89 protein-coding genes are annotated in these 103416 nt (G+C 71.2%); 48 read left to right on the forward strand and 41 right to left on the reverse strand.

Features of this window, described 5'->3' with window-relative positions:
- Positions 1-176 precede the first annotated feature (176 nt).
- From ABT147_RS30285 to ABT147_RS30295, 3 genes are all read left to right on the forward strand, one after another.
- On the forward strand, positions 177-701 hold the full coding sequence (locus ABT147_RS30285) for a GNAT family N-acetyltransferase (RefSeq protein ID WP_351411956.1): 525 nt from the start codon (positions 177-179) through the stop codon (positions 699-701).
- Between the two features lie 109 nt (positions 702-810).
- Entirely contained in the window at positions 811-1203 is a 393-nt protein-coding gene (locus ABT147_RS30290) for a DUF4229 domain-containing protein (RefSeq protein ID WP_351411958.1), read from the forward strand.
- 93 nt (positions 1204-1296) lie between these two features.
- Positions 1297-1956: a TetR/AcrR family transcriptional regulator gene (locus tag ABT147_RS30295; protein WP_351411961.1), complete on the forward strand. Its 660-nt coding sequence runs from the start codon at positions 1297-1299 to the stop codon at positions 1954-1956.
- Between the two features lie 180 nt (positions 1957-2136).
- On the opposite strand, the gene ABT147_RS30300 is transcribed toward ABT147_RS30295, so the two are convergent.
- Both ABT147_RS30300 and ABT147_RS30305 read right to left on the reverse strand, forming a co-directional pair.
- A complete protein-coding gene (locus tag ABT147_RS30300) occupies positions 2137-2736 on the reverse strand; it encodes a DUF6716 putative glycosyltransferase (protein WP_351411963.1) in 600 nt (199 codons plus the stop codon).
- On the reverse strand, positions 2628-3569 hold the full coding sequence (locus ABT147_RS30305) for a MaoC family dehydratase (protein ID WP_351412126.1): 942 nt from the start codon (positions 3567-3569) through the stop codon (positions 2628-2630). The genes ABT147_RS30300 and ABT147_RS30305 overlap by 109 nt, the downstream gene beginning before the upstream one ends.
- A gap of 514 nt (positions 3570-4083) precedes the next feature.
- Here ABT147_RS30305 and ABT147_RS30310 point away from each other — a divergent pair.
- Positions 4084-6009 carry an AMP-dependent synthetase/ligase gene (locus ABT147_RS30310; RefSeq protein WP_351411965.1) on the forward strand — a complete coding sequence of 642 codons (1926 nt, stop codon included), beginning with the start codon at positions 4084-4086 and terminating at the stop codon, positions 6007-6009.
- An 11-nt stretch (positions 6010-6020) separates the two neighbouring features.
- Here ABT147_RS30310 and ABT147_RS30315 read toward each other — a convergent pair whose 3' ends face one another.
- Positions 6021-6464 carry a hypothetical protein gene (locus ABT147_RS30315; RefSeq protein ID WP_502983187.1) on the reverse strand — a complete coding sequence of 148 codons (444 nt, stop codon included), beginning with the start codon at positions 6462-6464 and terminating at the stop codon, positions 6021-6023.
- 524 nt (positions 6465-6988) lie between these two features.
- Between ABT147_RS30315 and ABT147_RS30320 the strand changes: the two genes are divergently transcribed.
- Entirely contained in the window at positions 6989-7498 is a 510-nt protein-coding gene (locus ABT147_RS30320) for an inclusion body family protein (RefSeq protein ID WP_351411969.1), read from the forward strand.
- Here ABT147_RS30320 and ABT147_RS30325 read toward each other — a convergent pair.
- The gene (locus ABT147_RS30325) at positions 7479-7994 is read right to left on the reverse strand and encodes a GNAT family N-acetyltransferase (RefSeq protein ID WP_351411971.1); all 516 of its coding nucleotides are present in this window, start codon (positions 7992-7994) and stop codon (positions 7479-7481) included. The two genes, ABT147_RS30320 and ABT147_RS30325, sit on opposite strands and share 20 nt — an antisense overlap.
- Positions 7995-8076: 82 nt before the next feature.
- Positions 8077-10824, reverse strand: coding sequence for a helix-turn-helix transcriptional regulator (locus ABT147_RS30330; RefSeq protein WP_351411973.1), 2748 nt, complete (start codon positions 10822-10824; stop codon positions 8077-8079).
- Between the two features lie 378 nt (positions 10825-11202).
- On the opposite strand from ABT147_RS30330, the gene ABT147_RS30335 reads away from it, so the two are divergent.
- Both ABT147_RS30335 and ABT147_RS30340 read left to right on the forward strand, forming a co-directional pair.
- Positions 11203-11991: a hypothetical protein gene (locus tag ABT147_RS30335; RefSeq protein ID WP_351411976.1), complete on the forward strand. Its 789-nt coding sequence runs from the start codon at positions 11203-11205 to the stop codon at positions 11989-11991.
- Between the two features lie 229 nt (positions 11992-12220).
- On the forward strand, positions 12221-13486 hold the full coding sequence (locus tag ABT147_RS30340; RefSeq protein ID WP_502983190.1) for a RodZ domain-containing protein: 1266 nt from the start codon (positions 12221-12223) through the stop codon (positions 13484-13486).
- Between the two features lie 188 nt (positions 13487-13674).
- Here the strand turns inward: ABT147_RS30340 and ABT147_RS30345 are convergent, their stop codons facing one another.
- Positions 13675-14004, reverse strand: coding sequence for an AzlD domain-containing protein (locus tag ABT147_RS30345; RefSeq protein WP_351411980.1), 330 nt, complete (start codon positions 14002-14004; stop codon positions 13675-13677).
- Positions 14001-14771: an AzlC family ABC transporter permease gene (locus ABT147_RS30350; protein ID WP_351411982.1), complete on the reverse strand. Its 771-nt coding sequence runs from the start codon at positions 14769-14771 to the stop codon at positions 14001-14003. Before ABT147_RS30350 ends, ABT147_RS30345 begins: the two co-directional genes overlap by 4 nt.
- Positions 14772-14839: 68 nt before the next feature.
- Here ABT147_RS30350 and ABT147_RS30355 point away from each other — a divergent pair, with 68 nt between their 5' ends.
- Positions 14840-15424, forward strand: a complete 585-nt coding sequence (locus ABT147_RS30355) for a helix-turn-helix domain-containing protein (protein WP_351411984.1) — start codon at positions 14840-14842, stop codon at positions 15422-15424.
- 92 nt (positions 15425-15516) lie between these two features.
- Here ABT147_RS30355 and ABT147_RS30360 read toward each other — a convergent pair whose 3' ends face one another.
- Positions 15517-15720, reverse strand: coding sequence for a cold-shock protein (locus tag ABT147_RS30360; protein WP_007490911.1), 204 nt, complete (start codon positions 15718-15720; stop codon positions 15517-15519).
- A gap of 379 nt (positions 15721-16099) precedes the next feature.
- On the opposite strand from ABT147_RS30360, the gene ABT147_RS30365 reads away from it, so the two are divergent.
- From ABT147_RS30365 to ABT147_RS30385, 5 genes are all read left to right on the forward strand, one after another.
- Positions 16100-16945 carry a menaquinone biosynthetic enzyme MqnA/MqnD family protein gene (locus ABT147_RS30365; protein WP_351411987.1) on the forward strand — a complete coding sequence of 282 codons (846 nt, stop codon included), beginning with the start codon at positions 16100-16102 and terminating at the stop codon, positions 16943-16945.
- A 220-nt stretch (positions 16946-17165) separates the two neighbouring features.
- Positions 17166-18935: a serine/threonine-protein kinase gene (locus ABT147_RS30370; protein ID WP_351411989.1), complete on the forward strand. Its 1770-nt coding sequence runs from the start codon at positions 17166-17168 to the stop codon at positions 18933-18935.
- A gap of 313 nt (positions 18936-19248) precedes the next feature.
- Positions 19249-20064: a prepilin peptidase gene (locus ABT147_RS30375; RefSeq protein WP_351411991.1), complete on the forward strand. Its 816-nt coding sequence runs from the start codon at positions 19249-19251 to the stop codon at positions 20062-20064.
- Between the two features lie 117 nt (positions 20065-20181).
- Complete coding sequence (gene mqnC / locus ABT147_RS30380; RefSeq protein ID WP_351411994.1) at positions 20182-21381, forward strand: cyclic dehypoxanthinyl futalosine synthase; 1200 nt, start codon at positions 20182-20184, stop codon at positions 21379-21381.
- A 19-nt stretch (positions 21382-21400) separates the two neighbouring features.
- Entirely contained in the window at positions 21401-21850 is a 450-nt protein-coding gene (locus ABT147_RS30385; protein ID WP_351411997.1) for an imidazolonepropionase-like domain-containing protein, read from the forward strand.
- A 125-nt stretch (positions 21851-21975) separates the two neighbouring features.
- On the opposite strand, the gene ABT147_RS30390 is transcribed toward ABT147_RS30385, so the two are convergent.
- Positions 21976-23019 carry a chitinase gene (locus tag ABT147_RS30390; RefSeq protein WP_351412128.1) on the reverse strand — a complete coding sequence of 348 codons (1044 nt, stop codon included), beginning with the start codon at positions 23017-23019 and terminating at the stop codon, positions 21976-21978.
- Between the two features lie 282 nt (positions 23020-23301).
- On the opposite strand from ABT147_RS30390, the gene ABT147_RS30395 reads away from it, so the two are divergent.
- From ABT147_RS30395 to ABT147_RS30415, 5 genes are all read left to right on the forward strand, one after another.
- A complete protein-coding gene (locus ABT147_RS30395) occupies positions 23302-23760 on the forward strand; it encodes a hypothetical protein (RefSeq protein WP_351411999.1) in 459 nt (152 codons plus the stop codon).
- 17 nt (positions 23761-23777) lie between these two features.
- Positions 23778-25994 (forward strand): bifunctional polysaccharide deacetylase/glycosyltransferase family 2 protein, encoded by a 2217-nt coding sequence (locus ABT147_RS30400; RefSeq protein WP_351412001.1) that lies wholly within the window; start codon positions 23778-23780, stop codon positions 25992-25994.
- Complete coding sequence (locus tag ABT147_RS30405) at positions 25994-27145, forward strand: acyltransferase family protein (RefSeq protein ID WP_502983188.1); 1152 nt, start codon at positions 25994-25996, stop codon at positions 27143-27145. Before ABT147_RS30400 ends, ABT147_RS30405 begins: the two co-directional genes overlap by 1 nt.
- Before the next feature lie 75 nt (positions 27146-27220).
- On the forward strand, positions 27221-27919 hold the full coding sequence (locus ABT147_RS30410) for a demethylmenaquinone methyltransferase (protein WP_351412005.1): 699 nt from the start codon (positions 27221-27223) through the stop codon (positions 27917-27919).
- Positions 27920-28063: 144 nt separating this feature from the next.
- The gene (locus ABT147_RS30415; protein WP_351412130.1) at positions 28064-29980 is read left to right on the forward strand and encodes a zinc-ribbon domain-containing protein; all 1917 of its coding nucleotides are present in this window, start codon (positions 28064-28066) and stop codon (positions 29978-29980) included.
- Between the two features lie 138 nt (positions 29981-30118).
- Here the strand turns inward: ABT147_RS30415 and ABT147_RS30420 are convergent, their stop codons facing one another.
- Together ABT147_RS30420 and ABT147_RS30425 are read right to left on the reverse strand one after the other, a co-directional pair.
- Complete coding sequence (locus ABT147_RS30420) at positions 30119-30388, reverse strand: PASTA domain-containing protein (RefSeq protein ID WP_351412008.1); 270 nt, start codon at positions 30386-30388, stop codon at positions 30119-30121.
- Between the two features lie 241 nt (positions 30389-30629).
- Positions 30630-31136 carry a GNAT family N-acetyltransferase gene (locus tag ABT147_RS30425; protein WP_351412010.1) on the reverse strand — a complete coding sequence of 169 codons (507 nt, stop codon included), beginning with the start codon at positions 31134-31136 and terminating at the stop codon, positions 30630-30632.
- Positions 31137-31303: 167 nt separating this feature from the next.
- Between ABT147_RS30425 and ABT147_RS30430 the strand changes: the two genes are divergently transcribed.
- On the forward strand, positions 31304-32596 hold the full coding sequence (locus ABT147_RS30430) for a geranylgeranyl reductase family protein (protein WP_351412012.1): 1293 nt from the start codon (positions 31304-31306) through the stop codon (positions 32594-32596).
- Positions 32597-32960: 364 nt separating this feature from the next.
- Here the strand turns inward: ABT147_RS30430 and ABT147_RS30435 are convergent, their stop codons facing one another.
- Complete coding sequence (locus tag ABT147_RS30435) at positions 32961-33797, reverse strand: C40 family peptidase (protein ID WP_351412014.1); 837 nt, start codon at positions 33795-33797, stop codon at positions 32961-32963.
- Between the two features lie 726 nt (positions 33798-34523).
- Between ABT147_RS30435 and ABT147_RS30440 the strand changes: the two genes are divergently transcribed.
- From ABT147_RS30440 to ABT147_RS30520, 17 genes are all read left to right on the forward strand, one after another.
- Positions 34524-34883, forward strand: a complete 360-nt coding sequence (locus ABT147_RS30440) for an NADH-quinone oxidoreductase subunit A (RefSeq protein ID WP_005476348.1) — start codon at positions 34524-34526, stop codon at positions 34881-34883.
- A gap of 13 nt (positions 34884-34896) precedes the next feature.
- Positions 34897-35451 (forward strand): NuoB/complex I 20 kDa subunit family protein, encoded by a 555-nt coding sequence (locus tag ABT147_RS30445; protein WP_003998928.1) that lies wholly within the window; start codon positions 34897-34899, stop codon positions 35449-35451.
- Positions 35448-36227 (forward strand): NADH-quinone oxidoreductase subunit C, encoded by a 780-nt coding sequence (locus ABT147_RS30450; RefSeq protein ID WP_351412018.1) that lies wholly within the window; start codon positions 35448-35450, stop codon positions 36225-36227. The genes ABT147_RS30445 and ABT147_RS30450 overlap by 4 nt, the downstream gene beginning before the upstream one ends.
- Entirely contained in the window at positions 36224-37546 is a 1323-nt protein-coding gene (locus tag ABT147_RS30455) for an NADH-quinone oxidoreductase subunit D (RefSeq protein WP_351412020.1), read from the forward strand. Before ABT147_RS30450 ends, ABT147_RS30455 begins: the two co-directional genes overlap by 4 nt.
- A 29-nt stretch (positions 37547-37575) precedes the next feature.
- Complete coding sequence (gene nuoE, locus ABT147_RS30460; RefSeq protein WP_351412132.1) at positions 37576-38406, forward strand: NADH-quinone oxidoreductase subunit NuoE; 831 nt, start codon at positions 37576-37578, stop codon at positions 38404-38406.
- Positions 38403-39761 carry an NADH-quinone oxidoreductase subunit NuoF gene (gene nuoF, locus ABT147_RS30465; RefSeq protein WP_152171104.1) on the forward strand — a complete coding sequence of 453 codons (1359 nt, stop codon included), beginning with the start codon at positions 38403-38405 and terminating at the stop codon, positions 39759-39761. The genes nuoE and nuoF overlap by 4 nt, the downstream gene beginning before the upstream one ends.
- Positions 39758-42262 (forward strand): NADH-quinone oxidoreductase subunit G, encoded by a 2505-nt coding sequence (locus ABT147_RS30470; protein WP_351412023.1) that lies wholly within the window; start codon positions 39758-39760, stop codon positions 42260-42262. The genes nuoF and ABT147_RS30470 overlap by 4 nt, the downstream gene beginning before the upstream one ends.
- Complete coding sequence (gene nuoH, locus ABT147_RS30475; protein ID WP_351412025.1) at positions 42259-43623, forward strand: NADH-quinone oxidoreductase subunit NuoH; 1365 nt, start codon at positions 42259-42261, stop codon at positions 43621-43623. Before ABT147_RS30470 ends, nuoH begins: the two co-directional genes overlap by 4 nt.
- Positions 43616-44218: an NADH-quinone oxidoreductase subunit NuoI gene (nuoI, locus tag ABT147_RS30480; protein ID WP_351412027.1), complete on the forward strand. Its 603-nt coding sequence runs from the start codon at positions 43616-43618 to the stop codon at positions 44216-44218. The genes nuoH and nuoI overlap by 8 nt, the downstream gene beginning before the upstream one ends.
- The gene (locus ABT147_RS30485) at positions 44215-45051 is read left to right on the forward strand and encodes an NADH-quinone oxidoreductase subunit J (protein ID WP_351412029.1); all 837 of its coding nucleotides are present in this window, start codon (positions 44215-44217) and stop codon (positions 45049-45051) included. The genes nuoI and ABT147_RS30485 overlap by 4 nt, the downstream gene beginning before the upstream one ends.
- Positions 45048-45347 carry an NADH-quinone oxidoreductase subunit NuoK gene (gene nuoK, locus ABT147_RS30490; RefSeq protein ID WP_009310327.1) on the forward strand — a complete coding sequence of 100 codons (300 nt, stop codon included), beginning with the start codon at positions 45048-45050 and terminating at the stop codon, positions 45345-45347. Before ABT147_RS30485 ends, nuoK begins: the two co-directional genes overlap by 4 nt.
- Positions 45348-45362: 15 nt before the next feature.
- The gene (gene nuoL, locus ABT147_RS30495; protein WP_351412032.1) at positions 45363-47246 is read left to right on the forward strand and encodes an NADH-quinone oxidoreductase subunit L; all 1884 of its coding nucleotides are present in this window, start codon (positions 45363-45365) and stop codon (positions 47244-47246) included.
- A gap of 5 nt (positions 47247-47251) precedes the next feature.
- On the forward strand, positions 47252-48823 hold the full coding sequence (locus ABT147_RS30500) for an NADH-quinone oxidoreductase subunit M (protein WP_351412034.1): 1572 nt from the start codon (positions 47252-47254) through the stop codon (positions 48821-48823).
- On the forward strand, positions 48820-50469 hold the full coding sequence (nuoN, locus tag ABT147_RS30505) for an NADH-quinone oxidoreductase subunit NuoN (RefSeq protein ID WP_351412036.1): 1650 nt from the start codon (positions 48820-48822) through the stop codon (positions 50467-50469). Before ABT147_RS30500 ends, nuoN begins: the two co-directional genes overlap by 4 nt.
- A gap of 244 nt (positions 50470-50713) precedes the next feature.
- A complete protein-coding gene (recQ, locus tag ABT147_RS30510; protein ID WP_351412038.1) occupies positions 50714-52816 on the forward strand; it encodes a DNA helicase RecQ in 2103 nt (700 codons plus the stop codon).
- Between the two features lie 86 nt (positions 52817-52902).
- Positions 52903-53289, forward strand: a complete 387-nt coding sequence (locus ABT147_RS30515; protein ID WP_351412041.1) for a barstar family protein — start codon at positions 52903-52905, stop codon at positions 53287-53289.
- Between the two features lie 122 nt (positions 53290-53411).
- Positions 53412-53849, forward strand: a complete 438-nt coding sequence (locus tag ABT147_RS30520; RefSeq protein ID WP_351412043.1) for a hypothetical protein — start codon at positions 53412-53414, stop codon at positions 53847-53849.
- Here the strand turns inward: ABT147_RS30520 and ABT147_RS30525 are convergent.
- From ABT147_RS30525 to fahA, 7 genes are all read right to left on the reverse strand, one after another.
- Complete coding sequence (locus ABT147_RS30525) at positions 53846-56734, reverse strand: fumarate reductase/succinate dehydrogenase flavoprotein subunit (protein ID WP_351412045.1); 2889 nt, start codon at positions 56732-56734, stop codon at positions 53846-53848. The two genes, ABT147_RS30520 and ABT147_RS30525, sit on opposite strands and share 4 nt — an antisense overlap.
- Before the next feature lie 62 nt (positions 56735-56796).
- On the reverse strand, positions 56797-57615 hold the full coding sequence (locus ABT147_RS30530; protein ID WP_351412048.1) for an ABC transporter ATP-binding protein: 819 nt from the start codon (positions 57613-57615) through the stop codon (positions 56797-56799).
- Positions 57599-58534, reverse strand: a complete 936-nt coding sequence (locus ABT147_RS30535; RefSeq protein ID WP_351412050.1) for an ABC transporter permease — start codon at positions 58532-58534, stop codon at positions 57599-57601. Before ABT147_RS30535 ends, ABT147_RS30530 begins: the two co-directional genes overlap by 17 nt.
- Positions 58531-59886 (reverse strand): ABC transporter substrate-binding protein, encoded by a 1356-nt coding sequence (locus ABT147_RS30540; protein ID WP_351412052.1) that lies wholly within the window; start codon positions 59884-59886, stop codon positions 58531-58533. Before ABT147_RS30540 ends, ABT147_RS30535 begins: the two co-directional genes overlap by 4 nt.
- 27 nt (positions 59887-59913) lie before the next feature.
- Entirely contained in the window at positions 59914-60141 is a 228-nt protein-coding gene (locus tag ABT147_RS30545) for a 4Fe-4S dicluster domain-containing protein (protein WP_010986276.1), read from the reverse strand.
- Positions 60142-60244: 103 nt separating this feature from the next.
- Positions 60245-61048: a GntR family transcriptional regulator gene (locus ABT147_RS30550; protein ID WP_351412055.1), complete on the reverse strand. Its 804-nt coding sequence runs from the start codon at positions 61046-61048 to the stop codon at positions 60245-60247.
- Between the two features lie 463 nt (positions 61049-61511).
- On the reverse strand, positions 61512-62789 hold the full coding sequence (gene fahA / locus ABT147_RS30555; RefSeq protein WP_351412057.1) for a fumarylacetoacetase: 1278 nt from the start codon (positions 62787-62789) through the stop codon (positions 61512-61514).
- A gap of 203 nt (positions 62790-62992) precedes the next feature.
- On the opposite strand from fahA, the gene ABT147_RS30560 reads away from it, so the two are divergent.
- The 3 genes from ABT147_RS30560 (at position 62993) to ABT147_RS30570 (ending at position 66704) form a co-directional block, all read left to right on the forward strand.
- Positions 62993-64267 carry a carboxylate--amine ligase gene (locus tag ABT147_RS30560; RefSeq protein ID WP_351412059.1) on the forward strand — a complete coding sequence of 425 codons (1275 nt, stop codon included), beginning with the start codon at positions 62993-62995 and terminating at the stop codon, positions 64265-64267.
- A 74-nt stretch (positions 64268-64341) separates the two neighbouring features.
- Positions 64342-65544 carry an NAD(P)-binding domain-containing protein gene (locus ABT147_RS30565; RefSeq protein WP_351412061.1) on the forward strand — a complete coding sequence of 401 codons (1203 nt, stop codon included), beginning with the start codon at positions 64342-64344 and terminating at the stop codon, positions 65542-65544.
- A gap of 353 nt (positions 65545-65897) precedes the next feature.
- Positions 65898-66704, forward strand: a complete 807-nt coding sequence (locus ABT147_RS30570; RefSeq protein WP_351412064.1) for an HAD family hydrolase — start codon at positions 65898-65900, stop codon at positions 66702-66704.
- Positions 66705-66809: 105 nt separating this feature from the next.
- Here ABT147_RS30570 and ABT147_RS30575 read toward each other — a convergent pair whose 3' ends face one another.
- Positions 66810-67559, reverse strand: coding sequence for a LysM peptidoglycan-binding domain-containing protein (locus ABT147_RS30575; protein ID WP_351412066.1), 750 nt, complete (start codon positions 67557-67559; stop codon positions 66810-66812).
- 889 nt (positions 67560-68448) lie between these two features.
- Between ABT147_RS30575 and ABT147_RS30580 the strand changes: the two genes are divergently transcribed.
- The 5 genes from ABT147_RS30580 to ABT147_RS30600 all read left to right on the forward strand — a co-directional run bounded on the left by ABT147_RS30580 (position 68449) and on the right by ABT147_RS30600 (position 74384).
- On the forward strand, positions 68449-69459 hold the full coding sequence (locus tag ABT147_RS30580; RefSeq protein ID WP_351412068.1) for a polyprenyl synthetase family protein: 1011 nt from the start codon (positions 68449-68451) through the stop codon (positions 69457-69459).
- Positions 69460-69621: 162 nt separating this feature from the next.
- The gene (locus ABT147_RS30585) at positions 69622-70647 is read left to right on the forward strand and encodes a CHRD domain-containing protein (protein ID WP_351412070.1); all 1026 of its coding nucleotides are present in this window, start codon (positions 69622-69624) and stop codon (positions 70645-70647) included.
- Positions 70648-70869: 222 nt separating this feature from the next.
- Positions 70870-72264: a LolA family protein gene (locus ABT147_RS30590; RefSeq protein ID WP_351412073.1), complete on the forward strand. Its 1395-nt coding sequence runs from the start codon at positions 70870-70872 to the stop codon at positions 72262-72264.
- Between the two features lie 211 nt (positions 72265-72475).
- Positions 72476-73438 carry an ABC transporter ATP-binding protein gene (locus ABT147_RS30595; protein WP_351412074.1) on the forward strand — a complete coding sequence of 321 codons (963 nt, stop codon included), beginning with the start codon at positions 72476-72478 and terminating at the stop codon, positions 73436-73438.
- A complete protein-coding gene (locus tag ABT147_RS30600; RefSeq protein ID WP_351412076.1) occupies positions 73425-74384 on the forward strand; it encodes an ABC transporter permease in 960 nt (319 codons plus the stop codon). Before ABT147_RS30595 ends, ABT147_RS30600 begins: the two co-directional genes overlap by 14 nt.
- A gap of 14 nt (positions 74385-74398) precedes the next feature.
- Here the strand turns inward: ABT147_RS30600 and ABT147_RS30605 are convergent, their stop codons facing one another.
- The 14 genes from ABT147_RS30605 to ABT147_RS30670 form a co-directional block, all read right to left on the reverse strand.
- On the reverse strand, positions 74399-74995 hold the full coding sequence (locus ABT147_RS30605; RefSeq protein ID WP_351412079.1) for a flavodoxin family protein: 597 nt from the start codon (positions 74993-74995) through the stop codon (positions 74399-74401).
- Positions 74996-75110: 115 nt separating this feature from the next.
- Complete coding sequence (locus tag ABT147_RS30610) at positions 75111-75650, reverse strand: NUDIX hydrolase (protein ID WP_351412081.1); 540 nt, start codon at positions 75648-75650, stop codon at positions 75111-75113.
- Positions 75647-76792, reverse strand: a complete 1146-nt coding sequence (locus tag ABT147_RS30615) for an amidase (RefSeq protein WP_502983191.1) — start codon at positions 76790-76792, stop codon at positions 75647-75649. Before ABT147_RS30615 ends, ABT147_RS30610 begins: the two co-directional genes overlap by 4 nt.
- A gap of 146 nt (positions 76793-76938) precedes the next feature.
- Positions 76939-78099 (reverse strand): tetrahydrofolate dehydrogenase/cyclohydrolase catalytic domain-containing protein, encoded by a 1161-nt coding sequence (locus tag ABT147_RS30620; protein ID WP_351412083.1) that lies wholly within the window; start codon positions 78097-78099, stop codon positions 76939-76941.
- Between the two features lie 8 nt (positions 78100-78107).
- Positions 78108-78578, reverse strand: coding sequence for a hypothetical protein (locus ABT147_RS30625; RefSeq protein WP_351412085.1), 471 nt, complete (start codon positions 78576-78578; stop codon positions 78108-78110).
- Between the two features lie 125 nt (positions 78579-78703).
- A complete protein-coding gene (locus ABT147_RS30630; RefSeq protein ID WP_351412086.1) occupies positions 78704-79120 on the reverse strand; it encodes a DUF4913 domain-containing protein in 417 nt (138 codons plus the stop codon).
- A gap of 58 nt (positions 79121-79178) precedes the next feature.
- Positions 79179-80930 (reverse strand): type IV secretory system conjugative DNA transfer family protein, encoded by a 1752-nt coding sequence (locus tag ABT147_RS30635; protein WP_351412089.1) that lies wholly within the window; start codon positions 80928-80930, stop codon positions 79179-79181.
- Positions 80931-81224: 294 nt separating this feature from the next.
- Positions 81225-82709 carry a putative type IV secretion/conjugal transfer ATPase gene (locus ABT147_RS30640; protein WP_351412091.1) on the reverse strand — a complete coding sequence of 495 codons (1485 nt, stop codon included), beginning with the start codon at positions 82707-82709 and terminating at the stop codon, positions 81225-81227.
- Entirely contained in the window at positions 82706-84199 is a 1494-nt protein-coding gene (locus tag ABT147_RS30645) for an SCO6880 family protein (RefSeq protein ID WP_351412094.1), read from the reverse strand. Before ABT147_RS30645 ends, ABT147_RS30640 begins: the two co-directional genes overlap by 4 nt.
- 155 nt (positions 84200-84354) lie before the next feature.
- A complete protein-coding gene (locus ABT147_RS30650; protein WP_351412096.1) occupies positions 84355-85536 on the reverse strand; it encodes a TrbL/VirB6 family protein in 1182 nt (393 codons plus the stop codon).
- A gap of 1 nt (position 85537) precedes the next feature.
- The gene (locus ABT147_RS30655; RefSeq protein WP_351412098.1) at positions 85538-86335 is read right to left on the reverse strand and encodes a DUF8175 domain-containg protein; all 798 of its coding nucleotides are present in this window, start codon (positions 86333-86335) and stop codon (positions 85538-85540) included.
- Between the two features lie 31 nt (positions 86336-86366).
- Positions 86367-86663 (reverse strand): hypothetical protein, encoded by a 297-nt coding sequence (locus tag ABT147_RS30660; protein ID WP_351412100.1) that lies wholly within the window; start codon positions 86661-86663, stop codon positions 86367-86369.
- Positions 86664-87040: 377 nt separating this feature from the next.
- Positions 87041-87301 carry a hypothetical protein gene (locus ABT147_RS30665; RefSeq protein ID WP_351412102.1) on the reverse strand — a complete coding sequence of 87 codons (261 nt, stop codon included), beginning with the start codon at positions 87299-87301 and terminating at the stop codon, positions 87041-87043.
- Complete coding sequence (locus ABT147_RS30670; RefSeq protein WP_502983189.1) at positions 87298-87843, reverse strand: DUF6668 family protein; 546 nt, start codon at positions 87841-87843, stop codon at positions 87298-87300. The genes ABT147_RS30665 and ABT147_RS30670 overlap by 4 nt, the downstream gene beginning before the upstream one ends.
- Before the next feature lie 282 nt (positions 87844-88125).
- On the opposite strand from ABT147_RS30670, the gene ABT147_RS30675 reads away from it, so the two are divergent.
- From ABT147_RS30675 to ABT147_RS30685, 3 genes are all read left to right on the forward strand, one after another.
- Entirely contained in the window at positions 88126-89163 is a 1038-nt protein-coding gene (locus ABT147_RS30675; RefSeq protein ID WP_351412105.1) for a peptidoglycan DD-metalloendopeptidase family protein, read from the forward strand.
- Between the two features lie 209 nt (positions 89164-89372).
- Entirely contained in the window at positions 89373-90071 is a 699-nt protein-coding gene (locus ABT147_RS30680) for a hypothetical protein (RefSeq protein ID WP_351412107.1), read from the forward strand.
- 7 nt (positions 90072-90078) lie between these two features.
- Positions 90079-92934, forward strand: coding sequence for a hypothetical protein (locus tag ABT147_RS30685; RefSeq protein ID WP_351412109.1), 2856 nt, complete (start codon positions 90079-90081; stop codon positions 92932-92934).
- A gap of 249 nt (positions 92935-93183) precedes the next feature.
- On the opposite strand, the gene ABT147_RS30690 is transcribed toward ABT147_RS30685, so the two are convergent.
- From ABT147_RS30690 to ABT147_RS30700, 3 genes are all read right to left on the reverse strand, one after another.
- On the reverse strand, positions 93184-94140 hold the full coding sequence (locus tag ABT147_RS30690; protein ID WP_351412112.1) for a M28 family metallopeptidase: 957 nt from the start codon (positions 94138-94140) through the stop codon (positions 93184-93186).
- A 120-nt stretch (positions 94141-94260) separates the two neighbouring features.
- Positions 94261-95292 (reverse strand): EamA family transporter RarD, encoded by a 1032-nt coding sequence (gene rarD, locus ABT147_RS30695; protein ID WP_351412115.1) that lies wholly within the window; start codon positions 95290-95292, stop codon positions 94261-94263.
- A gap of 246 nt (positions 95293-95538) precedes the next feature.
- Positions 95539-96393, reverse strand: a complete 855-nt coding sequence (locus tag ABT147_RS30700) for an NAD(P)H-binding protein (RefSeq protein WP_351412117.1) — start codon at positions 96391-96393, stop codon at positions 95539-95541.
- A 91-nt stretch (positions 96394-96484) separates the two neighbouring features.
- Between ABT147_RS30700 and ABT147_RS30705 the strand changes: the two genes are divergently transcribed.
- Positions 96485-96880, forward strand: a complete 396-nt coding sequence (locus tag ABT147_RS30705) for a winged helix-turn-helix transcriptional regulator (RefSeq protein WP_351412119.1) — start codon at positions 96485-96487, stop codon at positions 96878-96880.
- A 34-nt stretch (positions 96881-96914) separates the two neighbouring features.
- Here ABT147_RS30705 and ABT147_RS30710 read toward each other — a convergent pair whose 3' ends face one another.
- The 4 genes from ABT147_RS30710 to ABT147_RS30725 form a co-directional block, all read right to left on the reverse strand.
- Positions 96915-97976, reverse strand: coding sequence for a 2-oxoacid:ferredoxin oxidoreductase subunit beta (locus ABT147_RS30710; protein WP_351412121.1), 1062 nt, complete (start codon positions 97974-97976; stop codon positions 96915-96917).
- Positions 97969-99906: a 2-oxoacid:acceptor oxidoreductase subunit alpha gene (locus tag ABT147_RS30715; protein ID WP_351412124.1), complete on the reverse strand. Its 1938-nt coding sequence runs from the start codon at positions 99904-99906 to the stop codon at positions 97969-97971. Before ABT147_RS30715 ends, ABT147_RS30710 begins: the two co-directional genes overlap by 8 nt.
- Before the next feature lie 350 nt (positions 99907-100256).
- The gene (locus ABT147_RS30720) at positions 100257-100916 is read right to left on the reverse strand and encodes a response regulator (protein WP_351412139.1); all 660 of its coding nucleotides are present in this window, start codon (positions 100914-100916) and stop codon (positions 100257-100259) included.
- A 927-nt stretch (positions 100917-101843) separates the two neighbouring features.
- The gene (locus ABT147_RS30725) at positions 101844-103175 is read right to left on the reverse strand and encodes a sensor histidine kinase (protein ID WP_351412141.1); all 1332 of its coding nucleotides are present in this window, start codon (positions 103173-103175) and stop codon (positions 101844-101846) included.
- Positions 103176-103416: the final 241 nt, after the last annotated feature.

Genomic DNA, 103416 nt, shown 5'->3' on the forward strand with positions numbered 1-103416 from the left:
GCCCTTTTCAGGGGCGCGGGGAACTGCGCGAGAACCCCCACCGAACCCGCACCGACCCACCCACCCCTCCCCACCCAGGGGGTCGAAGGGGCGCAGCCCCTGGGGATGGGACGGGTAGGGGCGGCGGGGGCGAAACCCTCTTGAGCCGGCCCGGACGTAATGACTACGGTCACCCCATGCCCCTTACGTTCCACCTGGACCCACCCCTCACCCCCGCCCTCCACGACGGCATCCTCACTCTCTGGTCAACCGTCTCCAACACCGGCGGAGCCGTAGGCTTCGTCCCCCCGGTAACCCCGGAAGACATCCGCCCAGAACTCCTGAGGCACCTGACCGCCATGGCAGAAGGCAGACACCGCCTCCTCCTCGGCCTCGACGACCACGGCACCCCCATCGCCACCGCCTTCTTCGCCTTCAACACCCACCGCCTGATGACCCACTGGGTGTGGCTGTACACGGTGATGGTCCACCCGGCGCACCAGGGCGAGGGCCACGGCCGAGCCCTCATGACCGCGGCCGAATCCGCCGCCCGCGACTTCGACGGCATAGACGCCATCCGCCTCACCTGCCGAGGCGGCCTCGGCCTGGAGGACTTCTACGCCTCCTGCGGCTACAAGGAGGTCGGCAGGGTCCCCGGCGCCATCCGCGTCGCCCCGGACGACCACCGCGACGACATCACGATGCTCCTGCCCCTGACCTGAGACCGGGCCGTGCCGCCCCGCACCCCCGTGCAAGATCGCACGCCGACCGTGCTTCACTGGACGATGCCCTTCGGCAACGTTCGGAACGGAAACGGAAGAGTGGATTGAGATGCTCCGCTACACACTGATGCGCCTCGGTATCTTCGTGGGCTGCTTCGTGGTCGTCTGGGCCCTCGTCTACTCCGGCATCGCCCCGCGTGGCCTCGGCGCCTCCAACGGCATGTGGATCGTCCTCCTCTCCCTGCTGATCTCCGCGCCGATCAGCTTCGTCGCCCTCCGCAAGGAGCGCGACCGGGCCTCCGTCCAGATCGCCCCCCGCCTCGACCGCTCCATCGGCCGCGTCAAGTCCAACCTCGCGGCCAACCGCAGCCAGGAGGACGAGGTCGACGACGAGGCCCGGACGCCGGCCCCGGAGCCGGCCGAGGCGGCGCGGGCGGACGAAGACGTGAAGCCGGCCGAAGCCGCCAAGACCGCCCAGCCGACGTCCGGCAAGGCTTCGTAGCCCTGTACGCAGGCCCGTTCGCGGGTTCGCAGAAACGATCACCTGCCCGACGCCCAGGTCCGTACCCGCCGTCGGAACCGTACGCTTGCCCGCATGGGTGCTGTGAAGAGCAAACGGATGCCCCGTGCGGTACGGGAACAGCAGATGCTGGACGCGGCGGTGCGGACGTTCGGGCAGCGTGGTTACCGGGCCGCGTCGATGGACGAGATCGCCGAACTGGCGGGCGTGTCCAAGCCGTTGGTGTACCTGTACCTGAATTCCAAGGAAGACCTCTTCACGGCCTGCATCCGCCGCGAGGCCAAGGCGCTCACCACCGCCGTACGCGCGGGCGTGAACCCCGGGCTGCCCGCCGACCGTCAACTCTGGGAGGGGCTCGGGGCGTTCTTCACGCACACCGCGCGGAATCCGGACGCCTGGGCCGTGCTGCATCTCCAGGCCCGTACGCACGGTGAGCCGTTCGCGGCCGAGGTGGCGGCGATGCGGGAGGAGATGGTGGCGTTCGTGACCGGGCTGATCCTGGTGGCCGCGCGGGAGGCCCGCCGTGACCCGTCGTTGCCCGAGCGGGAGGTCGCCGGGCTCGCCGAGGGGCTCGTGGGCGCCGCCGAGGCCCTTGCCGCCTGGGCCAACGCCACGCCCGGCGTCAGCGCGCGCCAGGCCGCGACGACGCTGATGAACTTCGCCTGGGCGGGGCTGGGCGACCTCATGGAGGGCCGCGCGTGGGTGCCGCCGAGCGCGGTCGAGCTCGGAGGGTGACTGTGCATCGGCGACTGCGGCTCCGGTGGGCCTTCTCGCGCAGTTCCCCGCGCCCCTGAAAAAGCGAAGCAGGCGCTTTTCAGGCCCGCAAGGGCTTGAACCTTCAGGGGCGCGGGGAACTGCGCGACCAGCCCTCACCGGACCCGCACCCGACAACGAACCGCGCCCGACAACGAACCCCTACGCCGCCCCCCACTTCCGCAAGGTTGGCGCCACCCTCTGTCGTCCCACCCGGTACAACGACTTCGCCCCACTGCGCGCCACCCGCCGAACCACCGCCTTGACGCGACTCGGGTCACCCCCGCCGAGCGCCGTGGGCAAGGGGCGCCCCTTCTCGTCCAGGCCATGGCGGTGGAGGAGGTCACCGAGATAGAGGCTCGCGCGCTGGGGCGTGTAGTACGGCCGCAGCGGCGGCAACACCGCACCCCCGCCCCGCAGCGCGCGCACGCGGTCGCGGGCCGCCGCGTATGGGTCGGACTTGCCGATGCCCTGCGCCGCGGACCAGGCGGGGTCCGGCTGCGGCAGCGCCCCCGCGTCGATGTCGTCCCACGAGGCCAGGCACCCGGAGTGCAGGAAGTAGTGGTTGCCGTGCGCCTCACGGACCCCGAAGTCGGTGAGGATCGCGGTGGGGATGCCCCGGTGCATCGACTCCAGCGCGGCCGTGAGTGTGCTCAGGGGATGAGCGGGTACACGCGGCCCTTCACATGGACCCGTCCGCCGCCCGGGCCGACCGGGCCGCCCGGGACATCCCCGTCGCTCCGCAGTTCGAAGCCACCCCACGCCTGTCCGTCCGCCGCGTACGTCACCGTGCCCGGCAGCGGTACCGGTGCCCGGAACTCCGCGCGGACGAGGGTCGCCGGGGGTGTGCCGTGCTCGGCGAGGCAACGGGCCACGGTCCACATGCCGTGGGCGATGGGCCGGGGAAACCCGAAGAGGCGGGCGCCGAGCGGATGCAGATGGATCGGATTGCGGTCCCCGGACACCGCCCCGTACCGCCGCCCGACATCCCCGGCCAGCCGCCACTCGGCGACGACGGGCAACGACGCCCGCCCCTCCCGCACCCGCTCCCGCTCCTCCCGGATCCGCTCCCGTTTCTGTTCCTCCCGGATCCGCTCCCGCTCCTCCCGCGTGTCCTCGCTCCGCCGGTGCCGGGCGAGATACGTGCTCCGCGACTCCCACGCGACCCCGATCCCGCCCTCGCCCGCGCCTCCGCCGGCACCCTTTCCCCCGCTCCCGCCCTCACTCCCGTCCCGCACCTCGGTCACCACCGTCGCCTCCGTGCCCCGCCGATGGGGCGCCAACCCCTCGACGTACACGGTGATCTCGTACTCCCCGGTGGCGGGCAGCCGTCGGCGCCGCGTGATCTCGATCGAGGTGTGGACGAGTCCGAGGAGGGGCAGCGGGAAGTCCCGGCCGGACATGATCCGCATGGCGAGCGGAAACCCGAGGACGTGCGGATACGTCAGCGGAACGGCGTCCTCCCCGGTGGGGAACCCGCAGACCCGCTCGTACGCGGCGAGCCGGGCCAGGTCGATCCGGACGCCGGGGAGGACGAGACGGGGGAAGCGCGTGGGAGACGTGGGCCGGATGTCCGCGCCCACGCCCATGCCCATGCGCGCGCCCGCGCCCGCGCTCATTCCCGTGCCCGCGCCCGCCTCGGTGTCCGCGCCCGTCCCTGCCCCCATCCCCGCTTCCGCCCCCGGGCCGTACCGGGCCGCCGCGCGGGGAAGTCTGAGGCTCTTGCAGGGGGAGAGGAGCGCGCCCCGGGCGAGGAGGGGGCTGAGGGCGGGCGTGCCGGTGAGGGTGTGGGTGTGCGTCGGAAGCATCGGACGGTCTCCCCCTTGCTCGCGCCGGGCCGGGCTCCGCTCCCCGCGCAGGACTCCGCTTACTTACTCAAAAGTCAGGTTACCCAAGGTAAGAAGCGGCCAGGTCAGCCGTGGCGCCCAGGAAATGAATGACCCTCAGGTAACTTGGGGCGCCCTTGACCTGCGGGTGAGCCGCGCGCGGGCGACCGGCGACACTGCACATCCCCGGCCCGGTTCCGTCTCCGAACCATTGCCACATTCACACCGACCTGACACAAGCGCCCCGTACGATCCGGGCACACCGAACGCGCAGGAGCCGCCCGTGTCCAGCCTCGAACACACCGAACCCGCCCTGGTGGAACCCGAGTTGAAGCGGCTGGACGGCATCGTGCGAGAGGCGTACGTCCCCGCCCTCGCCGCGCCCGTGGCCTACGGCTCGCTCGCGGACATCCCGTTCGACAACGCCACCCACGAACCCGGCGCGGTCGTCCTCAGCCGTAAGCACACCGGTGCCGACGGGGAGGGCGGTGCGGACGGGGGCGGCCGGTGGCGGGACGTCACGGCGGCCGAGTTCGCCGCCGAGGTACTCGCGCTGGCGAAGGGGCTGATCGCCGAGGGGCTGATGCCGGGCGACCGTATCGCGATCATGGCGCGGACGACGTACGAGTGGACGCTCCTGGACTTCGCGGCCTGGGCGGCGGGCCTGGTGACGGTCCCCGTCTACCCGACCTCCTCCGTCTTCCAGACCCGCTGGATCCTCCAGGACTCCGGCGCGGTGGCCCTCGCCGTGGAGACGGCAGGCCAGGCCGCCGCCCTCGGCCCCGAGCTGGACCGTATCCCCGACCTGCGCCATATGTGGGTCTTCGAGAAGGGCCATCTGGACCGGCTGGCCGAGCGGGGCCGGGACGTGTCGGACCAGGAAGTGGCCGTACGCCGTGGGGTGTTGGGCCCCGACACCCTCGCCACCCTCATCTACACCTCGGGCACGACCGGCCGCCCCAAGGGCTGCGCCCTCACCCACGGCAACTTCTGCGCCGAGGTCGACAACGCCATCGACCTCCTCTACCCCATCTTCCGCGCGAGGACGGAGGAGGAGGCCTCCACCCTCCTCTTCCTCCCGCTCGCCCATGTCTTCGGACGCATGGTGGCGATCGCCTGTATGCGGGCGCGGATCCGCGTCGGCCACTCGCCGAGCTTCCGCACGGAGGACCTCCTCGCCGACCTGAAGTCCTTCCGCCCGACGTTCCTGCTGCTGATCCCCTACGTCCTGGAGAAGGTCTTCAACACGGCCCGCGCCGCCGCCGAACGCATGGGCCGCGCGTCCTCGTACGACAGGGCCTCCGCCGTCGCCCGCCGCTACGGCGAGGCGCTGGAGGCGGAGCAGCACGGCACCGGACCGGGTCCCTCCGCCTTCCTCAAGGCGGCCCGCAGCTTCTACGACCCCCTGGTCTACCGCCGTATCCGCAAGGCGCTGGGCGGCCGGGTCCGTTACGTCATCTGCGGAGGCAGCCCCCTCGGCCGCCGGCTGGCCGCCTTCTACGCGGGCGCGGGCATCGACGTCTTCGAGGGCTACGGCATGACGGAGACGACGGCCGCCGTGACCGTCACCCCGCCCAACCGCCCCCGCCTGGGCACGGTCGGCCGGCCCCTGCCCGGCACCCGGGTCCGTATCGCCGCCGACGGCGAGATCCTGCTCCACGGCGGCCAGATCTTCCGCGGCTACTGGGACCCCCAGGCCGGCGGAGTCGTCCCGGCGGGCCCCGACGGCTGGTTCGCGACCGGTGACATCGGCCGGCTCGACGACGAGGGCTACCTCACGATCACCGGCCGCAAGAAGGAGATCCTCGTCACCGACAGCGGCAAGAACGTGGCCCCTGCCCCGCTGGAGAACTGGCTCCGCTCCCACCCGCTGATCGCCCACGCCATGGTCATCGGCGACCGCCGTCCGTATGTCACCGCCCTGCTGACCCTGGACCCCGAAGGCATCACCCACTGGGCCCTGATGAACGCCAAGCAGGACGTCCCCCTCGACCACCTCGCCACGGACCCGGATCTGCGGGCCGTCCTGCAACGCGCCGTGGACGAGGCCAACCGCCTCGTCTCCCGCCCCGAGTCCATCCGTAGGTTCACGATCGTCCCCGGCGGCTTCACGGAGGAGGAGGGCCACCTCACCCCGTCGATGAAGCTGCGCAGGGAGGTCGTGGAGCGGGCCTTCGCGACGGAGATCGAGGGGCTGTACGAGACGTAGCCCTCCCCGCGTCACATCCCCGCCGCCGGATCACCGTCCCCCAGCTCGATCCACCAGTGCCCGTCGTCCTTCACCAGCAGCAACTCCTGCTGCTGATCGGTTCTGTCGTAGGTGAGCCGGATGGGATTGAAGTAGTCGACGTCTCCTTCCAGCACGGTGACGTCGACGTGCCCGCGCGCACCCTCGCCGAACTCCCGCACCTGCTCGTAGGCGTCGCCCCGGGTCCCCTCGTACGCGGGCCCCGCGAGCTCCATGAGCCCTTCCACATCACCGGCCTTGAGCCGCTGCACATACACCCGCACGACCGTGTCGACGTCCTCGGCGGTCTCCGCGACATCGGGATACTCGGACTTCGCGGCCCGCACGGTCACATCGACCTTCGGCGAGCCGGCGAGCGAGTACGGCGCCCGGAACCAGTTCCACCACACCGCCGCACCCACGCCGAGCGCGAGCACCAGCCCACCACAGCACAGCAGGACACCGCGCTTCCTCATCAACCCCACCCCGTTCCCTCGCCCCTCGCCCCACTCCCCGTGAAGAGTCCTTTCGGCCTGCCCCGGTTGCGTTCACCTCCCGGAACTCCGGCGTTTTGGCGCGACGCCGACGCCCGATCGGCACCGGCAAGGCCATCGTGGAATAGGTCCGGCGGCGGCCGCCGTCGTCGATTCCTCAGGAGTTCCACATTCCGTGCGTGAATTCTGTGCACCGACTTCGTCTCGCTTCTCTTCCGCCCCTGGCGGAACTCCGGTTTCGGTATGTGAATGCGAGCAAGCCGAAATCGCGTCAAGAGAAGCGATCGGTGCTTTTAGGACTTTGCCCGCCGCGATGCATACGAAATCGTTTCTGCATATCTACGATTTCCCACCATGACGGACACTCCACGGGACAACTCCGCCACCGACAACCCGGAGCGTGCACTTCGCCGGCCCGTGAGCGAGAGTCCGTAAGCGAGAGTCGCGAATCCGAGAAGGGGCAGGAAATGGCTGATCTCAACGTCCTGATCGCGTTCGACGCCGCCACGATCGTGGAGCGGAATCCCAACGCGTCGAGGAATCCGGACGCACCGACGTACGCCGACCAGAGCCTCATCTACATGACGACCCGCCACGACCACATCGTCGGCACGTCGGGGGCGGAACTGAACCTCCGCGCCGAACCCGGCGACAGCATCCGGTGGCGGGAGACGACGCTGTCGCTCGGCAGCGACTACAAGGCCTTACTGTACAAATACGTGAGCAGCGACAGCGACCACCAGCTCATCAGGACGCCGGAGATCGAGGTGATCGACGGCGTCTATCCGATGCCGAGGGAAGGGTCCGAGGGCAGGCCGGAATTCGTGACCCAGAACTACCAGGACCACTACTGGCGGACGACCGTCAAAAAGGCCGGCAAGGTCGTGTACCACTTCTCCTTCCAGATCCTCGACCACCACCGCCAGTTGAAGGGCTACTTCCAGTGGGACCCCTTCATCACCATCGAGAACCCCTGACGGCGACGGCCGCCAGTTCGGCGACCACCTCGCCCGAGTCCTCCTCGCCCGTGTCCTCCGCGCCGGCGGACACGGGCCGGAACCCCAGCGAGGTGTAGAGGCGCTCGGCGGCGGTGTTGTCCGGGTGGTACGACAGGCGCAGGACCGCACAGTCCGTACGGTCCGCCAGCCATCGCACCAGGGTCCGTGCCGCCGCCCGCCCGACCCCCTTGCCCTGCTCGGCACCGTCGACCAGCATCCCGCCGACCCAGTACGAGCCGTCCTCGTCCCGCCCCCACATGACATGCCCCACCACGGTGTCGTCGGCGCACACCGCGAGCGAGTTCCACACGCCCTCGCGGAGGGACAGGACGAGATAGCGGGCGGCCAGCGCCGGAACGTACCGGCGCTGGCCGTCCAGCGGAGCGACGTCCGCGACGGCCCGCCAGTTCTCGTCGTCCACGTCGTGCAGGGCGATCCGCCGCCCGGTGCCGTCCAGCAGTCCGTCACTGATCATGCGGGCATGCTACGGCCGTTCGTGCCCGCGACGCAGGCGGTCCGGGGTCGATCCCGGGGGCGGGCGGTGTGCCGGGCGGGCCTCAGTCCACCAGGTCCGCCGCTGTCAGTAGTCGGGTCAGGTCCGTTCGCGACCGGACGTGCAACTTCCGGTAGATGCGGGTGAGATGGGCCTCCACCGTCTTGCGGGAGACGAACAGGGAGGCCGCCGCCTCCGTGTTGTTGAGGCCGCGGGCGATGGCTCGGGAGACCTGGAACTCCTGGGGGGTCAGCTGGTTCAGGGCCGCCCCGCCCAGGCCGCCCGCCGTCGACCGGTCGGTGCTCGACATGCCGCCCGCCGCCGCGAGTTCGCTCGCCGCGCGGCGGGCCCAGGGGACCGCGCCGAGGCGTTCGAAGCAGGCCAGGGCCGAGGAGAGGGGCGCGCGGGCGGCTCCCGGGCGCCGGTAGCGGCGTAGTACCTCCGCCTCGCACAGCTGTGTCCGGGCCAAGTCGAAGGGGCCCGTCGTCCGTTGGTGGGCCTTCGACGCCGCCCCGAAGCACGCCTCCGCCTCCTCCGGCGTCCCGGCCAGCAGCCCCCGTACCCGCGCCGCCGCTGCCTCCGCCGACGCCAGGCCCGTCTCCCGCGCCCGCTCCTCCAGCCACACCACCACCTCACCGGCCCGTACGGCATTCCCCGCCCGTACGTGCGCCTCGGCCAGGTCCGCCGCGAAGGGGACCACCTCCGGGTTGCCGATGCCCTGCTCCACGGCCAGTGACAACGTTTGCTCCAGCTGGTCGGCGGCCGCGTCGTGGTCACCGTGGGCGAGGGCCGACAGACCGAGCACCGCCGTCATATGGAACTCCTGGCAGCCGATCCCGTACGCCCCGCACTCCCGCCGCGCCCGCGCCACATGCTCCTCGCACTCGACGCGGTCGCCCCGCAGGGCCTCCAGACGGGCCAGGCAGTACAGCGCGTAACTCACACAGGTCAGCTGGCCCAGCTCCTCCGCCCAGCGCAGGGCCTCCGTCAAGTCACCGCGCGCGGACGCCCATTGGCCGATACGGGTCTCCAGCTCACCCCGCACGGCGAGGGTGAAGCCCAGCACACCCACCGCGCTGTGCCGCCGGGCCGACTCCACGGCCGTGTTCAGCAGCCGGCGCCCCCGCGTGAACTCCTCCACCCGGCTCCACGCCTGCCCGGCGATCGCGTACACCTGCTGGTCCCGGACGGGGTCGCCGCCGGTGCCGTGGCGGTCGGCGGCCTCCAGCATCCCGCGGCCCTCGGCCGTACGGCCGGACATGACGAGGGCACCGCCGAGCAGGGTCAGGCTGTACCAGCGTTCGGGGCCGGACTCCGAGGCGAGGGCGAGGGACTCCTCGGCCACCCGGACCGCCGCCGGGACATGGCCGTCCAGACGCGCGGCGGCCGTCGCCTCCGCGAGCAGCAGACAGGCACGGGTGCGGTCGGTGTCGCGTACGGCGTCGGCGGCGTTCACGAGGAGCCCGTACGCCTGGGCCGTCTCGCCCTTCCAGGTGTACATCCGGCCCAACAGCCCCTGGATCGCGGCGCGTACGGCCGGGTCGGGGGTGATCCGCAGGGCCTCCTCGCACCACTGCGGGCCCGCCGGGGAGCCGCTGAGCAGGGCGTCGGCGGCGGCGTGGTGGAGGCGGTCGGCGCGGGGGGCCGGGTCGGGCGTGAGTTCGGCCGCGCGGCGCCAGGCCAGCGCCGACTCCCCGAACGCGCTGCGCCTGCGCGCCTCCCGCGCGGCCTCGGCGAGCGCCGCCGCCGCCTCCTCGTCGGGACCGGGGGTCGCCGACGCCCGGTACCAGGCGTGCAGCGGGCCCGTACTCACCTCGGCCAGCGCCTGGAACGCGGCGTAGCGATGCGCGAGGGGCGCCCGGCCGAGCACCAGCGCCCGCAGCACCGGGTGGTGGAAGTCCAGCCCGTCCGCCGTGGCCGTGATCAGACCGTCCTCCTCGGCGGGCGAGAGCGCGTCGAGCGAGAGCCCGGCCGCCTCCAGCGCCTTCCGCAGCGGGCCCGCCGCCGTCGAACGGCCGGCCGCCAGCACGACCAGCGCCCGGCGGGCGGGGTCCGGCAGACCGTCGATACGGGTCGCCCAGGCACGCTCCAGATGACTGCCGAGCGACGGCGGGTCCAGCAACGGCCGCTCCCCGCGCGCCTGTTCGTCCGTCAGTCCGCCCGCGATCTCCCGCAGGGCGAGCGGATTGCCGCCGCTGATACGGACGAGATCGGCGAGGACTCCCGGGGTCACCCGGCCGTCCAGCAGCGTGGCGCACTCCTCCGGCGCCAGCCCGCCCACCTGTACGGCGGGGATGCTGCGGCGGGGGCCCGACTCGCCGTGGTCCTCGCGGGAGCCGAGGGCCAGGGCGACCCGTTCACTGGACAGACGGCGGGCGACGAAGAGCAGGACGCGCTGGGAGGAGGGGTCCACCCAGTGCAGGTCGTCGACGAGGACCACGACCGGGCGCTCGTCGCCGAGCGCCGCGAGGACGTTCAGTGCGCCCATGCAGGCGGCGTACGGATTGCCCGGCGGGTCCGCCGGGTCGCCGCTCAGCGCCAGACACGATTCCAGGGCCGAGCGCTGGGCGCCGGGGAGTTCCCTGAAATGGGACGAATAGGGCATCAGTAGGTCGCCCAGGGTGGCGAAGGGGAGCACGGTCTCCGTCTCGATGCCCCGGGCGCGCAGGACCGTGGCCGGTGCCGCGCCGGGGGTCCCGGCAGTCGCGCGCTCCGCCGCGTAGTCCAGCAGGGCGGTCTTCCCGATACCGGGTTCGCCCCACAGCAACAGCGCCGCCCCACCCACCCCGCCCGCCACGAGCAGGTCGTCCATCAGCCGGCGTTCCCGCTCCCGACCGACGAGTCCCCGTAACAATGCGCCACCCCCTGGTGCCCGCCTGTGCCCGGCCCCGCCCGTCCATCATGCCCCTAGGGGGAGTGGTCGGGGGAGATGTAGGGACTTCCCGGAAGCGAGGGGGGCCGCCCCCGGCCTTCAATGGTTTTGCGCGACAGCACAACGGAACAGCACGACAGAACGGATCAGCACGACGGAACAGCACGGGGGAACGGAACAACCACGGGGGAACGGAACGACGGGGGATCGCAACGGGGGATCGCCACAGGGGCGTCACAGGGGGACGGCGCCCAGAGGATCGCAACTCCAAGGGAAATCAGGGGAATGAACCAGGTCGCGGAACTAGGGGGACGGCCCATGCCGGCATCCGGGGGACGCGGGGATCTCACCTCAGGATCCGACCGGCTCGACTCGGTCGAGATCAAGGTGACGTTCTCGGGTGCGGGCACGGCCGCCGCGACTTGGGCGCTGGCGCCGGACACCGGGGGAGCCCGGCGCCGCGTCTACTTCTGCGAGGCCCTCGCCCGCTCCACGGCGCCAGGACGACTGCCGCTTCTGGATGCGGGGCTGATCCTGCGCCTTCGGGCGGGGAGCGGGCGAGGTGGGGCCGCGACCGCGGAATTGCGGCCCTGTCGCCGGTCCCGGCTCTCGGAACGTTGGCTGCGCTTCCGGGAGCAGGGACCGGATTCCTTCCATCTGGCGGGCGCCTGGTCGGGCGACCGCCGGGTCCTGTCCGCCACCCTCGTCTCCGACTGCGGGCGTACGGCCGTGGAGGCCGCCGCCACCGGCACCAAGCCGCTGGACCTCGTCTTCTCCGACAGCCAGCGCGCCTTCCTCGCCGACTGCGCCGACATCGACGTCGGCTTCGGCTCGCTCGACGTCCTCGGCCCCGTCCACACCGTCCGCTGGCGCGGCGTACGCCTCGACCACCACGAAGTGACCCTGGAACACTGCACGTTGGCCACCGGGGGCGACGACACCGGCGGTGGCCCCCTGGAGTGGCTGGAGGTCTCGAAGCGGGTCGCCCCCGAGGGCGCCGAGGTCGTCCAGGCCTCCCTCACCGCCCTCCTGAAGGCCAAGGGCCTTGAACCGGACCTGGGGCGCGGCGTCCGGCTGCGCCGGGTGCTGGAGGAACTGCGGGGATAACCGCTCGCGTCTCGTCGGGAAGTCGCGAAGGGGGCACGATCGCCCGCTTCCCTTCCAGAGCAGGCGCGATCGCCCGCGTCCCTTCGGGAACGCCCTGTCGCCCCCCGGCGTCATACTGGGCGCGGTGTCGCAGCGGGGGAGGCTGGCAGCAGTGGAGTCGGAGTCCGAGTCGGTCCTGCCGCGGCGCATCGGCGCCTACACCGTCGAGCGGAGACTCGGCGCGGGTGGCATGGGGACGGTCTATCTCGCCCGGTCGCGCGGTGGCCGTGCCGTCGCGGTCAAGGTCGCCCACCCCGAACTGGCCGCCGACCGGCAGTTCCGCCTACGGTTCCGGGCCGAGGTCGAGGCCGCCCGCAAGGTCGGCGGCTTCCACACGGCCCCGGTCGTGGACGCCGACCCGGACGCGGAGGCGCCCTGGCTGGCCACGGCGTACATCCCCGGCCCCACCCTGTCCGACCTGCTCGCGGAGCGGGGCCCGATGGACGAGCACCGACTGCGACTGCTGGGCGCCGCCCTCGCGGAGGCGCTGCAGGCCGTGCACGCCTGCGGGATCGTCCACCGTGATCTGAAGCCCGGCAACATCATCATGGCCGAGGACGGCCCCAGGGTCCTCGACTTCGGTATCGCCCGAGCCGTGGAGTCCACCCGCGTGACCTCCACCGGAGCGGTCGGCACCCCCGGCTACCTCGCCCCCGAACAGGCGCAGGGCCTCGAAGTCACCGGTGCCGCCGATGTGTTCGCGCTCGGCGCGGTACTCGTCGCGGCGGCCGGCGGCAGCGCGTTCGGCGGCGGTACGCCCATGGGGCTGATGTACCGGTCGGTGCACGAGCCCGCCGATCTGTCCGAGGTGCCCCCAGGGCTGCGCCCCCTGGTCGACGCCTGTCTGTCCAAGGACCCGGCCGACCGCCCCACCCCCGACACCCTCCTGAGCCGACTCCCGCCGGGCGCGGCCCCGAACCCGCCGGCCGGGGAAGCCCCCGGGGGAACCTCGGAGGAGGAGGCGACCCTGCTCGTCGGCCCCCCGCCGCCCCCACCCTCGGCCCAGGCCGCGTACACACGGCCGCGCGGACCGGTCATGATCGCCGTCGCCGTGGTCACCGTGGGCGCGCTCGTCGGCGGCGCGGTGTACATCGCGAACCGGGAAGGGAGCGGTGACACGCCCTCGGCCTCCGCACCGTCCTCGCCGACCTCGCCGACCTCGTCGGCCGGGGGCGGCGACGCGAGAGACGCGGGCGATAAGGCAGGGGACGAGGTCACGGTCCGGGTCACCGCCGAGGACGGCCGCAGCTGGATCTCGGCCAAGAACTCCGTCGGCGACCTCCTCTACGACGGACTGCTCCAGCAGGGCGAGTCCAGGACCTTCGCCGACGAGGAGTCGATCGACCTGGTCCTCGGCGAGGCGAACGCCCTCACACTCGTCGTGAACGGCAAGAAGATCGAGAACGACTTCACCTCGGGCTCCGTGGAGCGGCTGACCTACACCAAGGACGACTGACCGCCACGGAGGACGACAGGGCGCGGCGGACGAGCGGACGAGCAGGCAAACGGACGACAGGCCGACGCACACGACGGGGGGACACGGGGACCGGCACGCCTGCCTCTGCCACTGCCTCTGCTTCCGCCCTTGCCTCTGCTTCCGCTTTCGCTTTCGCCTTCGCCTTCGCCTTCGCCTTCGCCTTCGCCTCAGCCGACCCCAACCGCCCGCAACCCCGCCGTGGCCGCCGCCGCCCCCAGCACCACCACCGCGAACGGCGCCCTCCGCCACGCCAGCACCCCGCCCACCAGCACCCCGGCGGGCCGCGCCCACCCGGCGAAGCCGCCGCCCTCGGTCAGCGCGCCCGTGGCCAGCAACGCCACCAGCAGCACCACGGCGGCCCCGGCCAGCAACTCCCGTACCCGTACGGGGATCTCGACCCGCCCGTGCAACGCGGGCCCGGTGAGCCGGATGGCGTACGTCCCCACGGCGAGCACGATCATCGCGCCCACGACCGGGCCATCCACGACCGTGCTCATGACACCCTCCCGTCCGCCGCATCCGCCGCATCCGCCGCATCCGCCGCATCCGTCGTATCCGTCGCCCCGTTCGCCCGTTTCGCACTGCCGACGCCGGCCCGCCACACGACCAGCCCTGCCAGCGCCAGCAGGACGGGAACCCCCGTCGGTGTCACCGGAGTCGCCGCCAGCGCCACCACCGCACCCAGCGACGCGGCCCGCCGTACGGGCGGCTGCTCGCGCAGCGCGGGCAGGACCAGCGCGGCGAGGACGGCGGGGAAGGCGGCGTCGAGGCCGTACGCGGCGGTGTCGCCCAGCGCGGTGCCGGCGAGGGCCCCGGCCAGGACGCACACGTTCCAGACCGTGAAGAGGCCGAGCCCCGAGACCCAGAACGCGACCCGGCGCCGTACCGGATCGCGCTGGGCCAGGGCGAAGGCGGCCGTCTCGTCGGCGACCAGGTGCGCGCCCACGAACCGGGCGAGCCTGCCCGGCCCCAGCACATCGGCGACCGCCAGACTGAACGCCGCGTTGCGCGTGTTGAGCAACAGCCCCGTGGCCGCCGCCGCGAACGGCCCGCCCCCGGCCAGCAGGATGCCGACCGCGCTGAACTGCGCCGCCCCCGCGTACACGACGAGCGACATCACCACCGGCACCCATACGGGCAGCCCGCCCGCCACCGAGATCGCGCCGAAGGAGACACCGACGACACCACCGGCGGCACAGACGAGGGAGATGTCCCGGAGCAGCGCGGGGTCATGGACCTGGAGTGTTCGGGGCAGCGAACGCATGTTCTCTACAATGAACAGAAGCCCTGGTGTTCGTCAAGGCGAACGATCGTACTTCTGGAGCGAACGACATGTCCGACACGGCCTCTGGGGGAGCGAAGCCTCCGTCCCGCCTCCCCCTCGACTGGATCGCCGCCTCCCTCCGCCGGGAGCGCACCCGCGCCGGTCTCTCCCTCTCCGAGCTGGCCAAGCGCGCCGGGATCGCGAAGTCGACGCTCTCCCAGCTGGAGTCGGCGAGCGGCAACCCGGGCATGGAGACGCTGTGGGCGCTGGGCGTGGCGCTCGGGGTGCCGTTCAGCGCGCTGATCGAGCCGCCGGTCCCGACGGTGCAGGTGGTCCGGGCGGGGGAGGGGCCCACCGTCCACTCCGAGCACTCCAGTTACACGGCGGTCCTGTTGTCCGCGAGCCCGCCGGGCGCGCGCCGCGACATCTACCGGACCCAGCTCGAACCGGGGTCGGTACGGGAGTCGGAGCCGCACATTCCGGGGACGGTGGAGCACCTGACCGTCAGTACGGGCCGGGTGAAGGCGGGGCCGAGGGGCGAGGAGGTCGAGCTGGGCCCCGGCGACTACATGGCGTTCCGGGGCGATGTGCCGCACTCGTACGAGGCGCTGGCGCCCGGGACGACGTTCGTCCTGGTGATGCAGCACATGTAATGGGGGGCAAAAAGGCAGGAGCCCCTTCGCCGCGAACGGCTAGGGGCTCCTTGGGTACTGCTCTCAGACGTCGTCAGAGGGGCATCCCTCGATCAGACGGGCGTGACGTTCTCCGCCTGCGGGCCCTTCGGGCCCTGCGTCACGTCGAAGGAGACCTGCTGGTTCTCCTCCAGCGAACGGAAGCCGTTCGCGTTGATGGCGGAGTAGTGGACGAACACGTCCGGACCGCCACCTTCCTGGGCGATGAAGCCAAAGCCCTTTTCGGCGTTGAACCACTTCACGGTTCCGGTAGCCATAAGCCCTCCTTGGGCCCAAAGGGTTGCCCTGCTCCAGAACCCTGCAAGTGTGAAAACAAGATGCCGCACAACTGCATACGTCTGAAAACGACGAGAGCCCGCGGTTACATGCTCCGCAGGCTCTGTACTGCAAGGGAAACCAAACTGCAACTTGCGGCGAGCCTAGCACGCAGGCAGGGGAAAGCAATAGAGGGCAAGATCACGTCACCCGGATGTTTGATCGGCTCGTGTCGCGGGTTGACGAATCGCCTCTTCTTCACCACCGGCCCCACTGGCGACACGCCGTCGAAAGCGTTGACACGGGGTGTACATCCGGTTTCGTGAGCCCCTCTCGGCCCCCGGAGCCCGCACCGTACCCCATGAGGGCTAGCCTCACGATGTGGACAATCCTCGCAACCGGCCGCGCGTCGGCCACATCCAGTTCCTGAACTGCCTGCCTCTGTACTGGGGGCTGGCGAGAACGGGCACGCTCCTCGACTTCGAGCTGACCAAGGACACCCCTGAGAAGCTCAGCGAGCAGCTGGTGCGCGGGGACCTCGACATCGGGCCCATCACGCTCGTCGAGTTCCTCCGCAACGCGGACGACCTGGTCGCCTTCCCCGACATCGCGGTCGGCTGCGACGGGCCGGTGATGTCCTGCGTCATCGTCTCCCAGGTGCCCCTCGACCGTCTGGACGGCGCTCGCGTCGCACTGGGCTCCACCTCGCGCACCTCCGTACGCCTGGCGCAACTGCTGCTGGCCGAGAGCGTCGGCGTACAGCCGTCGTACTACACCTGCCCGCCCGACCTTCCGCTGATGATGCGGGAGGCGGAGGCGGCGGTGCTCATCGGTGACGCGGCGCTGCGGGCCAACCTGCTCGACGGGCCGAACTTCGGCCTCGAGGTGCACGACCTGGGCGCCATGTGGAAGGAGTGGACGGGGCTGCCGTTCGTCTTCGCGGTGTGGGCGGCGCGGCGGGACTACCTGGGGCGGGAGCCGGAGGTCACCCGAAAGGTGCACGAGGCGTTCCTCGCCTCCCGTGACCTGTCGCTGACCGAGGTGACCAAGGTCGCCGAGCAGGCCGCCCGCTGGGAGGCCTTCGACGAGAGGGTCCTGGAGCGGTACTTCACGACCCTCGACTTCCGCTTCGGCGGACCCCAGCTGAGGGCGGTCGCCGAGTTCGCGCGGCGGGTCGGCCCGACCACGGGATTTCCGGCGGACGTCAAGGTCGACCTGCTTTCCTGAACATTTCCTCCGTAAGTCCCGCCGAACTTCCCGGAATTTCGTTTGACGAATTCCGCCTTCTGTGGCATCGGCCGCGAACCGACCACCGACGTTCGCATTCCCATTCGGGCGTACGGCACTACGCTGCTGGGGAGTCCTGCGTCGGGGAGAGTTCGTACGGGGGAACGTACGGCGTGACGCGTGGAAGACGTACGGGAGTCGTACGGGGGAGGTGTCGCCCATGCAACCGCTCGATGCCGGTGAGCCCACGGCCGTGGGGCCCTACCGACTGCTCGGCCGGCTCGGGTCCGGCGGGATGGGCCGCGTCTATCTGGGGCGCAGCGCGGGCGGCCGTACCGTCGCCGTCAAGGTGGTGCATCCGCACTTCGCCCTCGACGAGGAGTTCCGCGCCCGCTTCCGGCGTGAGGTCGAGGCGGCCCGCCGGGTGGGCGGTTCCTGGACCGCCCCCGTCCTGGACGCGGACCCGGAGGCGTCCGTCCCGTGGGTGGCGACCGGCTACGCGGCCGGACCGTCCCTCGCGGCGGCGATCGCGGACGGCGGTCCGCTGCCCCCGCACTCGGTACGGGTCCTGGGCGCGGGTCTGGCGGAAGCGCTCTCGGCGGTGCACGCGCTGGGCCTGGTCCACCGGGACGTGAAGCCGTCGAACGTGCTGCTGACGGTCGACGGCCCCCTCCTCATCGACTTCGGCATCGCCCGCGCCACGGACGGCACGGCCTCCCTCACCTCCACGGGCGTCTCGATCGGCTCCCCCGGTTACATGTCCCCCGAGCAGATCCTCGGCAAGGGCATCACGGGCGCGGCGGACGTCTTCTCCCTCGGCGCGGTCCTCGCGTACGCCGCGACGGGACAGTCCCCGTTCCCCGGCGACTCCTCCGCCGCCCTCCTCTACAAGGTCGTCCACGAGGAGCCCCGGCTGGACGGTCTGGAGGGCGAGCTGCGGGACCTGGTCCGGCACTGTCTGTCCAAGGACTCCGCCGCCCGCCCGGCCCCCGACGAGGTCGCCCGCACCCTGGCCCCCCAGGGCGCGGCCCGTCTGGTGACGGCGGGCTGGCTGCCGGGCCGTCTGGTGGAACAGGTCGGCCGCAGCGCCGTGCAGCTGCTGAACCTGGAGGCGGTGGACGACGTCCCGTCCGGGCCGGTCGGGTTCAGCAGTCCCTCGGTGGGTCTGGGGGAGTCGATGGTGGGGACCCCGTCGGCCCAGCCCGGTGACGCGAAGGCCGAAGTGCCCGCCACGAGCGGGGTGTTCGGGCCGCCGCCGGTGATGTCGCCGCAGGGGCCGCCCGTCACCCATGTACCGGGGCAGCGGGCCGAGGCCGCGGTGGCGGACACGGTCCCGCCGGCGGAGCCCTCCGCCGCCTCGTCCCCGTCCCCGGCCCCGGGGAAGCTGTCCTTGAGCGTGGCGGCGGCGTCCACGACCACCGCGAACGGGCGGGGCCGGAGGGTGAGTTGCTCGGTCGCCCTGGCTGTCGCGGGGGCTTTCGCGCTGGTGGGCGTGGGGGTGCTGTTCGGGCTCGGGATGCTGCAGGGCCAGGGCGACGGCGACGGCGATGACAGCGCGGCCGACAAGTCGTCGTCGGCGAGCGGCAGTCCGAGCGAGGAGAGTCAGTACTCGCAGGCGCCGGGGGACACGGAGGGCGAGCTGCCCGAGAAGTACCTGGGCACCTGGGAGGGCGAGGCGTACGCCCTCGACGGCAACCTCCCCGCCGGAACCTTCACCGTCACCCTCGAACAGGCCTCGGTGGGCGACCCGTTGGGCACCTTCCGCTCCGTCGACCTCCTCGGCGGCGCCTGCGACGACAAACTCGTCCTCAAGAAGGTCACCAAGGACAACATCCTTGCCACGAGCATCGCCGACACCAAGAACAACCCCGGCACCTGCACCAAGAACACCCACGAGATCACCCTCACCCCCGTAGGCACGGAACTCCAATACACCTCGAACAACGCGGCCGCGGGCGACCCCAAGGCCCGCCTGGCGAAGGTGAAGTGAGGCGGGGGAGGGGCCGGTGGGGGGCGGTGCGTGGTCGGGTGCGGGTGAGTGGGGGCGGGCCGCGCAGTTCCCCGCGCCCCTGAAAAAGCAGGGTCTGCGCCCCGTGCTTTTTCAACGGCCCGCAGGGGCCGTTGCTTTCAGGGGCGCGGGGAACTGCGCGAGAACCCCCACCGAACCCGCACCGACCCACCCACCCATGGGGGGGCGAAGGGGCGCAGCCCCTGGATGGGGGCACCTCCCGCTCGAGCGAAGCCGAGAGTGGGGGAGGGACGGGTAGGGGCGGCGGGGGCGAGACCCCTCATAGGCTGACCCCGTGGCTCCCGACCCCTGGCTGATCGCCCTCACCCTGGCCGCCGCCCTCTGGGGCGCAGCCACAGGCACCCTCCTCCCCCGCCCCGCCTACCGCTTCACCGTCGACGAGGACCAGCCCTGGCAACACGAGTGCCCCGCCGGCCACCCCATCACCGGCCCCGCCTCCGGCTGGCTGGGCCCCGCCCGCTGCCCCACACCCCCCACCAAGAACACCCCACACTCCACCGAGGCCACCCCACCCCTCACCACGGCCACCCCACCCCCCACCTGTGCCTACGGCCCCCGCACCCCCACCGTCGCCACCACCACCGCCCTCGTCTGCGCCACCCTCACCCTGGCCACCGGCCCCCGCCCCGAACTGGCCGTCTGGCTGCTCCTCACCCCCCTGGCCGTGCTGCTCACCCTCGTCGACCTCAGGGCACAACGCCTCCCCGACCCCCTCACCCTCCCCTTCGCGGCCCTCGCCCTCACCCTCCTGGGCGCGGTCGCGTTCGTACCCGAGCACGCGGGCCAGTGGCGCACGGCGGCGTACGGCGCCCTCGCCCTCGGCGGCCTCTACTTCCTCTTCTTCCTCATCAGACCCGCCGCCCTCGGCTTCGGCGACGTGAAACTGGCCCTCGGCCTCGGCGCCGTCCTCGGCTGGTACGGCTGGGGCGCGCTGTACCTCGGCACGTTCGCCGGCGCGCTCATCGGCAGCGCGTACACCCTGGTCCTGGCGGCCCGGGGCCGCGCCGTACGCGGACAGCTGGTCGCCCTGGGCCCGTTCATGATCGCCGGCGCGTACGTCGGGCTGCTGCTGGAGGCGTACGCCGCCTGAGACGGAGACCTCCGCCGGGGGGAGTTATCCACAGGCGGACGGGCTGACGTCGGGCGATCCGGACCGCTGGCGTAGGCTGGCCTGGTCCGTCCAACCCTTACGAAAGGGACGCTCCCGGTGACCGAGAAGGCCGACCTCCAGTCCGTTCTCGACCGTGCCGCAGAGGGTGGGCGGATCACTCCAGAGGAGGCGCTCGACCTCTACCGCGACGCCCCGCTGCACGCGCTCGGCGCCGCCGCCGACGCCGTACGCAAGCGGCGGTACGCGGGCACGGAGCACATCGCGACGTACATCATCGAGCGGAACATCAACTACACGAACGTCTGCGTCACGGCGTGCAAGTTCTGCGCGTTCTACGCCCCGCCGAAGGCCAAGGACAAGGGCTGGACGCGCGACCTCGACGACATCCTGCGCCGCTGCGCGGAGACCGTCGAGCTGGGCGGTACGCAGATCATGTTCCAGGGCGGCCACCACCCGGACTTCGGCGTGGAGTACTACGAGACGCACTTCGCCGCGATCAAGAAGGCGTTCCCGCAGCTGGTCATCCACTCCCTCGGCGCGTCCGAGGTCGAGCACATGGCCCGGATCTCCAAGGTGGGCGTGGAGGAGGCGATCACGCGGATCCACGCGGCCGGTCTCGACTCCTTCGCCGGCGCCGGCGCGGAGCTGCTCCCCGCGCGTCCCCGCAAGGCCATCGCGCCCCTCAAGGAGTCCGGCGAGCGCTGGCTGGAGATCATGGAGATCGCGCACGGGCTGGGTGTGGAGTCCACGTCCACGATGCTCATGGGCACCGGCGAGACCAACGCCGAGCGCATCGAGCACCTGCGGATGATCCGTGACGTCCAGGACCGGACGGGCGGCTTCCGGGCCTTCATCCCGTACACCTACCAGCCCGAGAACAACCACCTCAAGGGCCGTACGCAGGCCACGCTCTTCGAGTACCTGCGCATGATCGCCATCGCCCGGCTCTTCATGGACAACATCGCCCACATCCAGGGCTCCTGGCTCACCACCGGCAAGGAGGTCGGCCAGCTCTCCCTGCACTACGGCGCGGACGACCTCGGCTCGATCATGCTGGAGGAGAACGTCGTCTCCTCCGCCGGCGCCAAGCACCGCTCCAACCGTATGGAGATCATCGACCTGATCCGCAAGGCGGGCCGCGTCCCCGCCCAGCGGACCACGACCTACGAGCACATCGTGGTCCACGACGACCCGGCGAACGACCCCGTCGACGAGCGCGTCATGTCCCACATCTCGTCCACGGCCATCGAGGGCGGCACGGCCCACCCCGAACTGAAGCTGCTGAACGCCAACTAGGGTCCGATTTAGGGTTCATGTGCTGACGATTCACGCCGCCGACGAGGTGCGGTACGGGTGGGACGCCGACGCGGAGCGGGTGAAGGACGGCGCCGTCGTGGTGGACGGCGACCGGGTCCGGGCCGTGGGTCCGCTGACGGAAGTCCAACAACGCTTCCCGGGCGCCCGGGTTCGGCACTGGCCCGGCGTCCTGGGCCCCGGCCGCATCCACGAAGGTCCCCTCCCGGACGCCCCCTCCCCACGCGAACGCGTCCACGCGGTACTGAAGTCGGGCGCGGTCGCGGTCCTGGCGGAACACGCGCACACCCCGGAACTCCGCGCCGCCGCCCAGCGCAACGACGTGGTCGTCCTTCCCGGCACCCGGCCCATGACGATCAGCGACACCGGCCGGGCGGACCTGGCCGTCTTCGACTTTGGAGAGTGCGTGGCCACGGTGTGCGCGGGGCGCCTGGTCCACCGTCGCCGCTAAGGCCGGCACCCGGTTCTCTTGGGGGCGCGGGGAACTGCGCGACCAGCCACACACAACCCGCAGCCCGCAACACTCCGCACCCCCGACCCGAACCCGGAACCGGCCGACCCGAACCCGGAACCGGCTCACCCCGAGAACGCCTCCCCGAACGCCCCGTCCTCCTGATCGACCCCACTGCAGTCGACCAACTCGTCACTCGCCCCGCCCCCGCACTCCCGATCCCGGAACGTCGCCCACATCGACACCCAGCCGACCCCCTTCTCCTCCGCGAACTCCCGCACCTGCGCCGCGTCCTCCAACGTGAACGTCTCGTTGTCGACGTCGTTCACCCCGAGCATCGACGTCAACGCCAACGCACCCCACGCCGTCGACTCACTCGTGCCGAAGACGTCCATCAACTGCTCGTGCGTCGCCTCGGCGGACCGCTCCGCGTAGTCGCCCATGTCACCGCCGTACGAACTGGCGTAGTTCATGGTCATGATGTTGACCGTGGTGACCTGGACGGCGTGGTCGTTGGCCGAGTCGAGCAGGGCGACCGCGTCGTCGTCGAGGCCGGACGGCATGACGGGGAGGGTGAAGAAGACGGAGAGGTCGGGGCGGTCCTTCTGGAGGAGCGCGATCGCCTCGGAGCGCAGAGCGACGGAGTCGGAGTCCTTCAGCGCGTCGCCCTCGACATCGAAGTCGGCCCGGGTAGAGCCGGCCGCGTCGAGTGCCGCGCCGTACGCCTCGGCGAGCGCGGACGCGCTGTCGCAGGCCTGGGCCAGCTCGGTCCCCGAGGCGCCGCCGAAGGAGACCCGTACCGACGCCCCGGAGTCGGTGAGGGCGGAGATCCGTGACTTCACCGCCGAGTCGTCGATCGCCTCCGTCCCGTTCCACGCGGGCGTGCACGCGTCGCCGTCACCCTCGGCGATCACGAACGCCAGGTTGTACGCGGCGGCCGACCCGGCGTCGTCGAGGTCGGAGGCGTCGGTGGCGTTCACATACGGCGCGTAGGCCGTGGTGGTCCCGGACGCCTCCGTCGCCGACTCCTCGGCGGGCGCCGACGCCCCGGCCGTGCTCGCCGGGCCGCTGGGTGTGGACGCGGACCCATCGCTCTTCGTGGTGCAGCCCGCGCAGGCCAGGGCCACCAGACAGAGCAGACCGGCGACCGGTTTCAGGGAATTCCTCACGGTACTCACGACGGAAATGAATCACAGCCGGCTGTGCTTCATGTGTGCTTCTTGAAGATTGCAGATCAGAAGGGAGATCACGAAACGGGGGGTGATGAAAGTGGTCCTAGTCGGGCAAACGCACCCTTCCTGGTCGGGTGTGTCCCCGCAAAGGCAAACCCCGTGGCTTCGCAGTCGTTCATGGATTCTCTAAGGAAACGGACAGGTTAAGGAGTTTCTCATGGGGGTCTCACAAGAAAAGCTGGGAATTGGCCAAATAAAGGCCGCCTAATATCCGGGGATATGCAATCCGAGTCCGCCAACGAAAACCTCACGCCCGAGGCCGTGTACGAGATCACCTCGGCACCGGCCCACGGCAGCCGCCGCAAGCAGGGCAGGCAGCGCAAGGGTCCGGCCGGTGAGGGCCCCGTGTTCGTCGACAACTCCGGGCGCCGGGCCAGACTGCTGCGCCGCTGCGGCATGCTGCTGGGGGTCGTCTGCCTCGGTTACGCCGTCGTACTCGGCATGGCGTTCATGGGCTGGGGCATCTCCGCGTCCCCGACCGAGCTGTTCCCCTTCGGCGGAGGCGGCCAGGCCGGCGCACCGGGCGGCGGCAACGGCCCGCAGCCCCAGGGCGGCATCGCCCCCGAGGGCATCCCCTCGGGCGGCCCCGGCGGCACCCCGCCCTCCGGCGCCCCCGGCGGTACTCGGCCTTCCGGCGCCCCCACCGCCGTACCCTCCCCGTCCGCGTCCGCCAACTGACGGGAGCGCACCACCCGATGAGCACCACCACACCCGCGCGCCGAGGCCGCCGACGCGCCCCCTCCAAGCTCCAACGCGCCACCGGCAAGGCCGCCGTCCTGCAGAAACCCCGGGTCATCCTCGCCCTGCTGCTTCTGCTCGGGCTGACCAGCGTGATGCTGCTCGACGGCTATCTGCGCGCCGAGGTCGGCGGCGACCAGCGCGTCCGGACCGGGGCCAGCTCCGGCGACGTACCCGACGACATCCTCGACGGCGGGCCCATCCTGACCTTCCGCGGCGGCGAGGCGCGGACGCAGTCCGTGCCGGACAAGACCATCGCGCTCACCTTCGACGACGGCCCGAACCCGACCTGGACCCCGGAGATCCTCGCGGTTCTGGAGAAGTACGACATCCCCGCGACCTTCTTCGTGGTCGGCTCGATGGTGTCGCGCTATCCGGCCATCGTCGAGGACATGGTCGAGGACGGCCATGAGATCGGCATCCACACCTTCACCCACGTCGACCTGTCGTACCAGAGCGACGCCCGTATCACCCGTGAGCTGACCCAGACGCAGCTCGCCCTCGCGGGTGCGGCCGGCATCACCACCACGCTCTTCCGCGCCCCGTACTCCTCCGAGACGGACGCCATCGACAACTACAGCTGGCCCGTCTACAAGAAGCTCGGCGAGGAGGGCTACACCAGCGTCTTCGTCGACACCGACAGCGACGACTGGAAGCGGCCCGGCGTCAAGAAGATCATCAAGTGGGCCACACCGGAGGACGGCAAGGGCGCGTCCGTCCTCATGCACGACGCGGGCGGCGACCGCTCCCAGACGGTCGAGGCGCTCGGCACGTACATCGAGAAGATGAAGGCCAAGGGCTACACCTTCACCACTGTCAGCGGCGCCCTGCAGAAGGACGACGCCGAGAACGGCCAGGGCAGCCCGGGTACTTCGAACCCCCAGGCCGCCCACCGCACCGCCACCGGCACCACCCTGTACGAGGGCAAGGCGCTCGTCGCGGCCGTGTACGTCGCCGAGTACGCCGTACCGACCCTCTCCGTCGGCCTGATGGTCGTCGGCGTCGCGGTCATGGGCCGCTTCGGGCTGATGCTGATCCTCGCCCGCCGCCACTTCCGAGAACGCAACAAACGCCGGTTCAGCTGGGGGCCACCGGTCACCGGCCCGGTGACGGTCATCGTGCCCGCGTACAACGAGAAGGAGTGCATAGCCAACACGCTGCACTCCCTCGCGCGAAGCACCCACCCCATCGAGATCATCGTCGTCGACGACGGTTCCACGGACGGCACCAAGGAGATCGCGGAGGCGCTTGGGTACCCCAACGTCCGGGTCATCCGCCAGGAGAACGCGGGCAAGCCCGCCGCCCTCAACAACGGCGTACGGAACGCCAGTTACGACATCGTCGTGATGATGGACGGCGACACGGTCTTCGAGCCGGACACCGTCGCCAAGCTCGTGCAGCCCTTCGCCGACCCGAGCGTCGGCGCGATCGCGGGCAACGCCAAGGTCGGCAACCGCGACACCATGATCGGCGCCTGGCAGCACATCGAGTACGTGATGGGCTTCAACCTCGACCGCCGCATGTACGACCTGCTGCGCTGCATGCCCACCATCCCGGGCGCGATCGGCGCGTTCCGCCGTGACGCGGTCCTCGAAGTCGGCGGCATGAGCGAGGACACCCTCGCCGAGGACACCGACATCACCATCGCCATGCACCGCGCCGGCTGGCGCGTCGTCTACCAGGAGCACGCCCGCGCCTGGACCGAGGCCCCGGCCTCGCTCAAACAGCTCTGGTCACAGCGCTACCGCTGGTCGTACGGCACCATGCAGGCCCTCTGGAAGCACCGCAAGTCCCTGACGGACAGCGGCCCCTCCGGTCGCTTCGGCCGTGTCGGCATGCCCCTGGTCGTCATCTTCCAGATCATCACCCCGGTCCTCGCGCCACTCATCGACGTCTTCACCGTCTACGCGATGATCTTCGTCGACTTCCAGGCGTCCCTGCTGGCCTGGCTGGCGGTCCTGGGCGTCCAACTCGTCTGCGCGGCCTACGCCTTCAAGCTCGACAAGGAGAAGTACCGCTATCTGCTGATGCTCCCGCTCCAGCAGCTCGCCTACCGCCAGATGATGTACCTCGTCCTCATCCACTCCTGCGTCACAGCCCTCACCGGCGGCCGCCTCCGCTGGCAGAAACTCAAACGCACGGGCGAGGTCGGCACCCCGACGGGGGCGAGCTGATGGGGTCGCACCGGAGAGGGGCGGCTGTCACCGAACCTGTCACGCCCGTGCCGACAGCGCCGGGTGCCGACGCGGCCATAACTGAGGTGCGAGAAGGCTCCGCGCCCCAGCCCCGAACCACCGTGCGCGACCGCTACTTCGACACCCTCCGCGCCCTCGCCCTCATCCGAGTCGTCACCTACCACACCTTCGGCTGGCCCTGGGTCGGCATGGTCTTCCCCTCCATGGGCATCATGTTCGCCCTCGCCGGCACCCTCATGGCGAAGTCCCTCGAACGCCCCGCCCCCAAGGTGATCAGGAGCCGCGTCCGCCGGCTCCTGCCCCCCTTCTGGTTCTGGGGCCTCTTCGTGGTCGTCGCCATGCTGATCCACGGCTGGATGCCCGGCTGGCAGATCGTCTTCTGGGTCGTCCCCCTGGGCGACCCCCCGGGCAACGCCTGGGGCGAACAGGCCTGGGAGATCCTCTGGTACCTGCGCACCTACCTCTGGTTCGTCCTCCTCTCCCCACCCCTGCTGAAGCTGTTCCGGCTGGCCCCGGTCCCGGTCCTCCTCCTGTCTCTCTCACCCGTCCTGGTCCTCCACTTCCTCTGGGAACCCCCGGACGACCGCTTCGGCAACGCCCTGACCGACCTGGCCACCTTCCTCTTCTGCTGGATCCTGGGCTTCGCCCACCGCGAGGGCGTCCTCGCGCGGCTGAAGCCGTTCGCGGTCACCGTCCTCTCCCTCGCGGCCCTCGGCCTCGGCGCCTGGTACGCCTTCACCCACCAGGAGGAGACCGGCACGTACGACCTCGACGACATCCCCCTCGCCCAGGCGTTCTTCTCCGCCGGCTTCGTGACGCTCCTGCTGTACGCGAAGGCGTACTTCAAGGTCGACTTCGCCGCACTCATCCGCTTCCGGCGCCTCGACCGGATCGTCACGATCTTCAACTCCCGGGCGGTGACGATCTATCTGTGGCACGAGATCGCCCTGATCCTGGCCGTCCCGCTGATCGACCGGTTCTGGAACGTCCCCGCGTTCGAGAGGTACCTGCCGCTGGAGAGCCAGTGGTTCATGTTCGGCGTCGGCTGGCTCCTGATCGGCGCCTTCGTCCTGCTCTGCGGCTGGGTGGAGGACGTGGCGGCGAAGAAGAAGCCGAGGTTGCTGCCGTAGACGCCGAAGCCGCTGCCGTGGACGGTGGGTGGGCCGGACGCACCCGCGTCCGGCCCGTACTGCCACAATGGGCCCGTGACCCGCGCATCCCTGGACAAGCAGCCGCACGAAGTCGCCTCGATGTTCGACCGAGTGGCGAAACGGTACGACCTCACCAACGACGTGCTGTCCCTCGGACAGGACCGGCGCTGGCGCAAGGAGGTCGCGCGGGCGGTCGACGCCCGCCCCGCGCAGAAGATCCTGGACCTCGCCGCCGGTACGGGCACCTCCTCGCTGCCCTTCGCGCGGACCGGCGCGTACGTCGTGCCGTGCGACTTCTCCCTCGGCATGCTCCGGGTCGGCAAGGAGCGCGACTCCTGGCTGCCGTTCACGGCGGGCGACGCCACGAAGCTGCCGTTCAAGGACGGCACCTTCGACGCGGTGACCATCTCCTTCGGCCTGCGCAACGTGCAGGCCACCGACACCGCGCTGCGCGAGCTGTACCGGGTCACCAAGCCCGGCGGCCGCGTCGTGATCTGCGAGTTCTCCCACCCGACGTGGACACCGTTCCGGACCGTCTACACCGAGTACCTGATGCGCGCGCTGCCGCCCGTCGCCCGCGCGGTCTCCTCCAACCCGGACGCGTACGTCTATCTCGCCGAGTCCATCCGCGACTGGCCCGACCAGGCGGCCCTCGCCGAGCGCCTGCGGAAGGCCGGCTGGGACAAGGTCGCGTGGCGGAACCTTTCGGGCGGGATCGTCGCCCTGCACCGGGGATTCAAGGCCCACTCGTAGGGGGCCAAACCCGCCCGTAACGCTCCGAGTTCACCCGTACGAGGGGCGCCCGTCGGGGAATGCTGTTGACGGGAACCGGTCAATAGAAACTACCGTCCGTTGATACATCGGTACGCGCCGGTGATGTCTCACGACGGGGGTTCCATGACGTCCTACTGCCCGCACTGCGGAACACCGGGTCCCGACGAGGCACGCTTCTGCGTGAAGTGCGGACGGGAACGCCCACCGATCCCACCGACGAATCCTCCCCAGGCGCCCCCTACATCTGATGTGCCCCAGGCGCCGCAGATGCCCCAGGCGCCCCAAGTGCCCCAGGTGCCCTCGGCACCCCCTCCCACCCCACCCGGCCCGCCGGCCCCGCCGGGAGCGCCGCCCTTCGGGCCGCCCGTGGGCCCACCGCCGCCCCCTCCCGAGTACGCCCCCGTCCCCGCCCGTCCCTCACCCGTCGGCGCCTTCTTCGGCCGGGCCTTCCGGGGCGACTGGGGCGGCTCCGCGCTGTCCGCGCTCTGGCCGGTCGGCCTCCTCTTCGCCGCCGCCCTCGCCCTGGCCATCCCCTCGTACGGGCAGAGCGCCCAGGAAGACGAAGACTTCGTGGGCTTCGCCGACCGTCTGGGCCTCGCCCTCGCCGCCCTCCTCCAGGGCCTCGGCGGCGGCTTCGAGGCCTCCGAGGCGGGCGGCGGCGACTACGCGAGCGACTTCCAGTCCGCCGAGGGCACCATCACCCTGACCCTGGTCCCGCTCACCGTGACCGTGCTGTTCATCGGGGCGCTCTTCATCGGCGTACGGCAGCTCCGTACGCGACTGGCGGCACGCGGCGCGTACGCCGGCGGGTACGGAGGCGCGTACCCCGGCGGGTACGGCGCCACGTACGCCGGCCCCGGAGGTCCCGGCGCGCTGCCCGGTGGCAGCCGTACCGCCGGACTCGAAGCGGCCGTGCGGGTCACCCTGCTGGTGACGGCCGCCGTCCTGCTGCTCGGGCTGTTCGCGCAGCCCGAGGTCGCGCTCGCCGAGGTCTCGACGTCCCCCTGGCGCGCGGCCCTGGGCGCGCTGCTGCTCACCGCCGCCGTCTCGGTCGGGCTGCTGCAACGCGACGACCTGGCCGCCTGGCTGGCCGTCCGCCCCGGCCCCCGGGCCCTGTTCCGGGCGACCGGAACGGCCGTACGCGCCATGGCGGTCGTCCTCGCCCTCTGCTCGCTCGCCGTCTTCGTCGTCCTCGCGGCGAACGACGAGTGGCAGACCGAATGGGAGGAGGACCTCAACCCGCTCCTCCTCGTCCTGCTGATCCTGCCCAACCTCGCCGTCCATCTCCTCGGCCTCTCCTGGGGCGCGTCGATCGAGGGCGAGGCGGGCCGTACGCCGTACACCGACGACTCGTCGTTCGGCGGCGACTCGTCCGGCGAGTTCGGGCTCGTCGAGTCCAGCCCGTACGGCGGCGGCTACGAGCGCGAGGCGTTCGGGCTGTCCGAACTGGGTGACGCCGTCAACTCCTGGGCGGTCGTGGGCGCGCTGGCGCTCGGCGCGGTCTGCGCCCTGATCCTCGGGGTCCTCGCGGCCCGCCGCTCCTCGGGCCGTGGTGAGCAACTCCTCGCCGCGGGTGTCTTCTTCGGGCTCTTCCTCCTCCTCTCCGGCGTCAGCGGCTTCGGGATGGAGGCCTCGGGCTCCGCCACGACCGACTTCAGCAGGGAGTTCTCGGCCGCGGGCCAGGCGGACGTGGGCCTGGACATCCCCGAGGTGCTCCTCTTCGGCCTCCTCTGGATCTTCGGCGCGGCCTTCCTGGCGCCCTACCTGGTCCAGATGACCGGGGCGCGCACGGCGGTGATCGCCCCACCGATCCCGGCGATGCCGAGCACCGGCCCGGCGCCCTACGGGTACCCGCAGCAGCCCTCGGCCCCGGCGCCGGCCCCGCACGAGCCCCCGCTCGTCGAACTGGGCCACCACCACCTGCCGCCCCCGGAACCGGCCGGTCCCCGCAACCGCCCCCTCACCTGGGTCCTCACGATCGCCGCGGCCCTCGTGATCGGCGGGGGAGGAGCGGCGGCGATCCTGCTCTGGCAGAAGTAGGGAGCACTTGGAGGGCAGTTGAGGAGGGGACCGCGCCCCGTTTTCAAGGGGCGCGGGGAACTGCGCGATCAGCCACGACGGACCCGCAGCCTGCGACGGCACCGATCCGGCCACCCCGAATCCAGAGCCCCCAAAAAACTACCGTCGCACCGCGAACGGATCCCCCGGCTCGTCCAACGCCCTGCGCAACCCCGGCGGCGACCCCCCGCCCCGCGGCTCCCGCACACCCCCACCGTCGTCGCCCGACTCGAACCACACGGTCACGGCGGCCCCACGCGGCACCGTCACTCCCGGCGGCGGGTACTGCCGTACGACGTAGTCCACGACGCTGAGTTGGAGGTCGGGCAGGTCGGGGGCGACGAGGGTCACCCCGCCCGCCTCGGCCGTCTCGCGCGCGTCCACGGTCATCAGACCGACGAACCGCGGCACTCGCACTTCGAATGACTTGGGCAATATGCGCACAGATGTTCACCCCCAGCGGTACCGGCAGGGTAACCGCCGAGCGGCCCCGGCCGGAAGCGCTGCGTGGCAATCTGCGGCAAATCGCTACGCAGCGTGACGAGTTGCCGAAATCCCGAACACGGGACCCCTCACCACGGCATCCCTCACACGGGACTCCTCGCCACGGGACTCCTCACCACGGGACCTCTCACAGCGTCAGCCGATAGCAGTGCCCCACCTGCCGCGAGACCGGCGTCGTGTACTTCTCCGCCAGTTCCATGCCCAGCCGCCGGGTCACGGCGATGGACCGCTCGTTGCGGGCGTCGACCATGGCGACGACGCCGCCGATGCCGGCCTCCCGTACCCGCTGAAGGGTCTGCGTCGCGGCGGCGGTCACATATCCCTTGCCCCAGTGGTCGCGGGAGAGCCGCCAGCCGATCTCGATCTCGCCGGTCGGGCCCCACTCCCGGGGCCACGGCTGGGCGCCGGTGAAGCCGATGGCCCGGCCCTCCTCGTCGAGCATGGTCCACAGACAGAACCCGTACTCGGCGTCGTGGCGGCGCTGGCGCGCGGTGAGCTCCTCGTAGACGGACAGCTCGGCGGACCGGCCGCCGTGGAACTCCATGACGTCGGGATCGTCGAAGATCCGGTGCCAGGCGAAGGCGTCCTCATCGGTGGGGACACGCAGCCGTACGTCGGGCAGAGCTCTGTTCACAGGGGCAGCCCTTCAGCCGATGATCGGTACCGCTGAATAGACTGCCCATGTCCGACGCCTGTCGGCACATGTTTTCTGGTCTTCCGGTGCCGGTGTTCCAGCCTCCGGCCTCCGGTCTGCCGGCGAACCTTCGCTTCGATCCTTCTACTTCTTGGGGAGAACCCGTCGTGACCGAGCCCCAGCCCCTTACCGAACACACCGCCGATGTGATCGTCGTCGGGGCCGGGCCAGCCGGTTCCACCACCGCGTACTACCTGGCGAAGGCCGGGCTGGACGTGCTCCTCCTGGAGAAGACCAGCTTCCCCAGGGAGAAGGTCTGCGGCGACGGCCTCACCCCACGCGCCACCAAGCAACTCGTGTCGATGGGCATCGACATCTCCGAGGAGGCCGGCTGGCTCCGCAACAAGGGGCTGCGGATCATCGGCGGCGGCGTCCGCCTCCAGCTCGACTGGCCGGATCTCGCCTCCTACCCGGACTACGGACTCGTCCGCAAGCGCGACGACTTCGACGAGCAGCTCGCCCGCCAGGCCCAGAAGGCGGGCGCCCGGCTGCACGAGCGCTGCAACGTGGGCGCGCCGATCGTCGACGACCGCACGGGCCGGATCACCGGCGTGCACGCCAAGCTCGGCGACGAGAAGCGGGAAGTCACCTTCCACGCCCCGCTGGTGGTGGCGGCCGACGGCAACTCCACCCGCCTCTCCCTGGCGATGGGCCTGCACCGCCGCGAGGACCGCCCGATGGGCGTCGCGGTCCGTACGTACTTCACGTCCCCCCGCCACGACGACGACTACCTGGAGTCCTGGCTGGAACTGTGGGACAAGCGCGGCCCGGGCGAGGACCGGCTGCTCCCCGGCTACGGCTGGATCTTCGGCATGGGCGACGGCACGTCCAACGTGGGTCTGGGCGTCCTCAACACCTCCGCCGCCTTCAAGGAGCTGGACTGGCGTGACGTCCTGAAGGCCTGGTGCGCGTCCATGCCCGAGGAGTGGGGCTACACCCCCGAGAACATGACCGGCCCCATCCGCGGCGCCGCCCTCCCGATGGCCTTCAACCGCCAACCCCACTACACCAAGGGCCTGCTGCTGGTCGGCGACGCCGGCGGCATGGTGAACCCGTTCAACGGCGAGGGCATCGCCTATGCCATGGAGTCCGGGCAGATCGCCGCCGACGTCATCGTCCAGGCCCACGCCCGCGCCACTCCCGGGCAGCGCGAACTCGCCCTCCAGCGCTACCCGCAGGTCCTCAAGGACACCTACGGCGGCTATTACACGATGGGCCGCGCCTTCGTGAAGCTCATCGGCAACCCGAAGATCATGAAGCTGGCCACGCAGCGCGGTCTGACCCACCCGCTGCTGATGAAGTTCACCCTGAAGATGCTGGCCAACCTCACCGACCCCACGGGCGGCGACGCGATGGACCGCATCATCAACGGCCTCAGCAAGGTGGCCCCGAAGGCGTGACAACGGCCGCCCCTGGGTGACCGGGGCGCGAGGCTGCCGTGGGTGACCGGGGCACGAGGATCGCGTGGGTGACCGGGACAGCGCCTTCCGTCCCGTTCACCCGCGCGGCAGGGCAGCGGCGGCCCGTGTCGCCGGGCGCAGGTGAGTCCCGCGTCGCCGACCGTCGAAGGCGGAACGCCTGGGGCGCGTCAGCAGGCCCGCTGGAGGGCCCGGGGCGCCCTCCGCCTTCGGTCCGGTGCGAGAGAGCCCTGTGGGGCCCTTGGGGGCCTTTCTGAGGGCAGCCCGAGGGGCCGCTGTCCCCATCGGGAAAGCGGCCCTCTCGAAAGCGCCGGGGCGGCCGCGCGCGGGCGGCGGCCGAGTCGGCTCAGAGCACGCGCACCGCGCCCGTCGCCGGGTAGCCGGACAGATCCTGGATGACGACGCCCTTCGAGGGGTTCGCCGCGTCGAGGTACTGGCCGTCGCCGATGTAGACACCGACGTGGTACGCGGAGCCCTTGGCACCCCAGTACAGGATGTCGCCGACCTGCAGGTTGGAGAGCGAGACCTCGGTGCCCTGCATCGACTGGTCCTGCGAGACCCGGGGAAGGTCCACGCCGACCTGCTTGAACGCGGCCTGCACCAGCGAGGAGCAGTCCCACGCGTTGGGGCCCGTGGCACCCATGACGTAGGCGTCGCCGAGCTGCGCCTTGAGGAAGCCGATCACCGTGCCGACGCTGCCGGTGGCCGGCGCCGTCGTGGTGGTCGTGGTGGTCGACGAGTTGGTCGTGAGAGTGGTCCGCTCACTGTCGCGTGCGGCACGCTCGGCCTCGGCCTTGCGCTCGGCCTCGGCGGCGGCCTTCTTGCGGGCCTCTTCCTTCTTCGCCTTGACCAGGTCCTTCTCGGCCTGCTTGGCAGCCTGTTCGGCGGCCGTCTCGCGCTCGGCCTGCAACTGGTAGTCGGCCGCCATCGCCTGCGTGGCGTCCGCCGACTGCGCGGCCTGCGTGGCCAGGTCGGCCGTGAGGGTGGGCAGTTCGAGCGTCTGCGTCACCGGCTCCGCGGCGAAGGCCGACGTGGACGCGCCGGCCACAGCCACGGTGCTGAGAACGCCACCGGCGACTCCGGCGCGCATCGCGATCGAGGACGCGTTGCGGCGGGGTTTCCGGTGGCTGCGTATGTGAGCGGTGTGGGACATGGGTACAAGCGGTACCAGCGACTCCTCCATACCTTCAAGAAACGTGTGCTGCGCCACAGTTGTTCAACGGAGGCCCCAAATTCCCTGTGCGTCACTCTTTATTGACGCCGTAACGGGCAAAGCGGACACGGTCTGTCATGCCTGTGATCATGCGCTTTCGTGAATACGCCCGAATTGCCCTGTGCTTACCATCGATCGCAGCGAGTGGCCAAGGCCCGCTGATTTGATCTCGCTCCGATGTGGCGCAGGTCACGGAACGGTCACCCGTCCGCCCGGCGTCCCGCGCGGGAGCGCCCCTCCTCGCCTCCTCCTCGCCGCTCGTGAACGCGTGCACGCGTCCACATCGGCCGCCGGACTCCCTCCGGGGTGTGAACGCCGCGCACTATCAATCGACCCCGTCCAGCGCCAATTTGCATGCAGCGGAATTCTCTTGATATGGAGACGACCCGCGTGACCAGCGGTAACGCGCGAAAATGTCACTTCTGGTGATCAGTCTGGCGCTTCGTGTATGAAGATCGACGCTCATCCGACTTCATGATCCTTCGTCAGGTGGTGGAGATCACAAACTCGGTGCCGCACCCGTGTCGCAGATCACAGACCGGCAGGCATAGGATGCGGGGCAGTTGGGCTTGTGACCTGCTTCACATGTTCGCGATCTTCGCCGGGACGGGCGGGGCTCGTGGGGCCGGTGGGGCGGGAGAGCAGGGCCCACGCCATCCGCCAGCAGTCAGTGCCGACTGAGAGGAGCGAGGAGCGGTGAACGCTTATGCGCCCATCCTCGTACTGGGAGCCCTCGGGGCAGGCTTTGCGATCTTCTCCGTGATCATGGCCTCGCTGATCGGCCCGAAGCGCTACAACCGGGCCAAGCTAGAGGCTTACGAGTGCGGTATCGAGCCCACCCCCACGCCGGCCGGCGGCGGGCGTTTCCCCATCAAGTACTACCTGACGGCGATGCTCTTCATCGTCTTCGACATCGAGATCGTCTTCCTCTACCCCTGGGCCGTCACCTTCGACGCCCTGGGTGTTTTCGGGCTCGTGGAGATGCTGCTCTTCGTGCTCACCGTCTTCGTCGCCTACGCGTACGTCTGGCGGCGCGGCGGCCTGGAATGGGACTGAGGGGCCTTTAACCATGGGACTCGAAGAGAAACTGCCGAGCGGTTTCCTGCTGACCACCGTCGAGCAGGCCGCGGGCTGGGTACGCAAGGCGTCCGTCTTCCCCGCCACCTTCGGCCTCGCCTGTTGTGCCATCGAGATGATGACCACGGGCGCGGGCCGCTACGACCTGGCGCGCTTCGGCATGGAGGTGTTCCGGGGCTCGCCGCGCCAGGCGGACCTGATGATCGTCGCCGGCCGGGTCAGCCAGAAGATGGCGCCGGTGCTGCGGCAGGTCTACGACCAGATGCCGAATCCCAAGTGGGTGATCTCCATGGGGGTCTGCGCGTCGTCCGGCGGCATGTTCAACAACTACGCGATCGTCCAGGGCGTCGACCACATCGTCCCGGTCGACATCTATCTCCCCGGCTGCCCGCCACGGCCCGAGATGCTGATGGACGCGATCCTCAAGCTCCACCAGAAGATCCAGACGTCCAAGCTCGGCGTGAACGCCGAGGAAGCGGCCCGCGAGGCGGAGGAAGCGGCCCTCAAGGCGCTCCCCACCATCGAGATGAAGGGGCTGCTGCGATGAGCGACGCGAACGGCAAGAACGGTACGGGCGGTCCGGGCGCCTCGAACGGCTCGAACGGGGTGAACCCCGAGAAGGACCTCGCCGCCTCCAACCTCCCCGGCCAGCGCGGCGACGGCGGTGAGGAGATCCGCGTCCAGCGCGGCATGTTCGGCGCCAACAACGGCGGCGACACCTCCGGCTACGGCGGCCTCGTCCGCTCCATCCGCCTCCCAGGCTCGGCGAGCCGCCCCTACGGCGGCTGGTTCGACGAGGTCGCCGACGAACTGGAAGGCGCCCTGGAGGAGCAGGGCCTCGTCCCCGAGAACGTGATCGACAGGACCGTCGTCGACCGGGGCGAGATCACCTTCCACATCGAGCGCGAGCACCTGCCGCGCGTCGCCCGGACCCTCCGCGACGACCCGGCCCTCCGCTTCGAACTGTGCACCGGCGTCTCCGGCGTCCACTACCCCGGCGACAAGGGCCGCGAGCTGCACGCCGTCTACCACCTGCGCTCGATCACCCACAACCGGCTGATCCGCCTGGAGGTCTCCGCCCCCGACGCCGACCCGCACATCCCGTCGCTCGTCCCGGTCTACCCGACCAACGACTGGCACGAGCGCGAGACGTACGACTTCTTCGGCATCGTCTTCGACGGCCACCCCGCGCTGACGCGGATCATGATGCCGGACGACTGGCAGGGCTTCCCGCAACGCAAGGACTACCCCCTCGGCGGCATCCCCGTCGAGTACAAGGGCGCCCAGATCCCGGCTCCGGACCAGCGGAGGTCGTACGCATGAGCACATCGCACGCAACTCCGCGCGAGACCACCGAGGGCACCGTCTACACGGTCACCGGCGGCGACTGGGACGAGGTCGCCGAGACCGCGGCCAGGTCCGACGACGAGCGCATCATCGTCAACATGGGCCCCCAGCACCCGTCCACCCACGGTGTGCTCCGGCTCATCCTGGAGATCGACGGCGAGACCGTCACCGAGGCCCGCTGCGGCATCGGCTACCTCCACACCGGCATCGAGAAGAACCTCGAATACCGCACGTGGACCCAGGGCACCACGTTCGTGACGCGCATGGACTACCTGACGCCGTTCTTCAACGAGACGGCGTACTGCCTCGCCGTGGAGAAACTCCTCGGCATCGAGGACCAGATCCCGGACCGCGCCTCGATCATCCGCGTGCTCCTGATGGAGCTGAACCGGCTCTCCTCCCACCTGGTGTGCATCGCCACCGGCGGCATGGAGCTGGGCGCCACCACGATCATGATCTACGGCTTCCGTGATCGTGAACTCATTCTCGACATCTACGAGCTGATCACCGGCCTGCGCATGAACCACGCGTACATCCGGCCCGGCGGACTCGCCCAGGACCTGCCGCCCGGCGCGGTGGACCAGATCCGCGAGTTCGTGAAGAAGATGCAGAAGAACCTGCCCGAGTACGACAAGCTCGCCACCGGGAACCCCATCTTCAAGGCACGTATGCAGGACGTCGGCTATCTCGACCTGTCCGGCTGCATGGCCCTCGGCGCCACCGGCCCGATCCTGCGCTCCGCCGGCCTCCCGCACGACCTGCGCAAGGCGCAGCCGTACTGCGGGTACGAGACGTACGACTTCGACGTCCCGACCGCCGACACCTGCGACTCCTACGGCCGCTTCCTGATCCGCCTCGAAGAGATGCGCCAGTCCCTGCGGATCGTCGAACAGTGCCTGGACCGGCTGCAGCCCGGCCCGGTCATGGTCACCGACAAGAAGATCGCCTGGCCCGCCCAGCTCGCCCTGGGACCGGACGGACTCGGCAACTCCCTGGACCACATCAAGAAGATCATGGGCACCTCCATGGAGGCCCTGATCCACCACTTCAAGCTGGTGACCGAGGGCTTCCGCGTCCCGCCGGGACAGGCGTACGCGGCGGTCGAGTCGCCCAAGGGCGAACTCGGGGTGCACGTCGTCTCCGACGGAGGCACCCGCCCCTTCCGGGTCCACTTCCGCGACCCGTCCTTCACCAATCTGCAGGCCATGGCGGCGATGTGCGAGGGCGGCCAGGTCGCCGACGTCATCGTCGCCGTCGCGTCCATCGACCCCGTGATGGGAGGCGTCGACCGGTGACCACCACCCCCGAGGGCGTCAGCCTGGGCATGCCCCAACTGCCCGCGCCCGACTACCCGGACGACGTTCGAGCCCGGCTGGAGCGGGACGCGGCCGACGTCATCGCCCGCTACCCGGACTCCCGGTCCGCCCTGCTGCCGTTGCTGCATCTCGTGCAGTCGGAGGAGGGCCATGTCACCCGCACCGGCATGCGGTTCTGCGCCGAGGTGCTCGGCCTGACCACGGCCGAGGTCACCGCGGTCGCCACCTTCTACTCCATGTACCGGCGCAAGCCGTCCGGGGACTACCAGGTGGGCGTCTGCACCAACACCCTGTGCGCGGTGATGGGCGGCGACGCGATCTTCGAGGCGCTGCAGGACCACCTCGGTGTGGGCAACGGCGAGACCACCGGCGACGGCAAGGTCACCCTGGAGCACATCGAGTGCAACGCGGCCTGCGACTTCGCGCCGGTCGTGATGGTCAACTGGGAGTTCTTCGACAACCAGACCGTCGACAGCGCCAAGCGTCTCGTCGACGACCTGCGCGCGGGGGCCGAGGTCGAGCCCACGCGCGGGGCGCCGCTGTGCACCTTCAAGGAGACCGCGCGGATTCTCGCCGGCTTCCCCGACGAGCGGCCAGGGGCCGTCGAGGCAAGCGGCGGTGCGGGACCCGCCTCACTGGTCGGTCTTCGCCTGGCAAGGGGAGAGACCGGACCCGCGCGCGTGGTCCATCCGCGGGACGGCGGCCCGCACGACGAGCCGCAGGACAAGGTGCACAAGCCGTCACCCGCCGAACATCTCAGCTCGCACGACGCGCCGCAGGACACGTCGGCCTCGGACCCGGCCCACCCGGCAGGGCCTACCGCCGAGGAGGGGGAGTGATGACGTTGGCACCCGAGATCAAGGGCACCAGCCCGGAGAAACTGCTCGCACCCGTGCTGTCGGCCTTCTGGGACGAGGACAGGCCATGGTCGCTCGACGTCTACCGAAGGCACGAGGGGTACGAGGGGCTGCGCAAGGCGCTGGCCATGTCACCGGACGACGTCATCGCGTACGTCAAGGAGTCCGGGCTGCGCGGCCGGGGCGGCGCGGGATTCCCGACCGGAATGAAATGGCAGTTCATTCCTCAGGGTGATGGAAAACCACATTATCTAGTTGTCAATGCCGACGAGTCGGAGCCCGGAACGTGCAAGGACATTCCGCTCCTCTTCGCGAACCCGCATAGCCTCATCGAGGGCATTGTCATCGCCTGTTATGCCATCAGGTCTTCGCATGCCTTCATCTATCTGCGTGGTGAAGTCGTCCCGGTCCTGCGGCGGTTGCACGAGGCCGTACGTGAGGCCTACGAGGCCGGCTTCCTCGGCGAGAACATCCTCGGCAGCGGACTCGACCTCCAGCTCACCGTGCACGCCGGCGCCGGCGCGTACATCTGCGGTGAGGAGACCGCACTGCTCGACTCGCTCGAAGGCCGCCGTGGTCAACCGCGGCTGCGTCCCCCCTTCCCTGCTGTCGAGGGCCTCTACGCGTGCCCGACTGTCGTGAATAACGTCGAATCCATCGCGTCAGTTCCCGCCATCATGCAAAAGGGCAAGGAATGGTTCAGGTCGATGGGCAGCGAGAAGTCCCCCGGCTTCACGCTCTACTCGCTCAGCGGCCATGTCGCGAGCCCCGGCCAGTACGAGGCGCCGCTCGGCATCACGCTCCGTCAGCTCCTGGAGATGAGCGGCGGCATGCGACCCGGGCATCGCCTCAAGTTCTGGACGCCGGGCGGCTCCTCGACCCCGATGTTCACCGACGAGCACCTCGACGTCCCTCTCGACTACGAAGGAGTGGGCGCCGCGGGTTCCATGCTCGGCACGAAAGCACTCCAGTGCTTCGACGAGACGACCTGCGTCGTACGGGCCGTCACCCGCTGGACCGAGTTCTACGCCCATGAGTCCTGCGGCAAGTGCACCCCCTGCCGCGAAGGCACCTACTGGCTCGTGCAGTTGTTGCGTGACATCGAGGCCGGCAAGGGCGTCATGAGCGACCTCGACAAGCTGAACGACATCGCCGACAACATCAACGGCAAGTCGTTCTGCGCCCTCGGCGACGGCGCCGCCTCGCCGATCTTCTCCTCCCTCAAGTACTTCCGCGCGGAGTACGAGGACCACATCACGGGCCGGGGCTGCCCCTTCGACCCGGCCAGGTCGACCGCCTGGGCCGACAAGGACAAGCACGCGGAGGTGAACGCATGACCGTGACCACCAGCGCTCCCTCCGGAGGCGGGGAGGCGGCGGTCCCGCCGGAGGATCTCGTCTCGCTGAAGATCGACGGCGTCGACATCAGCGTGCCCAAGGGCACCCTGGTCATCCGGGCCGCCGAACAGCTCGGCATCGAGATCCCCCGCTTCTGCGACCACCCCCTCCTCGACCCCGTCGGCGCCTGCCGCCAGTGCATCGTCGAGGTCGAGGGCCAGCGCAAGCCCATGGCGTCCTGCACGATCACCTGTACGGACGGGATGGTCGTCAAGACTCATCTGACCTCGCCGGTCGCGGAGAAGGCCCAGAAGGGTGTGATGGAGCTCCTGCTCATCAACCACCCGCTGGACTGCCCGGTCTGCGACAAGGGCGGCGAGTGCCCCCTGCAGAACCAGGCCATGTCGCACGGCCACTCCGAGTCCCGCTTCGAGGGCCGCAAGCGCACCTACGAGAAGCCGGTCCCGATCTCCACCCAGGTGCTGCTCGACCGCGAGCGGTGCGTGCTGTGCGCCCGCTGCACCCGCTTCTCCAACCAGGTCGCGGGCGACCCGATGATCGAACTGGTCGAGCGGGGCGCCCTCCAGCAGGTCGGCACCGGCGAGGGCGACCCCTTCGAGTCGTACTTCTCCGGCAACACCATCCAGATCTGCCCCGTCGGCGCGCTGACCTCGGCGGCGTACCGATTCCGCTCCCGCCCCTTCGACCTCGTCTCCTCGCCGTCCGTCTGCGAGCACTGCTCCGGCGGCTGCGCGACCCGCACCGACCACCGGCGCGGCAAGGTCATGCGGCGCCTCGCGGCCAACGACCCCGAGGTCAACGAGGAGTGGATCTGCGACAAGGGGCGATTCGCGTTCCGGTACGCGCAGCGCCCGGACCGGCTGACCACCCCGCTCGTCCGCAACGCCGACGGCGTCCTGGAGACCGCGTCCTGGCCGGAGGCCCTGGAAGCGGCCGCCCGAGGCCTGCTCGCCGCGCGCGGCAGGGCCGGTGTCCTGACCGGCGGCCGGCTCACCGTCGAGGACGCCTACGCGTACAGCAAGTTCGCGCGCGTGGCCCTCGACACCAACGACATCGACTTCCGCGCGCGCGTGCACAGCGGCGAGGAGGCCGACTTCCTGGCCGCCCGGGTCGCCGGACGCGGCCGCGACCTCGACGGTACGGGCGTCACGTACGCCGCCCTGGAGAAGGCGCCCGCGGTCCTGCTGGTCGGGTTCGAGGCGGAGGAGGAGGCGCCCGGCGTCTTCCTCAGGCTCCGCAAGGCCTGGCGGGGGCACAAGCAGCGGGTGTTCTCGCTGGCCACCCACGCCACCCGGGGCCTCACGAAGGCGGGCGGCACGCTGCTGCCCGCCGCGCCCGGCACCGAGACCGAGTGGCTGGACGCCCTCGCGAGCGGCTTCGGTCTCGACGACGACGGCACCAGGGCCGCCGAGGCGCTGCGCGCCGACGGCGCGGTGATCGTCGTCGGGGAGCGGTTCGCCGCCGTGGCGGGCGGACTCACCGCCGCCGTCCGGGCCGCGTCCCTGACCGGCGCGAAGCTGGTGTGGATCCCGCGCCGGGCCGGTGAGCGCGCCGCCGTCGAGGCGGGCGCCCTGCCGTCGGTGCTGCCGGGCGGCCGTCCGGCGACCGACCCGCGCGCGCGGGAGGAGGTCGCCGCCGCCTGGGGCGTCGCCGAACTCCCCGCGCGGTACGGCCGGGACACCGGGCAGATCGTCGAGGCCGCCGCCACCGGAGAGCTCGGGGCCCTGGTGGTGGCGGGTGTGGAACTCGCCGATCTGCCCGATCCGGCACGCGCGCGTGAGGCACTGTCCGCGGTCGGCTTCCTGGTCTCGCTGGAACTGCGGCCCAGCGAGGTCACCGACCGGGCCGACGTCGTCCTTCCGGTCGCCGCCGTCGCCGAGAAGGCGGGCACCTTCGTCAACTGGGAAGGCCGCGTGCGGATGTTCGAGGCCGCGCTGAAGCCCGACCAGATGACCCGCCGGGTGGCACCCACCGACGGCCGGGTCCTGCAGATGCTGGCCGACGCCATGGACGTCCACCTGGGGCTGCCCGATCTGCGCACCACGCGCGCGGAGCTGGACCGCCTCGGCGCGTGGGACGGGGCGCGGGCCACCGAGCCGGTGGAGGTCGCGGCCTCCCTGCCGAGGCCCGCCGCCGGGGAAGCCGTCCTGGCCGGGCACCGACTGCTGCTCGACCAGGGGCGCCTCCAGGACGGCGACGACGCGCTCGCCGGGACCCGGCACGCCGCCCACGCGCGCGTGTCCGCCGCCACGGCCGCCGAGGCCGGCGTCAAGAACGGCGACACCCTCGCGGTCACCGGCCCCGCCGGAGTCGTCGAACTGCCGCTGCTGATCACCGAGATGCCCGACCGCGTGGTCTGGCTGCCGCTGAACTCCACCGGCTCGGGCGTCGCCTCCGACACCGGGGCACAGCCCGGCGCACTCGTCCGTATCGGCCCCGCGACGCTCGCCGCCGAGGCCCCCGAGGAGGTGGAGGCATGAGCGCGTACTACCTCGCCGCTGAGGACCTCTCGATGTTCGGCCGGGACCCCTGGTGGCTGGTCGTCGTCAAGGCGGTGTTCTGCTTCGCCTTCCTGATGATCACCGTGCTGTTCTCCATCGTGTGGGAACGCAAGGTCGTCGCCTGGATGCAGCTGCGCATCGGCCCCAACCGGCACGGCCCCTGGGGCATGCTCCAGTCGCTCGCCGACGGCATCAAGCTGATGCTCAAGGAAGACGTCATCGTCAAACGCGCGGACAAGGTCGTCTACGTCCTCGCGCCGATCGTCGCCGCCATCCCGGCGTTCATGGCGATCGCGGTGATTCCCTTCGGCCCCGCCGGCAACGAGGTCTCGATCTTCGGCCAGCGCACCACGATGCAGCTCACCGACCTGCCCATCGCGATGCTCTACATCCTCGCGGTCGCCTCGGTCGGCATCTACGGCATCGTCCTCGCGGGCTGGAGCTCCGGATCCACCTACCCGCTGCTCGGCGGCCTCCGCTCCGCCGCGCAGATGATCTCGTACGAGATCGCCATGGGCGCCGCGTTCGCCTCGGTCTTCCTCTACTCCGGGTCGATGTCGACGTCGGCGATCGTGGAGGCGCAGCAGGACCGCTGGTACATCGTGCTGCTGCCGGTCTCGTTCGTGATCTATATCGTGACCATGGTCGGCGAGACCAACCGCGCCCCGTTCGACATGCCGGAGTCCGAGGGCGACCTGGTCGGCGGCTTCAACACCGAGTACTCGTCGATCAAGTTCGCGATGTTCATGCTCGCCGAGTACGTCAACATGGTGACCGTCTCGGCCGTGTCGGTGACGCTCTTCCTCGGCGGCTGGCGGGCCCCCTGGCCCATCAGCACCTTCTGGGAGGGCGCCAACCACGGCTGGTGGCCGATGCTCTGGTTCGTGGTGAAGGTGCAGCTGCTGCTGTTCTTCTTCATCTGGCTGCGCGGCACCCTCCCGCGCGTCCGCTACGACCAGCTGATGAAGCTCGGCTGGAAGGTCCTCCTTCCGGTCTCCGTGGTCTGGCTGATGCTCGTCGCGACCGTACGGACCCTCCGCAACGAGAACTACGACTTCGCCGAGATCGCCCTGTACGTCGCCGGCGCCGTCATCGTGCTGTTCCTGCTCTCGGTCGTCGCGGACATGTTCCGCGACCGGCGCGAGGCACAGGAACAGCCCGCCGAACCCGCCGGATTCGACCCGATGGCCGGTGGATTCCCCGTACCGCCCCTGCCCGGACAGACCCTCCCACCGGTGCCGCGCAGGCGTCCGCGCCGGGAGCGGGAGCTGATTGTCAGTGGTGGGTCCGATACTGACAGTGACGGATCTTCGAATGGGAGGGAGGCGTCCGATGGCTGAGGAGCCGAAAGAGAACAAGCAGGGTTTCCAGAACCCCGTCGCCGGCTTCGGCGTGACCTTCAAGGCCATGTTCAAGAAGCGGCTGACCGAGCAGTATCCGGAGCAGCAGAAGACCACGGCCCCGCGGTTCCACGGCCGGCACCAGCTCAACCGCCATCCGGACGGCCTGGAGAAGTGCGTCGGATGCGAGCTGTGCGCCTGGGCCTGCCCCGCCGACGCCATCTACGTGGAGGGCGCCGACAACACGGACGAGGAGCGCTACTCCCCGGGCGAGCGGTACGGCGCCGTCTACCAGATCAACTACGCCCGCTGCATCCTGTGCGGCCTGTGCATCGAGGCGTGCCCCACGCGCGCGCTCACGATGACCAACGAGTTCGAGCTGGCCGACTCCAGCCGCGCCAACCTCATCTACACCAAGGAGCAACTGCTCGCCGGTCTGGAGGAGGGCATGGTCGACTCGCCCCACTCGATCTTCCCGGGCACCGACGAACAGGACTACTACCGGGGGCTGGTCACCGAGGCCGCGCCCGGCACGGTGCGCCAGGTCGCCGTCTCCAAGGGTGAGAAGCCGCAGGACGAGGGGGTGGACGCATGAGCGCGCAGCTCGCCGCCTACACCACCTCCACCGGTGAGGCCTTCCAGTTCTGGGTGCTCGGCACGGTCGCCGTGGTCGGGGCCCTGTGCACCGTCTTCATGAAGAGGGCCGTGCACAGCGCGCTCTGCCTCGCCGGCACCATGATCATCCTGGCGGTGTTCTACCTCGCCAACGGCGCCTACTTCCTGGGCATCGTGCAGATCGTCGTCTACACCGGCGCGATCATGATGCTGTTCCTGTTCGTGGTGATGCTCGTCGGTGTCACCGCGGCGGACTCCCTGAAGGAGACCATCAAGGGCCAGCGCTGGCTGGCCCTCCTGTGCGGCCTCGGCTTCGGCATCCTGCTGATCGCGGGCATCGGCAACGCCTCACTGACGGAGTTCAACGGCCTCGGCACGGCGAACGCGGGCGGCAATGTGGAGGGCCTCGCGGCCCTGATCTTCACCGACTACGTGTTCGCCTTCGAACTCACCGGCGCCCTCCTCATCACGGCCGCCGTCGGCGCCATGGTCCTCACCCACCGCGAGCGCACCGAGCGCGCCAAGACCCAGCGCGAGCTGGCGGAGGAGCGCGTACGCGAGGGCAAGCACCTCCCGCCGCTCCCGGCCCCCGGTGTCTACGCCCGGCACAACGCGGTCGACATCCCGGGCCTGCTGCCCGACGGCACCCCGTCCGATCTGACCGTCAGCAAGACCCTGCGGGACCGGGGCCAGGTCCGCGATGTGTCGGCCGAGGCGCTGAGCGACCTCAAGGCCCTGGAACAGCGCGCCGAGGACCGCCTGGAGCGCACCAACAGCGGGAACGGCCCCAAGCGCGGGGAGGCATCGAAGTGAATCCCGTCAACTATCTGTATCTCGCCGCCCTGCTGTTCACGATCGGCGCCACCGGCGTCCTGATCAGGCGGAACGCGATCGTGGTGTTCATGTGCGTCGAGCTGATGCTCAACGCCTGCAACCTCGCCCTGGTCGCCTTCTCCCGGATGCACGGCAATCTCGACGGCCAGATCATCGCCTTCTTCACGATGGTCGTCGCCGCCGCGGAGGTCGTGGTCGGACTCGCGATCATCGTGTCGCTGTTCCGGTCCCGCCACTCGGCCTCGGTCGACGACGCCAGCCTGATGAAGCTGTAAGGGGTCGGAAGAATCGTGGAGAACCTGATTGCGCTGCTCGTCGCGGCGCCCCTGCTCGGAGCGGCGGTCCTGCTGTGCGGCGGCCGGCGCCTCGACGCCGTCGGTCACCTGATCGGTACGGCCCTCGCCGCCGCCTCCTTCGTCATCGGCGTCGTCCTCTTCGCCGACATGCTCGGCAAGGACGCCGAACACCGCGCGATGGGCCAGTACCTGTTCAGCTGGATCCCCGTCGAGGGATTCCAGGCGGACGTCGCCTTCCAGCTCGACCAGCTGTCGATGACGTTCGTCCTGCTGATCACCGGAGTCGGCTCGCTCATCCATGTGTACTCCATCGGGTACATGGAGCACGACGAGCGCCGACGCCGCTTCTTCGGCTATCTGAACCTGTTCCTCGCGGCGATGCTGCTGCTCGTCCTCGCCGACAACTACCTGCTGCTGTACGTCGGCTGGGAGGGCGTCGGCCTCGCCTCGTACCTGCTGATCGGCTTCTGGCAGCACAAGCCCAGCGCCGCCACCGCCGCGAAGAAGGCCTTCCTGGTCAACCGCGTCGGCGACGTGGGCCTGTCCATCGCCATCATGCTGATGTTCACCACCTTCGGGACCTTCGCCTTCGGGGCGGTCGGCGAGACGAGCGAGGGCACACTCACCGCCATCGCGCTGATGCTGCTGCTGGCCGCCTGCGGCAAGTCCGCCCAGGTGCCGCTGCAGTCCTGGCTCGGGGACGCGATGGAGGGCCCGACCCCGGTCTCGGCCCTCATCCACGCCGCGACCATGGTGACCGCCGGCGTCTATCTGATCGTCCGCTCCGCCGACATCTTCAACGCCTCGCCGGACGCCCAGCTCGTCACCACCGTCGTGGGCGCGGTCACGCTCCTCTTCGGTGCGATCGTCGGTTGCGCCAAGGACGACATCAAGAAGGCCCTCGCCGGCTCGACGATGTCGCAGATCGGCTACATGGTGCTGGCCGCGGGCCTCGGCCCCATCGGCTACGTCTTCGCGATCATGCACCTGGTGACGCACGGCTTCTTCAAGGCCGGGCTCTTCCTCGGCGCCGGTTCGGTCATGCACGGCATGAACGACGAGGTCGACATGCGCAAATACGGCGGCCTGCGCACGTACATGCCGATCACCTTCGTCACCTTCGGCCTCGGCTACCTCGCCATCATCGGCTTCCCCGGCCTGTCCGGCTTCTTCTCCAAGGACAAGATCATCGAGGCGGCCTTCGCCAAGGGCGGCACCGAGGGCTGGATCCTCGGCGGCGTGGCCCTGCTGGGCGCGGCCCTCACCGCGTTCTACATGACGCGCGTGATGCTGATGACCTTCTTCGGCGAGAAGCGCTGGCAGCCCGACGAGCACGGCCACGAACCGCACCCGCACGAGTCGCCCAAGGTCATGACGATCCCCATGATCGTCCTGGCCGTCGGATCGGTCTTCGGCGGCGCCTACTTCAGCATCGGCGACCGGTTCATCCACTGGCTGGAGCCCGTCACCAAGCACGCGCACGGCCACCCGCCGATCAGCGCCCTGACGGTCACGATCTCCACGGTCGCCGTGATGGTCATCGGTGTCGGCCTCGCCTGGGCCCAGTACGGCCGCAAGCCCGTCCCCGTCGTCGCCCCGCGCGGATCGCTGCTCACCCGGGCCGCCCGGCGCGACCTCCTCCAGGACGACTTCAACCACGTCGTCCTCGTCCGCGGCGGAGAGCACCTCACGCGCTCCCTCGTCTACGTCGACCACACCCTGGTCGACGGCGTCGTCAACGGCACGGCGGCCTCGATGGGCGGCCTCTCCGGGCGGCTGCGCCGCATCCAGAACGGCTATGCCCGCTCGTACGCGGTCTCGATGTTCGGCGGCGCTGCGATCCTCATCGCCGCGACCCTGCTGATGAGGGCGGTCTGATACCGATGTCCTTTCCTCTGCTGACAGCGACGGCGGCGCTCCCGGCCCTCGGGGCGATCGCCACGGCCGCCGTACCGGCCCAGCGGCGCAACGCCGCGAAACTGCTGGCGCTGATCGTCTCGCTGGCCACGCTCGTGCTCGCCCTGATCGTCCTGGTCCGCTTCGACCCGGGCGGCGACCGCTACCAACTCACCGAGTCCCACGCCTGGATCGCGGACTTCGGGGTGCGGTACGAACTGGGCGTGGACGGCATCGCGGTGGCGCTCATCGCGCTCACCGCCCTGCTGATCCCGTTCATCATCCTCGCGGGCTGGCACGACGCCGACCCGCTGGAGACCGGAAACAAGCGGTGGCGGCCCACCCAGGGCTTCTTCGCCCTGATCCTGGCCGTCGAGGCGATGGTGATCATCTCCTTCGAGGCCACCGACGTCTTCCTCTTCTACATCTTCTTCGAAGCCATGCTCATCCCGATGTACTTCCTCATCGGCGGCTTCGGGGACCGTGCCCACGAGCACGGCGAGGAGACGGCGGCCACGCAACGCTCTTACGCCGCCGTGAAGTTCCTCCTCTACAACCTGGCCGGCGGTCTGATCATGCTGGCCGCGGTGATCGGCCTGTACGTGGTCGCCGGGAACTTCTCGCTCCCGGAGATCGCCGAGGCCCGCGCCAACGGCACGCTGGAGATGGCGACCAACACCGAACGATGGCTGTTCCTGGGCTTCTTCTTCGCCTTCGCGGTGAAGGCCCCGCTGTGGCCGCTGCACACCTGGCTGCCCAACGCCATGCAGGAGTCCACCGCCCCGGTCGCCGTCCTCATCACGGCCGTCGTCGACAAGGTCGGCACCTTCGCGATGCTCCGCTTCTGCCTCGGCCTCTTCCCGGAGGCCAGCAAGTGGGCGACGCCCGCGATCCTCGTCCTGGCGCTCATCAGCATCATCTACGGGGCGCTGCTCGCGGTCGGCCAGCGGGACATCAAGCGGCTGGTGGCGTACGCGTCGATCTCGCACTTCGGGTTCATCATCCTGGGCATCTTCGCGATGACCAGCCAGGGCCAGTCCGGCGCGACGCTCTACATGGTCAACCACGGGATCTCGACGGCCGCGCTGATGCTGGTGGCGGGCTTCCTGATCTCCCGGCGCGGGTCCCGGCTCATCGCCGACTACGGCGGAGTGCAGAAGGTCGCCCCGGTGCTGGCAGGCACGTTCCTGATCGGCGGCCTCGCGACCCTGTCACTGCCCGGACTCGCCCCGTTCGTCAGTGAGTTCCTGGTCCTGGTCGGCACGTTCGCGCGCTACCCGGTGGTCGGGATCATCGCCACCGTCGGCATCGTCCTCGCCGCGCTCTACGTCCTCGTCCTCTACCAGCGCACGATGACCGGCCCGGTGAAGGCCGAGGTCGAGGGCATGCCCGACCTGAGGGCGCGAGAACTGGTGGTGGTCGCCCCGCTGATCGTTCTGCTGATCTTCCTGGGCGTCTACCCGAAGCCGCTCACCGACATCGTCAACCCGGCGGTCGAGCACACCATGTCCGACGTCCAGAAGAAGGACCCCCAGCCCGAGGTGGAGGCGGCCAAGTGAGCGCATCAGCCGTCCACAGCCTGTGGACAACCGCGGCCGACCCGATCACCAAGATCGACGCGCCGAAGATCGAATACGGGCAATTGTCGCCCACGCTGATCGTCATCGGGGCGGCGATCATCGGGGTGCTGGTCGAGGCCTTCGTGCCCCGCAAGTCCCGCTACTACGTACAGGTGTTCGTCTCCGTCGTCGCCCTCGCCGCCTCCTTCGCCGCGGTCGTAGCCCTCGCGGCGGGCGGATACGGCACCACGAAGGCCGGCATCGCCGCCATGGGCGCCATCGCCGTGGACGGACCGGCCCTCTTCCTCCAGGGCACGATCCTCCTGGCCGGCATCCTCGGCGTCTTCACCTTCGCCGAACGCCGCCTCGACCCCGAGACACACGGCAACAAGGTCGACTCCTTCGCCGCACAGGCCGCGTCCGTGCCCGGCAGCGACAGCGAGAAGGCCGCCGTGAAGGCCGGGTTCGCCACCACCGAGGTGTTCCCGCTGCTGCTCTTCGCGATCGGCGGCATGCTGATCTTCCCGGCGGCCAACGATCTGTTGACCCTGTTCATCGCCCTGGAGGTCTTCTCCCTCCCGCTCTACCTGCTGTGCGCCGTGGCCCGCCGCAAGCGGCTCATGTCGCAGGAGGCCGCCGTCAAGTACTTCCTCCTCGGCGCCTTCGCCTCCGCCTTCACCCTCTTCGGCATCGCCCTGCTGTACGGCTACGCGGGCTCCGTGAAGTACGCGACGATCGCCCAGGTCGTCGACGGCACCATCGGCGACATCAACCCCGCCCTCGCCGACACCATGGGCAACGACGCGCTGCTCCTCATCGGCGCCGCTATGGTCGTCATGGGCCTGCTGTTCAAGGTCGGCGCGGTGCCGTTCCACATGTGGACGCCCGACGTCTACCAGGGCGCACCCACCCCGGTCACCGGCTTCATGGCCGCAGCGACCAAGGTGGCAGCCTTCGGCGCGCTGCTCAGGCTCCTGTACGTCGTCCTGCCCGGCCTGCGCTGGGACTGGCGGCCGGTGATGTGGGCCGTCGCCATCGTCACCATGCTGGGCGGCGCCATCGTCGCCATCACCCAGACCGACATCAAGCGCCTGCTCGCCTACTCGTCGATCGCCCACGCCGGCTTCATCCTCGCCGGTGTCATCGCGGCCTCGCCCGACGGCGTCTCGTCCGTGCTGTTCTATCTGGGCGCCTACTCGTTCGTGACGATCGGCGCGTTCGCCGTGGTCACGCTCGTGCGGGACGCGGGCGGCGAGGCGACCCATCTGTCCAAGTGGGCCGGGCTCGGCCGTAGATCACCGCTGGTGGCGGCCGTGTTCGCGGTCTTCCTGCTGGCCTTCGCGGGCATTCCGCTGACCTCCGGGTTCGCGGGCAAGTTCGCCGTGTTCAAGGCGGCGGCGGAGGGCGGCGCGGGCGCGATCGTCGTGGTCGGTGTGATCTCCTCGGCCATCGCCGCGTTCTTCTACATCCGCGTCATCGTGCTCATGTTCTTCAGCGAGCCCCGTCCCGAGGGCCCGACGGTCGCCGTGCCGTCGCCGCTGACCATGACCGCGATCGGCCTCGGTGTCGCCGTCACCCTGGTGCTCGGTGTCGCGCCGCAGTACTTCCTGGACCTGGCGGGGCAGGCGGGGGTGTTCGTGCGCTGACGCTCCGCTCCGCCCGCCGCGCGCCGGGTGACGGTACATACGACGGGGCCCGGCCTCCTCCCTGGGGGCCGGGCCCCGTCGTACGTACGAGCGAGCTGCGGTACGGCCTCGGCACGGCCCGCACGGGTGGAGCCTGTGGATAACTCTGAGGCTGTCGGTGCGGGCGCCTATGGTGGCAAGGGCTGGAGGAAGCACGGACGGCACAGGACGTACGGCACGGGACGCAAGGGCGCGGGGACGGGCGATGATCGGAACGGGCGGGACGAGTGTGATGACGGACGAGGGCAGGACGACCGGCGCGGACAGCGAGGCGCTGGCCGTCCTCCACCGGGTCTTCGGGTACGACGCCTTCCGGGGCGAGCAGGCAGCGGTCATCGACCACGTGGTCGCCGGCGGCGACGCCGTCGTACTGATGCCGACCGGCGGCGGCAAATCGCTCTGTTACCAGATTCCGTCCCTGGTCAGACCCGGTACGGGCATTGTGGTCTCCCCGCTGATCGCGCTGATGCAGGACCAGGTGGACGCGCTGCGGGCGCTGGGCGTGCGCGCCGGGTTCATCAACTCCACGCAGGACTTCGGCGAGCGGCGCGTCGTCGAGGCGGAGTTCCTCGCGGGGGAGCTGGACCTGCTGTATCTGGCGCCGGAGCGGCTGCGGCTGGACGCCACGCTGGATCTGCTCGGGCGCGGCAAGATCGCGGTGTTCGCGATCGACGAGGCGCACTGTGTCTCCCAGTGGGGACACGACTTCCGGCCCGACTATCTGTCGCTCTCCCTGCTGGGCGAGCGCTGGCCGGACGTACCGCGCATCGCGCTCACCGCCACCGCCACCCGCACGACGCACAAGGAGATCACCGAGCGGCTGGCCATGCCCCGGGCCCGCCACTTCGAGGCCAGCTTCGACCGGCCCAACATCCAGTACCGGATCGTGCCCAAGGCCGACCCGAAGAAGCAGCTCCTGTCCTTCCTGCGCCAGGAGCACGCGGGCGACGCGGGCATCGTCTACTGCCTCTCCCGGAACTCCGTCGAGCGGACGGCGGAGTTCCTGAGCAAGAACGGCGTCGAGGCGGTGCCGTACCACGCCGGCCTCGACGCGGGCACCCGCGCGGCACACCAGTCGCGGTTCCTGCGGGAGGAAGGGCTCGTGGTCGTCGCCACGATCGCCTTCGGCATGGGCATCGACAAGCCCGACGTACGGTTCGTCGCCCACCTGGATCTGCCGAAGTCGGTGGAGGGCTACTACCAGGAGACCGGCCGCGCCGGGCGTGACGGACTGCCCTCCACGGCCTGGATGGCGTACGGCCTGAACGACGTCATACAACAGCGGAAGATGATCCAGGGCAGCGAGGGCGACGAGGCGTTCCGCCGCCGGGCCGCCAGCCACCTGGACGCGATGCTGGCGCTCTGCGAGACCTCCCAGTGCCGCCGGGGCCAACTGCTCCAGTACTTCGGCCAGGAACCCCAGGCCGCCGGCTGCGGCAACTGCGACACCTGCCTCGTACCGCCGGAGACCTGGGACGGCACGGTCGCCGCGCAGAAGGTGCTCTCCACGGTGGTGCGGCTGCAGCGGGAGCGGGGCCAGAAGTTCGGCGCCGTGCAGATCGTCGACATCCTGCTGGGGCGGCGGACCGCGAAGGTCATCCAGTTCGACCACGACCAGCTCTCCGTATTCGGCATCGGCGAGGAACTGGCCGAGGGCGAATGGCGGGGCGTCGTACGGCAGTTGCTCGCGCAGGGGATCCTCGCGGTCGAGGGCGAGTACGGCACGCTCGTGCTCACCGAGGAGAGCGGGGCGGTGCTGCGGCAGGAGCGGGAGGTGCCGCTGCGCAAGGAACCGAAGAAGCCGGTGACCTCGCGGTCGGCGTCCGGTGGCGGATCGGGATCCTCCGGCTCCGGCCGGGGCGACCGCAAGGCCAAGGCTGCCGCCGCCGAGCTGTCCGACGACCTGCTCCCCGTCTTCGAGGCACTCCGCGCCTGGCGCGCCGAACAGGCCCGCGAACAGGGCGTCCCCGCCTACGTCATCTTCCACGACGCCACCCTCCGCGAGATCGCGGCGATGGGTCCCACGTCCGTGGCCGAACTCGGCACCATCAGCGGAATCGGCGAGAAGAAGCTGGCGACGTACGGGGAGGGGGTGCTGGGGGTGCTGGCCTCGCTGGGCGGGGATTCCGGTGGGGCGTCGGCGACTCCGTCCGCGCCGGGGGCGGCCTCCGTGAGCGGGAGCGCGTCCGGGTCGGCTTCGGCGAGTGCCGAGGGTGCCGCGACTGCCGTGGGTGCCGTGGGTGCCGCGGGCGACGACTTCGACTGGACCGATGTGGAGCCGGAGCCCGAGCATGACGACTGGGCCTAGGCCGAGCACGGCGACCGGACGGAAAGAGCGAACGGGGCAGAAGCGGGGGAGGGTTGAGTCATTGGGCTGGACGTATCCTGCGTGCCGTGACGGTGACATACGTGCTGGACGGCACCCGGGTGAGGACGCTGGAAGACTTCTGGCGGCTCATCGGTGAGGCGGTCGACGGTCCCGGAGGCTACTTCGGCACGAACCTCGACGCCTTCGCCGACTGCCTCAGCGGCGGCTTCGGGCAGCCCGACGATGACGACTACGTCGTCGAATGGCGTGAGCACCAGGCGTCTCGCGAGTATCTGGGCTATCCGGAGACGGCTCGCCAGCTGGAGATCCGCCTGTCACGGTGCCATCCCCAGAACCGTCCCGCTGTCAGCGCGGATCTGACCGCGGCGCGTACGGAGCACGGGCCGACCGTCTTCGACTGGCTGGTCACGATCTTCGAGGAACGGGCACCTGGCGTCCTGCGGCTTCGGTAGTCACCCGTGCCGGGTCGCCGTGGGGGTGAGCCTTGGGGTGGGGCAGCTTGGCCGATGGAGTCCTGGACGTGGTCAGCGAGGGTCGTTGAGCGTACGCCCCAGGACGCGGCTCCCTGATTCTCGTGCCGGGAGACCAGAGCCTCGTTCGCGTCATCCACGTACAGCTCCGCCGGGCTGAGCAGCACATCGTGGTTGCTGGTCAGATCCCGGCGGCGGCCGAACAGCGGATACGCCTCGCGCAAGGCCGTCGGCAGCCGGAGCCCCAACTCCTGCTCGGCCGCGGCCAGATCAGCGTCCGTCCAGCCGTCGCCGCTCGCCAGGCCGCCGCCCCAATGGGCGGTGAAACCCTGGATGAACCTCCATGCGCCGTCGCGCCCTTCGACGGCGGCGGCGAGGGACGCGGCGAGATCGAACTCTTGTGGAGTGCCGAGACGATATCCATCCCGCGCACACCACATGACCTCGGCGAAACACACGACGGAACGCATGGCGAAACATCTGAAGGAGCACACGACGGAACACACGAAGGCATCGACCGCCGCTTCCGCACCGGGGGCTAGGTGGACAGCGCCCGGGACGCGTAGGCCCTGACGTCGGCGTCGGAGTCCTTGGTGGCTGTGGTGAGGGCTGTGCGGGCTGCTTCGGCGGTGGTGTGGTGGGTGAGGGAGAGGACGGTGGCCTTGCGGACGTCGGCGTTGGGGTCGGTGAGGGTGGTGGTCAGGGCCGGGACGGCGAGGGGGGTGGGTGCGGTGGAGAGGGCGGTGGCGGCGCCGGCGCGGACCTGCCAGGCGGGGTCGGTGAGGGCGGTGACGGCCTGCGGAGCGAGGGGAGAGGGGCAGCCGACGGTGCCCAGCGCGCTATAGGCGGCGGCGCGTACCAAGGGGTCGGGGTCGTCGGTGAGTTCGGTCAGGGCGGTGAGGACGGCAGGGACGGGGGGTTGGGGCTCGGGGGCATTCGTCGAGATCGTGGCCAAGGCCTTGGCGATCGTGACGCGTACCTCGCGGGACGGGTCGGTGATTGCCGCGTGGGCGAGTTCGGTGGCCGCGTCGACCGAGACGAGGGCGCGTACGGCCTCGATGCGGACGCTGATGTCGGCGTCCGTCAGGGGGCCGGCGAACAGGGTGGTGTCGCCGAGGCTCAGGGCGCGCAGTACGTCCAGGGCGGCGGCGCGGACGACCGGGTCGGGCTCGGTCAGGGCGGCGGCGAGACCGTCGCGCAGGGCGGGCTCGGGCGGGAGGGTCTCGACGAGTTCGCGGAGTGAGGCCGCGGCGGTGGCACGCACCTCGGCGGCACTGTCGCGGAGCGCTTCGGCGAGGGCGGGGCCGGTGCCCGGCGGGAGCGTCTCCGTCAGGACGGCGACCGCCTCGCGGCGGACGGCGGGCGTGGGGTCGCTCAAGTAGGGGCGCAGGGTGGTGAGTTCGGGCTGCTCGTCGGCGAGTGCGACGAGTTCGAGGAGGCGGGTGGAGGGGTTCTGGGGGGTGGGGTGGGGAGGGAGGGGGAGGGGCCCCCTCCCCGAGTTCGATGAGTCCGATGACTCCGCTTCCGTCACCGAGCCAGCCACCGAGCCCGCCCCCCACTCCGCCGGCGAACCGGCCACCGACTCCGTAACCGACTCCGCCACCGAACCCGCCACCGAACCCGCCACCCCCGCCGCCACCGGGGCCACATCCCGGGACCCCGCCGTCGCCACGTTCTCCGCGTGGACCTCGCCGAGGTGGCGGGAGGGGCCGCCGACGGGGGTGAACTCGTCGAGGGGGACCAGGTAGGGGGCGACGGGGCGGGCGGTGAACTCCATGGCGCCGGAGGGGGACTTGTACAGGTCGAGGTGGTGGAACCAGGAGGTGTCGTCGCGGTGGGGGTGGTCGAGGCGGTCGTGGTAGAGGCCCCAGCGGGACTCGGTGCGGGCCAGCGACGACCGTGCGGCCATCTCGGCGCAGTCGCGGATGAAGGTGACCTCGGCGCAGCGCATGAGTTCGTGGGGGGTGCGGGCGCCCATCTCGGCGATGTCGTCGCGCATGCGCTCGAAGGCGTTGAGGGCGAGGGAGAGGCGGGAGCCGGACTTCGGGGGCGCGACGTAGTCGTTGACGAAGCGGCGGAGTTTGTACTCGACCTGGGGCTGCGGGGGCCCGTCCGGGTTGCGGAGCGGGCGGTAGATCAGCTCGTGCGCGTCCTGGAGCTGGTCGAGCGGCAACTCGCCCTCGTAGGGGGAGTATTGGGACGCGTCCGCGCCCGCGAGGTCGCCGAAGACGAAGGCGCCGATCATGTAGTTGTGCGGGACGCAGGCCAGGTCGCCGGCGGCGTACAGGCGCGGGACGGTCGTACGGGCCTGGTCGTCGACGCGTACGCCCGAGGCCGAGTGGCCGCCGCACAGGCCTATCTCGGAGATGTGCATCTCGATGTCGTGGGTGCGGTAGTCGTGGCCGCGGCCGGCGTGGAAGGTGCCCCGGGTCGGGCGTTCCGTCGTGTGGAGGATCGACTCCAGGGCGGAGACGGACTCCTCGGGGAGGTGGCTCAGCTTCAGATAGACCGGGGCGCGGTCGGAGGCGATCTCGGCGGCGAACTCGGCCATCATCTGGCCGGACCAGTAGTCGGAGTCGACGAAGCGTTCGCCGTGCCGGTTGACCTGGTAGCCGCCGAAGGGGTTGGCGACGTAGGCGCAGGCCGGGCCGTTGTAGTCCTTGATCAGCGGGTTGATCTGGAAGCATTCGATGCCGGTGAGTTCGGCGCCCGCGTGGTAGGCCATGGCGTAGCCGTCGCCCGCGTTGGTGGGGTTCTCGTAGGTGCCGTAGAGGTAGCCGGAGGCCGGCAGACCGAGGCGGCCGCAGGCGCCGGTCGCGAGGATGACGGCGCCCGCGCGGACCGTGACGAACTGCCCGGTGCGGGTGTTGAAGCCCGCCGCGCCGACGGCCCGCCGGTCCGCGCCCTCGCCCGCCGTCAGCACGCGCACCGGCATCACCCGGTTCTCGATGCGGATCTTCTCCCGCATCTCGCGGCGCCGCAGCTGCCGGTAGAGGACCTTCTTGACGTCCTTGCCCTCCGGCATGGGCAGCACGTACGAGCCGGAGCGGTGGACCTGGCGGACGGCGTACTCGTTGTGCTCGTCCTTCTCGAACTTCACCCCGTACGACTCCAGCCGCCGCACCATGTCGAAGCCGCGGGTCGCGGTCTGGCGGACCGTGGACTGGTCGACGATGCCGTCGTTGGCGCGGGTGATCTCGGCGACGTAGTCGTCGGGCTCGGCGCGGCCGGGGATGACGGCGTTGTTGACGCCGTCCATGCCCATGGCGAGGGCGCCCGAGTGGCGGACGTGCGCCTTCTCCAGGAGGAGGACGTTCGCGCCGTGCTCGGCGGCGGTCAGGGCCGCCATGGTGCCGGCGGTGCCGCCGCCGATGACGAGGACGTCGCAGGTGAGTTCTTCGGCGGCGGTGAGGGCGGGGATCTCCACCAGAGGGCCTTTCAGGAACCGAGGTAGGTCAGGAACCGAGGTAGGTCAGGACCCGAGTGAGGTCAGGACCCGAGTGAGGTGAGTACGTCGCGGCGCAGGGCCACGCGTGCCGGGTCGTCGTGGGCGGTGCGGTCGCGGGGGCGCGGCACGTTCCGTACGGCGGTCAGGCGGCCGGAGTTGAGGAGGGCCACGCGGTCGCCGAGGAACAGGGCCTCGTCGACGTCGTGGGTGACGAAGACGACCGTGGCGCCGGTGCCCCGCAACACCTCCACCAGCAGGTCCTGCATACCGGCCCGGGTCTGGGCGTCGAGCGCGCCGAACGGCTCGTCCATCAGCACGGCGCGGGGGCGCCCGGAGAGGGCGCGGGCCAGCTGTGCGCGCTGGCGCTGTCCGCCGGAGACGCGGTGCGGCAGCTGCCGGGTGTACTCGGCGAGCCCGACCCGGGACAGCCACTCCTCGGCCTGTGCACGGCGTTCGGCGCGCGGCAGGCCCCGGATGGCGAGCGGGAGTTCGACGTTGGCGCGCAGGGTGCGCCAGGGCAGGAGGGCGTCCTCCTGGAAGACGAGGGCGCGTTCGGCGGACGGGCCGGTCAGGGGGCTCCCGTCCTGGGTGATCTCGCCGGCCAGCGGGGGCAGCAGGCCCGCCAGGGTGCGCAGCAGGGTCGACTTGCCGCAGCCGGACGGGCCGACGACGGTGAGGATCTCGCCGGGGGCGATGTCCAGGTCGACGCCGGTCAGGGCCACGGCGTCGGGGCGGCCCAGGTCGGCGGTGTGGAGGGTGAGGCGGGTGCCGCGTACGGCGGCGGGGGCGCGCTTCTCCTCGCCGGCCCGCGCCGGTGCCTCCGTACGGGTTGGGGTCCGCGTCTCAGACGAGGTGCTCATCACGTGCCTCCTCGGCCTTGGCTGTGGCGGTGGCTGTCACGGGGGCGGCCGGTGCCGCTGCGGCTCGGGGCGCCCGGGGGCGCGGGACGGGGGCGTACGACGTACGCGGGAGCCAGTGCGTCAGCCGGCGGCCGACCAGTTCCACGGCCGTCGACGTCAGCCAGCCCAGGACGCCGATCGTGGCCATGCCGACGAAGACGCCCGGGTAGTCGACGACCGTGTAGTCCTGCCAGGTGCGGTAGCCGACGCCGTATTGGCCGGAGATCATCTCGGCGGAGATCACACAGATCCAGGACACCCCGATGCCTACCGACAGACCGCCGAAGATGCCCGGCAGCGCGCCCGGCAGGACGACCGAGGCGAGCACCCGCCACCGGCCGCCGCCCATCGTGCGGACCGCCTCCTCCCACACCGGGGTCAGCGCCCGTACGGCGTGCCGGGTGGAGACCAGGACCGGGAAGAACGCGGCGGTGAAGGTGATGAAGACGATGCCCTGTTCGTTCGAGGGGAAGAGGAGGATCGCGACGGGTACCAGGGCGATCGCCGGGATCGGGCGGACCACCTCCAGGACCGGCCCGAGCAGGTCCTCGGCGAGACGGGAGCGGGCGACGAGGATGCCCACCGCCACACCCAGCACCGCCGCCAGCAGGAAGCCGGTCAGGATGCGGGTGAGGCTGTCGGTGAGGTCGGTCCAGTAGTCGGGGCCGGAGATCCGGTCCGCGAAGGCGTGCCCCACGTCCGTGACCGTGGGGAACTGCGAGAACCGCAGCCAGACGTCGACGTCCAGGCTGGTCAGCAGCTGCCAGAGGGTGAGGGCCCCGACGAGGGACAGGGCGCGCAGGGCGTAGCGGGTCGCGGGCGGCCGGGAGCCGGGAGCACGCGTGCGCCGGCGGCCGTCGGCTTTGGCGGGGCGGCTCACGACGCCCGCTCCAGGGCGGCGGCATACGTGATGACCTCGGCGCCGTCGTGTCCGGCGATGTACGCCTTCGCCGTGGCCGGGGCGACGAAGGGGAGGAGCTGGTCCCCGTCGGCCACCCACACCGCCTTGTCGGCGAACCACTGCGTACCCGTCGTGGCGTCGGGGACGTACGCGGCGCGGACGGCGTCCTTGTGCCCGGCGACGTAGGTGAGCAGCTCGGCGGGCGTCTTGAAGTCCAGGGTCTTCGTCGTGTCCTTGGGCCAGACCTCGCTCGCGGCCGGGGCGGGGGAGGCGGCGAGCCGCTTCTCGTACGAGGCCGTACCGAGCGCCTTGCGGACGTACTGGTCGTCGACGAAGGCGTCCACGTCCACGTCGCCCGTGAGCTTCGCCGCCTTGAGGATCGGGACGTCCTTCTTCAGGGCGGCGATCAGCGCGGGCTTCAGGGCGGGGTCGAAGGTCGCGATGCCGTGCGCGCCGTTGTAGAGGTAGACGACCTCGGCGGGCAGCCCCGTCGCGTCGGCGACCTTCTCGGCGGCCTCCACGGGGTGCTCGTCGAGGTAGTCCGTCGCTTTGGCCTGGGCCTTGAGGAAGGCCTCCAGTACGGCGGGCCGCCGCTTCGCGAAGTCCTCGCGGGCCGTCACGCCGTGGAAGGTGGGGAGGTCGAGCTGCGCACCGTCGTACAGGGCCTTCGCCTTGCCCTGGTACGTGAGCAGGCCCGGCCACGCCACGAACTGCGACAGCGCGTCCGTGCTGCCTCCGGAGAGGGCGGAGGCGCCGACCGCCGGCTGCTGGTTGAGCTTCTCGATGTCCTTGTCGGGGTCGAGACCGGTGTCCCGCAGTGCTCGTACGAGGGTGCCGTCCGCCGCCGAACCGACGCTCGTCGAGACCTTCTTGCCCTTCAGGTCCTTGAGGCCGCCGAGCTTCGAGTCGGGGGCCGTGACGATGGTGTTGAGCCCGCCCCGCAGGTTGTAGCCGGTGGCCGCGACCAGGCGGGTGGGCTTGCCGAGCTGCTTGCCGCGGGCCGCGTTGAGGAGCAGCGGGAAGTCGCCCATCGAACCGATGTCTATCTTCCCGGCGGTCATCTGGGCCGTGATGGGGGCGCCGGTCGCGTAGTCCTGCCAGTCGACCTTGTACGTGGTCTTGCCGCCCAGCGCGTTCAGCTCGTCCTCGAAGTAGCCGAGGGAGCGCAGGAGGGTGCCGGCGGTGACGGTGTTGATGGTCTTGGACTGGTAGCCGACGGTGACGGTGACCGTCCCGCCGTCCGCCGCGGTGTCACTGCCGGTGCCGCAGGCGGTCAGGGCGAGCGGCAGCAGGAGGGTGGCGGCGGTCGTGGCAATTGCTTTGTTTCTCATGGGAGTTCGGGCCTCTCACCGGAGCGTTCAGCGGAGCAGGTAGGGCATGTTGACCGTGACGGCGCCGGTGGGGCAGCGGGCCGCGCAGGGGCCGCAGTACCAGCACTCGTCGACGTGCATGTAGGCCTTGCCGTTGCTCTCGTCGATGGCCAGGGAGTCCAGCGGGCACATGTCCACGCAGAGGGTGCAGCCGTCGATGCACTTCGACTCGTCGATGGTCACGGGCACGTCGGCCCGCTGGGGCGCCAAAGGCATGGCTGTCTCCAGGGAGGGGCGGAACAGAGGGGTGATGGGGTACGGAGCTACCGGGTTACGGGGGTACGGGGGTACGGGGTTACCGGATTACCGGGTTACGGGGTCACCGTGAGCGGTGCAGCAGGCCGCTCATCGTGATGCGGTCGCCCCGGAAGCGGATGAACTCCAGGTCGACGGGCGTGCCGTCGGCGAGGTGGGTGAGGCGTTCCAGCATCAGTACGGCCGAGCCGCGGGGTGCTTCGAGTACGGCGGCGGAGTGGGTGTCCGCGTTCACCGCCTCCAGGGTGATCTCGGCGTGGCCGAGGCGGTGGCCGGTGATCGTCTCCAGCAGGCGGAAGACGTCGGTGTTCTCCAGGTCGGCGCCGAGCAGGGCGGTGCCGATGTCGAGGGAGCCGAGGGTGAGCGGGATGTAGGTGAGGTCGAGGGAGAGGGGGAGGCCGTTGAGGCGGCGCAGGCGTTCGATGTAGAGGACGTCGGTGCCGGGTGGGAGGTGGAGGCGGTCGGCCACGGGGGTGGGGGCCGGGGCGGGGCCCATGGTGCGGACCTCGTTGGTGACCGTGCCGTGTTCGCGGAGGGTTTCCGCGAGGCCCATCAGGTGGTCGAGGCCGTGGGGGTACTTCTGGGCGACGACGACGGTGCCGACGCCGGGGAAGCGTTCCACCAGGCCCTCGGCGCGGAGGAGGTCCAGGGCCTCGCGGACTGTGTTGCGGGTGGCGCGGTAGTCGGTGGCGAGGGTGTTCTCGTGGGGGAGGGTGCCGTTCTCGAAGCCGTCGGTGAGGAGTTGGCGGCGGAGGAGATCGGCGAGCTGCCGGGCCTGGTCCGCGCGCAGCCGGCGACGTGCGCGGTGGGCGGCGACGGTGGTCGCGCCCTGGCCGGCGTGGTCCCGGATGCGGTCGGTGGGTGGCATGTTTTGAACCATACCGAAATGGTGGGGAAGGGAATGTTGCGGGAGTGTTGCGCCATCTGGGGTGGGGGGTGGTGGGGGTTTGAGCTGGGGTTTTGCGGGGGTGGGGGCAAGATCTGCCACCGGGTTGTCCAGTGGGTGGGAATGGTGTGCCGGTGGCTGGGATGTGCGGTTGCGTGGGGCTGGGCGGGGGTGGGTTCCGCCGCTCGGCGGTGACGAGGCGCCGCCTGCGCCCACCCGTGCCGCCCCAGCGGCACGACTGCCCGCAGTCATGTCAGGGGTGGGTGGGCCGCGCCCTGAAGGGGCGCGGGGAACTGCGCGAGCAACCACGACGCACCGTACGCCGCCCACGAACCGGCACCCCTACAGCGAACCCGCGCCCCGCCCACCGACAACACGCTCCACTCCACCGGCGATGCGCCCACCCCCATCGGCAACGCACCCACCCCGCCGGCGGCACCCCCCGCTACTCCCGCCCCCTGATCCTCCCCGTGACCTCCCCCAACCCCACCCTCGTCCCACCGGGCCCCGGGGCCCACGCCGTGAGGGTGACCTCGTCGCCGTCCTCCAGGAACGTGCGCTTGCCGGTGGGGAGGTCGAGGGGGTCCTGCCCGTTCCAGGTCAGCTCCAGCAGCGAGCCCCGTTCGCCGGAGGCACCCCCGCTGACCGTGCCGGAGCCGTAGAGGTCGCCCGTGCGGAGGGAGGCGCCGTTGACGGTCATGTGGGCCAGCTGCTGCGCGGCGGTCCAGTACATCGTGGAGAAGGGCGGCTCCGAGACGACGTGCCCGTTGATGGCGACGGTGATGCGGAGGTCGTAGCCCCCGGGGTCGACGTCCGACGGGGAGTCGTCCAGGTAGGGGAGCAGGGCGTGCGTGCGCTCCGGGGGTGACACGCGGGCCTCGTCCAGGGCGTCCAGCGGGGTGATCCAGGCCGAGACGGACGTGGCGAAGGACTTGCCGAGGAAGGGGCCGAGGGGGACGTACTCCCAGGCCTGGAGGTCGCGTGCGGACCAGTCGTTGAGGAGGCAGAGGCCGAAGACGTGGTCGCGGAAGTCGCCCAGCGCCACCGGCCGGCCCTGCTCCGACGGCACCCCGACGACGAAGCCGACCTCCGCCTCGATGTCGAGCCGGACGGACGGGCCGAACACGGGCGCCGGGTCGGTGGCCGCCTTGCGCTGGCCGGACGGCCGTACCACCTCCGTGCCGGACACGACAACCGTGCCGGACCGGCCGTGGTAACCGATGGGCAGATGCTTCCAGTTGGGGGTCAGCGGGTCCGGAGAGTCGGGGCGGAAGATCTTCCCGACGTTCCGGGCGTGGTTCTCGGAGGCGTAGAAGTCGACGTAGTCGGCCACCTCGAAGGGCAGGTGCAGGGTCACCGAGGACAGCGCGTGGAAGTGCGGGGCGATCGTCTCGCGGTGCGAGGGCACCGTCAGCCACGCCGTCAGCGCCCGGCGGAGATCCGACCACGCCGTGCGCCCCGCCGCCAGCAGGGGGTTGAGCGTGGGGTGGGCGAGGAGCGCGGCGTACGGGGAGCCGAGGGCGTGGGCCGCCGCGGCGGCGTCGAGGACGTGGTCGCCGAGGCGGACACCGACCGTACGGGCGTCGGAACCGGCGGCGGAGAAGACGCCGTAGGGGAGGTTGTGCGGGCCGAAGGGGTGGCCCTCGGGGACGTCGAAGGGGTCGCCTTCGGAGGCGTCGGAGACTTCGGAGGGGGCGTCCTCGGGGACATCGAAGGGGGGCATCGGGTGCTGCCTCGCTCTCGTGCGTTCCGTCGTACGTGGGTCGCGGATCACGTTACGGGGAGGCGCGGAGATCGGGGAGTGTCTAAAGAGTTCGTAATGTCCTGATAGGGGAGGGTCGGAAGGAATGGTTCCGGCTTAGCGTCCTCTGGGGGACGCGGACGGGGTGGGTCCGGGTCCGGTAGGGGGGACACGTGGGGGGACCCGTGGCCAGGGGTACTTGGGGTGCGCCGGTACAGGCGGACCGAGGCGTTCCGGGGCTGGTGGTGAAGCTCGGCGGCTATCCGCTGCACCATGGCGGCGTAGGAGCCATCCGCAGTCTGGGGCGGCTCGGCGTGCCGATGTACGCGATCACGGAGGACCGGTACACACCGGCCGCCGTCTCACGCTATCTGCGGCGGGCGTTCGTCTGGCCGACCACCGGGACGGAGGAGCCCGGGTGGCTGGTGGACGGCCTGCTGCGCATCGGCCGGCGGATCGGCCGGCCCGCCGTGCTCATACCCACCGACGAGGAAGCCGCGGTGCTCATCGCCGAGCACCAGGAGGAACTGGCGACCCGGTTCCTCTTCCCCCGCGTCGACGGGAAGCTCCCTCGCCGGCTCGCCAGTAAGCAGGGGCTCCACGAACTCTGCGGGGAACACGGCATCGCCAGCCCCGTCAGCTCCTTCCCGCAGTCGTACGACGAGGTCGAACGGTTCGCGCAGCGGGCCCGCTTCCCGGTGGTGGCCAAGAACCGGGAGGCCTTCGAACGGCGTCGTCAGCCCGCCGTCAGCGGCACGACCCGCATCGCCGACCGGGAGAGCCTGCTGCGGCTGGCCCGGGGCTGGGGCGATCGGCCCGGGGTGATCCTCCAGGAGTATCTGCCCCGGGAGGACGCCGAGGACTGGATCGTGCACGCCTACTTCGACGCGGACTCCGCGCCGCTCGCGATGTTCACCGGGGTGAAGGTGCGGTCCTGGCCGCCCCACGCGGGGATGACGGCGAACGCGTACGTCGTCGACAACCCCGAACTCGCGGACCTCGCCGCGCGGTTCATCAAACAGATCGGGTTCGCCGGGGTCATCGACCTCGATCTGCGCTTCGACCGGCGGGACGGGCGGTACAAACTGCTCGACTTCAATCCCCGGATGGGCGCGCAGTTCCGGCTCTTCGAGAACGAGGCCGGGATCGACGTCGTACGCGCCATGCACCTCGATCTGACCGGGCGGGCCGTGCCGGAGGGGGAACAGCTCGCCGGGCGGCGGTACATCGTGGAGAACATCGATCTGCCGGCCCTGCTCGCCTACCGGCGCAGCGGGTACACCACGCCGCACGCGCCGGCCCGCGCGAGCGGTACGGAGCTGGCGTGGCTCGCGGGTGACGATCCGCTGCCGTTCCTCACGATGCTCGCGCGCTTCGTGCGGCCGGGCGCGAAGCATCTGTACCACCTGTGGCGGACCAGTCGAAGCACTCGCCTGGGCAACGCCCCTGTGCGGCCCTAGCCGCACGTAGGCCACACGAAAGCCATGAAAGACGTCACACGAAGTAGGCACAACGCGTCCTGGGGAGGGACTTCGTGATTCAACCGGTGGCAGTCATCGGTGCCGGGCCTTTCGGCCTGTCCACCGCCGCGCATCTGCGGGCCCATGGCATTCCGGTCCGTGTCTTCGGTGAACCCATGGTGAGCTGGCGGGACAACATGCCCGCCGGGATGCTGCTGAAGTCGACCCCGGCGGCGTCGAACATCGACGCCCCGCAGCGCGGCCACACCCTGGCCGACTACTGCGACGCCGCCGGCATCCGGCGGCTCGTGACGGACGAGGACATCATCCCCGTCGAGACCTTCATCTCCTACGGGGAGTGGTTCCAGCAGCGGCTCGTGCCCGACCTGGAACGGGTGCGGGTGGTGTCCGTGGACCGGGGCAAGGGCGGCGGCTTCGAACTGAAGCTGGACTCGGGGGAGTTGTTCGCGGCGCGGGCCGTCGTCGTGGCGAGCGGGCTGTTCGGGCTGGCGCATCTGCCGCCCGAGCTGGCGGGCGCCGCCGTGGACGGACCCACCCCCACGGGGCCCGTCTCGCACAGCTCACAGCACTCCGAGCTGAGCCGGTTCCAGGGCAAGGACCTGATCGTGGTGGGCGCGGGGCAATCCGCTCTGGAGACGGCGGTGCTCGCGGCCGAGGCCGGCGCGCGGGTGCGGGTCGTGGCGCGCGGGCAGGGGGCCGTGGCCTTCGGCGCGCCCCCGTGGAAGCAGCCGAGGCTGCGGCCCGAGTCGCCGTTCGGACGGGCCTGGTCGCTGTGGGCCCTCAGCTACTACCCGCACCCCTACCGGTACCTGCCCGCCGCCACCCGGCACCACCTGGTCCGCCGGGTGCTTGGGCCGCTGGGCGCCTGGTGGTTGCGCGAGCGGTTCGAGGGGCGGGTTGAGGTGCGGGAGGTGGCGCGGGTGGTGCGCGCCGGGGTCATCGACGGGCGTCCGCGTCTTGTGGTGCGTGAGCATGAGGGGCGTACGGGGGAGTGGGGCGCCGATCATGTCATCGCGGCGACCGGGTATCGGGTCGACGTCGGGGCGATGGGGTTCCTGGGGCATGAGTTGCGTACGGAGTTGGGGGTGAGCCGGGGGACGCCGGTGCTGGGGGCGGGGTTCCGGTCGTCGATACCGGGGTTGTACTTCACGGGGTTGCCCGCGGCGGCTTCGTACGGGCCGGTGATGAGGTTCGTGTGCGGGACGGAGTTCGCTTCGCCTCGGCTGGCTCGGCATTTGGCGGCGGCGCATGGGTGAGTGACGGGGCCGGGTTCGGCTCGGTGGGGTTCGGTGCGTCGCGGGGTGCGGGTGGGTGGGGGTTGTTCGCGCGGTTCCCCGCGTCCCTGAAACCCCGGGCGCGACCCATGCTTCTAAGGGGCGCGGGGAACTGCGCGGCCGGCCCCCACTCACCCGCGCCCGAACAACGTCCCGCCCACGGCCCCGTCATGCCCGCCCCCTCCGACCCGACCCCCCGTCCCGCCCCCGCCACCTCCCTGAACCCCCGTTCGGGCAACGGGGGTTGACATACGGGGCGTATGGGGACGTCGAGGCGACGGACGTCGTCCGGTTCGCGTCGAACCGATGGGGCGTGGCATCCGTATTCTCTGATCATGGCCGCTCCCACCGCATATTCACTCATCGCCACTGACCTGGACGGAACGCTCCTGCGCAGTGACGACACGCTCTCCGACCGGTCCCTCGCCGCGCTGGCGCGGGCCACGGGGGCCGGTGCCCAGCACCTCGTGGTGACGGGACGGCCGGCGCCGAGAGTGCGCCCACTGCTGGAGGACCTCGGCAGCAGGGGGCTCGCGGTGTGCGGACAGGGCGCGCAGTTGTACGACCACGGCGCGGACCGGCTGCTCTGGTCCGTCACCCTGGACCGGGAACTCGCCGAGACCGCGCTCGGCAAGATCGAGGCGGAGGTCGGACAGGTGTACGCCGCCGTCGACCAGGACGGGGTCGACGGCCTCACCCTGATCGAGCCCGGCTACCTCATGCCGCACCCCACGCTGCCCGCCGTGCGGGTGCCGCGCCGGGACGACCTGTGGTGCGAGCCGATCAGCAAGGTGCTGCTGCGCCATCCCTATCTGTCCGACGACGAGTTGGCCTCGGCGGCGCGGATGGCGGTCGGTTCGCTGGCGACGGTCACCATGTCCGGGCCCGGCACCGTCGAACTCCAGCCATGCGGCATCACCAAGGCGACGGGTCTCGCCCTGGCCGCCGACCATCTCGGGCTGACCCCGGACCGGACCATCGCCTTCGGGGACATGCCCAACGACATCCCGATGTTCGACTGGGCCGCGCACGGGGTCGCGATGGCCAACGCCCACCCCGAACTCAAGGCCGTCGCCGACGAGGTGACCCTCTCCAACGAGGACGACGGGATCGCGGTGGTGCTGGAGCGGCTGTTCCGTTAGACGGGCGCTTCAGGCGCCGCGTCAGGCGGCGTGTCGGACAGGCGTTCAGACAGACGTTCCCCTGGGCCCGCCGGCCCAGGGGAACGAGTGGGGAGCCGGTGGGGCTCAGTAGGGCCCGAAGACGTTGTCGATCGAGCCGTACCGGTCGGCGGCGTAGTTGCACGCCGCCGTGATGTTCGCGACCGGGTCGTACGGGTCGTACGGGGTGCCGGAGACGTGGTACGCGGCGAAGGTCGGGTCGATGACCTGGAGCAGACCCTTCGACGGGGTGCCCGCGGCGGCGTTGGAGTCCCAGTTGTTGATGGCCAGCGGGTTGCCCGACGACTCACGCATGATGTTGCGGTGGATCCCGTCGTACGAACCGGGGATCCCCTTCTGCGCCATGATGTCCAGCGCCTCGCGGATCCAGCCGTCGAGGTTGTTCGCGTAGGTCTTGACCGACGCCTGCGTGGCCGCGGCGGGCTTCGCGGTAGACGCCTTCGAGGCCGTGGCCGCCTTCGCGCCGTTCACCTTCAGCTTCAGGCCCGGGCGGATCAGCGCCGGGTTGTCGCCGATGGCCGCGCGGTTGTCCTTGTAGAGCCGCTGCCAGCCGCCCTTCGTGTGGTGCTTGCGCGCGATGGAGGACAGCGTGTCCCCGGAGACCACGGTGTACGTCGTGGACTTGGCCTTCGCCGCGGCGGGCGCCGACTGCGGGGCCGTCTGGACGGAGGTGGCGGCCTGGGCCGGGGTGGCGGCGCTCGCGGTCGTGGCGAGCGTGAGCGGGAGGGCCAGCGCGGCCCCGCCCGTTCCGGCGGCGACGATGCCGCGGGTCAGCGCGTTGCTTCTGGTACGACGGTGTTTGCCTCGTGCGGGCATGGCGGATTCCTCTCCGTCGCCTACGAGGTGAGCTGTCGGGTTCGGGCTGGAGATGCCCGGCCGTGCGCGTCGGCCCGGCGGTCGCTGTGCGTGCGGCGTCCGCTGGGCGTACTGCGCGTGGCTTCACCCCATAGCCGGTCCGATGGGGATGCTCGGACCGGCGGCTTACCTGGGTCCCCCGCTCCTGCCGTGCGTGGATGAGTGGTGATGGGTGGGGAGTCCGGGGCGGCGGCAGGATTAGGCGGTCCGTCCGGACGAGGTGTGAACGTATGCGAGAGCACACGATCGGAACAAGTCCTGGTTTGGCGCTTTGGTCCAGTTGACCTTGACTTTGATGTGTTTCGACCCTCGATTCCGGGTGCCGTTCCCGGCTCAACTTGCCTACCGCAAAGGGAAAGTCGACGGGGTGGCGTGAGGGGGCCGCGCGAGTGGCGCGTGACCCAACTCACGGGAGGAGTCGGGTGAAGCACGGGTAAGCGGCAAATCGGTCAACTCGGGCTGGATGAAGGGGGCGTATATGGGCGGAAAAAGGGCGTGCGCGCGGGAGTGGGCGGGGGCGGACGGGAGTGGATTCGGCCGACCGTGGGGCGCGCGGGGGTCCGCGGGGGGAGCGGCGGGTACCCGGGACGGGGTCTCGCGGGCGGGTGCGGCACGCGCGTCGGTGGATATCGGCGCGTACCAGTTGATCAAGAATATGGGGAGTGCGGTCCCGTACCGGTCCTCTACCACCCCGGGGCGAACCCGTGGGCGCTCGTGGTGATCGAAAGGTGACCGGATACGCTGACTCGGGTGATGACAGCGACAGATCGACAAACTTTGTCATCGTCCGTGAGAGCGACCAGATCGACCGTGTGACCGTCAGTAGGCGTCAGCAGACAGGAGAACCCTCGTGACCGTCGTCGAGCCGTTTGGGCTGAGCGCGCGGGACCAGGCTCTCGAAGCCGATGTCCAGGCCGGAATGGCGGCCGTCGAAGAGGGGCTGCTGGAGGCGACCAAGAGCGAGGTCCCGTTCATCCAGGAGGCCGCCCAGCATCTGCTGCGGGCGGGCGGGAAGCGGTTCCGGCCGCTGCTGGTGATGCTCGCGGCGCAGTTCGGCGACCCGTACGCGCCGGGTGTCGTGCCCTCCGCGGTGGTGGTCGAGCTGACGCATCTCGCCACGCTGTACCACGACGACGTGATGGACGAGGCCGAGGTGCGCCGGGGCGTGCCGAGCGCCAACGCCCGCTGGGACAACTCGCTGGCCGTCCTCACCGGTGACTTCCTCTTCGCCCGCGCCTCGCACGTCCTCGCCGACCTCGGCCCCGACGCCGTACGCATCCAGGCCGGGGCCTTCGAGCGGCTCGTCACCGGACAGATCCTGGAGACCGCCGGGCCGCGCGACGGACGCGACCCGATCGAGCACTACCTCGATGTGCTCGGCGGCAAGACCGGCTCGCTGGTCGCGGTCGCCGGGCGGCTGGGCGCGCTGATGGCGGGCGCCGACGAGACCGTGGTCGATGTGCTGACCCAGTACGGGGAGCGGCTCGGCGTCGCCTTCCAGCTCGCCGACGACTACCTCGACATCGCCTCCGACTCGCACGAGTCCGGCAAGACGCCCGGCACGGATCTGCGCGAGGGCGTGCCGACCATGCCGGTGCTCCGGCTGCGCGAGCGAGCGGGTCGGCTGGGGCTGCCGGAGGACATCGCCCTGTGCGAACTGCTCGACTCCGACCTCACCGACGACGCCCGCCACGCCGAGGCGCTGGCCCGGCTGCGGGTCCACCCCGCGCTGGAGCAGGCCCGCCGCGACACGATCCGCTACGCGGAGGAGGCGCGGGCCACGCTGGCACCGCTGCCGGAGTGCGACGCGAAGGCGGCGCTCGTGGAGCTGTGCGACGCGGTGGTGCACCGGGCCGGTTAGGCACCACCCCCCTGGGCTCGTCCGCAATCGGCGGACGGGCCCGTTTTGCTGTGTGACCCAGATCACACACATGGACTGAGTCCAGATTCAGATCCACTCCGTATCAACGCCCAGAAGCTGACGCAGGGGGCGTCAGCTGCGTTACGGGGAGAAAACAGAATCATGGGATCTTTCATTGCATACGCCTCGCGTCGCAAGGGTCTGATCGTCTCCGGTGTCGCGGTGGCCACCGCGGCCGGTGTCGCCGCCGCCGTGATCCCGGCGGTCGCGGACAGCGGAAGCCGCGGGGGCGGCGGAACGGAGATCGCCGTACAGCACGGCGGACACAGCGGCGCCGGCGCTCTCTTCGGCGGCGCCGGCACCGGGCGGGGCGGGACCATCCTCGCCGCCAGCCTGAACGGGGCCGACGAGGTGCCCGTCAAGGGCGGGCCGGCCGTCGGGGACAAGGACGGCGCGGCACTGGAGTTCGTGCGGATCAAGGGCGAGAAGGTGTCCGTCGCCGTGACCTGGCGCGGCACCGACAGGCCCAGCGCGCTCCACATCCACCAGGGCGGCAAGGGCGTCAACGGCGGCATCAAGGTCGACTTCACCAAGTTGATCAAGAAGTACGGCAAGAGCCGCAGCCTCACCGGCACGGTCGAGGTGAAGGACGCCGCGCTGCTGAAGAAGCTCAGGAACGACCCGGCCTCGTTCTACGCCAACCTGCACACCGCCCAGTTCCCGGGCGGGGCCGTCCGCGGCCAGTTCCACAAGGTGACGACCGACTTCGACTTCCGGTACGCGCTGCGCAACTTCCAGGCGTCGGTCCTCAAGGGCAAGCAGATCTACGAGTGCAAGAAGGCCGAGGGCGGCGGTTACGCCTTCGCCCAGCGGGACGTCGCGGCCGTACTCGGCGGCGGCATCGCGCACTCCTTCGTGAAGCCCGGCTCCGGTACCCCGCAGTGGATCGCGCCCGACCGCAGCGCCGTCACCGGGTCGCTCATCTCCAAGTCGCCCAACGGCGACCGCAACATCCCCGAGTTGGACCTCAAGGCCAAGCAGTCCGGCAAGCACCGCGGGCTGCTGGCGGACACCGCCGAGATCCTCCGGCTCAACACCGTCGGCGGTGTCGCCCCGGCCGGCTCCTGCTCGCCGGGCGCGATCGTCGGCGTCCCGTACAAGGCCGACTACGTGTTCATCAACCGCTAGAGCGCCTGTTCGACCAGCGGTGCCTCCCCCCGGCGACCCCTACGGGTTGGGGGGAGGCGTCGCCCCGTCATGTCATCCCGTAGCAGTACACGGAGTTGAGTCCCGAGTCTGACGATTCACGGCGGCCGATTTGGTCAGATGGGTATCACCACTCCTCACCGATTCGGGTGAGAATGGCGGCTACGACCAGACGCCGCCGCCGACGACGGAGGTAAGGCACACATGGCACCGTACGAAACCGACGACAGCGCCCGGTCCGGCGACGCCGCCGTACTCGCGGCCGAGGCCGAGGAGATGCGCTCGGCACGGCGACGCAAGGCCGCGCGGTACGTCGTCCCGGTCACCGTGCTGGGCTTGGCGGCCGCGACCATCGGGCTCGTCCCGGCCTTCGCCGGCTCCGGTGACCCCGATCTGCCGAAGATCAGCGCGCAGGAACTCATCGAGAAGATCGCCGCGTCGGACGTACAGCAGGTGTCCGGCACGGTGAAGATCACCACGGATCTGGGCCTGCCCGACCTGGGCGGTCTGGCCGACAGCCTGGGGGCGCAGGCGGCTCCCGGCGGCGACGGCGGCTCCTCCGCCGACCCCTCCGCCAAGCTCCTCGAACTGGCCACCGGCACCCACACGTTGCGGGTCGCCGCCGACGGCCCCGACAAGCAGAAGCTGTCGCTGCTGGACGACGCCGCCGAGTACAGCGTCATCCACAACGGCGACGACCTGTGGGCGTACGACAGCGCCTCGAACGAGGTGTACCACGCGACCGAGGCCGGCCCGGAGGGTGAGAGCGGCAAGGGTGGCGAGGGCGGCGACGGCAAGGACCAGCAGGCTCCGGAGGACGTGCCCGCCACGCCTCAGCAGCTCGCCGAGGAGGCCCTGAAGGCCGTCGACGACACCACGTCCGTGACCGTCGACGGGACCGCGCGGGTCGCCGGGCGGGACGCGTACAAGCTGGTCGTCGAGCCGAAGCAGTCCGGTTCGACGGTCGGGGCGATCTCGATCGCCGTCGACGCCAAGACCGGTCTGCCGCTGAAGTTCACGCTCACCCCGGCGAGCGGCGGCGCGGCCGTCGTGGACGCGGGCTTCACGAAGGTCGACTTCGGCAAGCCGAGCGCCTCGACGTTCGACTTCACCCCGCCGAAGGGCGCGAAGGTCACCGAGGCCGACGAGGCCGAGAAGTCTGGCAGCCACGAGTCCGGGTCCGGCGACTCCGCGTTCGAGGAGTCCGGCAAGGACGCGCCGGCCAAGGAGAGCAAGGAACTCAAGATTCCCGAGGCCCCCAAGGACGCCAAGGGTTCCGAGGGGTCCGAGGTCTCCGAGGAGGAGTTCGCGAGCGGGCTCGACGGGCTGAAGACCCTCGGCAAGGGCTGGAGCACCATCGCCGTGTTCGACAGCGGCGCGGAGGGCGGCCTGCCCACGGGCGGCGGTGCGGACGCGACCGGCGACGCCCGGGTCGACGGATTCCTGAACTCCCTCGGCGACCAGGTCAAGGGCGACTTCGGCTCGGGTACGGTCTTCAAGACCCGCCTGATCAACGTCCTCTTCACCGACGACGGCAAGGTGTACGCGGGCGCCGTCACCAAGGACGCGCTGGTGAAGGCGGCCAACGCGGCGAAGTAGTGACGGTCGGCCGGTGAGCCGGGAGGGCGGAGCGGCGACGTCCGGCCGGTGATCGGGAGGGCGGAGCGGTGACGCCCGGCCGGTGATCGGGAAGGCGGAGCAGCGACGCTCGGTCGGTCGGTGGGTCGGACGGCGGAGCAGTGATGTTCGGCCGGTGGGCCGGGGCGGCGAGGTGGCCGTCCCGGCCCACCGGCCGTGCCCGAGGGGAGCCATGAGCGACGCAGCCATCCACACCCAGGGGCTGACCAAGACCTTCCGCGGCGGCCAGGTGGCCGTGGACCACCTGGAACTGACGGTTCCCGGCGGCAGCGTCTTCGGCTTCCTCGGCCCGAACGGCTCGGGCAAGACCACCACCATCCGCATGCTGATGGGCCTGATCGAGCCGACCTCGGGCACCGCCCGGGTCCTCGGCCGGCCCATGCCGCGCTCCAGCCGGACCGTCCTCCCGCACGTGGGCGCCCTCATCGAGGGACCCGCGCTGTACGGCTTCCTCTCCGGCCGCGACAACCTGATCCGCTACGACTCCGCCGACCCGACCGCCGACCCGCGCACCCGGCGTACGCGCGTCGCGGCGGCGCTCGACCGGGTCGGGCTCGGGGCCGCCGCAGGCAAGAAGGCGAAGGCGTACTCGCTGGGCATGAAGCAGCGGCTGGGCCTGGCCGCGGCACTGCTCCAGCCGCGCCGCCTCCTCGTCCTCGACGAGCCGACCAACGGGCTCGACCCGCAGGGCATGCGGGAAATCCGCGCCCTGGTACGGGAGTTGGCGTCCGACGGCACCACCGTCTTCCTCTCCTCCCACCTCCTCGACGAGATCGAGCAGGTGTGCACCGATGTCGCCGTCATGGCGAAGGGCCGGCTCATCACCCAGGGCCCGGTGGCCGAACTCGCCGCCGGCGCGCGCGGCCGTCTCGTCGTCACCACCCCCGACCCGGCGGACGCGGCCCGGGTGCTCAAGGAACAGGGCATCGGGGACGTGCTCGTGACGGAGGGCGGCGCGGCCGGCGAGGGAGACCGGGTCACGGCCGAACCGCCGCCGCCCGAGCGCGACCTCGCCGAACTGAACGCCGCACTGGTCACCGCGGGCGTCCGCGTCCGCGGCTTCGCCCTCGAACGGGCCTCCCTGGAGGACGCGTTCGTGGCGCTCACGGGGGAGGGGTTCGATGTCGCGGGCTGAGCACGCTGAGACGGCTGAGGGGAGGGAGACCAGGGCGGCCGCGGCCGAGGCCCTGTCCGAAGCCCCCGCACCGGCGATCAGGGAACCGAGTCTCCTGTGGACCTTCGGGCTCTTCCGCAGCGAGTTGGTGACGACCTTCCGGCGGTGGCGGACGATCGCGCTGCTGGGAGTGCTCGCGGCGGTGCCGGTCCTCGTCGGGATCGCGGTGCGGATCGAGACCGGTGACGGGTCGTCGATGGGCGGCGGACCGGGCGGTGGGGGCGGCGGCGGTGGCGGTCCCGCGTTCATCGCGCAGATCACCAACAACGGGCTGTTCCTCGTCTTCACGGCCCTCGCCGCGACACTCCCCTTCTTCCTGCCGATGGCCGTCGGCGTGATCGCCGGGGACGCGATCGCGGGCGAGGCGAACGCGGGCACCCTCCGCTATCTGCTGGTCTCGCCCGCCGGCCGGACCAGGCTGCTGCTCACCAAGTACGCGACCACGATGACGTTCTGCCTGGTCGCGACCCTGGTCGTGGCGGCCTCGGCCCTGGCCGTCGGGGCGCTGCTGTTCCCGCTCGGGGATCTGACGACGATCTCCGGCACACGGATCGGTTTCGCCGAGGGCCTGTGGCGGGCGCTGCTGATCGCGTTGGCGGTGGCGATGTCACTGATCGGGATCGCGGCACTCGGCCTGTTCATCTCCACCCTCACCAACAGCGGTATCGCCGCGATGGCCACCACGGTCGGGCTCCTCATCACCGTCCAGATCCTCGACCAGATCCCCCAGCTCGACGCCCTCCACCCGTACTTCTTCTCCCACTACTGGCTCTCCTTCGCCGACCTCATGCGCGAGCCGGTTTATTGGGAGGACCTGCAACGCAACTTCGGCCTCCAGGCCGTGTACGCGGCGGTGTTCGGGTCGGCGGCGTGGGCGAGGTTCACGGCGAAGGACATCACCGCCTGACGCGGGCGAGCGACTCAGGCGGCGGCCTCGTCGGTGTCGTACGGGAAGCGCGCGTACGGCGCTTCCTGGGTGAGGAACGTCTTCGCGCGGGTCAGGGCCGCCGTGTCACGGAGTACGTCACCGGGCTTGCTGCCGTTGCCCAGCAGGACTCCGCCGAACCGCATGCCCATGTACGCGGCGGAGTTGTTGAGCGTCCCGATGAGCGGCTCGGCGACCTCCTCCTCGTAGTGGGCGAGCGCGGTGACGCCCCAGAGGGTGCGGCCGGCCATGTTCTTCTTGAAGTCCAGGCCCGGGGTGCGCAGCCAGCCCGACCAGTGGTCGAGATACCGCTTCACGTGCGCGGACACGGAGTACCAGTACAGCGGCGACACGATCACGAGGTCCGTGGCCGCGAGCGTGGCGTCCAGCAGCAACGCCCTGCTGTCCCCCTCCGGCCGCACATGATCACTGTCGTGCCGCAGATCCTCGAAGTCCGGCAACGGGTGCTCCGCGAGATCCAGCCACCGCTGCTCGACCCCGTCGGTCAGTTGCTCGGCGGCGGCGCGGGCCAGCATCTCGGAATTGCCGTCCGGCCGGCTGCTGCCGAGGACGAAGAGGAAGCGGCGGGTCATGGGGTCCCCCTGGGTACGTGAGACATGGGTACGTGAGACATGGGTACGTGGCGCACGACGATTACCTGCATGGACAATATATGCGCATGCATGAGATGTCGAGGGGTCCGGTCAGTCACGCCGGGGCGGACGGCAGCTCCAGGAGCAGGGCCATGACGGCGACGAGGGTGGCGCTGCTGACGATCTCCCGGCGGGTGATCATGCCGGGCACGTCGGTCAGGGGGATCCACTCCAGACGGTCGGACTCGTTCCGTTCCGTGGGCTCGCCGACGCGCCGGGCGTCGTCCGTGCGGAACACGAAGTGCCGGGTGTCGGTGATCCCGGCCGCGGGCTGGGCGTAGAGCAGTTCCCGTAGCGACCGCGGCCGCCATCCGGTCTCCTCCTCCAGCTCCCGCGCCGCCGCCTCCTCCGGCCGCTCCCCGTCCTCGACCAGCCCCATGGGCAGCTCCCAGGCCCAGGTGTCCGTGACGAAGCGGTGGCGCCACATCATCAGGACCCGCCGCCGGTCGTCGACGGCCGCGGTGACGGCGAGGTCCCGCAGCCGCACCACGTCGTAGTCGCCGCGCGTGCCGTCGGGCCGCTCGACGTCCAGCGAGCGCAGCCGGACCCAGGGGGTGTCGTGGAGCGTGCGTTCGCCGTGGATGGTCCATCTCATGCCGGGGGCTCCGCATCTGGGTCGGGGTACGTACGGACGGCCTCGGCGGCTTCCGCCACCCGCAGCAACAGCGCTTCCTCGCCGTGCCGGGCCACCAGTTGGAGCCCGACCGGGCAGCCGTCGGGGTCGAAGCCGGCCGGGATGCTCATCGCCGGGTGGCCGCTGAGGTTGAACGCCCAGGTGAGGGCCGTGGAGTAGCGGTCGCCGGGGCCTTCGTGGCCGTGGGGGGCGTTGGGTGTGGTCGGGGTCAGGATGAGGTCGGCCTCGGCGAAGGGGGCGGCGAGCCGGCGGTCGTTCTCGGCGCGGAGTTCCTCGGCGGCCCGGCGGCCGGCCGCGCTGGAGTGGGGTGCCGGGGTGCGGAGGGCGAGCCAGGCCGGTGCCGGGTCCCGGAGGCACAGGGTCTCGTCCGGCCGCCGCACGAGCAGCCGTACGAGGCCCGCGTCCGCGAGGCGCAGAGCGGCACCGTGGGCGATCGCGGCGGGCTCGGGGTCGGTGTCGGCGAAGCCGAGGTCGGCGGACCAGAGGGCGACGGGGGGAGATGGGGTCCCCGGCCCGTCCGGCTCGCGCTCCGCCTCCGTCACGCAGCGCCAGTACGCCGCCGCGTCCGACGCGTGGCGGGTGAGGACGCCCGGGGCCGCGAGGCCCGTGCGGTCGGCGGAGGGGAGGCGGCCGTTCGTGGTCTTCAGGCCGGTGACGCCGCACCAGGCGGCCGGGATGCGGACCGAACCGGCGCCGTCCGTGCCGGTGGCCATCGGCACCAGGCCCGCGGCGACCGCCGCGGCGGACCCGGCCGAGGAGCCGCCCGGTGTCCGGTCGGCCCGCCAGGGGTTGACGGTCCGGCCGCCGGCGCCGAGGCCCCAGGTCTGCCAGACGGTGCCGGGACCGGGTACGGAGGTCGCCCCCACGGGCACGCACCCGGCCGCGATCAACGACCGCGCCGGCGCCGCGCGCAGCCCGGCCCGCCCCTTCACCCCGATCGGTACCCCGGCCAACGGCAGCCGGACGCCCGAGGCGACCCGCGCGTCCACCTCCGCCGCCCGCCGCAACGCCTCCTCGGCCCACACCTCGACGAACGCGCACAGCGTCGGTTCCGCCCGCTCGATCCGGGCGAGCGCCTCGGCCACCACGTCGACGGCCCGCACCTCACGCGCGCGCACGGCGGCGGCGATCCGCACGGCCGAGAGCGCCGGGAAACCGTCGGGCGGGAGGGGAGGGAGAGACGGGAGGGGCGGGAGGGAGGCGTGCGGCGGTACGGCTCTTCCGGGGCTCACGGGCTCTCCACGGCGGCTCACCGGCTCGGCCCGCCCGGCGCGGGCGGCATCGGCGGGTTGGGTGCGTGGGTGCGGGCCGGTGCGGAGGGGCCGGGGGCCGTGGGGCCTGCCGTACCGGGGCCGACACCCCCGTTCCCGGCCCCGGTACGGAGCTTGGCGGCCTGCGCGATCGGGTTGCCGCCGGACACCTGCTGCCCGGGCCGCGGCTGGTTCTGCGAATGCTGTCCGGCCGCCACCGCCGTACCCGCAGTCGCCCCAGCCACCACCGTTTTCGACGGTTCCTGGTCGCCGTGGGCCAGCTGTTCCTTGGTCAGGTACGGGCGCGGCTCGACCTTCCAGGAGGGGGCGCCCGGGTCCACCTCGCGGCGCACGGCGCGTTCCATGAGGGTGGCCATCTCGACGGGACCGATGCCGCCGGGGACGGGCGTGAGGTGCTGCGGAATGTCGTACGCCTCCCGCTGCACGTCGCCCTTCACGCTGCCGTCCGCCTGCGGTACGAACCCGGAGTCGACGACGAGCCGGTGATGGGGCCGGAGGTGGTCGGGGCCGAGGATGCCGGGGTTGCCGGTGACGGAGACGACGATGTCGGCGTCGCGTACCCGCCGCAGGTCGTCACCGGCGTCGAGCTCCATCAGCCGGTGGCCCTGGTCGCGCAGCGTGGTGACGACCCCTTGTCCGACGAACCCCTTGCTGCCCACGACCGCGATCACCGGGTCGTCCCCGGCGAAGGGTTCGACGACCCGGCAGATCCCCTCGGCCGTGGCGCACGCGGTGTAGGGGGAACGGCCCTTGGTCAGCGCGTCGATGTCCTTGGCCGGGTCCATCCGCTGCACGAGCGGCTGGAGGTGGGCCGGCGGCGGGAACTGCACGATGATCGCCCGGGTCGCCGGATCCTGGTTGGCCCGCTCCAGTACCTCCGCGAACTGCGCACGTGTGGTCCCCGGCGGCATCACCACATGGTTCGCCTCGAAGCCCAGGTGCTCGAAGCTCTTCACCTTCTGCTCGGCGGAGACCTTCGACGCCTCCAGCTTCGCCTTCCACTCCGGCGGATCGTTCTCGGCGGGCTGGAAGCGGATGATCGCCACCCGCTGCTCCGCCTGGGCCACGGTGTCCCGGTAGGGGGCGTACAACTCCTTGGCCTGGCGCAGTACGTCACGCCCCGACACATGCTCGGTCATCGGTCAGGTCACCCCCGTGTCGCTTCGTGGTCGATCCGGGCGAGCACCCGGTCGACCGGTTCGAGCCCGTGGCCGAGGAGTTCCTCCACGTCCCGGGCGGTGAACGTCCGGTCGCCCGACAGGTCGTCGGTGTGCCCGTCCGGGCCCGCCGTGAGGCTGATCAGGGTGAAGGACTCCGGGCCGGTCGGGTCGTGGTACGAGAACGCGCCGAAGTGGGCGATCCAGAAGACCTCGACCGGCTCCGAGCCGAACGCCCGGCGCAGGGCGGGCAGTACGGCGTCCGCGACGCTGCCGAAGTCGTCGGTGATGCCCCGGTCGTCGGGGTTGCTCGCCAGCTCCGACACGACGGCGACCGCGCGGCCGGTGACGGGGGAGTGCGCCGCCCGGACGAGCGTGTGCGCCCGGCCCGCCCGGCGGTGGCGCCAGTCGACGACGTCCTCGAAGTAGCGGAGGGCCGAGTTGTCCGTCGGGTTGTTCATGGCTGTCCGTCTCTCCTGATCCGCTGTGCCGTCGGTCCAGGGTAGGGGGGTGATCATCCGGCCCCGGGGGCTCATGGGTTCGTCCCGTGCGGTCTCTACGGTCTCTGTGGTCCGGCCGGCCCGGCTCATGGGGTGGTCGCCCCGTACGGCTCCACGCCCGGCGGCTGCTTCGCGCGGTGGGCGCCCGCTTTGCAGCCCGCGAACGGGCCGCCGGGGGAGCGGAGTTCGGCCAGGACGGGGCCGAGGTGGTCGCGGTGCCAGACCGCCGGGCCGGACGCGCCCGCCGCCGGGTCGGTCAGCTCCTGCCAGGCCAGCCACAGGGCGTGCAGCCGCGCCACCGCCTCCAGGTGCTCCCACCAGCGTGGACACCAGGGCTGCTGGGAGGTGACCTCGCGGCCGTAGACCGGGAGGAGCAGATCCCCGACCCAGACGGCCAGGGCGCGCATCTCCTCGTCGTACTCGGCGCCGTCGAGGTAGAGGATGAACGGCGGTCCGGCGGGGAGCGGCTGTTCGAGGCCCTGCTGTTCGACGGTGGTGGTCATCGGGTGCTCCCTTCGAAGAGCGTTCGTGGCACGCGCGGGGGCACGTACGCGTGTCCCTTCACCGGACGATCCCCTCCGCCGCCCTCGCCGTGATCGCCTTGACCTCGGCCTGGGCGGCGAGGGCGATGCGGTCGGCGCCGGGTTCGGCGTACCAGGGGCGCAGCCGGACGAGGGCGGGGCGAACGCCGGTGGCGAGGAGGAGGGCGGTGCCCTTGGGGAGGGCGCGGATGCGGTCGGCGGGGAGGATGCGTTCGAGGCGGTACGACGTGGTGCGGGAGCGGCTGTCCTTGCCGCGGGAGTGGCTCACCGTCGACACGTCGTGCTCGCCGACCAGCCGGGAGACCTTCTCGACGAAGTCCGCGTCGTCCAGGCCCGCGCCGAGCAGCTTGATGGTGGCGGCGCTCCACAGCGCGTCCATCCCGGCCTCGCCCCAGACCCGCGAGCCCTGGCGGTAACTCTGCAGGAGTGTCACGACGTTGATGCCGCGCGAGCCGAAGTGGGAGTAGAGGTCGGGCAGGTCGGAGATACGGCAGACGTTGGCCGCCTCGTCGAGGACCGCCGTCATGGGCGGGTCCAGACGGCCGCCCATCCGTTCGGCCGCCACGACTCCCGCGCGCAGTACGGAGTCCGCGCACGCGGCGATGACCCCGGCCGCCGAGCCGCCGCCGTCCTTGGAGAGCAGGTAGAGGGTGTCGGACGACAGGGCGTGGCGCTCGGGCAGGAACTGCGGCAGGTCCGGGTCCGGGCTCACCCAGGCCGCGATCGCCGGGTCGAGGAGGCAGGCCACGCACTGGCGGGCCGTCTCGTAGATGCCGTCCCGGGTCTCGACCGCGCCCTGGACGGTGCCCTGGAGCTGGTCGGCGAGGGCCGCCATGCCCGCGTCGCGGAGCAGGTCGACCGGCGTACGGTCGGCCGGGTCCGCCAGCCAGGCCAGTACCTCGCCGATCCGGCGCCCGCCCCGGTTGGCGGCGTGGAAGAGCGCGGTGAGCGTGTTCTGGGCCGCCGAGATCCAGAAGTCGCGTTTCGTCGCGTCGTCGTTGACCGCGCCGACGAAGTGGCCGGCGAGACGGCGGGCGCCCTCGATGGTGGCGGCGTCGGCGAGCATGTCCCACCACAGGGTGCGCGGGGTGTGCGCGATGCCCTGCGGGTCGAACGTCCAGACCGTGCCCGCCCGTTCGCGCTCCGCCCGGGTCACGCTGTACACGTCCGCCTTGTTCGAGGTCAGCAGGACGCTGCCCCTGGCGCGGAGTACGCGGGGCACCGCGATGCCGGTGGACTTGCCGGCCCTCGGGGCCATCAGGTCCAGCTCCACGTCCTCGTAGCTGCTGCGGAGTTCGGGGCCGGCGGGGGCCAGGTCGCCGAGGAGGTTGCCCGTGTCGTCCGGCGGGAGTTTGCCGGACTTCGGGAGGGAGGGGCGGAGTTGGCGGGACCTGGTGGCGGCGGCCTTCGGGAGGAGGGCGGCGAGTTCGCGGCGGGTGGCCAGGCCGGGGGTTCGTCCGCCTCGGCGGCGGAGGAGTACGGCGGGGGTGAGGAGGAGGGCGAGGGTGGCGCCGAAGGTTGCTCCCATCCCCGCGGTGACCGCTGCGGGGGAGGTCGTCGGCCATACGGCCGCCGGGCCCTCCGTCACCAGGGTCTTCATCGTCGTCAGGGTGAAGGGGGGTGGGGTCCAGCCCGCTCCGGTGAGGGCTGCGGCCAGGGTGCCGCCGAGCCAGGCCGTGAGGAAGAGGGTGCCGATGAGTAGGGCGGTGATGGGGATGAGCCAGGGCAGGAGGTCGTCGGTGGTGGTGTGCGGTCGCTTGCGTGTACTCATCTCTGTTCCCCCGTCGACTGATTCATCTTCCTTCGCCCCCGCCGCCCCTACCCGTCCCGTCCCCAGGAGCTGCCGCCCCTTCGACCCCGCCCACGCATACGAGCACGGGGGGTTCGGTTCGTTGGCGGGTGCGGCCTCGGTGGGCTTCTCGCGCAGTTCCCCGCGCCCCTGAGAAGCAGGGGCTGCGCCCCGTGTTTCTCAGGCCCGTCAGGGCCTGAATCCTTTAGGGGCGCGGGGAACTGCGCGAGAAGCCCCACCGGGCCCGCGGTCGCCCACGTACCCGAACCCCCGAGTTCATGGGCGCCCCGCCTTGGAGAGCGTCGGCTTCGGGGTCCACCTGGTGTTCGTGTTGTGGAGGTCCCGCTCCGTGTCGGTGATCGACACCTTGATCGGGATCCCCGGACGCCCACCCACCTTGATGAGGAAGCGCCCACGACCGGGCGGCTCCTCGTTGCCCCCCGTGCTGGCCCACCCCGGCGGTGAGGACCAGGACGACACGAGGTCGATCTCGCGTTCGGAGAGGCCGACGATCTCGCCGAGTTCCTTCATCTCCGTACGGGGGAGGCCGGCGCAGACGACCATCCCGGCCCGCTCGACGAAGCCGCGCGCCTTCGCCCGGTCGGCCTCGCTGCCCAGCGCCTCCGCGTCCTTCAACGTGTGCGTGATCTTCGCGTCGCCGAGGCCGAGGGACCGGTTGAGACGGGTGAGCGCGTCGATGCGTTCGACGATGCCGGAGGCGGCCCGCAGGGGACGCCACAACTCGTCCAGCACCGTGAAGAACCAGCGCTGCGGAGCCAGACCCGCGTCGGCCAGGGCGTGCGCCGCCGCGACCGTGCCGAGCCCGTCCGACCACGCCGCCAGCATCGCCGCCGCCGTGAGCTGCGTGTCCGCCTCGCCGATCCGGGAGATGTCGACGCAGACGGCGGGCGAGGCCGGGTCGATCCGGGTGGACGTCTCGGAGGCGAAGGTGTCGCCCAGCGGACCGTCCAGCACGCCCAACAGGGAGCGGTGGAGCGGGTCCACCGCCTCCTGGTAGCGCGCCACATCGCCCCGGTCCAGCGTGACCGCCCGCACCCGGTCCGGGCCCTCGTCCAGCACCCTCAGCAGGTCGGGCAGCAGCGGGGCGCGCCCCGGCTTCGTACGTTCCGTGAGGTGGTGCAGACAGGCGGACAGCACCGACTGCTCGTGGTCGTCCATCGGGCGGCCCCGGACGATGGTGATGAGCGCCGCGACCATGTTCAGGACACGGCCGTGCGCCTCCGCCCTCAGGATCCGGCCCCGCTCGCCACCGATCCGGGCCGCCGCCTCGCCCATCGCGCCGGGGTCGAGGACGTTGATGCCGCCCACCCCGCGCCCGATGGAGATCACCTGGCCGCCGAGCGCCCGTACGGTGTCGGCGTAGTCCGGCTTCAGGTCGCCGAGGACCAGCGGGGTGACACCGGTCGCGCACATGCCGATCAGCATCCGGTTGACCAGCGTGGACTTGCCGAGGCCCGGCATGCCGAGCATGAACAGGGACGGGTTGGAGATGTAACGGGCGCGGGTGAACCAGGAGATGGGGTCACCGCAGACCGTCGCACCCGTGTGCAGATGCTGGCCCAGCGGCACCCCGGTCATCGGGGCACCGGAACCCGCCGCGAAGGGCCACAGCCCGCACGCCTGGACCGTCGTCGCCCGCCACATCGCGGGCGGGTCCACATGCCCGACCTGGCCGCCGCCGGGCCCGAACCATCCACGCGGGGGCGCCGTACGGGGTCGAGGGTCAACCGGCTTGCTCACAGCGCCTCCCTGATCTGGTACGGAACGAGGGTGTGCTCCCACGGCAGCAGGCCGACGGGAAGCGTGCAGGTGAACGCGGACGCCTGCATACGGTCGGCGGGGCGCATCAGGATGCGGGACGACGCCTGGAGGTTGCGTACGGTGATCGCCGCGTCCGGCAGCTGCTCCTCGCTGTCCACGGTGACCGTCACCATCATCGAGAACTCCACCAGCCCGGCACCCGCCGCCTCCTCGGCCGCCGTCTGCTCCGCCGCCTGCATCTCCGAACTGGCCCGCGCCTGGACCAGACCCCGCTTGGAGCCCGCCATGAAGTGCGCGGTGCGCCGGTCGGCCTCGACGATGCGGGCGGAGGTCGCCGGGTCGATCGGCCGGTAGACCAGCGAGACCCGCTTGCGGCGGGTGCCCGTCGCGGGCTCCAGCAGACCCCGCAGCACACTGGAGCGGACCGTGCCGCGCGGCGCCAGCGTCAGCATCCACGTCCGTGACACACCCGAGTCGTGCCGGTACGACTGCACGGACTCGACCGCCGCCGCCGGGCCCGCGTCCGCCCATTCGAGGCCGGTCGTGGAGTTCTCGTTCCGCGCGCTCAGCACGTCCGGGCCGACGGCCGGGTCGTACGCCACCCGTACGGTCTCCGCGAGCCGCTCGGCGGACAGCGGGTAGGCGGAGCCGCCGCCGGCCGCGACCAGGCCCGACAGCAGACCGGGCAGCCGCATCGACAGGTCGGTGATGACATCGTCGACGCTCCGCTTGGGGCCGCCGGTGGGGCCGTAGGTGAGGGCGATGTACGTGTGCATCTCGGAGGAGGCGGACGGGTAGCGCGCGACGACCTCCTCCATGACCGCGCGGGCCGCCGCCGGGGCGTCCGGCGCGATACGCGGCAGGACCTCGGCGGCCAGCCGCGTCCCCGTGTCCGGGGCGGTCTCCACGACGACCTGGGCGCCGCGCAGGCCCGGTTCGTGCGAGAGCCGGGCGAGCCAGTCGCCCCAGGACGCCACCCAGATGTCGACCTGCTCGGGGTCGACCAGCGAACCGCCGTCCGGCTCGCAGGCCAGGACCACCGTGCAGAGGTTGCGGCCGGGGTGGTGGAGGACGCCGAAGGCGCGGTTGTAGGCGTCACGGCCCTCGTACATCTTGGTGCGGGCCAGCAGGCCCGGCGGGTGGTAGCGGCCACCGGGGCGCCTGGAGAGCGGGCCGGAGACGTACGTCGTCGAACCGTTCGCCTTGCGCCTGAGCCAACCGATACGCACCGCGACCACCTGGTAGATGTTGCGGCCGTCCACCGTGCGCAGCGCGAGCGGGGCGAGGAAGAGGCCGAGGGGGATGAGGACGAGGATCGCGGCCGTCAGCGAGACCAGCGAGGCGAGCAGTGCGACCAGGAGTCCGCCGAAGGCGACCACCGTGCCGAGGAGGCCCAGGGGGCCGAGGCCGGGGCGGCGGGGTCTGCGCCAGTTTCCGTAGGTGGGACGCGTGAGGGCGTCGGTGGACATGCGGGTTCCTTCTTCCGGCTGAGGTCGCTGGGTGGTGAGTGCCTACGAGCTCGGGTGGTGCGGTGTCGGATGGCGGCTGCGGGTGCGTGGGGCTTCTCGCGCAGTTCCCCGCGCCCCTGAAAAGAGGGCCTGCGGCCCCTTTCCAGGGGCTGGGGCTACTGGTTGTGGCCCTTCATGCCGTCGTTGTCGTCCAGGGAGCCCGCGACCTCGGACGCCGCCTGCATGCCCGTCTGGACGACGACCGCTGCGGCCTGGACCGCGACGGCCGCGCCCGCCGTGGCCGCGCCCGCGGCGGCGGTGCCGGCCGCCGCGCCGGCGCCACCGGCCCCGCCCGCGGAGGAACCCGCGCCGGAGGAGGGCGAGCCCTGGGGGCCCGCGGAACCGCCGCCCCCACCGCCGCCGGCCTGGCCCGCCGCGCCGACGGCGCTGCCCGCGATGCTGACCGCGCCGGAGGCCATGTTGTTGGCGGCGCCCAGCGCGACCGTGCCGCCGGAGGTGGAGCCGAGGGCGGCCGTGGCGGGGACGATCAGCTTCAGCAGGGCGGGCAGGGCGAACACCGCCATGATCAGCATGCCCATGCCCGCGATGACCTGGTTCAGGTCCTTGGTGTCCTTGGTCATCGCGGTGGCCGAGTAGATGATCAGGGCCGCCGCCGGCTTGTACAGCAGCCAGGCCGCGAGCCAGCCGATGTGCTTCTTCCACCAGCCGTCGCCCCACCCGGTCATCGAGGAGACGGCGGCCAGCGGCAGTGTGCCGACCAGCATGATCAGGACGCCGATGCGGATGTACATCAGCACGATCTGCACGAAGCTCGACAGCATCACCAGCAGACCGAAGATCAGCACCAGGCCCGGCTGGCTGAGTGTCAGCACGCCCAGCATCTCGGCGGCCTTGTCACCGAGATCGGACCGCGCGTACACGTCCTTGGCGTAGGCGTCCGACGCCGTCATCAGGGCCGTGACCACGGGGACGGAGGCCGCGCCTACGAGGATGACCTTCCACATCCCCATGAACGCCTGCTTCATCGACTGGCCCTTGCGGTCCACGGCCATCCGGATCGCGGCGAGCAGCAGCGAGGCCACCGCCACGTAGCCGACGATCCAGTTGATCTCCGCGGTGATCTGCCCGATGGGACTGCCCGGGGCGGCCTGACCGTGGCCGCCGCCGTTTCCGGTCGGGTCGTTCACGTCGATGTTCAGCCAGACGCCGTTGAGCGCCTTGAGCACCTCCGCCGCGCCGTCGCCGATCGCCTTGGCGAAGACGACCACGGCACCCTCGGTGAACTGCTTGCCGCCCTCTTCGATCAGGCAGTCGTAGACCTTCCAGGAGCAGGCCATCTCACGCCTCCCAGGTGACGAAGCCGTCGGTGCCGCTGACCTGCGACACACCGCTGTAGACCGTGCCGTCCGGGTCGGGCGAGAGCTTCCAGTCGCCGTCCCGCCAGCGCACGGTCACCGAGGCGGAGCCGAAGCCGCCGTCGCCCATGCCGCGCACCAGGACCATCACGGTCGCCTGCGTCTCGTCGTACGACAGGACGGTGAAGCCGGCGTAGCCACCGGCGTCCGGCGAGCCCGTGGTGGACTTGTCGGCGTCCTGGGAGCGGTTCGCGATCAGCGCGTCGCGGCCCGCGCCCGGCACGACCTGCCGGTCGACGACCTCGCGCCAGCCGTCGTAGCTGAGGTGGTCGGTGATGGAGTGGGCCGCCATCACGGCCCCGAGCGGGGTGTGCGCGAAGCAGGACCAGACCGGTCCGTCGTACTTCAGCGGGCCCGCCGCCTTCGAGACCGGGACCAGGCCGGTGCCGTTGGCCTTCCAGTGGAAGTCGCGCGGCGCCTTCGTGGGCTTGGCCTGGTCGCGGTCGTCGGTGCGGCAGCCGGCGGGCCGGACGTCCGAAGTCCCCTTGCCGTCACCGGAGTCCGAGCCGGAGCCAGGGTCCGACGGCTTCGAGGTGGGTGCCGGGTTCGGGTCGCCGGACGAACCGGCCGGCCCCTCGTCGCCGTCGCCCGTCACCGCGAAGAGAACGGCGAGGACGAGCAGCACCGCCAGGAACCCGGCCGACAGGATCCAGCCCCGCTGCTGCCAGAACGGCTGCTCCCACTCCCCGCTGCCCCCTTGGGCCCGGCCGGAGTTCAGCATCGTCGCTCCCCCTTTCGACGTGCTCGGACGGCTAGAAGACGAAGTTCACGAGCGGGCCGGCGGTGGCGACCAGGACACAGCCGCCGAGGACCATGCCGAGCCGGCCCATGTGCTCCGAGCCCTCGCCGCGGCGCATGGAGATCGCCATCATGGCGCCGGTGATCAGCACCCCCGCGACGCCCGCGGCGGTGCCGGCCCAGGCGACGATGCCGAGCACGGTGTCGACCTTGCCGGTGAGTTCGGCGGGGGCGTCGCGGTTGGGGTTGGGGACCGTGCCGTCGGCCAGGAAGACGGCCTGATGGGCCTTGGCGGCTATCGCGTGCAGCATGTGGTTTCTCCCCGTTGTCTCGATCGCCCCGCCGTGGGCGGCGGGCCGACGTCGACCGATGTGAGCGGATGGGACATTGGGATGCTTTCGGGGCCGGCGTGATGGGTCCGGGTTCCCGGTCGCCCTGTGAGCTTGGCGACTCCTGTGAGTCGAAACCAAGCGATGTAGTGATCCAGCACCGGTCGGTGACGTGCTCGTGACAGACGGGAACTCCTCGTCATGTCCGGGACAGTGACATGCCGTCAGAAACGCCGGGACCTGCGGCGAAGCGGAAGGGCTCGCACCGGTGTGCGACAGGGGGGTGATTCGCGCACGACAACGGCCCGCCGGTTCACGAAGAACCGGCGGGCCGTCGTCCCGTCCCGCTTACAGTCTCCCTACAGCACGAACCCCACAATCGGCCCCGCCGTCGCGCCGATGATGCACGCGCCCATGACCATCGCGAACTGACTGAGGTGCTCGTCGCCCTCCCCCGACCGCAGGGAGATCGCCATCCGCGAGCCGACGAGCAGCAGCCCGCAGACCCCGGCCGCGGTGACCAGCCAGGCGAGGATGTTCAGGACGTAGTTCAGCTCACGGGTGACCACCGCCGGAGGCGCGGCCAGTGTCGTGGCGGCGGCGTACAGGGTGTCGCTCATGGGGTCCTCCCGGTCAGACGGGCCAGCGACGCGCTCTCCCTCGGCGGCGGCCCGTCGAGATCGCCGGTGCGCCAGGCGGGCACCCAGGGCACGCGGTAGACGTCTATGACGGAACCGATCACCTTCACGCGCTGCACCAGCTGCCGGGGCAGCCGGCCGGGCGCGTCCGCGACCAGCACGATCGCGTCGAGGTCGAGTCCCGGCGGCGCGTCGCCCCGCCGGAAGATGTCCAGGGTGTGCGAGACGGCGTCGAGCCCGGCGGCGTGCGTGCGCCCCACCAGGAGTACCGACGCCGGATCGCCGTGTTCGGGCCGGGGCCAGTTGCGGCCCGCGTCATGGCCGCCGAAGACCGTCGCGAGGGTGGTGGTCCCGGCGCCGCCGTGTGTGGCGACCCAGGAGAACCGCCGTGTGTTCGCGGTCGCCAGGGGCGCCGGATCCGGCCGGACCTCCGGCTCCGCGACCGGCCCGCGCACCCAGATCTCCGGCCCGGCCGCCGTCTGTTCCGTGCCCGGCTGCATCACCGCATCACCGCTCTCCACCACTCCCCGTTTCCGCCGCTGATCACAGCAGTCTTCCTGAGTCCGGCACGCCTGTCGTACGGGCCCGGCCCACCCGGTGCGCCCTGCTAGTGCCGGCGCCCACCCCCTGATCCTCACGGCCCGCGGGCGGCTTGGGAATCGGGACGTGAGTTCCTGCGACGAGCCTGTGACGCGCCGGTGACGCACGGGAGGAGGGTGAGCGGCGAGACTCGTCTGACTGGACTCAAGTGGCAGGAACATGACGGAACTGGCGTCGTCCCGCCGCTTCGACGCTGAGGGGAGCAGATGTCCAACGGGGGAGGGTCCGTCACGACCTGGGTCGTCGGCGGCTGTGTGGCGGCCGTGCTGATGCCGGTGGTCATGATGGTCGCGGTGAGCGGCGGCGGCGAGGCAGAGGCCGAGGAACAGGGGGTCGGCGGCGGCCTCAAGTCGGGCCAGGTACCGGCCGAGTACGTGCCCTGGGTGCTCAAGGCGGGCGCCATGTGCGACGTCATCAAGCCGGCCGTGATCGCCGCGCAGATCGAGGCCGAGTCGGGCTGGAACCCGAACGCCAAGTCCCCGGTGGGCGCGGAGGGGCTGAGCCAGTTCATGCCCGGCACCTGGCCGTCCTGGGGCAGGGACGACGACGGCAACGGCCGGGTCTCCCCGTACGACCCCGGCGACGCGATCATGGCCCAGGGCCGCTACGACTGCGCCCTCGCCAAGCAGGTCCAGGGCTACAAGGACAGCGGCCGGGCGACCGGCGAGACCCTCGACCTGGCGCTCGCCGCGTACAACGCGGGCCCGGGTGCCGTGGAGCGGTACGGCGGCATCCCGCCCTACACCGAGACCCAGAACTACGTCGCCCGCATCAAGTCCCTGATCTCCAAGTACGAGTCGGTGGACGACCCGCCCGGCAAGCTCCCGGACGGCCGGGAGATGGCGATGCCGCTCTCCGGCAACCCGCCCGTGACCTCCCCGTACGGCTGGCGCATGCACCCCACGCTCGGGGTCCGCAAACTGCACACCGGCACCGACTTCGGCGTGGCCGCCGGCAACCCGGTCCTCGCCGCCCGCGACGGCGAGGTCACCTTCGCGGGCTGGAGCAACGGCTACGGCAACCGCGTCGTCATCTCCCACGGGACCATCAACGGCGACCGGGTCTCCACGACCTACAACCACATGCTGTCCGGCCTCAGCGTCGGCGTCGGCGACAAGGTCAAGGTCGGCCAACGCGTCGGCCTCGTCGGCTCCACGGGCTACTCGACGGGCGCCCACCTCCACTTCGAGGTGATGCGGAACGGCACGTACGTCGACCCGGCGCCGTGGTTGGGGCTGCGGTGACGACGGGGGAGACGGGGACGCGGCGGCCGACGCGGACGACGCGTGCGGAGTGGACGAGACGGTGGGCACGGTCGGCGTGGACGGCACGGTCGGCGAGGAAGGACACTGAGGTGAGGAGGGGGATGAGGGTGAACACGAGGCGCGAAGCGCGCGGAGGGCGCGGAGGGCGCGCGGGGCGTGACGGCGGGATCCGCAGGGCGGGTGCGGTCGTGCTCGCGACCGTGACCGGTGTGGCGGTCCTCGCCGCGTGCGGCCTGGAGGACCACCGCGAGACGGCGGGCGGCGGCACGGCAACGTCCGAACCGCCCTTCACCCCCAAGGCACCCCTCCCCTCCGGCCGTTCGCTCGGCCCGGACGCGCACGTCCCGAGCCCCACCGGCGTCGACGACACGGACGCGACCGCCGTCGCCGAGGCGTGGGTCGAGGTCGCGTACGGCCATGACACCAAGTACGACACCGGCCCGCACGACGCCGTCCTGCGCTCCGCGCGCTGGTTCACCGCGGCCAGGGCGAAGGCCGAGCGCGCGTACCGCCCCGCGAGCGGCGCGGGCGAGCAGTGGAACTCCTGGGCCGCGCACGAGGCGTGGACCACGGTCGAGGTCGAGCCGGACGACGACGGCGACGCGCCCTCCGACTCCGCCCGGGACGCCTACCGCGCCCTCTTCGTCGACGGCACGGCACACGGCCGCGACGGCTGGACGGGGACCGGTCCCCAGGCCACGGTGTATGTGAAGCTGGTTCGCTCGGGCAAGGGCGAGCCGTGGCGGGTGGACGAGGTGCGTACGGTGGAGGCAGCGGTGTCGGCACCGACCCCGTCCGGGCACGACTCCGCGTCCGCGCCCACAACTCCTGCCACTTCTCCTGCCACTTCTCCTGCCTCTTCTTCTCCTTCTGCCCGACCCGAGTGAGGGAACGATGACTCGACTCAGCCGCGAACAGAAGCGGGAACTCAAGCGCGCGGGGCGTGCGCCGGCCCGGCCGACCCCGATCGACGTACGCGTCTCCGCCGAGACCGGCGCGACGGTCGGCGGCATGCCGGTGCCCCCGGCCGCCGGGGAGTCCCTCCAGTCCGCCGCCCTCGGCTACCTCCACCGCCTCGCCCTGGCCACCGGCCACCCCGTCCTCGCCACCGTCCACGACGAACGCATCGGCTACGTCGTCCCCCTCCAGATCCACGTAGACGGCTCCAGCGCCTACGCCGGGGAACCGGTACGGGTGGCCGAGCCGCGCGGCTTCGGAACCGAGGGCGAGCCGGTGTCGGGTACGGCCGCGTCGGCCCCCCTCGGCCAGGAAGCAACCCCGTGGACGGCCCCGGAGCCGCAGGCGCCCGCGCAGGGCCCACGCCGCGACAGGTCCACACACGTACTGCGCTCGGTACCGGAATCGGCAGCCGCCGAGCCGCAACTTCCGTCGGCCCAGGGCCAGTCGAGCACCCCGGCGGGGCCTACGGCACCTCACGCCCAGCCGGAGCGGCGCTGGGAGCCACAGGCTGGGCCCGACCGGGAGCCGCGGTTGAGCGCACAGGCACAGACCGAATGGCAGCCGGAGCCGGACGCACGCCCGCAGGCGGCCCAGGACGAACGTCAGCCGCCGTCGGACAGGCAGCGCCAACCGCAGGCCGAGCGTCAGCCGAGCCCGGACGGACAGGCCCAGGCGGAGTGGCAGGCGCGGTTGGACGGACAGGCGCAGGCCGGGTGGCGGGCGCAGGCCCAAGTGGCGCATCGTCCGCAGGCGGAGCGTCAGTTGGGCCCGGACGGTCAGGCGCAGGCCGGGTGGCAAGCGCAGTCGGATGAGCAGCCGCAGGCCCAGGTGGCGCGTCCGTCGCAGGCCGAGGCTCAGCTGCGGCCGGACGGTCAGGCGCAGGCCGAGTGGCAGGCGCACTCGGACGTGCGACCGCAGGCACCCGCCCAGGGCCAAGATCAGCCGCAGTGGCAGCCGCAGGCGGAGCCCGAGCCGTCGGGGCGCGCCGAGCGGCAGGCGGAGTCGCAGGGACGGCCGGACGTGCGGCCGGAGGCCCCGGCGCGCTCTCCGGGGCAGCCCAAGCCGGAGCCCAGCACGATGCGGTTGGCGGCCGGGAAGCAGGCCCCCTCGGCGGAGCCGGCCGTGCCGGAGCGGCCGAAGCGGGAGCCCAGCACGCTTCCCCTGTCGGCGGCGAAGCCCGCGCCCGCATCCGCCCCCGTACCCCCGCACGCGCCGGAGGCGACCGCCCCCGAGGCGACGCCGGAGCAGTCCCCGGCGGAGCCCGTGGCCGAGGCTGCTCCGGGGGTGAAGCGGGAGCCCCGGACGATGCCGCTCACGGCGGCGAAGGAGAAGCAGGCGCAGAGGCAGAAGCAGGAGCAGGATCAGCACCCGGAGCAGAACCCGGAGCAGTCGGCGGCGGCGCCGGGCAAGGTCGCGCCGTCGACGTTCGTGCTGCGCGCGGTGCCGGAGCCGACGGAGGGGCCCCTGGCACAGCCGCCCCGCACCCCGGGCCTCCCGCTGACCCTGGCGGGCCACCCGATCGACCCGGAAGGCGACCCCGCCGCCCCCAAGCCCATCCGCGACGCGATGCCCGAACCCACCCGCGACGCGACACCCGAGCCCACCCGCGACGCCGTCCCGACCGGCACCGTCTCACCCCCGACGGGCGAGTTCGGCCCGGTCACGGCCCCCGAGCCGTCTACGCCGCAGGCCCGGACTACCCCTCAGCCCTGGCACCCGGAGCAGCCCACCACCCCGCCCCAGACCCCGCCGCACACCCCACGGTCGGCCCCGGACTCCCTGGAGCCGCAGCCCTGGCCCCCGGCCCAGTCCCCGGCGCCCGTACGGGACTTCACCCGCGCACCGGCCGCCGAACCGACTGCGGGGCCCGAGCCGGAGCCCGCGTCCCCGGAACCGAACCCACAGCCCTGGTCTCCGAGCCGGCCCCCTGCCCCCGCCCCGGACGCCCTGGCCTCCCCGGAGACGAGGCACGCGACCCCGACCCCGCAGTCCTGGCCCCCGGCCCCGGCCGACGAGCCCACCCCGGAGCCGGCGCACGAGCCGTCGTCGCCCTCGGACTCGGGGCCCGCCTCGCTGGAGCCCCAGCCCTGGCCCCCGACCCCGCCCCCGATGCCGGCCCACGCACCGGCGCCCGCTCCCGACCTCGCCCCCTTCGCACCGGCCCCTCCGGAGGAGTCCGCCACCGACGCGTACTCCGCTCCCGAGTGGACAGTGCTGGAGGAGGACAACGCCCCGAAACCCGCACCGGTACGGGAGTTCGACGCGGTGGCGGAGTCGGTGCTGGACACGGCGGAGGAGGACGGCGGTACGCCGTCACCGTTCGCGGAGTCCGTGTCGCGGATCAACGAGGCGGTGAAGATGGGCCGCATCCAGGACGCCGCCGAGATGGCCGAACAGACGGTCGCTCAGGCGACGGCGGCGCTCGGCCCCCAGCACCCCGAGGTGCTGAAGCTCCGCGAACTGACCGCCTACATCGCCTACTTGGCCGGCGACGCCCTCCGCTCCTTCCACCTCTCCCTCGACCTGGCCGGCCTCCGTCACCGCATGCGCGACCAGCGTGCCGCGTACGGCAACATCCAGAGCGCGGCGGCCGCCTGGCGCGCGGTCCGCGACCCGCTCCAGGGCCTGCACCTGGGCCGCGACCTGATCGCCGTCTGGAGCGACCTCGCCAACGACGCCGGCCCCGCCGCCGAGGACGTGGAACAACTCGAAAAGGCCCGCACCCGTATGACCCGTCTCACCGAACGGGCCCGCGCCCTCGACTCCACCCCGTACGCCCACGGCCAATGACCCCGCCCGGGACCGCCACCCCGGCGGCCCGCCAGGGCAGGCGAGGACGACCGGACCGGCCGGAACCCCCGGCCGGTCACGGCGAACGCCCCTGAAGCCGAAGCCAAAATCGAAGCCGGAGCCGGAGGCACCCTCGACGGGGGCCGGCCGCAGGCCTACGCCGCTGACCGACCCCGGAACCACATCACCTGAACCTCTGCCTATGAGAGGCGCCGTCTACGAGAGGCGTCACCCACAAGAAACGTCGCCCTACTCCGACAACTCCCACACCGCGTACGCCAGCGCGTCCCCGTTCCGGTCGAGCGCCGTGTCGTTGATGTTGGACGTGTTGTCGCAGGACGAGTGGTAGCAGCGGTCGAACGCCTGGCCCGACGTACCGCCCCACTTGGTGACCTGCGCGGCCGTCTTCGTGCGGCTCGCCCCCGTGAAGAGGCCGCCCACGGGAACGCCCGCGCTCTTGAAGGGCGCGTGGTCCGAGCGGCCGTCCCCCTCGGTCTCGATCTCGGTCGGGACGCCGATCCCCGTGAAGTAGTCCTTGAAGGTCTTCTCGATGACGGGGTCGTCGTCGTAGACGAAGTACCCGGGGTTCGGCGAGCCGATCATGTCGAAGTTGAGGTAGCCGCTGATGCGGGCCCGGTTCGCGGAGGACAGGTTGTTGACGTAGTAGCGGGAGCCGACGAGGCCCAGCTCCTCCGCGCCCCACCAGGCGAACCGCAGATGCTTGGTGGGCTGGTAGTTCGTGCGGGACACGGCCAGCGCGGCTTCCAGTACGGCGGCGGAACCCGAGCCGTTGTCGTTGATGCCCGCGCCAGAGGAGACACTGTCCAGATGTGAACCGGCCATGACAACCTGATTCGTGTCACCGCCGGGCCAGTCCGCGATCAGGTTGTAGCCGGTCCGGCCGCCGGACGTGAAGGACTGCGTGGTGGTGACGAAACCCGCCGCGTCGAGCTTGCCCTTCACATAGTTCAGTGACGCGAGGTAACCGGCCCGGCCGTGCGCTCTGTTGCCACCGTTGGCGGCGGCTATGGACTGGAACTGGGTCAGGTGGGCCTTGACGTTGGCCACGGGGAGGTCCGGCGCCGCGGCGATCGTCGCGTCCGGGGCGGGTGCCGCCCCTGCCATGGACCCGGTGGTGAACAGCGTGGCCACCGTGACGGCGACGGCGACGGCGGCGCGTCCCGTGGCTGGAACAGAGAGCTTCATAGTGGGGGGCTCCGAATTCCATGAGGATCGCCATGGACGACACTGTTGATGTGTCCATGGCGATCTCGGCGAATGAGGTGCCTGGATGGTGCGGTGGGGACTGACTCTCCGTCAAGGGTGCTATTTGGCCAGCGGGGTTCGCGCCTCGGTGGTCCCGGTGGTCCCGGCGGTCCCGGTGTTCTCCGTGCCCTCGGCGGCCCCGGCCGTCCCGGTGGTCTCGGTGGTCTCGGTGACGAGCGTCAGCTCCTCCAGCCGCCTCCGCGTCACCCGCGCCGTCCGCAGCGCGTCCCACGTCAACAGCGACAGCGCCAGCCACACCAGCGCGAAGCCCGCCCACCGCTCGGGCGGCATGGCCTCGCCGAAGTACCAGACGCCCAGCAGGAACTGGAAGACCGGCGCCAGATACTGCAGCAGCCCCAGCGTGGACAGCGGCACCCGGATCGCCGCCGCCCCGAAGCAGACCAGCGGCAGGGCGGTCACCAGTCCGGTCGCGGCGAGCAGCAGGGCGTGCCCGGTGCCCTCCGCGCCGAAGGTGGCGTCCCCGCGCGATCCCAGCCACAGCAGATAGGCCAGCGCGGGCAGGAACTGGATCGCGGTCTCCGCGGCGAGCGACTCGACGCCGCCCAGGTTGACCTTCTTCTTCACCAGCCCGTACGTCGCGAAGGAGAAGGCGAGGCAGAGGGAGATCCACGGCGGCCGGCCGTACCCGATCGTGAGGACGAGGACGGCCGCGAAGCCGACGCCGACCGCCGTCCACTGGACGGGCCGCAGCCGTTCCTTCAGCAGCAGGACGCCGATGGCGATGGTGACGAGCGGGTTGATGAAGTACCCGAGGGAGGCCTCGACGACCTGGTGGGCGTTCACGGCCCAGATGTAGACACCCCAGTTGACGGTGATCACCGTCGCCGCGACCGCGATCAGGACGAGCCGGCGCGGCTGCCGCAGCAGCTCACGCGCCCACGACCAGCGCCGCAGCGCCAGCAGCAGGCCGCCGACGACCGCGAGGGACCAGACCATGCGGTGGGCGAGGATCTCCACCGCGCCGGAGGGCTTCAGCAGGGGCCAGAAGAGCGGGACGAGCCCCCACATCCCGTACGCGGCGAATCCGTTCAGCAGTCCTATCCGGTGTTCGCCCCTCGACTGCGCCGCCACGGCCCCTCCTCCTCACCCGGCCGCGCCACCGCGACCCCCAAACCCTCAGCCTCCCGAAGGTAACGCCGAGCACCCCCGACTGTCATGCCCGTATCGGGATACGGTCATGACAGCCGGGGGTGGCGACCCCGAGGGGGAGTTCGGGGCCAGTATCTGGGGCCGGCATCCGGGGCGCGCGGCCCCGTGGCTCAGGGGTCCCGGGGCCGTGGTCCCGGGGGCGCGGCCCCGGGTTTCGGGCCCGTCAGGTCACGCCTTCAGTGCCACCGCGATCGAGTCGGCGATCGGCGTGGTCGGGCGGCCGATGAGGCGGGAGAGGTCGCCGGAGGAGACGACCAGCTCGCCCTTCTCGATGGACGCGTCCACGCCGGCGAGGATCGCGGCCAGCGGCTCGGGCAGCCCGGCGCCGGTCAGGATGCCGGTGAGCGCCTCGACGGGGACGGCGTTGTTCGCTATCTCCTTGCCGGTCTGCCCGCTCAGCTCGGCCGCGTACTCGGCGAAGCTCCAGGCGGTGTCGCCGCCCAACTCGTACGTCTTGTTCTCGTGGCCCTCGCCGGCCAGCACGGCGACCGCGGCGGCGGCGTAGTCCGCGCGGGCCGCGGAGGAGACCCGGCCCTCACCGGCGGCGTGGGTGACGGCGCTGTACTGCAGCACCGGCGCGAGCTGCTCGGTGTAGTTCTCGTTGTACCAACCGTTGCGCAGCAGGGCGTACGGCAGACCGGAGGCGAGCAGCGCCTCCTCCGTGCCCCGGTGGTCGTTCGCGAGCGCCGCCGTCAGGCTCCCCGGCGCGCTGGTGTACGCGAGGAGCGCGACCCCGGCCGCCTTCGCGGCGTCGATCACGACCTGGTGCTGGGCGACCCGGTTCTTGTCGATCTCACTGCCGGAGATCAGCAGCACCTTGTCACCGGCGGCGAAGAGGCCGTCGAAGGTCTCGGGGGCGTTGTAGTCGGCGACGGCGATCTTCACCCCGCGCGCCGCGAACCCGGCGCCCTTCTCCTCGCTGCGGACGACGGCCGTGATCTGCTCGGCCGGAACCTTCTCCAGCAGCCCTTCGACGACGAACTTGCCGAGGTGTCCGGTGGCTCCGGTGACGACGATGCTCATGGTGAAACTCCTCCAGGGGGGCGGGTGCGCCACTAACCCTAGGGGGTGCGCTAACTCTGCGAAAGTACCCACTTTGAAGTAAGGTACTGGCATGGCCGTAAGTGAGAAGGCGACGCGACCCGCGAGCAAGTACGACATGGACGGCGAGGGGATGTGCCCCTACCGCCTCGTCCTGGAGCACGTCACCAGCCGCTGGGGCGTCCTCGTCCTGATCGAGCTGCTGGAGCGGCCGTACCGCTTCAGCGAGCTGCGCCGGGCCATCGGCCGTGTCAGCGAGAAGATGCTCACCCAGACCCTCCAGACCCTGGAGCGAGACGGCCTCGTCCACCGCGACGCCAAGCCCGTCATCCCGCCCCGCGTCGACTACTCCCTCACCGACCTCGGCCGCGAGGCCGCCGAACAGGTGCGCGCCCTGGCGACCTGGACCAAGGACCGCATGGACGACGTGCAGCAGGCCCGCCAGGCGTACGACGGGGCCCGGGCCTGAACCAGTCAGCCCCGGGCCCCGAAAGCGGCCGTACTCAGCCGACGACCGTCCAGGTGTCCCCGCCCGCCAGCAGCGCCGACAGGTCACCCTTGCCGAACTGCTCGATGGCGGAGTCCAGTTGGTCGGACATCTGGGTGTCGTAGACGGGCCGCTGAACGGACCGCAGGACACCGATCGGGGTGTGGTGGAGGGTGTCCGGATCGGCGAGCCGCGACAGCGCGAAGGCGGTGGTCGGCGACGCGGCGTGCGCGTCGTGGACCAGCACCCGGGACTCGTTCTCGGGCGTCACGGTGACGATCTCCAGATCCCCGGTCGCCTGGTCCCGTACGACCCCCCGCGCGCCGTCCGCCCCGAACCGGATCGGCTGACCATGCTCCAGCCGGATCACGGCCTCCTCCGCCTGCTGCCGGTCCTTGAGGACCTCGAAGGCGCCGTCGTTGAAGATGTTGCAGTTCTGGTAGATCTCGACGAGCGCCGTGCCCGGGTGGGCGGCGGCCTGCCGCAGCACCTCGGTCAGATGCTTGCGGTCGGAGTCCACGGTCCGCGCCACGAACGACGCCTCCGCCCCGATCGCCAGCGAGACGGGGTTGAAGGGCGCGTCCAGCGACCCCATCGGCGTCGACTTGGTGACCTTCCCGACCTCGGAGGTGGGGGAGTACTGCCCCTTGGTCAGGCCGTAGATCCTGTTGTTGAACAGCAGGATCTTCAGGTTCACGTTCCGCCGCAGGGCGTGGATCAGATGGTTGCCGCCGATGGAGAGCGCGTCCCCGTCACCGGTCACCACCCACACGGACAGGTCACGCCGCGAGGTGGCGAGCCCGGTCGCGATGGCCGGCGCCCGCCCGTGGATCGAGTGCATCCCGTACGTGTCCATGTAGTACGGGAAACGGGACGAGCAGCCGATGCCGGAGACGAAGACGATGTTCTCCTTCGCCAGCCCCAGTTCGGGCATGAAACCCTGGACGGCGGCGAGGATCGCGTAGTCACCGCAGCCGGGGCACCAGCGCACTTCCTGATCGGACTTGAAGTCCTTCATGGACTGCCGGGCGGCGGCCTTGGGGACCAGCTGCAGCAACTCGTTGCCGATGTCAGCCATCGATGGCCTCCTTGAGAACCGTGGCGAGCTGCTCCGCCTTGAACGGCATGCCGTTCACCTGGTTGTACGAGTGGGCGTCGACCAGGTACTTCGCCCGGACGAGCGTGGCGAGCTGCCCGAGGTTCATCTCGGGGATCACCACCTTGTCGTAACGCTCCAGCACCGCGCCCAGATTCTGCGGGAACGGGTTGAGATGCCGCAGATGGGCCTGCGCGATGGACTCCCCGGCCGTCCGCAGCCGCCGTACCGCCGCCGTGATCGGCCCGTACGTCGACCCCCAGCCCAGCACCAGGGTGCGGGCCCCGTGCGGATCGTCGACCTCGACGTCGGGCACGTCGATCCCGTCGACCTTCGCCTGCCGGGTGCGCACCATGAAGTCGTGGTTGGCCGGGTCGTACGAGATGTTGCCCGTGCCGTCCTGCTTCTCGATGCCGCCGATCCGGTGTTCGAGCCCCGGGGTGCCCGGGATCGCCCAGGGGCGGGCGAGGGTCTGGGGGTCGCGCTTGTAGGGCCAGAAGACCTCGGTGCCGTCGTCGAGCGTGTGGTTGGGACCCTGGGCGAACTGCACGGTCAGATCCGGCAGTTCGTCGGTCTCGGGGATGCGCCAGGGCTCGCTGCCGTTGGCCAGATAGCCGTCCGACAGCAGGAACACGGGCGTGCGGTACGTCAGCGCGATCCGGGCGGCCTCGATGGCCGCGTCGAAACAGTCGGCCGGAGTGCGCGGCGCGACGACCGGCACCGGCGCCTCGCCGTTGCGCCCGTACATCGCCTGGAGCAGATCCGCCTGCTCGGTCTTGGTCGGCAGCCCGGTGGACGGCCCGCCGCGCTGGATGTCGATGACGAGCAGGGGCAGTTCGAGCGAGACGGCGAGCCCGATGGCCTCCGACTTGAGCGCCACACCCGGACCACTCGTGGTGGTCACGGCCAGCGACCCCCCGAACGCGGCCCCCAGCGCGGCCCCGATCCCGGCGATCTCGTCCTCGGCCTGGAAGGTCCGCACCCCGAAGTTCTTGTGCCGGCTCAGCTCGTGCAGGATGTCCGAGGCCGGGGTGATCGGGTACGAGCCCAGATAGAGCGGCAGATCCGCCTGCCGGGAGGCCGCGATCAGCCCGTACGACAGCGCCAGGTTCCCGGAGATGTTCCGGTACGTGCCGACCGGGAAGGCGGTTGAGGCCGGCGCGACCTCGTAACTGACCGCGAAGTCCTCCGTCGTCTCCCCGAAGTTCCATCCGGCGCGGAAGGCGGCGAGGTTGGCGGCGGCGATCTCGGGCTTCTTGGCGAACTTGGCCGCCAGGAACTTCTCGGTGCCCTCGGTCGGCCGGTGGTACATCCAGGACAACAGGCCCAGCGCGAACATGTTCTTGCTGCGCTCGGCCTCCTTGCGACTGAGGTCGAACTCCTTGAGGGCCTCGACGGTGAGGGTGGTCAGCGGCACCGGATGGACGCTGTATCCGTCCAGTGACCCGTCCTCCAGCGGACTGACCGCGTACCCGACCTTCTGCATCGCCCGTTTGGTGAACTCGTCCGTGTTGACGATGATCTCCGCGCCGCGCGGTACGTCCCCGATGTTCGCCTTCAGGGCGGCCGGGTTCATGGCGACGAGCACATTGGGCGCGTCACCCGGGGTGAGGATGTCGTGGTCGGCGAAGTGCAGCTGGAAGCTGGACACACCCGGGAGGGTGCCGGCGGGGGCGCGGATCTCGGCGGGGAAGTTCGGCAGGGTGGAGAGGTCGTTGCCGAAGGAGGCCGTTTCGGAGGTGAAGCGGTCGCCGGTGAGCTGCATGCCGTCACCGGAGTCGCCGGCGAACCGGATGATCACCCGATCGAGTCGGCGGACGTCCTTCGTCACGGCCGGTTTGCGCTGTTCTCTCAGTTCTCCCAGAGCGGCCTCGTCGGCCTGCTCCGCTGGGCTGCTGACCTGGCTGGTCACTGAACTGGACCTCCCTTGAGGCGGCTGTCCGGGAACGGCCGTCCCGCCGGCCCTCCCAAGACCAACCCTACGTCGGCGAGGGTGGCCTTCCCTTGAGCGTTCGACTGATGGATTCTGTTTCCGAGACTGCCGAACGCCCTGACTTGTCAGGATTTACCCGCCCCTGCGGCTTCCTTGGAGGACGCGCACGGGGGGCCGATGGTTCTCGGCCGGGACGGTGAGAGGGCGGAGGGGGGGTGGGGTGGTGGAGGGGCGAGGACGGTTGGGGACGGACCGGGGACGGGTCGGGGACGGACGGGATCGAGATGGAAGGCGGGCTTGGGATGGCTTTCTGACACGGTGTCAGATGGTCATGAATTGAGGTAGGTGAGCACCGCCAGAACACGCCGGTGGTCCCCGTCACTCTGGGACAGGCCGAGCTTCAGGAAGATATTGCTGACGTGCTTCTCGACGGCTCCGTCGCTGACGACCAGCTGCCGGGCGACCGCCGAGTTGGTCCGCCCCTCCGCCATCAGCCCGAGCACCTCACGCTCCCGGGGGGTGAGCCCCGCGAGCACATGCTGCTTCCGGCTCCGCCCGAGCAACTGCGCGACCACCTCGGGGTCCAGCGCCGTACCCCCCTGGGCGACCCGCACCACCGCGTCCACGAACTCCCGCACCTCGGCGACCCGGTCCTTCAGCAGGTACCCGACGCCGCGGCTGGACCCCGCGAGCAGTTCGGTGGCGTAGCGCTCCTCCACGTACTGCGACAGGACGAGCACGCCCAGCTCCGGATGGTGTTTCCGCAGCTGTACGGCGGCCCGTACGCCTTCGTCGGTGTGCGTCGGCGGCATCCGCACATCGGCGACCACCACGTCCGGGAGATCTCCCTGTGCCGCGAACTCCGTGATCGTCTTGATCAGGGCGTTCCCGTCCCCGACCCCCGCCACGACATCGTGCCCCCGGTCGGTCAGCAGCCGCGTCAGCCCCTCCCTCAGCAGCACCGAATCCTCGGCGATGACCACCCGCACTCTGTCCTCCACGCCTTGTCCCCCCACGACACACCCCCGTCGACCGACCGTTCCCGGCCCGGCCCGTACAACCGCCCCCAGCATTCCAGCATCCGACCGCCCCAGCGCCGCCCCGACAAGAAAATAGGGGCAGGAACAACCCCCGAACTGGCCGAATGCCGCCGTCAACCCGCTTGACAGGGGGCGATGAGGGGCGACTCCGGGAGGGGGAGGGGGCGACGACGGGCGACTCCGGGAGGGGGAGGGGCGAGGGGGCTCCATGGGGAGGGGGCGACGACAGGCGGGTCTACGGGGAGGGGGTGGGCTGGGGCTGTCAGGGGGGTGCGGGGACTTCGGGTGGGCTGGGCGCGTGGGGCTTCGGGCGGCTCGCGGCGCGGCTGGGGCGGGGTGCGCGGGGCGGAGCTGGGACGTAGGACGTGCTCGGGCAGGCTGCGGGGCGGGGACATTGTTGAGCACGTCCCGAGAGGGGGACCGGCGCGCTGATCGCTGAGCGCGGGCCGAACGAAACACGAAATCGCGCCCAGGACGACAACCCTGGACGCACGCACCGAGACACTTCCGCGCAACGTACGGGGGGTCGGGTCCGAGGGGCCGGGGCCCGGGGGGCCAGGGCCGGGAGTCGGTGCCGTGTGGGGCCCAGAGCCTCGACCTCCGGGTACCCACTCACCCCCGAGCCCCTACAGCCGCGCCCCGTCAGGGGCGCGGGGAACTGCGCGAGCAACCACAACGAACCGACACCCGCCCACACCGAAGAGGCCCCCACGGCGATGAGGCGCCCCACCCACAACCCCAAGGCCCCTACGGCGAAGAGGCCCTACGGCGAAGGCGCCCCCGACGAACCAGGCACCCAGTGAAGGCGCCCCAGCGAACAGGCACCCCCGGCAACAAGTCCCCCCAAAGCCCCCCAAGGCCCCCCAGGCCCCCGCCTCAGGCCGCCCGCCAGGGCAACTCCGCGGTCACCCGAGTCGGCCCCCCGGCCGGCGAATCGACAACCAGGATCCCGTCAACCGCCCCGATCCGCTCAGCAAGCCCCGCCAACCCGGACCCACTCCCCGTATCCGCCCCACCGACCCCGTCATCGATGACCTGAAGCATCAGCCGGTTCTCCACCCGCCACACATCCACCGTCGCCCGCGACGCCCCCGCATGCTTGCTGACGTTCTGCAACAGCTCGGACACGGTGAAGTACGCGATCCCCTCGATCGCCGGCACCGGCCGGGCCGGCAGATCCACCTCCACCACCACCGGCACCGCACACCGCGACGCCACCGCCGACAGCGCCGCGTCGAGCCCCCGGTCCGTCAGCACCGCCGGATGAATGCCCCGAGCCAGATCCCGCAGCTCCTGCAGCGCCGTCTTCACCTCACCGTGCGCCGAGTCCACCATGACCGCCGCCGCCCGCGGGTCCTCCGCCAGCTTCTCCTTCGCCAGCCCCAGATCCATGGCCAGCGCCACCAGCCGGGCCTGCGCCCCGTCGTGCAGATCCCGCTCGATCCGCCGCAGATCGGCCGCCGCCGTGTCGATCACGACCCCCCGGTCCGACTCCAGCTCGACGACCCGCGCCCCCAGCCGCGACGGCCCGAGCAGCGCGCCCACCATCACCCGGTCGACCGTCGTCAGCCCCCGCACGATCCATGGCGTGGCCATCGTGAAGAGCAGCCCCACCAGCGCGGTCACGGTCACCTCGAACGGGTTGTTCAGGTACACCGAGTGCGTCTCGTCCCCGTACAACTGCAACCCGTCCTGCCCGGCCCACACGGGGAAGACCCAGAACCACAGCGGATACGTCAGCAGCGCCCACCCGTACGTCCAGAAGGTCACCGCCACCACGAAGGAGAACACCGACCACGGGAACTGCACGACCGAGTACAGCAACTGCCGCCAGGAGGACCCGCTGCGCAGCACGGCCCCCATCCACGCCATCGCCCCGCGCCCCTTCATGCGCAGCGGCTCCGGCCGGTCCATCTCCACCCCGAGCAGCACCCGCGCCCGCGCCCGCTCCATCGCCCCGAACGCCCGGCACCCGGCCAGCCCCGCCGCCAGCACCGGCACCCCGAGGAACGTGATCAGCAGCCCGGCGCCGACCGACACCATCGTCACGGCGTACGTGAACAGCAGGATCCCGACCGGCAGCCCCAGCAGCACATACCCGAACTCCCGCCAGCTGCGCCCCTCGAACGGAGCCCGCAGCCCGGCCGGCACCCGACGCCGCCGCTCCTCGCCCCAACTCCCGTACCCGTGCCCGTACTCCGTGGCCATCACCGTCGCCCCGCCTTCACTGGTCCGCACTCCCGATGTCGTACTCCCACCCTGCTGGCCCCCGTCCCCCCGGACCATGGAGCAGGTAGGCGTCTCGATCCGGGGGTTTTCCCCACCTCCGGACCCCCGGAGCCGCGCCCCTGAGAAGCACGGGGCGCAGCCCCGGCTTCTCAGGGGCGCGGGGAACTGCGCGAGACGCCCCACCGGACCCGCACCCGCCCACGACGAAGGGGCACCCACG

This window comes from Streptomyces sp. NPDC001868 (assembly GCF_040297125.1).
In the GTDB taxonomy this organism is placed as follows: domain Bacteria; phylum Actinomycetota; class Actinomycetes; order Streptomycetales; family Streptomycetaceae; genus Streptomyces.

Bases quoted from the DNA above. Each gene is read 5' to 3' on its own strand.
- ABT147_RS30550 (WP_351412055.1), bottom strand. From the start codon at position 61,048: ATGCCACCCACCGACCGCATCCGGGACCACGCCGGCCAGGGCGCGACC.
- ABT147_RS30290 (WP_351411958.1), top strand. From the start codon at position 811: ATGCTCCGCTACACACTGATGCGCCTCGGTATCTTCGTGGGCTGCTTC.
- ABT147_RS30705 (WP_351412119.1), top strand. From the start codon at position 96,485: ATGGCCGTAAGTGAGAAGGCGACGCGACCCGCGAGCAAGTACGACATG.
- ABT147_RS30400 (WP_351412001.1), top strand. From the start codon at position 23,778: ATGAGCACCACCACACCCGCGCGCCGAGGCCGCCGACGCGCCCCCTCC.
- ABT147_RS30335 (WP_351411976.1), top strand. From the start codon at position 11,203: ATGCCGGCATCCGGGGGACGCGGGGATCTCACCTCAGGATCCGACCGG.
- ABT147_RS30295 (WP_351411961.1), top strand. From the start codon at position 1,297: ATGGGTGCTGTGAAGAGCAAACGGATGCCCCGTGCGGTACGGGAACAG.
- ABT147_RS30610 (WP_351412081.1), bottom strand. From the start codon at position 75,650: ATGAGATGGACCATCCACGGCGAACGCACGCTCCACGACACCCCCTGG.
- ABT147_RS30620 (WP_351412083.1), bottom strand. From the start codon at position 78,099: ATGACCGAGCATGTGTCGGGGCGTGACGTACTGCGCCAGGCCAAGGAG.
- ABT147_RS30330 (WP_351411973.1), bottom strand. From the start codon at position 10,824: ATGGACGACCTGCTCGTGGCGGGCGGGGTGGGTGGGGCGGCGCTGTTG.
- ABT147_RS30660 (WP_351412100.1), bottom strand. From the start codon at position 86,663: ATGCTGCACGCGATAGCCGCCAAGGCCCATCAGGCCGTCTTCCTGGCC.
- ABT147_RS30645 (WP_351412094.1), bottom strand. From the start codon at position 84,199: ATGTCCACCGACGCCCTCACGCGTCCCACCTACGGAAACTGGCGCAGA.
- ABT147_RS30285 (WP_351411956.1), top strand. From the start codon at position 177: ATGCCCCTTACGTTCCACCTGGACCCACCCCTCACCCCCGCCCTCCAC.
- fahA (WP_351412057.1), bottom strand. From the start codon at position 62,789: ATGCCCCCCTTCGATGTCCCCGAGGACGCCCCCTCCGAAGTCTCCGAC.
- ABT147_RS30545 (WP_010986276.1), bottom strand. From the start codon at position 60,141: ATGCCTTTGGCGCCCCAGCGGGCCGACGTGCCCGTGACCATCGACGAG.
- ABT147_RS30590 (WP_351412073.1), top strand. From the start codon at position 70,870: ATGGCACCGTACGAAACCGACGACAGCGCCCGGTCCGGCGACGCCGCC.
- ABT147_RS30370 (WP_351411989.1), top strand. From the start codon at position 17,166: ATGCAACCGCTCGATGCCGGTGAGCCCACGGCCGTGGGGCCCTACCGA.
- ABT147_RS30340 (WP_502983190.1), top strand. From the start codon at position 12,221: ATGGGGACGGTCTATCTCGCCCGGTCGCGCGGTGGCCGTGCCGTCGCG.
- ABT147_RS30585 (WP_351412070.1), top strand. From the start codon at position 69,622: ATGGGATCTTTCATTGCATACGCCTCGCGTCGCAAGGGTCTGATCGTC.
- ABT147_RS30675 (WP_351412105.1), top strand. From the start codon at position 88,126: ATGTCCAACGGGGGAGGGTCCGTCACGACCTGGGTCGTCGGCGGCTGT.
- ABT147_RS30600 (WP_351412076.1), top strand. From the start codon at position 73,425: ATGTCGCGGGCTGAGCACGCTGAGACGGCTGAGGGGAGGGAGACCAGG.
- ABT147_RS30650 (WP_351412096.1), bottom strand. From the start codon at position 85,536: ATGGCCTGCTCCTGGAAGGTCTACGACTGCCTGATCGAAGAGGGCGGC.
- ABT147_RS30630 (WP_351412086.1), bottom strand. From the start codon at position 79,120: ATGACCACCACCGTCGAACAGCAGGGCCTCGAACAGCCGCTCCCCGCC.
- nuoH (WP_351412025.1), top strand. From the start codon at position 42,259: ATGAGCGCGTACTACCTCGCCGCTGAGGACCTCTCGATGTTCGGCCGG.
- ABT147_RS30470 (WP_351412023.1), top strand. From the start codon at position 39,758: ATGACCGTGACCACCAGCGCTCCCTCCGGAGGCGGGGAGGCGGCGGTC.
- recQ (WP_351412038.1), top strand. From the start codon at position 50,714: ATGATCGGAACGGGCGGGACGAGTGTGATGACGGACGAGGGCAGGACG.
- nuoE (WP_351412132.1), top strand. From the start codon at position 37,576: ATGCCCCAACTGCCCGCGCCCGACTACCCGGACGACGTTCGAGCCCGG.
- ABT147_RS30415 (WP_351412130.1), top strand. From the start codon at position 28,064: ATGACGTCCTACTGCCCGCACTGCGGAACACCGGGTCCCGACGAGGCA.
- ABT147_RS30395 (WP_351411999.1), top strand. From the start codon at position 23,302: ATGCAATCCGAGTCCGCCAACGAAAACCTCACGCCCGAGGCCGTGTAC.
- ABT147_RS30665 (WP_351412102.1), bottom strand. From the start codon at position 87,301: ATGAGCGACACCCTGTACGCCGCCGCCACGACACTGGCCGCGCCTCCG.
- ABT147_RS30485 (WP_351412029.1), top strand. From the start codon at position 44,215: ATGAGCGCGCAGCTCGCCGCCTACACCACCTCCACCGGTGAGGCCTTC.
- ABT147_RS30305 (WP_351412126.1), bottom strand. From the start codon at position 3,569: ATGGGCATGGGCGTGGGCGCGGACATCCGGCCCACGTCTCCCACGCGC.
- ABT147_RS30710 (WP_351412121.1), bottom strand. From the start codon at position 97,976: ATGGCTGACATCGGCAACGAGTTGCTGCAGCTGGTCCCCAAGGCCGCC.
- ABT147_RS30445 (WP_003998928.1), top strand. From the start codon at position 34,897: ATGGGACTCGAAGAGAAACTGCCGAGCGGTTTCCTGCTGACCACCGTC.
- ABT147_RS30325 (WP_351411971.1), bottom strand. From the start codon at position 7,994: ATGATCAGTGACGGACTGCTGGACGGCACCGGGCGGCGGATCGCCCTG.
- ABT147_RS30595 (WP_351412074.1), top strand. From the start codon at position 72,476: ATGAGCGACGCAGCCATCCACACCCAGGGGCTGACCAAGACCTTCCGC.
- ABT147_RS30360 (WP_007490911.1), bottom strand. From the start codon at position 15,720: ATGGCTACCGGAACCGTGAAGTGGTTCAACGCCGAAAAGGGCTTTGGC.
- ABT147_RS30605 (WP_351412079.1), bottom strand. From the start codon at position 74,995: ATGACCCGCCGCTTCCTCTTCGTCCTCGGCAGCAGCCGGCCGGACGGC.
- ABT147_RS30320 (WP_351411969.1), top strand. From the start codon at position 6,989: ATGGCTGATCTCAACGTCCTGATCGCGTTCGACGCCGCCACGATCGTG.
- ABT147_RS30625 (WP_351412085.1), bottom strand. From the start codon at position 78,578: ATGAACAACCCGACGGACAACTCGGCCCTCCGCTACTTCGAGGACGTC.
- ABT147_RS30700 (WP_351412117.1), bottom strand. From the start codon at position 96,393: ATGAGCATCGTCGTCACCGGAGCCACCGGACACCTCGGCAAGTTCGTC.
- ABT147_RS30575 (WP_351412066.1), bottom strand. From the start codon at position 67,559: ATGCCCGCACGAGGCAAACACCGTCGTACCAGAAGCAACGCGCTGACC.
- ABT147_RS30655 (WP_351412098.1), bottom strand. From the start codon at position 86,335: ATGCTGAACTCCGGCCGGGCCCAAGGGGGCAGCGGGGAGTGGGAGCAG.
- ABT147_RS30355 (WP_351411984.1), top strand. From the start codon at position 14,840: ATGTCCGACACGGCCTCTGGGGGAGCGAAGCCTCCGTCCCGCCTCCCC.
- ABT147_RS30570 (WP_351412064.1), top strand. From the start codon at position 65,898: ATGGCCGCTCCCACCGCATATTCACTCATCGCCACTGACCTGGACGGA.
- ABT147_RS30350 (WP_351411982.1), bottom strand. From the start codon at position 14,771: ATGCGTTCGCTGCCCCGAACACTCCAGGTCCATGACCCCGCGCTGCTC.
- ABT147_RS30435 (WP_351412014.1), bottom strand. From the start codon at position 33,797: ATGGAGGAGTCGCTGGTACCGCTTGTACCCATGTCCCACACCGCTCAC.
- ABT147_RS30725 (WP_351412141.1), bottom strand. From the start codon at position 103,175: ATGGCCACGGAGTACGGGCACGGGTACGGGAGTTGGGGCGAGGAGCGG.
- ABT147_RS30690 (WP_351412112.1), bottom strand. From the start codon at position 94,140: ATGAAGCTCTCTGTTCCAGCCACGGGACGCGCCGCCGTCGCCGTCGCC.
- ABT147_RS30405 (WP_502983188.1), top strand. From the start codon at position 25,994: ATGGGGTCGCACCGGAGAGGGGCGGCTGTCACCGAACCTGTCACGCCC.
- ABT147_RS30420 (WP_351412008.1), bottom strand. From the start codon at position 30,388: ATGACCGTGGACGCGCGCGAGACGGCCGAGGCGGGCGGGGTGACCCTC.
- ABT147_RS30345 (WP_351411980.1), bottom strand. From the start codon at position 14,004: ATGAGCACGGTCGTGGATGGCCCGGTCGTGGGCGCGATGATCGTGCTC.
- ABT147_RS30500 (WP_351412034.1), top strand. From the start codon at position 47,252: ATGTCCTTTCCTCTGCTGACAGCGACGGCGGCGCTCCCGGCCCTCGGG.
- ABT147_RS30685 (WP_351412109.1), top strand. From the start codon at position 90,079: ATGACTCGACTCAGCCGCGAACAGAAGCGGGAACTCAAGCGCGCGGGG.
- nuoI (WP_351412027.1), top strand. From the start codon at position 43,616: ATGGCTGAGGAGCCGAAAGAGAACAAGCAGGGTTTCCAGAACCCCGTC.
- ABT147_RS30450 (WP_351412018.1), top strand. From the start codon at position 35,448: ATGAGCGACGCGAACGGCAAGAACGGTACGGGCGGTCCGGGCGCCTCG.
- ABT147_RS30540 (WP_351412052.1), bottom strand. From the start codon at position 59,886: ATGAGAAACAAAGCAATTGCCACGACCGCCGCCACCCTCCTGCTGCCG.
- ABT147_RS30635 (WP_351412089.1), bottom strand. From the start codon at position 80,930: ATGAGTACACGCAAGCGACCGCACACCACCACCGACGACCTCCTGCCC.
- ABT147_RS30530 (WP_351412048.1), bottom strand. From the start codon at position 57,615: ATGAGCACCTCGTCTGAGACGCGGACCCCAACCCGTACGGAGGCACCG.
- ABT147_RS30455 (WP_351412020.1), top strand. From the start codon at position 36,224: ATGAGCACATCGCACGCAACTCCGCGCGAGACCACCGAGGGCACCGTC.